The following is an 88730-nucleotide window of genomic DNA, read 5'->3' as shown; positions in this document are numbered from 1 at the left end:
GCAAGCTCAAGGAGTTCAAACGCATCGCCATGCGGGCGGAGAAAACCGACCAGAGCTTCAAAGCCATGATCTACCTCGCAGCAGCCGTCATCAATTCACGATGATCCCCCACAAGCCTTAGCGCAGGAGCCGGAACAGGCCTGCCGCCTTCAGTCCGCCCGCCACGATCACGAGATAAAGGCTCGCGGCCACGAGCCCGATCGCGGTGAGCGCCAGAAATCGCGGCTCGACCGGGACATGCGCGAGCGCAGCAAGGAACCCGGGCGCGAGCACGCGCGCGACCAGCCCGGCAATCACGCCACCTGCAAGGGTGATGACGATCAACCCCGGAAGCTGCCGATCCGGTTTCGTCCAGCCGCGCCGCAGCGCCAGAACGAACAAGGCGCCGACATTGATCCAGGCGCCGGTTGCCGTCGCCAGCGCAAGCCCTGGCGCGCCGAAATCGCGCCAGAGCACCAGCTTGAGCGCGACATTGGCGGCGATGGCAGCGAGCGAAACCAGCATTGGCGTCGTGGTGTCGCCGCGGGCCTGGAAGGCGGAGACCTGAGAACGGATCAGCACGATGGCCGGAAGTCCGAGAGCATAGGCAAACAGCACCGCGCCCGCCGCCTGGCTTGCTGCCGCATCGAAACGACCGCGTTCGAACAGGGCCGAGACGATCAGCTCCGGGATGGCGAGAAAGGCGGCGGCGAACGGGGCCGCCATCACCAGCGTCAGAGCCACAGCGCGGTTTTGCGCCTTGTTCGCGCCATGGATATCGCCCGTCGCGATCAGGCGGCTCATGGTCGGCAGCAGCACCGTACCCACCCCGATCGCGATCACGCCGATCGGGAGCTGGTAGAGCCGTTCGGCATAGTAGAGCGAGGCATAGGCGCCGCGCGGCAGCAGCGAGGCGATGATCGTGTCGGCGAAGAGCGCGATCTGCACGCCGGCGGAGCCGATCACGGCCGGGCCGAACGCCTTCAGAAAGCTCTTCACGTCGGCGTCGACGCGCGGGCGCGTCAGCGCCGCCGAAACGCCCGCCTGCCGGGCCGCGAGCACCAGCAGCAGCCATTCGAGCAAGCCCGCGACGGCAACACCCCAGGCGGCGGCATAGGCTGCGCTCGGAAACAGGAAGGCGATGAACAGCGCTGCGATCAGGCAGATATTGAGCAGGATCGGCGCTGCGGCTGCCGCGGCGAAACGGTCGACGGCGTTCAGATTCGCTGCGAGCAGCGTCACCAGCGTGATGAAGAGCAGATAGGGGAAGGTGATCCGCGTCAGCGCGACCGCAAGCTCGAAACGCTGGGGATCGTTGGCAAAGCCGGGCGCGAGCAGACGTACGACCTCGGGCATCAGGGGGAGGGCGAGTGCGAGCAGCACAACCTGCACGATCAGGTTCAGCGTGAAGACGCGGTTGGCAAAGAGCGCCGCTGCGGCTTCTCCCATCTGCTGCCTGATGCGGGCATAGGCCGGAATATACGCCTGGTTGAAGGCGCCTTCGCCGAAGATCGCGCGGAAATGATTGGGCAGCCGCAACGCGACCGAAAAGGCATCCATCATCGCGCCGGCGCCGAGCACGGCAGCGAGAGCGATGTCGCGTAGGAAACCGCTGAGGCGGGAGAGCAGCGTGAAGCCGCCAACGGACAGGATCTTCCTGAACATCAGCGCATGATGCCGAAAACTGGTTTCCGGCGTGCGGACGGCGTCATGCTCGAACTCCAGGCCTCGCTCTTGCCCCAAAGCGCTCTTGCCCCAAGGCGCTCTTGCCCCCAAGGCGCGCTCGCCTGCGCCGGAACAAGCCGAATCGTCTGCACCATTCTTAGCGGATCAATGGCGGCAATGCGTCGCCACGCGGATGATCGACCGTGCGTGCGTTGAACCCGACCCGCTCGCCGATCAGGTAGAGCGGCCGGCGCTTCACTTCCGCAAAAATGCGTCCGACATACTCGCCGATCAGGCCGAGTGAAATCAGCTGGATGCCGGAGAAGAACATGATCGACACGATCAGCGAAGGGAAGCCGGGCAGGTCGGTGCCGTATAGCAACGTCCGCAACAGGAAGAACAATGCGCTGAAGGTCGAGATCAGGGCGATGATCACCCCCGTCCATGTCGCGATCTTGAGCGGCACGGTCGAGAAGGAGGACAACCCGTCGAAGGCGAAGCTGAACAGCTTGCGGAAGCTGAACTTGGTGACGCCATGCTGGCGCTCGGCGACTTCGAAGGCCACGCCGGTCGAGGGAAAACCGACCCAGGCATAGAGGCCCTTGGAAAACCGTGCCCGCTCCGGCAAGGCGCGCAGTGCGTCGACGACACGGCGGTCGAGCAGGCGGAAATCGCCCGCGCCTTCCGGCAATTCCGTCTCGCCGAAACTGGCGAAGACCCGATAAAAGGCCTTGGCGAAGCCGCGTTTCAACCGGCTCTCGCCGGAGCGGTCGGCGCGTTGGCCGTAGATGTTGAGATATCCTTCGCGCCACTTGGCGAGGAAGGTCAGGATCGTTTCCGGCGGGTGCTGCAGATCGGCATCCATGATCACGACCGCATCGCCCGAGGCATGGTCGAGCCCGGCCGCGATGGCGATCTCCTTGCCGAAATTGCGGCTGAACGACACGGCATTGATGCGCGGATCGCTGGCGTTCAGCAGGCGCAGCACGGAGAGGGAGCCGTCGCGGCTGCCATCATCGATGCAGATCATTTCCCAGGACGAAACCACGCCTGTCAGCACGGACTTCAGGCGCTCGACGAGAAGCGGCAGATTATCGGCCTCGTTATGCACGGGGACGACGATTGAGAGCTCCGGCCGGGCAGGCGCGGAGCGCTGCACGGCGAGGTTGGGAGCGGGCGATGTTTCCGACACGACTGACCTCTTGATCCGGCCAGGACGGGCCGGCCCCGCCTTCCGGCGAAGCCGGGCTCGACACGGGTGACGCGATGGGCACAGAACCGTAAAGCTGTTGTGCTCACAAGTCCTGCGACGGGCCCCCTTACACCATCGCCGATGAACCCTGGACAACGAAATCGATGACGATCCGTTTCGTTCTTTGTGCCGATGATTTCGCCATGACCGAAGGCGTCAGCCGTTCGATCCTGGAGTTGCTTGCGCTCGGAAAGCTCTCGGCGACGGGCGCCATGACGAACAGGCCGCATTGGAAGCGCCTCGCCGCCGAGCTTGGCAGCTTTTCCGGCAGAGCTGATCTTGGGCTGCATCTCAATCTGACCTGTGCTGCCCCGCTCGGGGCGATGCAGAGGGTCGCGCCATCCGGCATGCTTCCCCGGCTCGGCGACCTCGCGCGGGCGGCGGCGACATCGGCCGCAGCCCGCGCCGAGATTGCGGGCGAGATCGGTCGCCAGCTCGGAGCCTTCGAGGACGCGCTTGGCCGCGCCCCGGATTTCGTCGACGGCCATCAGCACGTCCATGTGCTGCCCGGCGTTCGCAGGGCGGTGCTGCGGGCGATCCAGCGCCGCTACCCGGAAGGGACCGTCTATTTGCGCGATCCGGCCGACTCTGCCCGCGCGATCCGCCAGCGCGGCGTGGCGGTGGGCAAGGCGCTGGTGATCGCCGGCCTGGCGCTGGGCCTGCGCTCGCAGGCCTTGCGGCGTGGAATCCCGGTCAACCGGGGGTTCTCCGGCGTGTCGCCATTCGACCCCGAACGCGACTTCGGTGCGGATCTGCGCCATTTCCTGATCGCGCCGGGGGCGGCGCATCTCGTGATGTGCCATCCCGGACATATCGACGACGAATTGGCGACGCTCGATCCGGTGATCGCCACGCGCGCCCTTGAACATGCCGCCCTGGCCGCGTTCGTGCCTCCGCCGGGGTTCAGAATCGCGCGATTCTCGGAGCTGTTTTGATCGCAGGCCGGCGCCGGCTAAAAACTTTGCCGGGAAGCTGACCCTACGCAATCGAAAATTTACCGTGATCGCTCAGTTTGTAAGCACCGGTCCGTTCGGATCCTACCCTTGCAGCCTCCGGCGGAGATCTCGGCGCTATGGCATGGTTGAAGCGATCTGGGGCGATCGCGATGGTTGCATCGAAGCGCTCGCCTGGAACACGCAGTTCGCTCTCGCTCGGCAGCAGGATCGCGGGAGCGGCGGTTGCCATTGTCGCCGCAGCCATCCTCATCCTCGTGATCGTGGCGTCACGCTATAATCAGGCCCAGACCCGCGACGATCTCGAGCACAAGATCGCCGCGCTGACCAGCATGGTCACGAATGCCGCTCCGGCGCTGATCCTCTCCCGTGACACCACGACACTGGGCTACATCCTCGAATCCCTGCGCCAGGATCCCGATTTCAATGCGGGCTTCGTGGCCGATGACATCGTTGCTCTGGCGAGCGCCGGCGAGTCGACCGAGAGCAGGCTTTCGCTCACCCCGCGTTCATTGGCGGCGGCACTTGGGCGCGAGCCGTGGGACGCCTTGAAGGAGCGCGATACTCTCCAGCTCGAGGACAAGGTCTACCTCGTCCAGCTTCGTTCGGTGCGGATTGGGCCGAACCAGAAGCAGGTCGGTTATGTCGCAGTCCGGTTCGACAAGACGCGCCTCAATGCGCGCGCATTCTTCGAGCAGTTCGTCACGATTGGCATCGGCGTCCTGATCCTGCTCATTCTTGGGCCGCTTCTCTGGGTTTCCTTGTCCCGCACGATGCGGCCCCTGAAGAGCATGACCCAGGCCATCGTCAGCATTTCCGACGGTAAGCTCGACACACCGATTGATGCAGCCGACAGACGCGACGAGATTGGCGCGATCGCGCAGGCACTCAGCGTGCTCAAGGTCCGGTTGGGAGAGCGCGCGGCTCTCCAGGAGGCGCAGCACGTCACCGAGGCCGAACGTCGCTACCAGCAGCGCCGGGTCGATGAATCGATTGCCCTGTTCCGGGGCGAGGTTGGCGCCGCGCTGGAGGCTTTCAAGAACAACGCCGAACGGATGAGCGAAGCGTCGGATGGTCTGGCGCGTGTTGCGGCAGAGTCGTCGGGACGCGCCGCCCGCGCCGCCCAGAATTCACACGGGGCTTCGGCCAATGTCGAGAACGCCGCACAGGCGGCCGAAGAGATGGGCGCGGCCATCCGCGAGGTCGAGTTTCAGATCCGGCATGTCCGCACCGAGATCGTCGAGGCAGCCTCGGCCTCGCGCGACACTGCAGGGTCCGTGCAAGCGCTCGATGAAACGGCTCGCGCGATCGGCGAGGTGGTGAACCTGATTCGTGACATCGCGGCGCAGACCAACCTGCTGGCGCTCAACGCGACGATCGAGGCTGCGCGCGCCGGCGAGGCCGGGCGCGGCTTCGCGGTCGTTGCCTCGGAGGTGAAGAGCCTCGCGGCACAGACCGCGGATGCAACCGATCGCATCGTTACCCAGGTCGGCGCCATCCAGGGAGCAACCGGTGAGGTCGTTGGCGCCATCTTGAACATCGCCAACCGAATGGGGGCGATCGAGAATTTCACGAACGCGGTGGCAACCTCGATTGAGCAGCAGGCGATCGCGACCGGCGAGATTGCCAGCGGCGTCGCGATGGCGAGTTCATCGGCGCTGTCGGTGTCGAGCGATCTCAGTGTGCTCGCCGACAGCGTTGAGGAGACGGGACAATCCGCGGAGCAGGTTCGGGATGCCGCTGGCGAGGTCGCGGCCCAGGCATTGCGGCTGCGCGCGACGGTCGACCAGTTCCTGCACAGCGTGGCGGCTTGACCGCCACCCCAGCCAAGAATGCAAAACGGGGCCCGAAAAGGCCCCGTCGCACATCGTCTCGGCTGCGCTGCCGTCAGGCCTTGGCGCCGTCGTACAGCTCGGCAACATAGTCCCAGTTCACCAGGCTCTCGAGGAAGGCCTTGAGATAGTCGGGACGGCGGTTGCGATAGTCGATGTAGTAGGAGTGCTCCCAGACATCGACGCCGAGGATCGGCGTGCCGCCATGAACCAGCGGGCTTTCGCCGTTCGGGGTCTTGCTGATCGCGAGCTTGCCGCCCTTGATCTCGAGCCAGGCCCAGCCGGAGCCGAACTGGCCAACGCCGGCCGCAACGAAGTCCTCCTTGAACTTGTCGACGGAGCCGAACGAATCGATGACGGCTTTCTCCAGCGCGCCCGGCAGCTTGCCGCCGCCATTGGGCTTCATCCACTTCCAGAAATGGAGGTGGTTGTAGTGCTGGCCGGCATTGTTGAAGACAGCCGGGTTCTTGCCGTAGGAGCCCTTGACGATCTCTTCGAGCGATTTGCCCTCGAATTCGGTGCCTTTGATCGCGTTGTTGCCGTTGGTGACGTAGGCTTGATGGTGCTTGTCGTGGTGATATTCCAGCGTCTCCCGCGACATGAACGGCTGGAGCGCGTCATGGGCGTAGGGCAGATCGGGAAGGGTAAAGGTCATTTGGCCTCTCCTTAGGCTGTCAAATCACACTGCTGAGAATGGCTTCGTCATGAACGGCTTGGGACTTGCCAGCCCGGCGGAACAGCCGCCATTCCACGCGATAGTTAAGCCTCCTGCTTCCAGCCGGCAACCGGCTGGAAGCGCCGTGGGCCATGATATTGCGTCGGAGCAAATGGCCCGGAACATGCGGCGCGGAGCACAATGAACAGGCCATTCGCAGGCACAGTTCGGTGCGAATTGTGAAACTGTCTCTTATTCAATACGTTAGAAGATGATCGGAGAGGCGATGAAACCGCCCGCCTCCGGTGGATACTGAGGGTGCTGCGTTGATAACGATCTTCGTCCTGTTGGGCCTGGGGTTCTTTGCCGGTGGCGTTGCTGCCATCGTCGATGGCTGGCCCTACCTCCTGCTCGAGCGCGGCTTCACCCAGGTCATCGTCGGGAGCGTGGCTGTAACTGCCGGCATCATCCTGCTCGCGCTGTCGCGGGTCCTGGTGGAATTGCGTCGGGTCAAGGCGGCGATTGTCGGTGCGGCCGGGCTTTCCGCCGGTGAAGCGGCACGTGCTTCCGTGGGGATGGGCGAAGACCTGCGGACCACCCCTGGCGAAGCCCAGTCGGCCCTTCCGGGCCTCGGCACCGTGGCAGCAGGCGCCGGGCTCGTCGCCGCCGGCGGAGCCCTGGCAGCTTCCATGCGCGGAGGCGCTGAGGACGCTCCGGCTGCGGTCGAGGAGGTGCCAGAACCCGTGATCAACGATCTCTTCGATGAGATTACCATCCCCTCGGAACCGCCCGTCGAGCCGCATCCGGGCGCTGGTGAGAAGGACAGGGCAGATGTCCCTACGGCTGAGGTGCATGAGCCGCGTGAGCCGGAAGCGGTGGTGCCTGAGCTTGCGCCCGACGCTGTTACCCCGGCGGTCGCGGCGTCCTTCGCGACTCAGCATGAGGGCGAAGCCGCCAGAGAAGAAGAGGACGCCGACACGGACGCTGCAGCGAGCGACGAGGAGCAGCGGTCAACGTCGCCTCAATCGCCGACCTGGTGGCCGCAGGTCGATAGGCCGGGCGGGGACGAGTCCGAGCGCGCGCCCGTGGAGGCCGATGATTTCGGCGCCTTGCGCCAGCATCTCTCGTTCGGCCCGCAGCGTCCGGAATCCCAGCCCGAGCTTGAACCTGAACCCGACCTGCCGGTGGGAGAAACCTCGTTCGATCAGCGCGATCGCGAGATCGACGACGCCGCCGCCTGGATGGCGCCGGCCTTCGGACGGCGTGAGCCGCCTTTTGGCGAGCCCGAGCAAGTGGCAGATGAGCCCACGATCCCGCGCTGGCCGCCGCTGACCAGCGGAGCGCCACGGCTGGAGCCGGACGTCGAGAGTTCGGATTCACCGGAGGTTCAACCGGAAACGGCCGAAACGGAGGCTCGGGTCGAGCCGGTATTCGAGGAGGCCGAGGCGGCGAACGAGCCATTGGATGAAGCCGAAGAGGCAGTCTCCGGCGATGAGACGGAAGCGGTTCCGGAGCCTCCCCGCCCGGCGACCTCCGACGAAGGCGTCGTCGGAGCTTATCAGGTCGGTGACACGCATTTCACCATGTATGCCGACGGCTCGATCCAGGCTCGTACGCCCGATGGCGAATACAAATTCGCCTCGATGGACGAGCTCAAGACCTATCTCGCCAGCGAGAAGAGCAGGCTTGGCGGTTGATCAGCGCTTCGCGGCTGATTGCTCCGGCCATCCCGCGCGGATCGTGTGGATGGCGAAGGCGTAGGCCAGCGCCACCTCCTTCAGCGAGTCGAAGCGACCGGCCGAGCCGCCATGGCCGGCCTCCATATTGGTGTGGAGCAGGACCGGCCCGCCGCCGGTCATGGTCGCGCGCAGTTGCGCGACCCATTTAGCCGGTTCCCAATAGGTTACGCGCGGGTCGGTGAGCCCGCCCATGGCGAGGAGAGGCGGGTAAGCCTGCGCCCTGACATTGTCATAGGGCGAATAGCTCTTGATCATGTGAAAGGCTTCGACGTCCCGGATCGGGTTCCCCCATTCCGGCCATTCCGGCGGTGTGAGCGGCAGCGTATCGTCAAGGATCGTGTTGAGCACATCGACGAAGGGGACCTCGGCGATGATGCCGGCGAACAGCTCCGGGGCCATGTTTGCGATTGCGCCCATCAGCATGCCGCCGGCGCTGCCGCCCTGGGCCACGATGCGGCCACGCGCGGTAAAGCCCGTATCGGCGAGCATCTCGGCTGCCGCAATGAAATCCGTAAAGGTATTGGTCTTCTTCTCGCGCTTGCCGTCGAGATACCAGCGCCAGCCCTTGTCGGTGCCGCCGCGGATATGGGCGATGGCATAGACGAAGCCGCGATCGACCAGGCTGAGCGGATTGGTCCGGAACGAGGCTGACATGGCCGCGCCGTAGGAGCCATAGCCATAGAGCAGGCAGGGCGCAGAGCCATCGAGGGCAAGGTCGGCCCTGTGCAGAAGGGAGACGGGTATCCTGGCTCCATCCCCCGCCGTAGCGAAGACGCGTCGCACTCGATAGGCCGCTGGGTCATGGCCGGACGGAACCTCCTGGCGCTTCAGCAGCGTCCGCTCGCCGGTCGTCATGTTGTAGTCGTAGGTTTCGGCAGGTCGCGCCATCGAGGCATAGATGAAGCGCAGCGTGTCGGTTTCGAATTCATAGCCGGCGTCGAGGCCGAGACCATAGGCCTCTTCCTCGAAGGAGATGCTGCTCTCGGCGCCGCTGGCGAGGTCCCGGATGACGATGCGCGGCAGGCCATCCTCGCGTTCAAGCCGGATGAGCCGGCCCTTGAAGCAGACATGACTGAGGATCAGGCGACCGGATCGGTGCGGTATCAGGTCCCGCCAGTTCTCCGGCGACGGGGCTTCCAGCGGCGCCGAGACGATCCTGAAGTCCTCGGCATCCGCATTGGTCAGGATCAGGAATTCATCGCCGTGATGCTCGACGCCGTACTGACGACCCGTCTCGCGCGGCGCGATCAGGACTGGCGCTGCCTGAGGTGCGGCAAGATCGACGAAGCGGGTCTCCGAGGTTTCATGATCGCTGATCGAGATCAGCAGGAAGCGGCCGGACTGGGTCTCGTCGATATCGACGAACATGCCTGCGTCCTGCTCGTCATGCAGGAGTTCGTCCTCGTTCATCCCGGTGCCAAGTCGATGACGGAAGACCTGCGACGGGCGGTGATCGGCATCGAGACGGACATAGGCAAAGGAGCGTGAATCGGGCGCCCAGACGATGTCGCCGGTGGTATCCGTGATCCGGTCGCCCAGATCTGCGCCGGTGGCAAGGTCGCGGACCCTGATGTCATGGAGTTCCGAGCCAGCCTCGTCCGCACTCCAGGCGAGCAAGCTGTGATCGGGGCTGTGGGCGGCGTCACCGAGTTCGAAGAAATCGCTGCCCTTCGCCAGAGCGTCGGCATCGAGCAGGAGCTGTTCGCGCGCTTCGCCATTCCCGGACCTGATGCGTGGCTTGCGGCAGATCAGCGGATGTTCGCCGCCGCGCCGATAGCGCGAATAATAGAGGAAGGCTCCGTCCGGCTGCGGGACACCCGCATCGTCTTCCTTGATCCGGCCGCGCATTTCCTTGACGAGATCACGCTGCAGAGCACGCGTCGGTGCCATCAATGCTGTGCAATGGGCATTCTCAGCTTCAAGATAGGCGCGAATATCCGCCGGCAGTTTGCCGGGGTCCCGGAGAACATCCTTCCAGTTCTCGGCCCTCAGCCAGCCATAGGCGTCGCTCAGCGCAACTCCGTGAACGGTACGGGTCTCCGGCCGCTTCTCGGCACGGGGAGGCAAGGGGAGGCGTTTGGTCACGGTACGGCTCGCGCTGTCTTAAGATGGCGTTAAGGATTGAGGGCGATGTGGGTATCGTTGCGTAGTCAACGTCGTTTGTTGCGATGTTCGCGAAGGTTCGGAGTTCAAATCCCCCGAGGCATAGGACATTTGGGTACTTCGCGCGCGCAATGAACAGGTAGAGCCGGTGTGTGGCGCGACCAAGACAACCAGACCGCGCATGATCATGGCCGCGACACAATACGGCAGCTACGAACAATGTCCGCGGGCGCAGTAAGTCGGACGTTTGAATGTATTCATGCTCTCGATTATTGTCTTGCGAGAGTGTTTTCTATGCATTAAACCGCTTCCTCGTCGTCTCGCTTTTTGTGATTCTGGCTCGGACAGCTCTTGACCAGCTGCTTGGCTGGACAAACGAAGGCTTCAGTCGCGGGACGGTCAAGACGATCCGACGATTTTTTTGTCCAAGAACACATAAGGAGTATTTTCGCCATGACCGACAACGACGGCTCGGATTTCATCGAGCTGACCGCGGACATCGTGTCCGCTTATGTGTCGAACAATTCTGTTCCTACGTCCGAACTGCCCGCTTTGATCAGCGATGTGCATGCCGCCCTGAGCCGCGTTGTTGGTGGTGTTGCGCCGGTTGTGCCTGCGGAGGCACCCAAGCCGGCCATTCCGGTCAAGAAATCCATCACGGCCGACTATCTGATCTGCCTTGAGGACGGGAAGAAGTTCAAGTCGCTGAAGCGTCATCTTCGTACGCAGTACAATATGTCGCCCGAGCAGTATCGCGAAAAGTGGGGCCTGCCGCCCGACTATCCGATGGTGGCCCCCAACTACGCCGAGGCGCGCTCGCAGCTGGCGAAGAAGATGGGCCTGGGTCAGCAGCGCCGCAAGCGCCGCTGATCGCTTGCCGCAGGGGAGGGCGTTGCCAATGCGAGCAACGCTTGCGACCATACAGTTTGTCTGGCCGCCGGGTTCCCGGCGGCCTTTTTCATGGCGCTCCGGCCGGCGCGCTCGGTCGGGATCGGGCTGTGCCTCGCTCCATCGGTCTCTGGCGTCTTAAGACGGCACTGACATTCCCCGCAGCGAGGCAAGACGAGGAAGAAGCAGAGGCGGAAAAGTACGGACGGCGCGCCGACGATGCGCGACCGCTCATCGCGCCCGACCCATCCGGTCCTGAGCAGCTTTATGCGGCTGCCTTGTGGGCATCCGTCTTGATGCGCTCGATCATCGCACGCACGCCGTTGGAGCGCTGCGGTGTCAGATGGGCTGCAAGCCCGAGGGATTGGTAGATCGCGAATGCATCCGTCGCGATGATTTCCTGGGCGGTGCGGCCCGAATAGATCGCGAGCGCCAGGGCAACGAGGCCACGCACGATATGGGCATCGCTGTCCCCCAGGAAATGCAGACGCGTGCCCGCTCCCGGGCCGCCTTCCCGGTGTGCCGCGAGCCAGACCTGGCTGGCGCAGCCGCGCACTTTGTTGTCATCGTTATGCGCTTCTTCCGGCAACGGGGCGAGGTCGCGGCCGAGTTCGATCAGATATCGGTAGCGGTCGTCCCACTCTTCGAGCAGCTCGAAATTGGCAATGATCTCGTCGAGGCTTGCGCTCATGTCCTGTCCGCTTGGAGCCGCGCCATAGGCAGGGCGGCATGGCGAGCGTCTTCCGCTGACAGGCGCTCCCCGTCAAGCGCTCGCCCTTCAAGATATAGGTGGAAGTTCGCTAGCGGGTAGTGGCCTGAGGCTTCTGGTTTGCTGCGCTGAGCGTGAGCGCCAGGAACCGGGAGCGCGTTTCCGGATCGAGGCCGGCCAGGATTTCGGCGGCCTCGCGGGCAGCCATCGCACCATTCGCCACCGCCCTGACATCGACCTGGCTCGCGACCTTCGCCGCGTTGCGCAGGGTTTCGGCGGCGGCGCCATCTTCGGCTTTGCCGCCATGGACGGGTGAATTGAGGGCGATGACCCCGATCACCGCCAGACTGCGCAGAAGATAGGCCATCGCTCGTTTCCCCGGTTGCCGGCAACACCGGCGCGTCCCTGAACCCGAAGACATCCTAGATCGGGATCTCAAAAGATCGCGTCATTTGTAAGCATCGCATTTGAATCGAAGGTGATGCTCTATCTTCAGCTTCCGTTCACCCTGCTGCGAACATCGAAATGAATGGAATTCGTTGGCGAAATCTCTCTAACTATCTGTATTATTTGTTGAATTTCTCCGCAAAGAACCGGCCCGGCGAGTTCGGTCCGCGATCGCCTTAAACCCCGCTTAAACCCGGGTCGGCAAGGATCGGGATGTTACAGGCAAGTCGGCCTGCCGAGGTGAGCGTTGCGTTTTCCCATCACGATGACGGCGATCAGGACCCAGGTAGCAGCGATGGTTCACCCATCTGTGCTGCCGAATTCCGTTGAGCGCATCCGCCACGAGCGCTTCATGCTGACGCGGCTGGCGCTCGGCGCGGTGGCCCTGAGCCTGGCTCCGGCCTATCTCGCCTGGCGGGGTACGATGGGCGTGCTTGAACTGCTCGTGCTGATCGCGGTGACGCTCCCGCTGCTGGCTGTTTTCATTCTCTCGCGCAGCGGGCGGCTCGAGCTCGCGCATTGCATTTCCGCCGCCGCGCTGGCGCTTCTGGTCGTCGCGCTTTCGGGCATGACCGGCGGGATCGCATCGCCGCTCCTGCTGTGGCTCGCCGCCATTCCGGCAGAGGCAATGTTCTTCGGTTCGCGGGCTTATGTTGCGCGCGCCGGCGCCATCGCTGTCGGCGCCCTGGGTTCGGTCGCGATCGTGCACACGCTCGGCCTGTCTGCGGAGCCGGCTCCCTGGGTCTCCGCTGCCATGCCGCTATTGGCTGCTGCCGCAATCCTGCATGTCGCGGCGGTTGCCTTCGGCTTTCTGTGGCGGCGCGACGACGAGATGCGCGAGCACCGTGCCTGCGGTGCACGTGCGCAGCTCTTGCTCGACCATGTCGGAGATCTCGTGACCTGGCATGATGCGACCGGCGCCGTCGTCTTTGCCAACGCGGCTTCGGCCTCCCTGACCGGCGCAGAACCGCGCGAGTTGATCGGACGAGGACTGCTTGAGCGCGTCCATGTCGCCGACCGTCCTCTCTTCCTCAAGGCGCTCAGCGATGCCGCCCACGGAGATGGGGTGGCGAGCGCCTGCTTCCGCACGCTGTTCTTGCCGCGCCAGGACGAGGCGGGAATGCCGTCCTCTCCGGTTGCCCTCTGGCTCGAAATGCAGGCGCATCGCGTCGCGAATGCCGGACCGCGGGACGGGGCAGCGGTCGTCTGCGTCATGCGCGACGTCACCGCGCGTCGCGCGCTCGACGAGGAGCGGGCGCGCGGCCATGCGGAGGCCGTCCGGGCGAGCGACGAAAAGGGACAGTTTCTCGCCACGGTGAGCCATGAGCTGCGCACGCCTCTGAACGCGATCATCGGCTTCTCGGAAATGCTGGGAACCGACACTTACGGCCTGCTCGATGCCGGCAAGCGTCTTGAATACGCCAATATCATCCATGCTTCCGGCCATCACCTCCTCGATGTCGTCAATACCTTGCTCGATGTCTCCAAGATCGAGAGCGGAGCCATGGCGATCGAGCAGGAGCCGCTCGACCTCGCGGAGCTTGCCCAGGATGGCTGCAGGCTGATGGCGCTGCGCGCCGAGGCGGAAAAGGTTGCCCTGGAGCGCGTCGTCGGCCCCGATCTGCCGCTGCTCCGTGGCGACCGTCGTGCGCTGAAGCAGGTCCTGCTGAATCTGCTCTCGAATGCGATCAAGTTCACGCCGGCCGGCGGCCGGGTCACGCTCGCCGTGGTTCGTGACGGCGACATGCTCGATCTTTCCGTGTCCGATACCGGCATCGGCATCGCGGCCGCCGATCTGCCGCGGTTGGGCGACCCCTTCTTCCAGGCCAAGGGCTCCTATGACCGTGCCTATGAGGGCACCGGCCTCGGCTTGTCGGTGGTGCGCGGCCTCGTCGGCCTGCATGGCGGCCGCCTGACGGTGGAGAGTGCTCCAGGTGTCGGGACGCGCGTCTCGGTGAGGTTGCCGGTTGGCGGCGTCGCCCAGGCCTGCGAGCCCGCAAAGATCGTTACCTTCGCCCGAGCGCCGCGCCGCGGCTTCGAAACCAAAGAACCCTATCGCCTGACTGCCTGATCGAGAGCCGACCATGTCCGTCACACTCGCAGCCCGCGCTCACTCGAACGCGACCCTGTCCGCACCGGCGAGGCGCCCTCCGCCCGCTCGCCGCAAGGCGTCCGTCCTGACGCGGATCTGGCGTGCAACCCTGCGTCGCCCGGGCCGCAGCCTGATCCTGACCCTGTTCTCGGCCGCGGCAGCGGCCATCCTGATGAATGCGCTTCTGTTTCAGAAGACCCGTCACCCCCGGCCAATCCTGTCGCAATCCGCGACGGCCACCCCGTCATCGCGTAACGCCGAGCGGCGCACAGAGCAGGCCCCTGCCGGAGCAGCTGTCGCTCCCGCTCCGGCTGCATCCGCTCCGTCCGAGCCGGCGCAGTTGCCCCCGTCGCGCCCGGGCGGCCTGACGCAGGCGGCTCGTGAAGCGGCGCCGCGTCCGCCGGCATCCGTCAATGCAGCCCCGCGCCCGGCTCCCGCTGCACCGGCCCAGGCCGCAGCACAGCGCAATCCGGCTCCGGTGCGCGACCGTGATCCGATCGCCGATCTGATCAACGGCGTCGACATGAGACCACCGGCGGATATCCGGGGCGTGGCTTCGGCCAAGCCGGCTTCGCCGCGCCGCACCGTGGAAAACTGAGGCGGATCGCGTACCCTTCCGACGATGGCGCGTCTCACCAGCGATTTTTGGGTCTCAGCCTATTTGCGGCAGGCGGCACTCGACGGCTTCGATGCCGTCCTGCGCCGTCGCGGCGCCAGCGAGGCGGGGGCGATTTTCGTCAAACTCGACCGGCTTGACGGCACGGCCGCGCTCTACGGCCCTGCGCCGCAGGCGCTGGTGGACGAGAGTGGCGTCCGCCGCTTCCAGCTTATCCTCGATTCCGACCCGTTGAGCGTTGAGGAGCGGGTTGAGCGCGAACGTCGTTTCGACCCGGACCTCTGGCTGGTCGAGATCGAAAACCGGAAGGGCGATCCCAGACTGTCCCTCGCCGAAGGCTGATCGGGCCGTCTGTCCGAACGCTCAGCTGTACTCGCGCCCGCCGCGCAGCCCGCGCCTGACTTCGTCCAGGACGGAGCGACTGTCAGGCCTGGCGGCGCCGGAACGGGCGGGCGTTCCGCTCGGGTCGAGCAGGGGCTGGTGCTGGCCCTTGCGGCTGGGCAGACCCTTGCTCTCGCCGGATATCTGCATGACGAGCCGATAGGCCACACCCGGGGTGACCGAGCGCATCAGCGCCACCAGGGCGAAGATGCGCTCCACCGAATGGGCGGCATCATCCCCAAGCCGGATCAGCAGGCGCGTCGCATCCTCGACGCTGACGCCGCCGGCGATGAGGGCGAGCGCCGTCAGGTCTCGCGAGCGATCGCGGGCCATCGCTTCGGCGAGGCGGCGCCCCGTGCCCAGTCGGCTGGAGAGCGCACCGAAGAGGCCCTCGCGATCCTGTTCGGCGGTGGCGAGCCAGCCGGCGAAGGTTTCCGCCGCAGGTGCCGGGCGTCTCTCCGAAGGGCTGATCGCGTCCAGCGCCGAAAGCGATTCGATCGTGGCGCGACGTCGTTCGGCACCGGCATGCAGGAAGAGAGGGACAAGGTCCGCGCTGTTGATGTCTCGCCGCACGAGCAGGCCCGGCACATAGGCGCCATCGTCTCGCGCCCGGTCGAGCAAGAGGTCGAGCACGGGCCGCGGCAGGGGGGCGGACGGGTTGGCAAGCAGCGCCAGATCGAGAGCCCGCTCGCCTCGGCTCGCCAGCATCAGGCTGGCCTTGGCAGGGAGGTCGGCCCGTTCCGCAACGGCAATGGCCGCTGCTGCGTCGCCATGCGCCGCAATGTCCTCGAGTTCGGAGGGCGAGACCGGGCCGCCATGGCGCATCAGCGTCGACAGGACATCCCCGCCGCGTGCCTTGAGCGCCTGCAGGACATCGGCTTGAGCATGGCGCCACCCGGCAAGCTTGCGCGCCAGGGTGACGGCTGTGCTCTCGTCGATGACGGGGATCAAGGCAAGCGCCATCTCGCGAAACGCCTCCAGATCCTCGCTGGAGGGCTGCGTCGTCGACATCAGCAGGTCGGCTTTCACGCGCAGTGAAACCTGGCTGAGATCGAGCCCGCCGTCACGCGCGAGACGAGCGAGCTGCGCAAGGTCGGCGGAAATTCGGGACGGCATACTGACTACTCGTCGGAGACTCGGTGGTTTCCGTCAACTTATGCCCGACGCGTTAATGTGACGTTAACCATGTCGGGGCCTGATGCGGTTTGAGGGCCTTGGCTGCCGGCGCCGGCCCGCGCCGTGCCATCCGTTCCCTGACTCGACCGCAACCTTAAGCGCCAACCAAGGAGGCGCATCATGGCCGTCGTCATTCCTTTCGCGCCGCGTCGGCGCAGGGTTGCCGGCTCGCTCCCGGCCGCTCCCCGGGAAACCGGGGCGATCCTGTTCTTCACCGGTGTGCGCTACGAGCGCCCGCCGGAGCCGCGCGCGCCTGGCAGGCCGGAGCGAAAGCCCGGCACTCGGTCCCGTGCCAAGTCCGCTCCCAAGCGTGCCAAGTCCGCTCCCAAGAGTGTCAGGCAGCCGGCGTGATGCTCCCGTTGCGGCGTATGCGTTCCGGTGCGGGCAGGGGGAGCCTGCAACTGGCTCTGGCGGCGGCCTTGTCGGCAGGGGCCTGCGCGCCCGGCAGCGGCGACTTCGGCCGCCCGCGTCCCGGTATCTGGAACGATACGATTGCGCCCAGCATCGGCTTCTGGTCCGCGACCGCACGCGGCGAGGCGGTATCGTATTTCCACATGACAGACGACGAGGAACAGTTGCGGGATCGGGCCTGGCGCTTCGTCATGCCGGCACATGAGCGCAACGTCTTCGAGCGTCAGGTCTCGGATCTGGCTCATGCCCGAATCCTGCCGGTCGCCGCTCAGTCCAGCAACATCTCCGATTATCATCGATCGCTGATATCCGGCTCCTTCCGGTCACAGGCTTCGCGCTACAACCGGCTGGCCGAGGATGCGAACGCTGACCGCTTGCTGATCGGGCCGTTCCGGGGCAATGCGGCCAGGGTGGTTGCGGCTGACCGGATCCGGATGAAGACGCTGGAGGCATCGCCCCTCGTGCCGCCCGATCAGAACGATCCGGCGCTCGCGCGCGTGATCGAGAATGAAGGCCTGATCCTCTGGGTCTGCGAGCGTGTCGGCTTCCGGCTGGAAAGTTACCGCTATGCGCTGGCCAATCTCGTGGTCGAGATGCCGGCGCGCGACGCGGTCAGGGCCGAACGCAGCATCATGGCGCTCGAGGCCGAGGCCGGGCCCCTCTGCAAGCTGCCGCTGATCGGCACCTTCCGGAATGACGAGCCGTCCAGGCCGGTGGTCCACAAGGGTTGATCAATCGGCCAGGCCGCAGGCGACGCTCTTGGCCATCGCCTCGGCATCGGACCGGTCGGACGGCAGCTTCGCCAGCACACGCGCGACGATCAGGCCCTGCTCCGTGTCGGATACGACACGCAGTTCGCGCGTGGTCTCTCCCTCCTCGTCGCGTGCAAGCCGCTCGTCGAGCTGTTCGCTGGTCATCACCACGAATTCCAGAATCCCGCGGATCGCGGCGCGGTCCGTAATGGCGTAGCCGACACCGCCGCCACGCCGGTGCAGCGACAGTCCGAGCGGCAGCGAACCGACGCGCGCCACCACCCGCATTGGGCCCGCACTCAGATCATAGCTGCAAACGGCGGTCACGAGAGCAGGATCAGCATCACGCGGGGCCGGCAGTTCGGCCCTCTGCGCCGTCACCAGTTCGGCCTGCCCCCCGGTGCCCAACGCCGCATAGGCCGTTGCCGCATCGCGCTCCGACAGGAGAGGGATCAGCAGCACGGTCACGATATGGACGATTCCCGCCAGCAGCAGCCCGGCCACCGTCGCCAGGGCGAAGCGACGGATCGCAGTCGTGATGCGCTGACGCCAATTCACCGTCCGGTTTGACTTCGCAATGACAGGACCGGAAGTACCGTGGGAGGACTCGAAGGTCGTCATCGGCAATCGATCCGGCCGATGCGGGGAAGGGACTCCGGACGCAACTCGCTCGCATGTCCCGAGATCGGCGTATCGTAGAGCCTCAGCCGAAACTGGAAATGCCCACGAATGGGCAATGGCAGCCAATTCCCGGCCTCAGGCGTCGTCCCAGCGACCGCTCGCAAACCGGCGCTCTCGTCGCGCACGATCTCGGCATCGGTGAACCCGCTGCGTTCGAGCGGCAGGTGGAAGGCGTGTCCTGCGGTATCGGTGACGTTCAGTGTCCAGCCCCGCGTCGTCGGCGTCGTTCCCGTGATGAGATAACGGCAGCGCCCATCGAGCATCTGGCCGCTCTCGTCGCGCTCCGCGATCAGCTCGAGCCCTTCGCCGGAGCCAAGCGGCAGATGAACGCCACGGGCCAGATAGGCCCGCATATAAGGATCGACATCGCGCCCGCCGCTGCGCGGCCACGCTGTCCATGAGCCGACCTGCAGCCTTCCGAGCGGAGGACGCTCCGCGACGGCAAGATGTGCCGAGGCGAGCCCCAGCCCGGCGCCGAGTGCGATGATGTAGGAGAGAGTGAGGATGCGCACGGCGAAGCCTGTTCAGCGGATACGGCTTGCGCCACCCGGTGGCGTCATATCCTGGATGCCGGCCTGGGCCGTCCGTCCTGCAGCGCGCACCGGTTCAATCGTTCGGAACATCGCGCCGACGGCCGAGAGCACTTCGAAGGACTGGCGCGGCATATGGCCAGCCCCCGCACCCGGCGTTGCGGTGTCGGCTGCAGGAGCGTTGGCCTTGGCGAGCGCTGCGACCTTCGGATCGATCACGGGCGTCACGCCCGGGATCGGTTTCAGTTCCAGCCCCTGATGGGCGAACTGCATGATCTCCTTCCAGGTCATCGCCGGCAGGGAACCGCCCGTCATATTGGCGGTCTCCGACGAGTCATCGTTGCCGAACCACACCGCGCCGACCAGATTGCCGGAATAGCCGACATACCAGGCGTCCTTGTAGCCATTGGTGGTGCCGGTCTTGCCGGCCGTGACGACGCCGTCGAGCGCGGCGCGACGCCCGGTGCCCTCGGTCGGAACCTTGGACAGCATGAAGTTCAAGTCCTGCGAGACCTGGGTGCTCAGCACGCGCTTGCCGGTGCTGTCGTCGCGATCATGCCGATAGATCAGATCGCCTTGCGAATTATGGATGTCGATCGCGGCATAGGGCTTGGCACGCAGCCCGCCATTGGCGAGCACGGCATAGCCCGCTGCCATATCCATGACCGTCACCTCGGCTGCGCCGATGGGCAGCGAGACCGTGTCGGTCAGCGGCGTGGTCAAGCCCATGGCGCGCGCGGTTTCGATGATCTTCAGCCGGCCGATGCGCGCCGCGCGTGCCTCATGGGTCTCGCCCGTGGCGCGGCCGATCGCAACCGACATCTGCACCGGGATCGTGTTGATCGATTTCGCCAGCGCCACCGTCAGCGGTAGCGATCCGGCATAGGAGCGGCCGTAATTGTTCGGACACCAGTTTCCGATGCAGACCGGGCGATCGGTCACGATCGTATTCGGACGGTAGAGGCCAGACGAGAGCGCTGCTGCATAGACGAACGGCTTGAACGAAGAGCCTGGCTGCCTTGCTGCCGTCGCGCGGTTGAATTGGCTCGCGCCGTAGTCGCGCCCGCCGACGATCGCGCGCACGGCGCCGTCGGGATCCATGACCACGCTCGCCGCCTGTTTGGCATGATAGGCCGGGCCATGCTGGCGCAGGATCGTTTCGATCGCGTGGTCGGCACGATCCTGGATTGCCGGATCATGCGGCGTCTTGACGGTCAGCACCCGGTCCGGGCCGATCTTGCCGTCCTCAGCCAGCTTGCGAACCTCTTCGAAGGCCCAGTCGAGATAGTAGTCGGGGCTGGCGTCCCGTTTGCGATCGACCGGGGTGGCCGGGTTGCGCTTTGCGCTGTCGATCTGGCCTGCCGTCATGAAGCCGGCATCGACCATCGCGTTCAGCACGTCATTGGCGCGGGCACGGGCCGCCGGCAGATTGACGTGAGGCGCATATTTGGTCGGCGCCTTGAACAGGCCGGCCAGCATGGCGGCCTCGGCGACGCTGACATCCTTCACGGACTTGCCGAAATAATATTCCGACGCGGCCGCCACGCCAAAAGTACCGCCGCCCGTATAGGCGCGGTCGAGATAGAGCTTGAGGATCTCGTTCTTGGTCAGCCTGTATTCGAGCCACAGAGACAGGAACGCTTCCTTGATCTTGCGGTCGAGCGACCGCTCATTGCTCAGGAAGAGGTTCTTGGCGAGCTGCTGGGTCAGCGACGACCCGCCTTGAACCACGCCCGAGGCCCGTGCGTTCACCGTGATCGCGCGAAAGGTCCCGAAGATGTCGATGCCGAAATGGTCGTAGAAACGCCGATCCTCGGTTGCCAGAACGGCCTTGATGAGATGGTCCGGCAGTTCCTCGAGCTTCAGCGAGTCGTCATGGCGCGCGCCGCGATGGCCGAGCTCGGAGCCGTACCGGTCCAGGAAGGTCACCGCGAAGACCTGATGCTTGAGCGCCTCCTCGCGGCCCTCGCGGAAGGCGGGGATTGCGAGCATGAGCAGGACGAGAGCGCCGGCGATCCCGACATTCAGGCCCTCGCTCGCGACCTCCGCTACGACCCGCTTGCCGCCGGAGACGGTCAGCCGGTCGGCATAGCTGCGCACGCGCTCATAGGCTTCGCCCGCGCGGCGGCCCGCGCCCCAGAGCGTGTCGTCGATCCATGAATCGACGCCAAGCGCGAAGCGCTTGAGACGGGTCGTCCAGTGTGCCTTCCTGAACTCCATCGCCGCCCGGGCCACCCTGACGAAAAGCTGCCGTTATCTCCTGCCGCGACCGGATGGTGTTGGCAACCCAAAGCGCCCCTTGGGAAGGACATAGGATCGACCTATGCGCACGGGAAGGCCAGCGTCATCCTTTAAACAGCTGAACAGCAGGTTTTGCGCCAGACGATCCGTGCCATTGCGAAACAGTCTGTCCGGAGCAGCGTGCAACTGGGATGCGCGGCATCGCGGCGCTTTCCACGAACTCCACGAGGGCGCATAAGCGCTTCCATGACGGACGCACCCATCCGGCCAGAGCCATTCTGGCGTAGCAAGACGCTCGACGAGATGACCCCGCAGGAGTGGGAATCGCTCTGCGACGGCTGTGGGCGCTGCTGCCTCGTGAAGCTGGAGGATGAGGATACCGGTCGCATCCACGCCACCGATATCGGCTGCAGATTGTTCGATGCCGGCGCATGCCGCTGCAAGGATTACTCCAATCGCTCGACGATCGTTCCCGATTGCGTGACACTCACTCCGGACGAGGTTCGCACGCTCCCTTGGCTGCCGCCGACCTGCGCCTATCGTCTGGTCGGGGAGGGACGCGACCTGCCCTGGTGGCATCCGCTGGTGTCCGGCGATCCAGCGACGGTCGTCGCGGCCGGCGTCTCGGTGCGCGGTCGGGTCTTCGCCAGTGAAGATGACGTGCATGAGGACGACCTGCCCGAACGTATCGTCAACTGGCCGCTGCGTTGGCCGCGCGCGGCGCGCAGCCCTTCGCGTGGCTGAGAGCGTCGCAGATCTGCAGCAATCCTGCTGCAGCCTCGCTCATTGATTGTTCATCCGCTTTTCGGCATGACCTCGCCGGTCCCTGCTGCCCGGCTGTCTGTGCCGGTGGCGCTTCGCATGAAACTTTTGGATCGCCGGCGCGTTCATGAGCCCGGCTGGATGAAGAGGTAGTTGTGATGGCTGGTGGGAAGTGGGTCTACACCTTCGGCGACGGCAAGGCCGAGGGTGAAGCGGGCATGAAGAACCTGCTCGGCGGCAAGGGCGCGAACCTCGCCGAGATGAGCAATCTGGGCTTGCCGGTCCCGCCCGGCTTTACGATCACCACCGAGGTCTGCACCCACTATTACGAAAACGGCAAGAATTTCCCGCCCGATCTCGCCGGGCAGGTGAAGGCTGCGCTTGCAGAGATGGGACGTCTCACCGGCAAGGTCTTCGGCGACCCCGCCAATCCGTTGCTCGTTTCGGTGCGCTCCGGCGCCCGCGCCTCGATGCCCGGCATGATGGATACCGTCCTCAACCTGGGCCTCAACGACGTCACCGTCGAGGCCGTGGCGAAGGCCTCGGGCGATGCCCGATTCGCCTGGGACAGCTATCGCCGCTTCATCACGATGTATTCGAACGTCGTGCTCGACGTCGACCACGGCCATTTCGAGGAGGCGCTCGAGGACTACAAGGAGCGCAAGGGCCAGCATCTCGACACCGATCTCTCGGCCGATGACTGGAAGGTGCTGGTCGGTCGCTACAAGGACATCGTGAAGAAGGCGCTCGGTGCCGAGTTCCCGCAGGAGCCGCAAGAGCAGCTCTGGGGCGCCGTCGGCGCAGTGTTCTCGTCCTGGATGAATGGCCGGGCGATCAAATATCGCGAGCTCAATACCATTCCGGCCTCCTGGGGCACGGCCGTCAACGTCCAGTCGATGGTCTTCGGAAACATGGGCGAGACCTCGGCCACCGGAGTTGCCTTCACCCGCAATCCCTCGACCGGCGAGAACGCGCTCTATGGCGAGTTCCTGATCAATGCGCAGGGCGAGGATGTCGTTGCCGGCATCCGCACGCCGCAGGACATTACCGAGGTGGCGCGTCAGGCCGCCGGTTCCGACAAGCCTTCGATGGAGAAGGCGATGCCTGCGGCCTATGCCGAGCTCTGCCGGATCTACGGCATCCTCGAGAAGCATTATCGCGACATGCAGGACATGGAATTCACCATCCAGGAGGGCAAGCTCTGGATGCTGCAGACCCGGTCCGGCAAGCGTACCGCCAAGGCCGCGCTCAGGATCGCGGTCGATCTGGCGCAGGAGGGATTGATCGGCGAGGAGGAGGCGGTCGGCCGCGTCGAGCCCGGCGCTCTCGAACAGCTCCTGCACCCGGCGATCGATCCCAAGGCCGAGCGACGGGTGCTGACGACCGGCCTGCCGGCGTCGCCCGGCGCGGCGGCCGGCGAGATCGTCTTCAATTCAGACGACGCCGAGGCTGCCAGGAAGGCGGGCCGCAAGGTCATCCTGGTCCGGGTCGAGACGAGTCCGGAGGATATTCATGGCATGCATGCCGCCGAAGGTATTCTCACCACGCGTGGCGGCATGACCTCGCATGCGGCGGTCGTGGCGCGCGGCATGGGCAAGCCCTGCGTCTCCGGCGCCGGGCAGATCCGGGTCGACTATGCCAAGGGCACGATGACGGTGGGGCCGACCACGCTGAGGGCCGGCGATTTCATCACCATCGACGGCACCCTCGGCCAGGTCCTGCTGGGCGAGGTCAAGATGCAGCAGCCGGAGCTCTCCGGCGATTTCGGCACACTGATGGGCTGGGCCGACAAGGTTCGCCGCCTCAAGGTTCGCGCCAATGCCGAGACGCCGCGCGATGCCCGCGCTGCGCGCGACTTCGGTGCCGAGGGCATCGGGCTCTGCCGCACAGAGCACATGTTCTTTGACGAGGATCGCATCCTGCCGATGCGGGAGATGATCCTCGCCGGCGACAACAAGGGACGGCGCGACGCGCTGGCCAAGCTCCTGCCGATGCAGCGGCAGGACTTCGTCGAGCTCTTCACCATCATGCAGGGTCTGCCGGTCACGATCCGCTTGCTCGATCCGCCGCTGCACGAGTTCCTGCCGCATACCGATGCGGAGATTGCCGAGGTGGCGCGCGCCATGGCGGTGACGCCGGACGTGCTCCGACGCCGGGCGGCCGAATTGCACGAGTTCAATCCGATGCTCGGCTTCCGCGGCTGCAGGCTGGCGGTGGCCTATCCCGAAATTGCCGAGATGCAGGCCCGCGCCATCTTCGAGGCCGCCGTGATCGCGGCGCGCGAGACCGGCAAGCCGGTCATCCCGGAGGTGATGGTGCCGCTGGTGATGGGCGTCGCCGAACTCGACCTCGTCAAGGCTCGCATCGACGCCATGGCCAAGGCCGTGATCGGCGAAAGCAAGACCGAGTTCACCTACCAGGTCGGTACCATGATCGAGCTGCCGCGTGCCGCCTTGCGTGCCGAGGAGATCGCCCGCAGCGCCGAATTCTTCTCCTTCGGCACCAATGACCTGACCCAGACCACGCTCGGCATCAGCCGCGACGACGCCGCTTCCTTCCTCGGCTCCTACACCGCCAACGGTATTCTGGAATCCGACCCTTTCGTCACCATCGACCAGGAGGGTGTTGGCGAACTCGTCAAGCTTGCGGTCGAGCGCGGTCGCCGGAGCCGCCCGCGGATCAAGCTGGGCATTTGCGGTGAGCACGGCGGCGACCCGGCCTCGATCGGCTTCTGCGAGAGCATCGGTCTCGATTACGTCTCCTGCTCGCCCTTCCGGGTGCCGATCGCACGCCTGGCCGCGGCGCAGGCGGCACTGGGTGCGATCAAGGCCAAGGACGCCTGAGCATTTCTTGGACATCGGTCTCGGGCCTGCGCCATGCTGCGCCCGAGACCGACAATCCCGCATTGGCGCGATAACGCTCACCGGTCTAGTTTCGCACCATGCAGACGCGTATTGGCCAACTCTCCCGCCCTTTCGGCAAGCTCTATTACGAGGTCACGGGCTCCGGCCCGCCGATCGTGTTCGCTCATGGGCTGGGCGGCAATCATCTGTCCTGGTGGCAGCAGGTCGCTCATTTCAGCCCGCGGCACAGCTGCGTGACCTTCGCTCATCGCGGCTTCTCGCCGTCGGAGCCGGTGGCCGGCGGTCCTGATCCGGCAGACTATGCCGGCGATCTTGCCGCGCTGATCACCCATCTGTCGCTGGAGCGGCCGGTCCTGGTCGCGCAATCCATGGGCGGCTGGAGCTGTGTGGACTATGCGCTGGCGAACCCCGGGGCGGTGAGAGGGCTCGTCATGGCCTGCACCACCGGCACGCTCGATTTCGGCAAGGCCGAAAGCGATATCTCGAGCGAACTCGCGGCCTGGCAGCGGCGAGTCGATGAGACTCTGCCGCGTTGGGCCGAGAGCGGTATCCATCCCGCCTGCGGCGAAGCCTTCGCGAAACGCTTGCCGGCGCTCTACGAGCTCTACAAATCCATCGACCGCATCAATGCAGGCCTGGACAAGGCCCTTGTTCGACAACGCATCTGGGAGGCGCGCAACCGCTCGCCCGCGGACCTTGCCGCACTCGATTGTCCCGCCTTGTTCCTTTCAGGCGCCGATGACCTCGTCGTCCCACCTTGTGGCGTAGAGGCCGTCGCCGCCCATGCTCCGCGGGGCCGCTTCGTCAGCGTTCCCGAAACGGGCCATTCCGTCTATTTCGAGGATGCGACGCGTTTCAATGCCGAGGTCGACCGCTTCATGTCCGAGTTGAAGGGCTGAGACCGTGCCGTCTCGCGCGCTGACCACGATCGGCTTCGATGCCGACGACACGCTCTGGCAGAACGAGCAGTTCTTCCGGCTGACGGAGGACCGTTTCGTCACCCTGCTCGGCGAGCACGGCGAAGCGGCCGACATCTCCGGCAGGTTGCTGGATGCGGAGCGCCGCAATCTCGGCTTCTACGGATTTGGCATCAAGGGCTTCACGCTCTCTATGATCGAGACCGCGATCGAGATCACAGGCGGCAATGTGCCGGCCTCCGTCATTGCGGAGATCCTTGCCGCCGGGCGTGAGATGCTGGCGCATCCGGTCGAGACGCTTCCGGGTGTACAGGAAACATTGGAGGCTTTGGCCTCCGAATACAGGCTGGTGCTGATCACCAAGGGCGATCTCTTTGATCAGGAACGCAAGCTCGCCCAGTCAGGGCTCGGCGATTTCTTCCAGGCGGTCGAGATCGTCAGCGACAAGAGCGTCACGACCTATGAACGCATCTTCGCCCGTCATGGTGACGGCGCGAGACATGCAATGATGGTCGGCAACTCGCTGAAGTCGGACATCCTGCCGGCGCTGCAGGCGGGGGCCTGGGCCGTGCATGTGCCGCATGAACTGACCTGGGTGCTCGAACATGCCGAGGAACCGGTTGCGGAGCAGCGCTATCGCCGGCTGACGGATCTGGGTGGCCTCGTCCGGCTTCTGGGCGAGATCGACTGATCGTGAGAGCGCCGCCATGTCGGACGGCCATCGAGGCACTCCGTTGCGCATCAGGGCGCTGCGCTGGACCCGCATTGCAATTTATGCTAGTGCCGCCCATGTAAGACGAGATGCGGCCGGGTTCTGGCCAATCCTCCGCGCGGGATTTCCCGGTCGGCGGGCACGATTCAGATCCACCACACATCGTTATCAAGGCCACGGCGAGGCGTCCGCGCGTCAAGTCGTGTCTTCCACATACGAACGCGGATCTGAAACGTAAGGACTACCCCTATGAACAAGGGCACCGTGAAGTGGTTCAACACCACCAAGGGCTATGGCTTCATCACCCCTGAGGCCGGCGGCCAGGACGTTTTCGTCCACATCAGCGCTGTCGAGCGTGCCGGCCTGCGCGAGTTGCGCGATGGTCAGGTCGTCTCCTTTGAGCTGATCGCCGATCGCAAGACCGGCAAGTCCTCGGCCGGCAATCTCGTCGTCGCCTGAGGCTGAATACTGACCGGGAGGGTGTCCGCACTCTCCCGGCTCTCTCTACCGATACCTTTACAACAATACCTTTCGGCGCAGTGGCTAGCGGTTCGCCGGACGGAAATGACGTACTTCAATGCCGAATCCATTCGGTGGCGCAGCCGGTTTCCACATGCGCCCCTTGCGTTTCGGCTTCAGAAAGACCTGTTTTGACACAATTTACAGACCTCGGCCTCGCCGAGCAGCTTCTCAAGGCGCTCGCGGCTGAAGGTTATTCCAAGCCGACGCCCATCCAGGCGCAGGCCATCCCCCCTATTCTCGAAGGCAAGGATCTGTTCGGCGCGGCCCAGACGGGCACGGGCAAGACGGCCGCCTTCTCGTTGCCGATGCTGCACCGGTTGCTCAACAACCCGCGGCGCATGCAGCCGCGCTCGGTGCGTGCACTCATCCTGAGCCCGACGCGTGAACTCGCGGCGCAGATCGAGACCAGCATCCGCACCTACGCCCAGTTCACCACAGTCAAATCGGCTGTGATCTTCGGCGGCGTGCCCGTCGGCAAGCAGATCCGCGCGCTCGGGCAGACCGTCGACATCCTCGTCGCCACGCCCGGCCGCCTGCTTGATCTTGTCGACCAGCGCGCAGTCTCGCTGCGCGAGATCGAGTTCCTGGTGCTCGACGAGGCCGATCAGATGCTTGATCTCGGCTTCATCCATGCCTTGCGCCGGATTGCGACGCTGATCCCGGCCAAGCGCCAGACCCTTCTGTTCTCGGCGACCATGCCGAAGCAGATCCGCGAGATCGCCTCGGCCTATCTGACCAATCCGGTCGAGGTTGCGGTGACGCCGGTCGCCACGACCGCCGAGAAGGTCGAGCAGCGCGTCATTTTCACCGACCCCGGCCACAAGCCGGCCCTGCTGGCGAAGACGCTCGGCGTGCCGGAGATGGAGCGCGCGATCGTGTTCACGCGCACCAAGCATGGTGCGGACAAGGTCGTGCGCCAGCTTGAGCAGTCCGGCATCAAGTCGGCCGCCATCCACGGCAACAAGAGCCAGGGCCAGCGCGAGCGCGCCCTCGGCGCTTTCCGTGATGGCGAGCTGCGCATTCTGGTCGCGACCGACATCGCGGCGCGCGGCATCGATGTCGACGGCGTCAGCCATGTCGTGAATTTCGACCTGCCGAACGTGGCGGAAACCTATGTCCACCGCATCGGCCGCACCGCGCGCGCCGGTGCCACAGGCGTCGCCATTGCCTTCTGTACCCCGGAAGAGCGCGGCGACCTCGCGGCGATCGAGAAGCTCACCCGCGTTTCGCTGACCCCGGTCGGCGAGGTGCCGCACTGGGATGGCCGCACGCCAAAGAAGCCGCCGCAGAACCAGGGCCGCGGCCGCAATGGCCAGGGCTCCGGTGGTGGGCGTGATCATGGCCGGCCGCAGGGCCAGCGCCAGGGCGCGAAGCCGCAGCAGGCGGGCAAGCCCCAGCATGCCGGCGGTCAGCGCAGCGAGACTCCGCGCAATGACCGTCCGCCGCAGCGTACTGAGGCGCCTTCGGCGCGAAAAGACAGCGTTGCCGGCAAGGAAGGGCTTGGCGGCGTCGCGTTCTTGCAGCAAAGAACAGAGCAACGTCGCAATGGCGGCGCCCGGCGCCGCGCGAACTGACGCGCGGATAGCCAGGGGACGATCGGGCCGGCGGATCCCTCTGATCCGGTCGTCCGCCCAAGGCGCAGAAGAAGGACCAAGGAATGGCGAAAGAAGAACTTCTCGAGTTCGACGGCACGGTGGTCGAGGTGCTGCCCGATGGAAACTATCGGGTGAAGCTCGACAATGACCACGTGATCCTGGCCTACGCGGCCGGCAAGATGAAGAAGAACCGCATCCGTACGATCGCCGGAGACCGGGTCGTCGTCGAGATGTCGCCTTATGATCTTGATCGTGGCCGCATCAACTTCCGTCAGAAGACGGCGGGGCCGGCTCCGGGCGGGCCGCCGCGCAGTCAGAACTTCCGTCGCCGCTGAGCCACAGCATGCGCTTCAGCCGGGTTGAACTGCTCTTCCTCGCTGCAGGCGCAGGCCTCGGAGGCCTTGTCGCACTCGCGGCCCATACTGGATGGCTGGCGGGATCGGCAGCTTTCCCGCGCTACCTGTTTGTCCTGATCGGGCTCGGCCTCATCGAAGTCGCCTTTGGTTTCGTGACGGGCCGCCCTCCCGGCGCCCTTGTCGGGATGCCCGCCCGGATCCTGGCCTTCGTGCTCGGTCTTGGCGTCCTGGCGCTGGTCACCGGCGGCATCGCCTGACACATTCCCCCAACACATGAAGGACCGCGCGCTGGCGCGGGGTGCCGAGTGCTGGCCAGCATCGGGGAGACGTGCTAATATCCTTATGCTCAAAACGAGCATAGCTGGCTAGCAACAGGCCGGCGGCGACCCGGAGCGGAGCTCCGGCATCGCAGGGATGAGGAGGATGCCATGTCTTTGGGCTTGGAAAAATCGTCTTTGGGCTTGGAAAAGTCTCGGGGCTTCGATTCCGGCAACGGTGTCGCCCCGGCAACGGTCGCGCGCCGCAGGGACGATCCGCGCTTCCGGCCACTGCCGATGCCCGACCTGACCTGGACCCCAGAGGTCGAGGCTGCGACCGCGCATCTCTACGAGAAGGTCAAGGCCGTCATTCCGGCGGTCGAATGGCCGTTCTTCGCGCCGACGATCAAGGCGATCAACGAGCTGAAGCAGGTCCGCAACGCGGTCATCCTCGGCCATAACTACATGACGCCGGAGATCTTCCATTGTGTCTCCGACATCGTCGGCGACTCCTTGCAGCTTGCCAAGGTGGCCTCCAAGACCAAGGCAGAGGTCATCGTGCAGGGCGGCGTGCATTTCATGGCCGAGACCTCGAAACTGCTCAGCCCCGAGAAGATCGTGCTGATGCCGGACATGAAGGCCGGCTGCTCGCTGGCCTCTTCGATCACCGGCGCCGATATCCGCCTGTTGCGCGAGCGCTATCCCGGCCGCCCGGTCGTGGCCTATGTCAACACCTCGGCCGATGTGAAGGCTGAGGTCGACATCTGCTGCACCTCGTCGAATGCGGTGCAGGTGGTCGAGAGCCTGGGCGTGCCGGAAGTCATCTTCGTGCCCGACCAGTATCTGGCGAAGAACGTCGCGGCGCAGACCAAGGTGAAGATCATCTCCTGGGCCGGCGCCTGCGAGGTGCATGAGCGCTTCACCGCCGACGAGCTCGTGCGCTACCGCGAGGCCGATCCGAGCATCAAGATCGTCGCCCATCCGGAATGCCCGCCGGAGGTCGTCGCCGTTGCCGATTACACCGGCTCGACCAAGGGCATGATCGACTGGGTCAAGCATGAGCTGCCGGGCCGCGTCCTGCTCGTCACCGAATGCTCGATGGCGGACAATGTCGCGGCCGAAACGAAGGGCGTCGAATTCGTGCGGCCCTGCAATCTCTGCCCACACATGAAGCGCATCACCTTGCCCAAGATCCTCGAGTCGCTGGTCTACATGCAGCATGAGGTGGTGATCGATCCGGCGATGGCCGAGAAGGCCCGCCGCTCGGTCGAGCGCATGGTCAACCTGACGATGTAAACCCGCATGCCTCTCGCCTGAAGGGGGAGGGGCCTTGGCGGCGGATTGGCCCTCATGCCTGACATCCAAGCTGATATCCTCATCGTCGGCGGCGGGCTGGCGGGGCTGTTCACGGCGCTGAAATTGGCGCCGCTGCCCTGTACGGTGCTGGCGCCACGCCCGCTCGGCGAAGGCTCTTCGTCGAGTTGGGCGCAAGGGGGCATTGCCGCGGCGATGTCCGAGGGCGACACGGCCGCAAAGCACGCTGCCGATACGATCGCGGCCGGTGCCGGCATCGTCGACGAGGCCGTCGCGCGCATGGTTGCCAATGAGGCCGCCGAACGCGTCCATGATCTTCTGTCCTATGGCGTTCCCTTCGATCGCGATCTCGCCGGGCGCCTCGTGCAGTCGCGCGAGGCTGCGCACTCGGAGCATCGCGTCGTCCGCGTCGGCGGTGATGGTGCCGGCGCCGCGATCATGCAGGCCCTGATTGCGACCGTGCGGCAGACGCCCTCGATCACCGTGCGGGAAGGGTTCATTGCCGAAGACCTGCTTCTCTCCGACGGCGCCTGCACGGGTGTTCTGGCGCGCGGCGAGTACGGGACAGCGCGCGAGGCGACGCAGTTTCATGCTGTCGCGACCGTCTTGGCTACTGGCGGCATCGGCCATCTCTACGCGTTGACCACGAACCCGGCGGAGTCGCGTGGCGAAGGACTGGCCATGGCGGCGCGTGCCGGCGCGACGATTGCCGATGCCGAGTTCGTGCAGTTCCATCCAACCGCTCTGGCGCTCGGGCTCGACCCAGCCCCGCTCGCCACCGAAGCGATCCGGGGCGATGGCGGCATTCTCGTCGACGCCGCCGGCGAGCGCTTCATGCTGGCCGTGCACAAGGATGCCGAGCTCGCCCCGCGCGATATCGTGGCGCGCGCTGTCTTCGCCGAGATCGCGGCCGGGCGCGGTGCCTTCCTCGATGCAAGGGCGGCGATCGGCAGGGAGTTCGCCGAGCGATTTCCCGCCGTCACGGCCGCCTGCCGCAAGGCGGGCATCGATCCAACAACCGAACTCATGCCGGTGGCGCCGGCCGAGCACTACCACATGGGGGGCGTCGCGACCGATGCTCACGGTTGCACGACGCTTCCGGGCCTCCATGCTGCCGGCGAGGTGGCCAGCACCGGCTTGCACGGTGCCAACCGGCTCGCCTCGAATTCCCTGCTGGAGGCGGTGGTCTTCGGCGCACGTGTCGCCGAGCACCTGAAGGCCAGCCCGCTGCTGATGAAAGCCAGGGGGAAGCCCGTCCGCATGAGCGGTGCGGCAGCCTGCCTGCCCACGGAGGCGGACCAGCGGGCGATCGAGCGCTTGCGCACACTCATGTCGGAAAGGGTCGGCGTGGTGCGTGACGGGTCAGGGCTGCTTGCTGCGTCGCGTCAGCTCCAGGCCATTGCCGAGGCCGCGGAAAGTTCGACGCTCGTCAACATGGCGAGCGCCGCCCTCATCATCGTTGCAGCCGCCCTTGCCCGGCGCGAGAGCCGTGGTGGCCATTGGCGCAGCGATTTCCCGCAAGCCAGCGCGGCGCTCGCGACGCGCAGCAAGCTGACCCTATCGGCGCCGCCTGCCATGCGCCGCGCCCTGTCCTGATCCGGAGCCTGACGTGAGCCAAGCCGTCCTCAACCCTCTGCTCATCACCGAGGCGGTGCGTACCGCCCTGATCGAGGATCTCGGCCGGGCCGGTGACATCACCACCCTTGCGACGATTCCTACCGGCAAGCGGGCAAGGGCGGTGATCGCGGCGCGCAAGAGTGGCGTCATTGCCGGGCTCCCCTTCGCCCGCGAGGCTTTTCGGCAGTACGACCCGTCGGTTCGCTTCGAGGCCGCCATGTCCGATGGCGACAGGCTCGACCCTGGCGCCATTGTGGCTCGCATCGAGGGAGAGGCTCGCTCCGTTCTCTCGGCGGAGCGTGTCGCCTTGAATTTCATGGGCCGGCTCTCGGGCATCGCCACGCTGGCTGCGGCCTATGTGGGGAAGGTCGCGGGCACGAAGGCGATGATCGTCGACACCCGCAAGACCACGCCGGGCCTGCGCGCTTTCGAGAAATACGCCGTTCGCTGCGGCGGCGCCGGCAACCATCGCTATGGGCTCGATGACGCCATCCTGATCAAGGACAACCATGTCGCCGTCGCTGGCGGCATTCGCCCCGCGCTGCAGGCGGCCAAGCGCCAGGCCGGCAACTTCGTCAAGATCGAGATCGAGGTCGATACCCTGGCCCAACTCGAGGAGGTCATCGCCGAGGGCGCCGATATCGTCATGCTCGACAACATGTCCGTCGCCGATCTGATCACCGGCGTTGCGATGGTCGGTGGGCGCATGAAGGTCGAGGCGTCCGGAGGTGTCACGCTCGACACCGTCGCGGCGATCGCGGCGACCGGCGTCGACATGATTTCGGTTGGCGCCCTGACCCACTCGGCCAGCGTGCTCGACCTCGGGCTCGACATCGAGATCGCATAAAAAAACCCCGGCCGAAGCCGGGGCGTGAGGTCGTTTCCGTGGTTAAAAAGGGTCTGCGTCTAAACTCTCGGTCGGCGTGAACTCAATAGCGGCCGCGCGCCCAGTATTGCGAGCCGGGGCTCATCAACACCTGGCGCTGGCGGGTTTCGTAGAGGGCGGGGATCGTCTCGTGCACAACCTGGGTCTGGCGCACCATGACCTTGCGCTGACGCTGGCCATAGACCGCCGGCAGGGTCTCGTAATCGGTACTTGCCGGGCTGATCTCGACCGTACGCTGCTGGATGCCGTAGCGCGCCGGAACATCGACCCAGCAACCGGTGACGTTGCCATAGAGATCGCGGCTCACCTCCCAGCGACGCGAAGGCGGTGAGATCAGGACCTGTTCGGCAACCGTGCTGTACTGGGCCGGGCGATAGCGCGGGATGATCCGCTGCGGGTGCACCATCACCTGCTCGGTGACATATTCATATTCGGCCGGAATGATGCGCGACTGCGTCTGCGCCGGGCGCGCGACATAGGTCTCGTTGATGGTGCCATAGACCGGGGGCGACTGCTGCAGCGTGTAGCAGGCGGAGCCATAGCAGCCACCACCAGCCTGGGCGCCCTCGGCACCGAGCAGCAGCGTGGCCGCGGCCACCGAAGCGGCCAATGCGGAAGCGGAAGGCACCTTGCCTCGCATGTCTGACTCCGACCTCCCCGGCGGCGTCTTGGCGCCGCCGTGTTGGGGGCAGGAAGCCAGCCGGAAGTGATGAACGCAAGGTAAACGCTAAAACAAGGTAAAATTAACCACGATCAAGGGCGTCCGGCAAGGTCTCGAATACTACGCCGTAATGAAAGGGCGGCAGATCGACGATCCGAACGCAGCGGAAGCCAGCCGGCTCAACGACATCTCGAACCGCCTCGGGGGACATTCTGGTCTCCGATTGCGGCCCGCGGGGTTGGCCGAGCACGGTCGTTTGCTCCCGCGGATGACGATGCCAATTCACGATTCCGACCAGACCATGCGGTCGCAGCACCGCCCGCATGGCGCGAACGAGCCCAGGTTGGTCCGGCACGCCGTGAAAGGTGTTCGCCATCAAGACGTAGTCGACGCGTTCATGCAGAAGCGTGGCGATCTCGCGGGCGTCGGCGCAAAGCCATTGCAGGACTGACGCGGCATTACGGACGACTTCGGCCTTGGCCAATTCGATCATCGCCGGATCGAGATCGAGAGCATGGACGCGCCCGTCGACGAGCCTGGCGAGCGGCGCGGTGAAGTAACCGTCGCCGCAGCACAGATCGAGCACGGTCATCTCCGGCCTGATGCCGATCTTCCGGAGGACATCGCCGGGCGAAGGCCACAGCACCGCCCACCAGTCCCGGTCAGGCATCGACGTGGCAGGAAAGATCTCGCTCATGGCGCACCGGAGACGGCGGCGGCCTTCGCCGGCGCGCCTGTGCTCAGCTCAGGTTTCGCTCGCGGCAGGAGAGGCACAGCAGGCCGCGCTGCCGGTTTCTCCGCCCGCGGCTGCCTGAATGGGCGGGCAGGGAACCGAGCCATAGGAACAGAACACGCAGCAATCGCCCTGTTTTGGCCTGAGCAGCGCGCCGCATCCCGTGCATTCGTAGAAGAACTGGCAGGCGTCGGTCGGCATCGTCTCGGCCGCAGCGTGTCCGCAATGTGGGCAGGTAATGAGGGATCGAAGCTCCATTCACTTCACTCGCGGTGTTGAGACACGGCGGCATCATAGAGCAATTGCAGGCAACGGGCCGGATCAAGTTGACAGGACCACATTCACGAGCCCTCTGCATGCCAGATCTTACCCAGTCCGGAAAGATCAGGTCCCAGCGCAGTCGCTTCTGCTGCGCCTTCTCATGGAGCCGACAGGCGTCTCCAGGGCAGGCGGCCCTCCTTGTCGGGGCCCGAGCCCGCGGTGCACTCAACGCGGCCCTAACCCCGGAAACCAAAATACCGGGAATTCCTTGAGCTGATGAGGCCCGAGCAGGTCTGCTTCTACGAAACGGGCTCGGCATTCAATCTGTCGCAGGTCCAGGCTTGCGGTCGAGAATTCAAGATAAACTAGGTCTGGCCCGGCCTCAGTTGATAGAAGACGTGCCGTCCGATCACGTCCATTTTCTTCAGCTTCTTGGCCCAGTACGGCCGGACATAGTCGGCATGGTAATGCGTGGAGGCGCCGACATCCGCGAGATAAGTCGTGCCCTCAAAGACCTCGCGCGCGATGCGCACGGCGGCGCGCCAGGGCTCGGGCTCGGTGATGCGCAGCGACTTGCCCTCGCAGGCGAAGGTGAACTGGCAGGCGAGGTAGCGGTGGCGGTTCTGGTAGACCACGCCGCAGACCGTATCGGGATAGAGCCCGCTCTTCACCCGGTTGAGCACGACCTGCGCCACGGCAGCCCGACCCTCGTCGGACTCGGAACGTGCCTCGAAATAGACGGCTTCTGCGAGGCAGCGCTGCTCGCGCGCCATGTTCTCCGGCAGGATCAGCCCGGTATAGATCTGCTTCGGTCCTGGATCGCTCTTGCGCGCGACGCTGGTTGCAGGCGCGGTCGCCTTGCCGATGGCGGCGGGCCGTGCGGCGGCCACGGCCGGTGGTGTCGTCGGCGCGATCGTGGCGACGCTGTAGTTCACGGCCGGGGTCGAAGATGCCTGTGCCGAGGGGGGCGGAACCGCCGGGGTCGAGCCGTCGATGCTCTCGAGATGCAGCTCGGCCTCGCGCGGCGAGGTGATGATCGGCTTCAGCGAACTCGGTGAGGAATCCGACAGGGCCGGATCGGTGAGGCCCTCGTCATTGGCATAGGGCTCGAAACCCATTTGCGGACCGTCGGCGCTCTCGCCTTCGCGCATGGCGTCGAGGGCAAAGCCGCCCGAGATCAGGCCCGGCTGGTTGTCACCGAAGACGACGCGTTCGAGCTCGCGTGGCTGCGGGGTGAGGGTCAGGCTCGGGCGCAGGCCCGGCAGCAGGTCGCCCTTGGCGCTGCGGTCGACTTCGGGGAAGGCGCTTGCCGTGCGCTTCATGTCCTCACGCGGCTGGCGCGGATCGATGGCGACGCGCCGCTCGGGGGCGTCGAAGGAGAGATGAGCCTGTTGGATCGAGGACGACAGAGTGAGGCCCGGCAGTCGGAAGGCGCTGGCCGCGACCAGCATCGAGGGCCCTTCCTCAAGCACCGAATCGGGCGAGGGCGCAGCGCGGCGCACCATGGAATAGGGGATCGCGTCGCCGTCGTGATTCTGCCCGGCGGATGCGGTGAAGGAGACCAGCAGCCCGACGGACAGGGCCCAGGGCGCGACCGTGGCCAGGGCCCATTTCAGACCCAGCGCTCTGATTCGCCTCGTGCGACGCCGCAACCGCAACTGACTCAACGCTCTGCCCGCCTTGACAACACCGGGGGTCGGCCGCGCAGCCAAGGCGCGCTTTTCGACGGTCCCGTTATCCATCGGGTAGGGTTGAGAGCCGGTTAATGCCGGACTCGCGCGCGTCGGCGAGCGGTGTCCCATGCGCGGCCGTGATGTGGAATTTCACGAAAAGACGTTGTTGCAGCGCGGGACGAAACGCTAACGTGCAGCCACACGATCACGCTTGTCCCTGTCTGTCCTACTGTCGGAGCTCCTCATGAGTGCGGCCACTCGGCGCAGCTATGCGCCCGAAATCGTCGTCGCTGCCGGCTGTCTGATCGCGCTGATCACCTTCGGCCCCCGCGCCAGTGCCGGTCTGTTCCAGATCCCGATGACGCTGGAATTCGGCTGGGGGCGCGACACGTTCAGTATCGCCATCGCCCTGCAGAACCTGCTCTGGGGCCTCGGCGCTCCCTTCGCCGGCGCCGTGGCAGACCGGTTCGGCACGGTGCGCGTGCTGTGTTTCGGCGCGCTGCTCTATGCCGCCGGCCTCGTCGTCATGGCCTATGCCACGACGCCGATGACGATGCATCTCGGCGCCGGGGTGCTGATCGGCTTCGGCCTTTCGGCCTGTTCGTTCAATCTCGTGCTGGCGGCCTTCGGCAAGCTGCTGCCGGAGCAATGGCGCCCGATGGCGTTTGGTGCGGGTACCGCGGCTGGTTCCTTCGGCCAGTTCCTGTTCCCGCCGATCGGCAACATCATGATCGAGCAGATCGGCTGGCATCAGGCGCTTGTCGTGTTCGCCGGCTCGGTGCTGCTGGTGATGCCGCTCGCCATCATGCTGGGGACCCGCAAGACCGGAGAGGCCAGGCAGGTCGCTTCGGCCGTCAATCTGCCGAACCAGAGCGTCACCCAGGCCCTGACGGAAGCCTTCAAGCACCGCAGTTACGTTCTGCTCGTGCTCGGCTTCTTCACCTGCGGGTTCCAGCTCGCCTTCATCACAGCGCATATGCCGGCCTATCTCAAGGATGCCGGGCTGCCGGCCTGGGTCGGTGGCTGGACGCTTGCCGTGATCGGCCTCGCCAATGCCGCGGGCTCTCTCGGCTCCGGCTGGCTGACCTCCCGCATGCCGAAGCGCCATTTGCTGGCCTGGATCTATCTGGGGCGGGCGGTCGCCATCGCCGCCTTCATCCTGCTGCCGGCTAGCCCGGCGACGGCGCTGGCCTTCGGCGTCGTGATCGGCCTGTTCTGGCTCTCGACCGTGCCGCCGACCTCCTCGCTGGTCATGCTGATGTTCGGCACGAAATACATGGCGATGCTCTATGGCTTCGCCTTCTTCTCGCATCAGGTCGGCGGCTTCCTTGGCGTGCTACTCGGCGGCATCCTCTATGAGCGGACGGGCTCCTACGAGATCGTCTGGTGGCTATCGGTCGCCTTGGGTGTCGCCTCTGCACTGATCAACCTGCCGATCGTCGAGAAGCCGGTGACGCGCGCGGTTCCGCAGCCCGCCTGATCGGGACGACGCAAAGGCGCACATGCTTGCGCCTTGCGGATTGCCCGGGCTCGTTCCACTCCTGTCGTGACCAGTTGGCACGACAGGAGTGATGCATGTCCAGCTTCAAGGCGCTCGTCGCGACGAAGGGCGAAACCGGCCCGAACCTCGCCTTCACGGATTTCGCCGAAGCCGATCTGATGGAAGGCGATGTCACCGTCCGCGTCACGCACTCGACCGTGAACTACAAGGACGGGCTCGCGATCACCGGCAAGGCGCCGGTGATCCGGCGCTGGCCGATGATCCCCGGCATCGACTTCTCCGGCCGGGTCGAGACCTCCAGCCACCCCGATTTCAAGCCGGGCGATCTCGTCATCCTCGATGGCTGGGGCACGGGCGAGACCCATCTCGGCGCCTATGCCCAGAAGAGCCGCGTCAACGGCGACTGGCTGGTGCCTCTGCCGGCCGGCATGACCCCGGCCGATGCGATGGCGATCGGCACCGCGGGCTATACCGCGATGCTTTGCGTGCTGGCGCTGGAGAAGCACGGGCTGAAACCGGCTCACGGCCCGGTCGTGGTTACGGGTGCGGCCGGCGGCGTCGGCTCGGTCGCGATCGCGCTGCTGGCGAAGGCGGGCTGGCATGTCATCGCCTCGACCGGCCGGGCCGAAGAGGCCGACTACCTGAAGGGCCTCGGCGCATCCGAGATCATCGATCGCAATGAGCTCTCGAATCCCGGCAAGCCGCTGGCCAAGGAGCGCTGGATTGCAGGCGTCGACGCGGTCGGCTCGCATACGCTCGCCAATCTGCTGGCGATGACCCGGTATGGCGGCGCCGTCGCCGCCTGCGGCCTGGCCCAGGGCATGGACCTGCCGGCTTCGGTCGCGCCCTTCATCCTGCGCGGCGTCTCGCTGCTCGGAGTCGATTCGGTGATGTGCCCGAAACCGCGCCGGCTCGAAGCCTGGGCGCGGCTGGCTGCCGATCTCGACCGCGACAAGCTTGGGGCCATGACCTCGACGATCCCGCTGGAAAGCGTGATCGAGACCGGCCAGGCCATCGTCGAGGGCAAGGTGCGGGGGCGAGTGGTGGTCGAGGTGGGCTGAGGCGATAAGATCTAAAACTCGGCTATTCGCTTTTCGAATAACGTCTGCAGCCTCTGATCGGCTTGCGATAGATCCGTGAGCGGGCTGGATTCGTTGCCATCAACAATCCAATATCTCACGGTTCCATCGCGGGCTTCCGTGATATCGACCAAACGTCCTTTTCTCTCCTGTTTATAGAATACGACCATCTTTCCTTGATAGTCCCGGAATTTTACATTCGAGATTGAGTTAAAGAGGTTGGTGTTTCCCGAAGAAAGAAACGCAAGCCGCCGCCTAATGCTTTCAAAAGCGTCGAGTTCGGCCACCGTCGTCACAATTCCAGAAGACGAGAAGGCGGGAGCTGGCGTGGCCTCCTCCTCAAATGCCGGGTCGACTCTCGGGGTCGGTTTGGGGGTGTTCGGCGGAATGTCGAGGCGTTTCAGCACATTAGAAGTAAAAACGTCGTTGAACGCTGCCTTGCTGATTGCTCTGTATCCATCAATAGCATTGGCTCGAATGTGCTTAATGTCGTTCTCTTTGAGAAGAAATCGAGTAAATTCGACAGATGGTTCGTTGAACTGATCAGAAAGGTAGTCAAAGAAAGCTCTGTGGGTCAGGCTTCGCCTGGCGTTTTCTGCAACTGTTTCAGGGTCGAATTTTCCTTTGGTTAAAGCAAATAGGCCTTCAATTACCGTGTCTGAAATCTGGGCCTTAGCAACTTTATCGAAGTCGACGACCAAAAATGGATCATCGTCCATTAAGTTCGGCTCAGCTGAATCGACGAAGAATTCGTAAATTATACCGTCCGTAAGTATGCCAAGTTTTACAGATTTTGCGGCGTTAAAATAGCTTTTAAGTTGACCGCGATCGTCTTTTCTGCCGTTTCCCGCTGTCTTGCATTCGATAGCTATTACCGGTTTCATCTCTTTCAAGATGGCATAATCTACGCGATTTCTATATTTTTCTGAAAAATCAGCCGCGTGTTCGGCGGCAACTTCAGTAGGATCTCTGTCGTCGTAGCCAAGAACTGATATGAACGGCAGTATTAGCGCGACTTTGGTTGCTTCTTCATTCTTGATGTGCTCGCGAACGCGTTGCACTCGCTCGCTAAAAGACACTAGGTTCGCGCGAAAATCGTCAATCGTAGCCATTTTGAATTTGCTCCCCCTCCCTAAGCAGTTAGGGCAAGCTTAGCGTGTGTCCTAAGGTTTTCTCAATCTAATATGTTAGCTTCTCTCTGCGTGAAGGTCGGGGTTCGAAGTAGGCTAAGGCTCACCCCGTCCCCTCGATCAGGCCGCGGTGCTTCGCGAGTTCGCTTCCGCAAAAGTCCATGAAGGCGCGCACCCGTGGAGCGTTCCGGATATCGGGATGGGTCAGGATCCACAGGCCCGTCGAGAAATCCGGATTGGGCGCCGTCAGGCGCTGCAGGCTGGGGTGCTGATCGGCGATGAAACAGGGCAGGGGGCCGATGCCGATCCCCTGCTCGACAGCTTCGGTGAGGCCGAGCACGGCCGAGCATTTGAGCGCGATCCGCTCCGGCGCGACATGATCGTGGACATGGCGTGCCGCCTTCACATAACCGAGCTGGTCGCCGAGCGTGACCCAGTCCCGTTCGAAGAGAGCCGACGGATCGGCGGCTTCCTGCGGGGTGAGCCCGTCCTCGCGGCGGCCATAGATCGCCCAGTTCAGCGTCGCGAGCCGGCGCCCGACCAGGGTTTCGCCGGGCGAATCGCTGGCACGGATCGCGACGTCGGCGTCGCGCTTCGAGAGATTGAGCGTCTGGTAGCCGATGGCGACATCAAGCCGGATCGCCGGATGTGCCTTGCGAAATGCCGCGAAGATCGGCAGCAGCATGTTGAGGAAGAGCGTGTCGGTCGTGGTTATCCGGACCTCGCCGGAAGGGGCGACATCGCGCCCGGCCAGGCGGCGGTCGAAGGCGGTGACGTCCTCCTCCATGCGGCTCGCCAAGACGGCCATCTCTTCGCCGGCACAGGTGGCGACATAGCCGGTCTTGTGGCGTTCGAAGAGCGGCAGGCCGAGCTGATCCTCGATCTGCCCGAGCCGGCGGAACACGGTGGAATGATTGACCCCGAGCGCAGCAGCCGCACCCGTCAGCCCGCCGTGATCGGCGATCGCCTTGACCAGCCTGAAATCATCCCAGGCGAGATTGGACTTCATCGAAGCAGGCTCCCGTTGGGGCGGGCAGCATCGCGATATCTTGCGCAATTGCAAGGCGCTGTTTGCGAGGCTCAGCGCGGTGCCGCTGCGCGCCTCAGCCGGTCGTTGATGGCTTCGCCGAGGCCATGCGCGGGCACCGATGCGATCGCAATTGCGCTCGGGCCCTGCGCATCGAGCTGGCGCATGTACCCGAAGAGATTGGCCGCGGCTTCCGCGAGATCGCCGCCCGGGCTCAGGTTGAGCGAGATCTCGGGCGCGACGAAGCCCACCTGCTCCGGTCCGAAGCCGAGCCAGGCCTCACCTGCGCGCGGCGCTTCCGCCTCCAGCCGCACCGCGGCAGCGGGAGCGTAATGCGAGGCAAGCAGCCCGGGCGAAATCGGTGCGGCACCAGCCTCGCCGGCTAGCACCAGCGGGCGGCCGATCACGCTCTCGATCGCCGCGCGGGAGACACCGCCCGGCCGAAGCAGCCTGGGCGCACCATCGAGGCAGGCGACGATCGTCGACTCGACACCGACCTCGGCCGGCCCGGCATCGACCACGGCATCGATCCGGCCTTCGAGATCGGTCAGAACATGCTCTGCGCTGGTGGCGCTGACCCGGCCGGAGCGATTGGCGGAGGGCGCGGCGATCGGTCGTCCCGCCGCTTCGAGAATGGCATGGGCGAGCGGATGTGAAGGCACGCGCAACGCGACGGAGGCAAGCCCGGCGCGTGCCAGCTCGCTGATCTGGCAAGAGGGCGAGGCCGGCACCACCAGCGTCAGGGGCCCAGGCCAGAAGGCCTTGGCCAGTGCCAGCGCATTGGCATCGAACAGGCCCTCGCGCCGTGCCGCCGCGACGCTCGGCAGATGCGAGATCAGTGGATTGAAATTCGGCCGCTCCTTGGCGGCATAGATGCCGGCGACGGCTTGGCCGGATGTCGCATCGGCCGCCAAGCCATAGACGGTCTCCGTCGGCAGCGCGACGAGGCCGCCCGCGCGCAGCAGGCGCGCGGCCTCGGCAATGCCTTCGGCATCGGCATGCAGAATGCGGGTCGGTCGTATCCCGGAGCCCGTTGACCTGGAATGGTTCATATATAAACTGTGTTTCGCGGCAGCGCGCATGGCGGAAAGTCGTGAGGCTGGTGCGTGGCGAAGGGGATAGTTCGTCGCTAACATCGCCGTCAACGCATAACGACGGCAGCAGACCTTGCGCCGGCACTTTGCCAGGCAGGCAAGGCATTCAGGGAGAAGGCCATGAGCTATCGCGCCCCGGTCGAGGACATCGTCGCCACCTTGCGCCATGTGGCGGGGCTGGACCGGCTCGTTGCCGATGGCCTGGCCCCTGAGCTCGACGGCGGCATGACCGACGCGATCCTTGGGGAGGCGGCGAAATTTGCGGGCGATGTGATCGCGCCGCTCAACATGGTCGGCGACAAGGTCGGCTCGAAGCTCAAGGACGGCGCGGTGACCACGCCGCCCGGCTGGAAGGAGGCCTACAAGGCCTGGGCCGAGGCCGGCTGGAACGCGCTGCCGGCGCCGGAAGCCTATGGCGGGCAGGGCCTGCCCGCGTTGGTGCAATCAGCCTGCACCGAGATGTGGAACTCCGCCGCCTTCGCCTTCGCGCTTGGCCCGCTGCTCACTGTCGGTGCGATCGAGGCGCTGCACGCCCATGGCTCGGAGGAACTGAAGCAGACCTATCTCGCCAGGCTCGTCTCCGGCGAATGGATGGGCACCATGAACCTCACCGAACCGCAGGCCGGTTCCGACCTCAACGCGTTGCGCTCGAAGGCCGAGCGCGCCGGGGACGGCACCTACCGCATCACCGGCCAGAAGATCTTCATCACCTATGGCGAGCACGACATGACCGAGAACATCGTGCATCTCGTCCTCGCCCGGCTGCCCGATGCGCCTCCCGGCACACGCGGCATCTCGCTCTTCCTGGTGCCGAAATACCTCGTCAACGCCGACGGAACGCTCGGCGCCCATAACGACCTGCGCTGCTCCGGCATCGAGCACAAGCTCGGCATTCATGCCTCCCCGACCTGCTCGATGGCCTATGGCGACAATGGCGGCGCGATCGGCTGGCTGATCGGCGAGGAGAATCGCGGCCTCGCCTGCATGTTCACGATGATGAACAACGCCCGGCTGAACGTGGCGCTCCAGGGCGTCGCCATCGCCGAGAGGGCCTATCAGCAGGCGCTTGCCTTCGCGCATGAACGCAAGCAGGGCGCGGCGCTCGATGCGCCGAAGGGCGCTCCGATGAGCCCGATCATCGTGCATCCCGACATCCGCCGCATGCTGATGGAGATGCGGGCAAAGACGCAGGCGGCGCGTGCGATCTCCTACATGGTCGCCGAAGCGCTCGATCGTTCGCATCGCGAGACCGATATCGGCAAGCGCAAGCAGGCGGCCGAGCGAACCGCGATTCTGACGCCCGTGGCAAAGGCCTATGCGACCGATATCGGCGTCGAGGTCGCCTCGACGGGCATCCAGGTCCATGGCGGCATGGGCTATGTCGAGGAGACCGGCGCGGCCCAGCATCTGCGCGATGCCCGCATCGCCACGATCTACGAGGGGACCAACGGCATCCAGGCCGTCGACCTCGTGCAGCGCAAGCTGCCGCTGTCCGGCGGCGATGCCGTGAGGGCGTTGATTGACGAGATGCGGGGCGTGGTGGGCGAGGTTGCAGCCGCCAACACACCCGGCTTCGGCCGCACCGCCGATCGGCTGAAGAGCGCGGTCGATGCGCTGGAGCGCGCCACCGAATGGATGCTCGCGACCATGGGGCCGAAACCCGCCGAGGTGCTGGCTGGTGCGACGCCCTATCTCAAGCTCTTCGCCCTGGCGCAGGGTGGAACCGGGCTGGCGAAGAAGGCGCTCGCCATGCGCACTGAGGAGAGCGGCGCCGCAGCCGTGGCGACGGCCCGCTTCTTTGCCGAGCACGGCGCGACCGAGGCCCCGGGGCTGGAACTCGCGGTGACGGAAGGCGCTGGCGCCGTGACCGAGGCCGATGTGGTCTTTGCCGCGTGAACGGGGCGCTCTGCGCCTCAGCCGGCCTTGCGCACGCGCATGTGCAGGAACAGCGGCGCGACGCGCGTATCCGCGAGATAGGGTTCGCGCACCGCGGTTTCCGCGTCGATCGTCGGCTCGTGCATATGCTCGATGGTGAAGCCCGTCGTGATGAGGAGATTGACCCACTCGCTCAGCGTGTGGTGGAAGCGCGGCACCCTGAACGGCTCGACCTTGGCCTTCTCATGCTCGGGCGCAGCCCCGAAGCGCCAGGTCTCGATCTCGCCATTGGTGGCGCGGAAATACTCGCGCACCTCGATCCCGAGCACGGTCTTGTTCTCGTCGCGCAGAACCCGGCGGAACGGCGTGGCGAAGCAAGGGTGCAGGATCGAGAATTGCAGGAAGCCGCCGGGTCGCAGGACGCGTTCGGCTTCGGCCAGGACGCGATCCTGCCGAGGCATGTCCATCAGGGACATGAAGGCGGTCGCGAAATCGAAACTCCCATCGGCGAAGGGCAGATCCATGCCGTCGGCGAGTTGGTAGGAGATGCCGAGTGGTGCGGCCGCTTCCGCCTCCTGTGCATGCCGAATGAAGGTCGGCGCGATATCGATGCCGGTCATCCGGGCACCAGCCTGGGCAATCCGGCGCGTATTGGCGCCTTCGCCGCAGCCGATATCGAGGCCCTCGAGCCCGGCGACGAAGGGCAGGTTCGCCATGAAGGTGGGCGTGTTCAGGGCGTCCCTGTACAGGTCGTAGCCGGCGCGCGCGTGGCGCGTCCAGGTTTCGGCATTGGCCTCCCAGCAGGCGGCGACGTCTGCGCTGTCCATCCTCGCTCTCCTGATTTGGGGGACGGTTCGTCTAGAGGATTGCCGGCCCTTGCGCCAGCGGAATTGCCGCTCCGGTGGTGACCGGCGCCGACCTTGCGGCAGGCCCGCTCGCCAACCGCATCTGCCTCGTTGCGGGAGCCTCGCGCGGCCTGGGGCGAGGTATCGCGCGGGCGCTGGGTGACGCAGGGGCAATCGTCATCGTCACCGGCCGCTCGAGCGAGGCCGGCCCCCGCACGGACCAGCGGCCGGAGACTTTTGAAGACACGGCGCGCGATGTCGAGGCCGCGGGCGGCAAGGGGCACCCCTACCGCTGCGACCATACGCAGGAGCGCGAGGTCGATCAGCTCGTCTCCTGGGCTCTGCGGCGCTTCGGCCGGCTCGATTGCGTCGTCGATGCCGTCTGGGGCGGCAACGAGGGCTATGACGGCGAGAGATATCCCGACGGATCGGCCTTCGGCACGCCGTTCTGGCGCCGCCCTGCTGCACGTTTGGGCCAGGGCTTCGAGAGCGGTGTCTATGCACAGCTCCTGCTGGCGAAGGCCGTCGCGCCGGCCATGGTGCAGATGCGCAAGGGCCTGATCGTCACCGTGGGCTTCGATACCGGCGCAGGCTATCTCGGCGATGTCGTCTACGATCTCGCCAAGGCGGCGATGAACCGGCTGACCTTTGCCATGGCGCAGGAGCTCAGGCCCTACGGCGTCACCGCGCTCGGCCTCTCGCCCGGCCATGTCCTGACCGAGCGCGTGCAGGATGCCGGCATGGCGGCGCAGACGACGGAGACGCCGCTCTATGCCGGTCGGGCCGTCGCCGCGCTCGCCGCTGATCCCGATGTCGGCCGCCACGCCGGAACCGTGCTGCATGTCGCCGATCTCGCGCGAGCCTATGGCTTTACCGATCAGGACGGCACTCAGCCGGCCCGTTTCACCATTCCAGATTGAGAGGGAGAGAGACCATGTCGCTCAAGAACAAGACGCTCTTCATCACCGGCGGCTCTCGCGGCATCGGGCTCGCGATCGCGCTCAAGGCGGCGCGCGATGGCGCCAATGTCACCATCGCCGCGAAGACGGCCGAGCCGCATCCGAAGCTGCCGGGCACGATCCACACCGCTGCCGCCGAGATCGAGGCCGCCGGCGGAAAATGCCTGCCGCTGATGGTCGACGTTCGCGATGAGGCCGGTGTCGTAGACGCGATTGCGAAGACCGTCGCCACGTTCGGCGGCATCGACATCGTGGTGAACAATGCCAGCGCGATCAATCTGACCAACACGCAGATGACCGACATGAAGCGCTTCGATCTGATGCACCAGATCAACACGCGCGGCACCTTCATGGTCTCGAAATACGCGATCCCGCATCTGGAAAAGGCGGAGAACCCGCATATCCTGATGCTCTCGCCGCCGCTCGACATGAAGACGCACTGGTTCGCGCCGCACCTCGCCTATTCCATCGCGAAATACGGCATGAGCCTGTGCGTGCTGGGCCTGGCCGGTGAACTCGCCCCGAAGGGCATCGCGGTCAACGCGCTCTGGCCTCGCACAACCATCGCGACCGCGGCCGTCCAGAATCTGCTCGGCGGCGACAAGATGGTGCAGGCGAGCCGCACACCCGAGATCCTGGCCGATGCCGCGCATATGATCTTCCTGAAGTCGTCGCGGCAGTTCTCCGGCAATTTCCTGATCGACGACAGCTTCATGGCCGGCGAAGGCATCACCGACTTCTCGGATTACCGCGTCGACCCGTCAGTGCCGTTGATGCCGGACTTCTTCGTGCCCACCGACAGCAAGCCACCGGCCGGTGTGAAGGGCGGAGTGTGAGCGCGCCACAAGATCACGCTGCGTTTGGACGATTTTCGTCCAAACGCAGCGAATGTGATCGACTCTCATAGTTTAGAGCATGCTTTTTGCGAAAAACCGTTGCCACTTTTTCGCAGCATGCTCTAGGCGCGTCATCGGTTTGACATCGTTGGCGGCTTGGAGTTTCTGCAGCGCAGCATTCCGGGCTGTTCCTGCTGCTGAAAGTCGTCTGCCATGCTCCTGATCCACGGCGTCTGCACTGAAACCGGCGACAAGCTCATTCACCGGACGATTGCGGATGACGAACCGATTCCGGCGGGGTCGGTCTGGATCGACCTGATGAACCCGACCAAGGTCGATGATCGCAAGGTCGAGGACCATCTCGGTATCTCGATTCCGACTCGTGAGGAGATGCATGATCTCGAACCATCCGAGATCATCTACACCGAGAACGGCGCGCATTACATGACTGCGCGAATCATCTGCCAGTCGGACACCAATGTGCCGAAACTGGCCGATGTCACCTTCATCCTGACGGAGGCGGCGCTCGTTACCGTGCGTTACGACGAGCCGGGCGCCTTCGGCATCTTCCTCAATCGCGTCACCAAGCCGGGCGGTTGTGGCGTCGAGCCAGCCGCTGTGATCGAGGGGCTGATCGAGGCGATCGTCGATCGCGCGGCGGAGGTTCTGCGTGGGGTCGGTGACAAGGTCGACACTGCGTCCCGGAGCATCTTCGAGGGCAAGAGCGCCGATGTCGAACAAAACAGCGCCTATCAGGGTGTCCTGCGGAAGATCGGCCAATACGAGCATATCATCTCGAATGTGCGCGAGAGCATGGTCTCGGTCGAGCGCGTGCTGCTCTTCCTCTCTGCCAATTTCAAGCGGCCGAAGAAGGCGGCGAGCGGTTTTTCGCCGGAGTGGCGCACCTCGATCCGCGACGTCCAGGCCATCGAGGAGCACGCGACCTTCCTCTCGAGCAAGCTGCAGTTCATGCTGAACGCCACGCTCGGCCTCGTTGGTCTCGAGCAGAACAAGATCATCAAGCTGTTTTCGGTCGTCGCGGTGGTGCTGATGCCGCCCACCCTGATCGCGTCGATCTACGGCATGAACTTCGAGAAGATGCCGGAATTGAAATGGGACTACGGCTACCCGATGTCCCTCGGCATGATGATCGTTGCGGCGATCCTGCCGTATCTGTTCTTCCGCTGGAAGAAATGGCTCTGAACGTCACTGGCTGCTGGTCATGAGCCGGAGCAGGGCGTCGCCTCGCGGCGACAGGCGGTAGCCCGTCGCGAGGCTTTCGGCCAGGCCCAGTTTCTTGAGCTTGCGCACATGCTGCTTGAATGACAGGCGCTCGCGCCCGAGCCGTGCGGCAAGATCGCGAGCGCGCCGGCCCGGGTTTGCGGCGATCATCGACAGCGTTTCGATCGTCCAGGGCTTGGTTGAGTCAAGTCGCTTGAGCCGCCGCGAGAGTACAGCAAGGTCGAGTTTTTCCAACTCCGCTGTCGCGCCCAAGGCAATACGTGGGTCCGGACCGGAAAGACGCAGTCGGACACGGTAGAGTTGCCCTTGCCGTTCGGCGAGCTCGGCAAGCAAGCGCTCTTGCGAACCGTATCCGGCCGCCTTTGCTTCGTCTTCGCCGATCTCCGCGACTGGCTCGACGTCCTCGATCGCCAGCAGGCCGATGCTCGTCAGGAGCGTGCCGCCAGCCCTGACGCTGGGTCGGCGCCAGCGGCGGAACACAAGCGTGATGCGTCCGGCCGCGATGCCGTCCAGTGTCGGGCGGTTCAGCAGCATGGTGTCACGCCATCACGCGGCCCATCACGTCCTTCAGGCCCTCGCTGCCGCGCGTCAGCCAGCCCGGAACGGGCAGGCCCTTCGAGCGCAGGAACTCCGGATTGAACAGTTTTGACTGATAGCGCGTGCCGTAATCAGCGAGGATGGTCACAATGGTGTGGCCGGGACCCATCTCCTTCGCCAGCCTGATCGCGCCGGCGACATTGATGCCGGAAGAGCCGCCGAGGCAAAGGCCTTCATGTTCCAGTAGCTCGAAGACGAGAGGGATCGCCTCCTCGTCGGGAATCTGGAAGGAGACGTCGATCGGAGCGCCCTCGATATTCCGGGTGATCCGGCCCTGACCGATGCCCTCGGTGATCGAGGAGCCTTCCGCCTTGAGTTCGCCGGTTGTGAACCAGGAATGCAGGGCCGCACCCATCGGATCGGCAAGGCCGATGCGGATCTTCGGGTTGAAACCCTTCAGCGCGATCGCGGCGCCTGCGAGCGTGCCGCCGGTGCCGACCGCGCAAATGAAGCCATCGACCTTGCCTTCGGTCTGTCGCCAGATCTCCGGGCCAGTTGTCTCGAAATGGCCTTGCCGATTGGCGACATTGTCGAACTGGTTGGCCCAGATCGCGCCGTTTGGCTCGCTCTTCGCGAGTTCCTCGGCGAGACGGCCTGAGACCTTTACGTAATTGTTCGGGTTGGCGTAGCCGACCGCGGGCACCTCGACCAGCGTCGCGCCGGCAAGCCGCAACATGTCCTTCTTTTCCTGCGACTGCGTATCGGGGATCACGATCACCGAGCGGTATCCCAATGCATTGCCGACGAGGGCAAGCCCGATGCCGGTATTGCCGGCTGTGCCTTCGACGATCACGCCGCCCTGTTTCAGGAGGCCGCGCGCTTCGGCATCGCGTATGATCGCGAGCGCGGCGCGGTCCTTGACGGACTGTCCCGGGTTCATGAACTCGGCCTTCCCAAGGATCGTGCAACCGGTCGTCTCCGAGGCACGCTTGAGCTTGATCAGGGGCGTATTGCCGATGGCCTCGATGACACCGTTGCGGATCGTCATGATGAAATCACTCCTCGGGCCCAGACTGGTCTCCGGCCGGGCCGGAGCAACGCTGCAACGTCAGGATAGAGAATTTTCTTCTCGTTTCACGGGAAGAATTTTTCGAATTGCGCGGATCGGGCGACCGGATTTCCCTCTTTCGGTTCAACCTGATAGGCGAACCTAAACCGAAGGTCACAAACGTAAGTCCGCATGTCCATTCTCGCCATGAACGAAACCCTCACGATCGCGCATCTCGGGCAGCGCGGCGACGGCATTGCCGAGACCTCCCAAGGGGTGGTCTTTGTGCCCTATGCTCTGCCCGGGGAGACGGTGCGGGTGGTTCGCGATGGCGACCGCGCGCAGCTCGTCGAGATCCTGGCGCCTGTTGAATCGCGGGTGGCGGCGATCTGCCCGCTCTTCACCCGCTGCGGTGGCTGCGCGGCGCAGCACATGCCTCCGGCACTCTATCAGGACTGGAAGCGGCAGCAGGTCGTGACCGCGCTCGCCCGCGTCGGGATCGATGCGCCTGTGGCAGAGACGGTCGATGCGCATGGAGTGGGCCGGCGCCGTGTGACCTTCCACGCCCGGCGCGAAGGCGCGGGCATGATGGTCGGCTTCATGATGGCCCGTAGCCATGACCTCATTGCTGTCGAGGCCTGTCCGGTGCTGGCTCCCAGCCTTGCGCGCGCTCCTGCCGTCGCGCAACTGCTCGCCAACCGGTTGGGGAGTTCGAGCAAGCCGCTGGACCTGCAGGTAACAGCCTCCGAGGCGGGGCTCGATGTCGATATTCGTGGCCACGGCCCCGCCGGAGACAAGTTGCGTCTGACCCTGACGCAGGTGGCCGAACGGCTCGATCTTGCCCGGCTTGCCATGCATGGGGATGTCATCGTCGAGCGCCGCCCGCCCTTGCAGGGAATGGGACGAGCCTATGTTGCGCCCGGTCCCGGCGGCTTTCTCCAGGCGACGGCGGAAGGCGAGGAGCGTCTCGCCGCGCTCGTCGTCGATGCCCTGCCCAAGGCGAAGCGTTTCGCGGATCTTTTCGCGGGATGCGGACCGTTCACCTTCCGGCTGGCCGAGAAGGCTCAGGTTCATGCGCTGGAGAGCGACAAGGCCGCCATGCAGGCTCTGCTCAGGGCAGCGAGTGCAACGCAGGGGCTGAAGCCCATCACAGGCGAGCAGCGCGATCTCTTTCGCCGGCCTCTGCTGGAGTCCGAGCTGAACGGCTTCGATGCGGTGGTGCTTGATCCCCCTCGCGCCGGGGCGGAGGCACAGGTGAAGCGGTTGGCGGCGTCGAAGGTCGCGACCGTCGTCTATGTCTCCTGCGATGCCGGTAGCTTCGCGCGCGACGCGGCGCTTCTGGTCGCGGGCGGATATGCGCTGGAAGGTGTCACGCCGGTCGACCAGTTCCGGTATTCCGCTCACATCGAACTGGTCGCCCGGTTTCGGCGCTCAGGCAAGAATTGACCCCGGAGACCCTATGAGCGCTCAAGTTCTGGACCGGATGGCCGGCATCGTCGGCGCGCGCAACATCATTGCCGATCCGGATGCGATGCTGCCCTATCTCAAGGAATGGCGGGATCTGTTTCGCGGCAAGGCGACGGCCGTCGTCCGGCCGGGCTCGACCGAGGAGGTCGCGGCGATCGTCAGGCTCGCAGCCGAAACCGGGACGATGCTGGTGCCGCAGGGCGGCAATACCGGGCTCGTCGGGGGGCAGATCCCAATTACCGAGGGGCGTGAGATCATTCTCTCGCTGCAGCGGCTCGACAAGGTTCGTGCCGTCGACGCCGAAGGCGACACCATGATCGTCGAGGCCGGGGTCACACTCCAGCGTGCGCAGGAGGCGGCTGAAGCCGCCGGACGGCTCTTCCCGCTCTCGCTCGCCTCGGAAGGCACCTGCACCATTGGCGGCAATCTCTCCACCAATGCCGGCGGCACCGCCGTGATCGCCTATGGCAATGCCCGCGAGCTCTGCATGGGGCTCGAGGTCGTGTTGGCCGACGGCCGTATCTGGAACGGGCTCAGGCAACTGCGCAAGGACAATACCGGCTACGATCTGAAGAACCTCTTCATCGGCGCCGAAGGTACGCTCGGCGTCATCACAGCTGCGGTGCTGAAGCTCTTCCCGCTTCCGGCGGCGCGCGCCACAGCCTTCCTCGCGCTGCCTGGGCCGGCCGAAGCGCTGGCCCTGCTCAACGCAGCCAAGGCCGGCGCGGGCGGCACATTGACGACCTTCGAGCTCATGCCGCGCACAGGACTCGATTTCGTGCTGCGCCATGCTGCCGGCACCCGTGACCCGCTTGCGGAACCGTCGCCCTGGTATGTGCTGATGGAGGTTTCGGCCCAAAGCGCGACCGGTCTCGACGAAGCTGTCGAATCCTTCCTGGGCGAGGCTCTGGAGAACGGCCTGATCACCGATGCGGTGCTGGCCGGCTCGCTCGAACAGCGCAAGGATTTCTGGAAGCTGCGCGAGATGCTGTCAGAGGTGCAGCGTTTCGAGGGGGGCTCGATCAAGCACGACATTTCCGTGCCGCTGCACGCAACGCCGGATTTCCTGGCTCGCGCCATTGCGACGGTCGAGGCGATGATCCCGGGTTGCCGCCCGGTGCCCTTCGGCCATCTCGGCGATGGCAATATCCATTTCAATGTCAGTCAGCCGGTCGGGGCGGACAAGGAGGCCTTCCTGGCGCGCTGGGACGAGGTCAATCACGCCGTTCACGCCATCGTCACCGAGATGCATGGCTCGATTTCGGCCGAGCACGGCATTGGCCGGCTCAAGCGCTATTTACTGCCGAGTGTGAAGGACCCGGTCGAGCTCGCGCTGATGAAGACGCTCAAGGCGACGCTCGATCCGCAAGGCATCCTGAACCCCGGTGCCGTGCTGTAAGGCGGGAGGCCCTCAGGCCAAAGCATCGGCGCCCGAAAAGTGGAGTGCGGTTTTCGGGAAAGCCGATGCTCAAACAAAGAGATAGGTCGCACCTCCTGCGTCCGAACCGACGCACGGCGATCTAGTCCGGGAATTGCGCATCGCCTTCGGCTGCTTCCGTCGATCTTTATCACGCGCGGAACCTGCTCAGAACAGGCTCCCCTGCGCCGGTGGCTCTACCGGCCGACGCGGCTTTGCGGGCGGTGTCCGGCTTTCCGTTGCCGCGTCATAGGGTGCCTGGACGTCAGGCCCGTCATTGCTGACGCGGTTCACCGCGGTTCCGATCCGGACCGCCTCCAGCAAATCCTCCGCCGGAGGCTTCAGCAGCGTTGCGACATCGTCGTCGCGCGCGCCGGCATCGAGCCAGGCTGCGTGATCCGCTGGTGCGAGGATGACGGGGCAGCGATGGTGGAAGGCTGACATCAGACCATTGGCCGGACCGGTGACCATCGCAACCGTGTCGATCTCGGAGCCGTCCTGCGAATGCCAGGTCTCCCACAGGGCGGCGAAGGCGAAGAGCCCGTGATCTGGCTTGCGGAACAGATAGGGGCGGCTCTCCTGGTCGAGCCGATGCCATTCATAGAAGCCGTCGACCGGCATCAGGCAGCGCCTGCGGCTGAAAGCAGCGCGAAAGGATGGTTTCTCGCGTGCGCTCTCGCTGCGGATGTTGATCACCAGCGGAAAGTCCCTGGGGTCCTTGACCCAACCGGGAATGAAGCCCCAGCGCATCAGCAGGAACTGTCGTCCGCCTTCGTGATTGCGGACGACAGGCACGGGCTGCGTCGGCGCGATATTGTAGCGCGGCGGAAAATTGGGCTGCTCGGGATAGGCGAAGTGTTCGCGCATCGCCTGAGGCGGAAGGGTAATGGCGTAGCGACCACACATGTCGCGCTGGATGTGCCAAGCCTTACCGCTCCGATCAACACTTTATTCGGGTTTGGTCGAGCATAGTCCCGCCAATTCAGAGGCCTGAGGATGACCGCCCCTGCGATGAGAGCGCTGGCCGTTGATGCGGATGAACGGCTGGGTCCGACCGGGAAACCCCCGCTCTCGACTGACTATCTCAATCGCTATGGCGAAGCGCTGATGCTGATCGAAATGGTGCCGATGGATCGCGGCATCATCGAGGAGCTCCGCACCTGGCGGGCGGTCGGCTATCGCGAGCATTTCCAGACCTCGCGGCTGCGCTGCGCGCCGGAAGCACTCGCCGCCTACGACCAGCTCGACGCATGTCAGGTCGAGGCCTTCGAGCAACTCTGCCGCACCATGAGCCAGGTGATCGCCACGGCGACCGGGCTTCTCGGGGAACTGGACGAAGGCGAGGATGTTGCAGCGGTCGTCGAGGTTGCGGCCGGAGCGTTGCGCAGCCTGATCGGCCACACCACGCTCTTCATCAACGTCAACGGCCAGATCGACACCGACCACTTCGATGTCCGTTCGCTGCAGGACAATATCGACGCCCTGTTCGCGAATTGAGGAAGCGGCCTAAGCATCGGCCCGAAAAGTGGATTGCGGTTTTCGGGAAAGCCGATGATCTAACCTGGCCGGTAGCCGCCGATCAGAAACTCGCGATTGCCGTCGCCGCCCTCGATCGGTGAGGGGATCGGGCCCTTGACCGCGAAGCCCAGTTCCGCGAACTGCGTCGAAATCTCCGCGCAGACCTGGACGTGCACGGACTCGTCACGCACCACGCCCTTCTTGAGCGCCGCCCGTCCGGCTTCAAATTGCGGCTTGATCAGCGCCACAATCCGGGCCTCCGGCGTCAGCAGGCCGGCAACGGTCGGCAGGACAAGCCTCAGCGAGATGAAGCTGACATCGATCACGGCGAGCGCCGGAGTCGCAGCAAATTCTCCCGCATCCAGTGCCCGGATATCGCGCGCCTCAAGGCTGGTGACGCGTGCAAGGCCCCTCAGGCTGGGATGCAGCTGGTCCCACCCGACATCGACGGCGAAGACGTGTCGCGCACCGCGTCGCAGCAGGACATCGGTGAAGCCACCGGTGGAGGCGCCGACATCGACGCAAGTCAGTCCGGCCGGATCGAACCCGAAGGCATCGAGCGCAGCCGCCAGCTTGAGCCCGCCGCGTGAGACATAGGGATGCGGCGCCTCGGCCAGAATCTCGGCATCGCGCGCGATCATTTCGGAGGCTTTTCGCACGGTGATGCCGCCAGCGGAGACCAGGCCGGCCGCAATGGCCGCCTGCGCCCGCGCACGGCTCTCGAAGAAGCCACGCTCGACGAGAAGCTGGTCCGCCCGGCTCTTCATGACCTCAGCCGCCCGCGCTCAAGCGCGGCGAATGGCGTCCGGTGTGCCCAAGGCCTGCTCGACGCTGCGCACGATGCCTGCGGCGTCGAGCCCGGCCAGCGCATACATCACGTCCGGCTTGTCCTGGTCCTGATAGAGGTCGGGCAATGTCAGCGTTCGCACCTTCAACCCGCCGTCGAGCATCCCGGTTCTCGCCAGCAGGTGCAGGACATGGCTGCCGAAGCCGCCAACCGAGCCTTCCTCGACGGTGATCAGGATCTCGTGCTCGCGGGCGAGCCGCAGGATCAGCGCCTCGTCCAGCGGCTTGGCGAAGCGCGCGTCGGCGACCGTGGTCGAGAGCCCGCGCTGACCAAGCAACTCGGCGGCTGCAAGGCTTTCGGCCAGCCGTGTCCCCAGCGACAGAATGGCGACGCGCGAACCTTCGCGGACGATCCTGCCCTTGCCGATCTCGAGCGGAATGCCGGTTTGCGGCATCTCGACGCCGACGCCTTCGCCGCGCGGATAGCGGAAGGCGATCGGCCCGGAATCATAGGCGGCGGCGGTTGCAACCATGTGGGTCAGTTCCGCCTCGTCGGCTGCAGCCATCACTACCATGTCGGGCAGGCAGGCGAGATAGGCAACATCGAAGGCGCCGGCATGGGTCGCGCCATCGGCGCCAACCAGGCCGGCGCGGTCGAGCGCGAAGCGCACCGGCAGCTTCTGGATGGCGACATCATGCACGACCTGGTCATAGGCGCGCTGCAGGAAGGTCGAATAGATCGCGCAGAACGGCTTGTAGCCCTCGCTTGCCAGGCCGGCGGCAAAGGTGACCGCGTGCTGCTCGGCAATGCCGACATCGAAGGTCCGGCCGGGAAACTCCTTGCCGAAGGCGTCGAGGCCGGTGCCCGAGGGCATGGCGGCGGTGACGGCGACGATCTTCTCGTCCTCGCGCGCCGCCTTGATCAGCGCGTTGGCGAAGACCTTGGTGTAGCTCGGAGCATTCGCCGGAGCCTTGGCCTGTTGCCCGGTGACGGGATCGAAATTGACCACGGCGTGGTGCTTGTCGGCGCTCGCCTCGGCAGGGGCATAGCCCTTGCCCTTCTGCGTCACGACATGAACGAGGATCGGCCCGCTCTCCGCATCGCGGACATTGCGGAGCACCGGAAGCAGGTGGTCGAGATTGTGACCGTCGATCGGCCCGACATAATAGAAGCCGAGCTCCTCGAACAGCGTTCCTCCGGTCCAGAAGCCGCGCGCGAACTCCTCGGTGCGCCTGGCCTTCTCGTGGAAGAAGCGCGGCAGCTTCTCCGCCAGATATTTCGCCACCTCGCGGAGCGAGCGATAGGTGCGTCCCGAGACCAGCCTCGCGAGATAGGCCGACATCGCGCCGACCGGCGGGGCGATCGACATGTCGTTGTCATTGAGGATGACGATCAGCCTGGAGCCGAGCGCTCCGGCATTGTTCATCGCCTCATAGGCCATGCCCGCCGACATCGCTCCATCGCCGATCACCGCGATGACGTTGTTGGGCTTGCCGGCGAGATCGCGCGCGACCGCCATGCCGAGCCCGGCTGAAATCGAGGTCGAGGAATGAGCGGCGCCGAACGGATCGTATTCGCTCTCGCTGCGCCTGGTGAAGCCGGAGAGGCCTCCAGGCTGGCGCAAGGTCCGGATGCGGTCGCGCCGGCCGGTCAGGATCTTGTGCGGATAGGCCTGATGGCCGACATCCCAGATCAGGCGGTCATCCGGGGTGTCGAAGACGTGGTGCAAGGCGACGGTCAGCTCGACCACGCCGAGACCGGCGCCGAGATGGCCGCCGGTGACCGAGACCGCATCAATGGTCTCGGCGCGAAGTTCGTCGGCGAGCTGACGCAACTGGATATCGTCCAGGCGGCGCAATGCGGCGGGATCGGAAATCTGATCGAGAAGCGGAGTGGCAGGGCGGGGCACGGTTGAGCGACACGTTCCTTCGAGGTGATCGACTTCGAATAAAGCCTGCGGGCGGCGCTGGCAAACCGGCGGGTCGTCACAGTGCGGGAAGGCAGGAATCGGGTGGGGCAGGCGGCCTCTGCGTGGGACGCTGGCCGCGACCTCGCAAAGACGGAAACCCGCCATGTCGTCGCATCTTCCGCTTGGCCTGCTCCTGGCCGGCATCGTCGCGCAATTCGCCGACAAGCTGGCGCTCGACACCATCACGCTCGCAGCGACGGAGGCGGGTGCCAGCAGCCGCCTTGTCGGCCTGCTTGTCGCGGCGCAGTCGGCGGCATGGCTCATCGTCTCGCTGCCTGCAGGGGTGTGGGCGGACCGGATTGCGCCCCGCTCACTGATTCTCGGCGGAGGCGGGTTGATGCTGTCGGGCTCGCTGATTGGTGCGGCGCTGCTCATTTCAGGGCAGGCGAACTGGGCGCTGGCCCTCTCGGCCTTCATTGCCGCGACCGGCCCAGTTGTCATCGCATTGTCCATTTTCGTGCTCTTGCCGCGCATGGTGGCCGTCGGTGATCTGCCGCGTGCCAATGGACGGTTGGAACTCGGCCGTGCGGTGCTGAGCCTGGCCGCCCCGCTGATCGCCGGCTGGGCTGTCGCAAGAGGCATCGGCGCGCTCGGGCTGGCGCTATGTGCCCTATGCGGGATCGTGGTTCTGGCGCTTGCCCTGCGCCTGCCGGCCGAGCGCCCGGTCGCAACCGCACGCCAGCCGCTGCACCGGGCCATTGTGGAAGGCGGAGCCTTCGTCCTGCAACATCCCTATCTCAGGCCGATCGCGCTCTGCGCCATCGCCTGGAATCTTGCCTTCTTCGCCTTCATGGCGCTGTTTGCACCCTATGCCGCGCGCGTCCTGCTGCTCGCCCCGGAGACGATCGGTCTCTCCTCGTCGGTCTACGGAGCGGGCCTCGTCCTTGGCGCGTTCTTCGGGGCCACACTGATCGCGCGCCTGCCGACCGGGCTGCTCCTGGTTTTCGGCCCGGCGTCGTCGCTCCTCGGCGCGTTGCTGCTGGCCATCGCTCCGGCGTCGCTCGGTCTTTCGGCGCTGGCGCTCGCCTTCTTCCTTTTCGGCTTCGGTCCGATTCTTTGGGGCATCATTCAGACCAGCCTGCGCCAGGCGGTGACGCCGCCGGCTTTGCTCGGCCGCGTCAGTGCCACCCTGACGACGGCGATGTACGGCATGCGTCCCCTCGGCGCGATTGCGGGCGGCCTTGCCGGCGAGTGGCTCGGGCTCGAGCTGGCGATCTGGCTTCCCGTCATCCTCTTTGCGCTCTCGGCCATCGCGATCCTGGCTTCCCGCATGCCGGCGCTAAGGACGATTCCTTCGGGCGAACTCTCTTCGGCCGAGCTGCGATCAGGGTTGCAGGCCGGATGATGGAGAGGCTTCGAACGGCTGTGAATCCGGCGACCTGCATGTCCACCGTCTCCCGCAGATCTGGAAACACGCCGCCCGCAGGCGCGGGGCAGCGAGCGCTTAGATCATCGGACCGGAAATCGTATCCGGCCCGATGATATAACCCTTTGAGTTTGCATCGGCTTTCCCGAAAACCGCAATCCACTTTTCGGGCCGATGCTTTTAGCCTGAACTGCGCGGAGCGGCCCTCAGCCCTCGGGCAAGGGAATGAATTCGGTCTCGTCGCCGGGAACGGTGTCGAAGCGGCGGGCCTTCCATTCCTCCTTCGCCTGGTCGATGCGCTCCTTCGAGGAGGAAACGAAATTCCACCAGATATGGCGGGGGCCATCCATCGGTTCACCGCCGACCAGCATCAGCCGGCTCTGGTCGATCGCCAGGATCGAGATGCGGTCGCCCGGCTTGAAGACGAGCAACTGCCCGGCGCCGAACTCCTCGCCGGCAATGTCGATCTTGCCGGAGACGATATAGACCGCGCGCTCGTCGTAATCGGGGTCGAGCGGAAGGATGGCGCCGGGTGCCAGTACAGCCTCGGCATAGAGCGTGTCCCAGGGGAATTTCACCGGCGAGATCTGGCCATAGGCCGAGCCCATGATCAGGCTGATGCGCTTGCCGCCTTCGACGATGCGCGGCAGTTCGGGCGCCGCGTGATGGATGAACTCCGGCGCGACCTCTTCATGGCTCTTCGGCAAGGCAAGCCAGGTCTGGATGCCATAGAGCTTCGGCGCCTTGAGACGTTCCTCCGGCGCCGTGCGTTCGGAATGGACGATGCCCCGCCCCGCCGTCATCAGGTTGACCGCGCCGGGGCGAATGGGCAGCGCCGTGCCGAGCGAGTCGCGATGCATGATCTCGCCGTCGAAGAGATAGGTCACGGTCGCCAGACCGATATGCGGATGCGGACGCACATCGATGCCTTCGCCGAGCAGGAATTCGGCCGGGCCCATCTGGTCGAAGAAGATGAAGGGTCCGACCATCTTGCGGCCGATCGAGGGCAGGGCACGCCGGACCGAGAAACCGCCGAGGTCGCGGGCACGCGGCACGATCACTTGCTCGATCGCCTGGCAGGAGCGGGCATCGCCCAGGATCGGGTCATTATCGGGCAGTTGCGACATGAGGGATCTCCCGGCATCTGTCGGTTGAGTCTGGCCGCAACACGGTCAAGGGGCAAGCGGCATCGGAGTGCCAGAGGGGCTGGGCCGCTCGACATGCGGTCACAACAAAATTATCTATAAAAAATGACCAGCGAACAGAAAGACACGCTCGCCATCCGGATCAGCCGCGCCCTGGCTGACCGGATTATCTCCGGAGCGATCGAGCCCGGCACCCGCTTGCGACAGGACCATGTCGCGGCCGAATTCGGCGCCAGCCATGTTCCGGTGCGCGAGGCCTTTCAAAGGCTGGAGGCACAGGGGCTTGCCGTCAGCGAACCGCGTCGGGGCGTGCGTGTCGCCGCATTCGATCTGCGTGAGGTCCGAGAGGTCGCGGAAATGCGGGCAGCGCTGGAGGTGCTGGCGCTGCGTCATGCCGCGCCGCATCTGACCCGGGCGATTCTCGAGCAGGCCGAGGAAGCGACGCGCGCCGGCGACAAATCGCTGGATGTGAGGTCATGGGAGGATGCGAATCGGCGTTTTCACACGCTGATTCTCGCCCCCTGCGCCATGCCGCGTTTGCTGGCTGCGATTGATGATCTGCATGCCACCAGCGCCCGGTTCCTGTTCGCCGCCTGGCGCTCGGAATGGGAGGCACGCACCGATCACGATCATCGGGCTATCCTCTCAGCGCTGCGCGCAGGGCAAATCGACGCTGCGGCGGCGACGCTCGCGCGCCATGTCCAGTGGATCGGGACCAAGCCGGTCCGCACGTCGTCCGGCGGCACGCGCGAGGCCTTTTCGATCGTCGGTTGACGGGGGCATGGCGGGAGGGGCTTGGGCGGAGGGGCTTGCATTCTTCGTCACGATGTGAAGTCAATCATAGATCAGATGCATAAATTATAGATAATTTGCATCCAATCGCTGATGGAGATCGCAATGAACGATATGACCTATGTTCCGGCGCAGCCGGGAGGCAGCCCGTTGCGCCTGAGCAACCGCCCTGTCCTGGTGCAGGCGGGAGCCGTGCTGTTGGGAACCCTGCTTCTGGCTCTGGCCTCGCAGATCAGCGTGCCGATGGTTCCGGTGCCGATCACCATGCAGACGCTGGCGGTGACACTGATCGGCGCCTTCTATGGCTGGCGTCTCGGCGCCGTCACTGTTCTCGCCTGGCTGTTCGAGGCGGCGCTTGGACTCCCCGTTTTGGCGGGCGGCGCGTCCGGTCTGCCGCATTTCATGGGCCCGACGGGTGGCTATCTCTTCTCCTTCCCGATCGTGGCTGCCTTGGTCGGCTGGCTCGCCGAGCGGGGCTGGGGCGGGAGCAGGCTCATGTGGTCCTTCACAGCCATGCTGCTCGGCAACGCGCTCTGCCTGGTGATCGGCGCGGCATGGCTTGCGACCCTGATTGGCGTTGAGCGTGCGCTGCTCCTCGGCGTCGTTCCATTCATCGTCGGCGCCGTTCTGAAATCCGCTTTGGGCGCGGCCATCCTCAAGGCGTGCAGCCGCTCCTGAGGGGCAGGTTCAGCCTGAGTGCCGACAATGCCGCGCTCCGGCCTCCGGTGCGCGGCAGCTCGGCCGTACTCAAGGTCGCGCAGATAGCAGCGAGCTTGCTGTCCTCGCGAGGTTGGATGCAGCCCGCAGCATGAGGCCGGCATTTGCGGCGTGCAGGGCCTTGATCGGTCCCGCACCAATGGCCTCTCCGCCCGCTGCCAGCGTGACCTGCAAACCATAGAGCCCGAGAAGCTGCGCGACCTTGCCTCGATGATGGCGCAGCGGGGTCCGCTGGCTCAGCATGATCAGCGCGAGGATTGGCACCGCGATCGCTCCGCCCAGTGCCCGATGCGGTCCCCAGCCAAGGCCATCGAAAAGGGCAAGCCCGACCAGCAGCAATGGCAGCAGGTTGAGCAGAGGTCTCAGCCAGGCGGGGGCAAGGAAGAAGGTGGCGTCGCGCGGCCTTGCGGAGGCGCCGGACGACGTCATTGCACGAGTTCCGGGATCGAACGCGGAAGGCGGCTGATCCGGCCGGCATAATGCTCTCCGGCGAGCCGCAGCGTCTCAGCGTCGGCCTTGCGTGCCCCATAGATCAGGAAAGGCTCTTGCCAGGCGAGGCCGCAGCGATGAGCTGTCGCTTCCAGGGGGCGGAGAAGGTCGCGAAGCGAGAAACGGTTCTGGCCCGTGGGCGTATAGGCTTCCGGGACATTGCCGGCGGTCGCTGCGATCAGGACCGGCTTGCCGGCGAGCAGGCGCCCTTCATCCTCATAGGCAAGGTAGAACATCCTGGTCAGCACCGCATCCTGCCAGGTCTTGAGCAGCGGCGGCGTCGAGTACCACTGCACTGGGAATTGCAGGACGATCCGGTCTGCCGCGAGGAGGCGCGCGACCTCCGCATCGACGTCGATCACACCATCTGAATACAGTGCCTGCATGTCGACGACGGAGATTCCCGGCAGTTCGGCGACGGCCTTGCAGAGGGCGCGGTTGGCGTTGGATGCGGCGTAATCGGAGTGGAACAGCAGGATCAGGGTATTGGGCATGGCGTCCTCCTTTGCGATGCACGGAGGATGTGGGTACCCAGTAAATTACTCCAATGGATGATCAATATATCCTATTATCAACTCCATGAATTTAAGATCGATCGATCTCAACCTGCTTGTCGTCCTCGATGCGCTCCTCGACGAAGCCCATGTCTCGCGCGCCGCAGAGCGGGTCGGGCTGTCGCAGCCGGCAGCATCCAGCGCGCTCGATCGCTGCCGGCATCTCTTCAATGACAGGCTCCTGGAGCGTGGCAGGGGGCAGATGCGCCTGACCGCCAAGGCGCAGTCGCTGCAGCAGCCGATCAGGGATCTGCTGGCCCAGATGACGGCGCTGCTCGATCCGCCGCAGCCCGACCTCGGGACGTTGCGCCAGACTGTCCGGGTGGTGACGGCGGAGCTGCCGCCGACACTGCTGGCTGGAGGTTTGTACAGCCAGCTTGCGCGCACGGCGCCTGGCATCACGCTCGCGCTGATGCCCTGGCGCGGCGCGCCGGAGGCACTTGAAGGTCTGGCACGCGGCCATGCCGATCTTGCCGTCTCGGTCTTCCCCAGCGTCGAGAGGGATTTTACCCGCAAGGAGTTGCTGCGTGAGCGTTATGTCGTTGCGATGCGGAAGGGGCACCCGGCGGTGCAGGGCTTCGATCTCGATCGTTGGCTCGCCTATCCGCATGTTCTGGTCTCGGGCCGCGGCGAAACCTTCGGCGCGCTTGACGAGGCGCTCTCGCTCCTCGGCAGGAAACGCCATGTCGGCATGGTCGTGCCGAGCTTCCTGATCGTTCCGCCGCTGCTGCTCGATTCCAACCTGATCGCGCTGCTGCCGAGCCGGACGCTCCCACAGGATGCCGGCGAGCACTATTCATTGCTGGAGCCGCCGATTCCGGTTGCGGGTTTTCCGCTCCATGTCGCCTGGCACAGGCGCAGTGACCGCGACTCGGCGGTTCAGCACGTGGCCGGACTGATCGAGTCGTTGCTCTCCGATTAGATCACGCTGCGGTTGGACGAAATCGTCAAACCGCAGAAAACGTGATCGATTCTCATAGTTTAGGGCATGCCTGATGCGAAAAACCGTTGCCGCTCTTCGCGGCATGCTCTAGCGCGCGGGCGCGCGCCGGGCTTACTTGTCGACGTCCAGCGGGGCCGTGCCGGCCGGCTTTCCGTCGGCGCCGAGCGTGATCTTCTCGATACGGGCCTCGGCCTGCTTCAGCAGGGCGTCGCAGCGTGCCTTGAGCGCTTCGCCGCGGGTGTAGATGTCGATCGATTCCTCGAGCGGAACGTCACCGCGCTCGAGCCGGGCAACGATGCTCTCAAGCTGCTTCAGCGCCTCTTCGAAGGGCAGGGCTGCGATATCGGAGTTGGATTTGGCGTCGGTCAAGGTCGGCGATTCCCGTTGGGCCACTCTTATCGGCTCTGGCCCTGCTCGCCGCAACCCTGCATCAGACCGGCAATGCGGAGGTCTTCTTGATCGTGCGCAGCGTCAGCGTCGACTGCACGCGCGTGACGCCCGGAAGCTGGGTGATGATGTCGGTGTGGATACGCTCGAAATCGGCGCTGTCGCGATAGATGACCCGCATCAGATAGTCGTGAGCGCCCGCCAGCAGATGGCACTCCAGGATTTCGGGCAGATTCTGCACCGCCTGCTCGAACCCCTCAAGCGAGGCGCGCCCCTGCTGGTCCAGCGTGACGAAGACGAAGGCCGTGCCGGGGAAGCCGGCGATCTTGTCGTCGAGCATCATCGCATAGCCGCGGATCAGTCCGCTTTCCTCCAGTTGCCGGACGCGGCGCAGGCAAGCGGAGGGGGAGAGGTGAACCTTCTCGGCCAGATCCGAATTGGTGATCCGGCCATCGGTCTGCAGGATGCGCAGAATGGTCCGGTCGCGGGAATCGAGTTCGATCGTCATGGCAATGGCCCCCTCTTGAGGGCGATGCATTGTCGCAAATTTCGTAAGAAGCAAGCAATTTTCTGCTCAGATTTTCAGTTGTCGCGCTGATATGCACGACAACTCCCTCCGCATCCGCACAAAGCTACCGCTCTCCGCCAAGACCTCGCCCACCGACGCGCAGGCCCGGAGCCGGCCTCTCGGCAATCACTTCGCGGCGATAGCGGAAGAGCGCGGCGGGGCGCCCGGCCGTGCGGGTCATCGTCCCTGTCGGCTCCACCAGGGCCGCACTTTCGACCAGTCGCCGAAAGTTCTGCTTGTGCAAATGCCGGCCCGAAATCGCCTCGACTGTGTTCTGCAGCGCAGTGAGGGTGAAGGCGTCCGGCATCAGCTCGAACACGACCGGGCGGTATTTGAGCTTGGCGCGCAGCCGGCCGATCGCGGTCGCGAGGATGCGGCGATGGTCGAAGCGCATCGGCCGGCCGAGCAGGGGACTGGGAGAACGCGGCAGCGCGTCGGGCCGCCGGTCGCGCAGTGCCTCATAGGCGAGCCCGGCATCGTACAAGAGCTCGTAGCGCTCGAGCGTCTTCTCCTCGTCCCAGGGCGCGCCGCCGAGCCCGAAGCAACTTGCGATGCGCTGCTGGCGCGACAGGGCCCGCCGCTCCTGCTCCGCGCGTTCGGCCGCCTTATCCTGCGCCCAGTCGTCGAGCTGCGGCAGGATGGTCGAATCCAGTACGGCCGGGCGGCCGGCTCGCCAGTCCTCCCAGGGAAAGAAGCCATACCAGGGCTGGAATGCGACCTGTTCCGGCAGGGATGGTGCGCGGGTGAGCGCGAGATAGCCGACAGAGACGACATGGGGGCCGGTATCGCGGATTTCCGCCTGCCGCCCGCGATCGCCGAACGTATAGAGCTGTTCGACATAGCCGAGGGACAAAGCCGTCTGGTCTGCAACCCAGGAGCGCAGGCCGATCTCGAAAGTGCGATGCGCCAGCGGGTCGAATGGGCCGTAGGGGAGCCCCGGCGTAGCGTCCTCGTCACGAACCTGCGCCGTCAGGATATGCGGCTGATTGCCGGTGAAGGCGACGATCGCTGCAGCGAGGCCGATCTCGATGGCGGGGGGTGTGGCTTTCGGCATGTCACCCTACGATGCCGCAAGCTCGGCGCCGCCTCAATCGAGATCGATGCGGAATGGTGTGCCTTCGAAGGCGTCCGCACCACGGCCGATGCGCTCGATCGCCGTGGTCATGCGACCGGAGCGTCCCAGGATCTGGTCTGCGATCGAGACGAGCCGGGCGTTGGGCGTGGCCGAGGGAGATGCGCTGCGCAGCGCGAGCGCAATCTCGTCCTCATCACGCTGGGGCCGCAAAGCGCAGGTCGCGATGTAAACCGCGGCCGTCGAGCGGCTGATACCCGCCCAGCAATGAAACACCATCGGCGCGGCGCGGTCCCAGTCGCGGATGAAGCTCAGGAAGCGCTGGACATGGGCCTCGTCGGGCAGGACATGCCCGTCCAGCGGTGCTGTGATGTCCGACATGCCGATGAAGAGATGCCGCTCGGGCGGAATGCCGGCCGGGCGCTCCACGACCGTGTTGACGTTGATCAAGGTTACGACATGGCTGGCACCGACCGATGCCACCGTCTCGTGAAGCCGGGCGAGGGACGAAACATGGAGTGTCGGCATGGCGAATTCCGCTGCGTGGCGTGCGAAAGAGTGGCGCGAGTCGGTGACGATGATATGGCCAATCGTCGCGAGATCGAGAACGGGGCGCTCCGTTTGACGGCGACGCTCCACAGGAGCCTGCATGAACCTCTGGCTGCGCCTGCTTTGGCTTCTTGTCACCACGCCCTTCCGACCCAGGCTGAAGCCACCTTTCGACGCGTCGGTCTTGCCGTTCCGCGTCTGGTTCCACGATCTCGACACCAGCCTGCACATGAACAATGGCCGCTATTGGAGCCTCATGGATCTCGGGCGCACCGACCTGATGCTGCGGACCGGGCTTTGGCGCTCGGTGCTGCGTGAACGTTGGGTGCCGGTGGTCAACGCCGGGATGATTCGCTTCAGGCGTGAATTGCGCCTGTTCCGGCCCTTCGAGCTCGAGACCAGGATCCTGTGCTGGACCGAAAACTGGCTGGTGATGCAGCATCGCGTTCTCAGCCGGGGGCGGGACGGCACGGAGATCGTTGCGGCCGTGGCGCTGGTGCGGGCTGCCCTCTACGATCGCGCGGCCAGGAGCTACGTACCGGTGGCCCGTATTCTCGCGGATATTGGGATCAGCGCCGAAAGCCCGCCGCAGACCGCCGAGGTCGCGGCCTTTCTCGCCTCGGAGGAGGCGATGCGCCAAGCCGGTGCTGCCGAGCGCTGAGCGGGGCAGGCCTCCCCGCTATTCAGCAGCGAGACGCATCGCGCGCCATTGCGCAAGCAGGGCCCTGAGCGCCCCGGGCTTCAGCGGCTTGTTGAGGATATGGACATCGAAGGCGGCAGCCGCCTCCCGCACCTGGGGCGAGCGATCGGCGGTCAGCAGGATCGCGGGAACGCGGCTGGCAGAACGATCGCGCAAAGCCGCGATCGCGTTCAGTCCGTCGCCATGGTCGAGATGGTAGTCGGCGATGATCACGTCCGGCATGCCGTGGGCCTGAACCTGCGCAAGCGCTTCGTCCAGGCCGGGCGCCGTCGCGACGGTGCAGCCCCACCCTTCAAGCAGGCGTTTCATGCCATCGAGAATCGCCGGCTCGTTGTCGATCGCCAGGAGCTGGAGCCCGGCCAATTGCCCTGCAGGCGTCGGGGGCGGGGTGCTGCTGGTCGCCATGGCCGGGAGCGGTGCTGTTCGTGGCACCATGACCGAGAACCGCGTCCCGCGCCCTGGGGTGGAGGTCAGGGTCAGTTTGTGGTCGAGCGTGCGGGAGATGCGTTCGACGATTGAAAGGCCGAGCCCGAGGCCACGTGCGACCCTGGCTCCCTGATCGAGCCGCTGGAACTCGCGAAACACGGTCTTCTGCTTGCTGGCAGGAATACCGAGGCCGGTATCGAGCACCTCGATCGAAACCTGATTACCGCGGCGGCGGCAGCCCACCAGGACCTTGCCGTTCGGCGTGTACTTGATTGCGTTCGAGATCAGGTTCTGCAGCAGCCGGCGCAGCAGGCGCCGGTCCGAGCGCAGGGCGACGGAGCTGGGCGAAAACACCAGCTGCAGCCCTCGCTCCTGGGCGCTCGGCTCGAATTCGCGCTGGAGTTGGCGCATCAGTTCGTCGAGCCTGAAACTGGTCAGTTCCGGCTTGAGTGCGCCGCCGTCGAGGCGCGAGATCTCCAGCAGGGCCGTCAGGATTTCCTCGACCGCGTCCAGCGAAGCATCGATATTCTCGGCGAGCTCGGGACTTGCAGCGATCCGGTCGCGCTCGACCAGCGCCGTCGCATAGAGTCTCGCGGCATTGAGGGGTTGCAGCAGGTCGTGGCTGGCGGCAGCCAGGAAACGGGTCTTTGAGGCATTCGCCTCCTCGGCTCCGGCCTTGGCGCGCTGAAGCTCGGCGTTGACGTGGAGAATTTCTTCGGTGCGCTCGGCAACGCGGCGCTCGAGGCTTTCATTGGTCCGCTCGAGCTCTTCATGTGCGGCGACGGTCTCGGTGATGTCGGTATAGGTCGTCACCAGGCCGCCATCGGGGAGCGGGTTCGAGCGGATCTCGATGACCTTGGTCGAGGGATAGAGCTTGAGCCGGACCGGCTCGCGGTCATTGACAAAGCTCTCGAGCCGCGCGGCCATCAACTCATCCTGCTCGCCATCGCCATAGGCGCCGCGGGCTGCGTTGAAGCGGACGATCTCGTCGAGCCCCGTGCCGAACCGCACCAGCGATTGCGGCAGGTCATAGAGCTCGATGAAGGCCTGGTTCCAGGCGAGCAGCCGCAGGTCCCGGTCGAGCACGGTGATGCCCTGGCCGGCATGGTCGAGCCCGTGCTGCAGGATATCGCGATTATATTGCAGCGCTGCCGAAGCATCGTCGAGCAGCTTGAAGGCGGCTTCCGTCGACAGGTTCCGGCGGCGCAGCAGCAGGGAGAGCACAAGCCGCGAGGATGCCGCGCCAATGGCGGAGGAAAGCAGATGCTCGCCGAAGCGCAGCATGTGGATGTCGGCTTCGCGATTGCTGCTGCTGGCAACCTCGCCGCGCCCAGCGGCAAAGCCCTCGAACGCGCGCTGCGTCCGCTCCTGGCCAAGATAGCGACCGATGGTCGATTGCAGCTCGGCCTCGGTGACGCTGGAACGCCAGAGCGAGAAGGACTGGGCCATCGTTGCCCGATCGGACGTAACGAAGGAGTTGGCCTGCAGCCGTTCCATGGCGTTGGCCGGTCGCAGCAGGGAGAAGCCGACATAACAGAGGAGATTGAGGCCGAGGCTCCACAGCACGCCGTGCGGCAGTGCCGGCAGATCCAGGCCGAGCAAGGCTTCCGGCCGCAATGCGGTGATGCCCAGCGGCCCCTTGGCCACCACATCGCCCCAGACGTTGCTGGGGTGAGAGAGGCTAGGGACCAAGAGCGTGTAGGCCCAGGTCAGTGTGCCTGTGGTCAACCCCGCGACGGCACCGAGCGCAGTGCCCCGTCGCCAGAGCAATCCGCCGAAGAAAGCGGGCGCGATCTGCGCGGTTGCCGCAAAGGACAGCAGCCCGATCGAGACGAGTGCCGCTTCTCCCGCCGCCCTGTAATAGGCGTAGCCCATCAGGATCACGGCGAGGATGGCGAAGCGCCTGATGATCACGACCTGTGAGCCGAGATCGCCGCCGGTGGGGCCGGAACGCGACGATCTTGTGATGGCCCGGTCCGGGTCGCTGAGCAGGCCACGGCCGCGCACCAGCAGCGGCATGACGAGATGATTCGAGATCATGATCGCCAGGGCGACCGAGGCGACGATCACCATCGCGGTCGCCGCGGAAAGCCCGCCGATGAAGACGAACAGCGCGAGCCAGCCCGCACCTCGCTCGAGCGGTAGCAGCAGCACGGTCATGTCCCGATCGATGCCGCTTCCCGGCATCAGCAATTCCCCCGCCGCCGCCAGCGGCAGCACGAAGAGATTGATCAGGACGAGATAGAGCGGAAACATCCAGGCGGCGCGGCGGACATCGCCCGGGTCCCGGTTCTCGACGATCGTCATATGGAACTGCCGCGCCAGCAGCAGTGAGGCGAAGGACGAGAGCAGGGTCAGCGTCAGGAAGGTCGGCCAACTCGAGGTGCGCTCCCAGATCGGCGGGGCCCCGTCCGGCATCTTCGCCGCCTGGGCGAGGAGGTCGCCGAAACCATCGAACAGCCCATAGGCGACGAAGATCCCGAGCGCGAGAAACGCCACCAGCTTGACCAGCGACTCGGCCGCTATGGCCAGGACCAGTCCGTCCTGGTGCTCGGTTGCATCGATATGCCTTGTGCCGAAGGCACAGGCGAAGCCGGCAAGCACCATGGCGACGAGGAAGGCGAGGTCGCTCAGGACCGGGACATCCGGCGTCAGCGCCCGCCCACCCGTTGCGGTCAGGAACACCGAGAGCGAATTCGCGACAGCCTTGAGCTGCAAGGCGATGTAGGGCAGCGCGCCGATCACGGCGACGAGACAGACGAGGGCGGCCACCCGCTCGCTCTTGCCGTAGCGCGCGCCGACGAAATCCGCGATCGAGGTGATGTTCTGCGACTTGGCGATCTCGACGATGCGCGTGACGAAACGATAGCCGAAGCCGATGACCAGGATCGGCCCGACATAGATGCCGAGGAAATCGAAGCCGGCGCGATTGGCGAAGCCGACGGAGCCGTAGAAGGTCCAGGAGGTGCAGTAGACGCCGAGTGCCAGCGCATAGATCGTCGTGCGCGCCGGCCCGCTCATCAGCCTGCGGCCGGAGGTATCGGCCGCGTGCGCGATTGCGAACAGCACGCAGAGATAGCCGAGCGCGACCAGAACGACGGACCAGGCCGGGATCATCTTGCCTCCATGCCAGAGCGGCAGCAGCGCAGCCTAGTGCATGTGCACGCTAAGCGCGATGCGGCTTTCGGCCGAGGCGTTGCCTAACCTCTTGATGTCGTGAGGTCTTGGACCGGAGGCTTCCTGGCGGCGGCGGCCGCTATTGCCGGGCCGTCGCGTTGCGACGTCGCGCCGTCGGCAGTTCAACCGTGGCCAAGACTGTGCACTGACGAAGGGTCGGCGCCCTCGCGGGCTTCTAACCGCTGCAACTCTCAATTAGCCTGCGACATCCGTGCACGCCGTCCGGTAGGCGTGAAGCCGATCATCCCGAGGTGAAGGGGCAGGGCAATGCTGAAGGAATTCAAAGAATTTGCGATGAAGGGCAACGTCATCGACCTCGCCATCGGCGTGGTTATTGGCGCGGCCTTCGGCAGGATCGTCGACTCTCTCGTCAGCGACATCATCATGCCGATCTTCGGCGCACTGGGCGGTCTCGATTTCTCCAATTACTTCTTCGGCCTGAACAGTGCGGTCACTAGCCCGATCCTGTCCGAGGCCAGGAAGCAGGGCGCTGTGTTCGCCTATGGCAGCTTCGTCACCGCAGCCATCAATTTCCTGATCATTGCCGTTGCCTTGTTCCTGGTCGTGAAGGGCATCAACCGGATGAAGCGGGACCAGAAGGCAGCCGCGGCCGAGCCGCCGGCCCCGCCGCAGGACGTCGTGCTTCTCGGCGAAATCCGCGATCTGCTGAAGCAGAAGAACGCCTGATTTCGCTCCCTGCTCGCGGGCCATTCATCACCGCGACCGATCAACCCGATCTCGCGATTTCATGCCTCCCGTTCGCCGCTTCGGCTAAAGGTGAGGCATTGAACTTGCGAGGTCGAAGCCGATGACGACGAGCACGCTGCCGGGCGCCAGCCTGATTGCCGAATTGAGGCCCGAGGCCCGTAACGCACCCGAAAGCGGCATCGTCGAGGTGGTCAATCACGGCCGGCTCAAGCCCGGCCTGATTCCGCTCTGGGTCGGAGAGGGCGATCTCTCGACGCCCGATTTCATCGTCCGTGCCGCCAACAAGTCGCTGGCCGACGGCGAGACCTTCTACACCTGGCAGCGCGGAATCCCCGAACTGCGCGAGGCGCTTGCGCGCTACCACACGGCGCTTTACGGCCAGCCGCTTTCCCCCGATCGGTTCTTCGTGACCGGCTCGGGCATGCAGTCCGTCCAGATCGCAGTCAGGATGATTGCCGGACCCGGCGACGAACTCGTGATCCCGACGCCGGCCTGGCCCAATTTTGCCGCGGCCATCGGCGTGGCGGGAGCCAAGGCGGTCTGCGTGCCGATGGATCTGGAGCACGGCCGTTTCACGCTCGATCTCGACAAGCTCGCCGCGGCGATCACGCCGAAGACGCGGGCGCTCGTCATCAATTCCCCGGCGAACCCCACCGGCTGGACCGCGACCAGGGACGAGATGGCCGCGCTGCTCGCGCTGGCCCGCAAGCACGGCATCTGGATCATCGCGGACGAGATCTATGGCCGCTTCGTCTTCGGCGGAGCGCCCCGGGCGGCCTCCTTCCACGATGTGATGGAGGCAGAGGATCGCGTCCTCTTCGTCCAGACCTTCTCGAAGAACTGGGCCATGACGGGTTGGCGCATCGGCTGGATCGAGGTGCCGGTTGCTTTCGGCCAGGTGGTCGAGAACCTGATCCAGTATTCGACCTCGGGATCGCCGGTCTTCGTCCAGCGCGCCGCGCTCGCAGCCCTCGACGAGGGCGAGCCTTTCGTCGCCGAGCAGATCGCGCGCGCAACCGAGGGTCGGAAGATCATCTTCGAAGGCCTGAAGGCGACGAACCGGGTTTCACTAACCGCGCCGGACGGCGCGTTCTACCAGTTCTTCAGCGTCGACGGCCGCGAAGATTCGCGCGCGCTGGCGATCGAACTGGTCGACCAGGCCAATGTCGGCCTGGCGCCGGGCACCGCTTTCGGCCCGGGAGGCGAGACGGGCCTGCGGCTTTGCTTCGCGCGCAAGTCGTCCGACCTGGTCGAGGCGGTGGCGCGGTTGCAGAGGGCGCTGACGTCATAGGCACCGCTGCGCGCAGCCCAGCCCTGCGCGGCGGTCGCATCTCCCCGTTTGACCGGATTGCGCGCCGCGTTCATTGATCGGCCCTGCGTCGTGTCTCCTCGGCGCTCGCTCCGAGTGACATGACCGGCCCGGCTTACATCCCCTACAGGCTCAAGACCTTGTCGCGTGAAGCGGCCGTGATTGCCTGCGCTGCGCTCGGCGGCGCCATTTTCGCTGTGTTCGACGTGCCGGCCGCCTGGCTCTCGGGCTCGATGCTGATCGTCTCGATCGTCGGCGTCGCCAAGCGCCTGCCCGATCTGCGCAAGCCCTGGTTCGATGCGACCATGCTGATGTCGGGTGTGCTGATCGGCTCCTCCGCGACGCCCGAGGCGCTTGCGGCGACGGCGCGCTATCCCGGTTCGCTCGCGGTCCTGTTCGTCGCGCTCGCCGCCATCATGCTCACCACTGGCGCCTATCTGCGTTACGTCGCGCGCTGGTCCTGGATCGATTCCCTGCTGGCCGCCGCGCCCGGTGCATTGTCGGCCGTCATCGCCGTTGCCCATGCCAAGGGTGCCAATCTTGGCCGCATCGCCGTGATCCAGCTTTTCCGTATCCTCGTCCTGGTTGCGGTCCTGCCCAGTCTGATGCGGGCCTTGAGCGATGGCAGCGTCGGGCAGATGCCTGCCGTGATCATCGCCAGCGCACCGGATATGGCGTTGATTCTCGGCGCGGCCCTCGTCACCGGGCTCGTCTTCGAGCGCATCGGCGTCACGGCGCCCTTCATCCTGGGCGCTACCATGGCAAGTGCCGTGCTGCACGGAACGGGTGCCGTCCATGGCACGCTCCCGCCCGAGATCGCGACCGTGGTGATGGTCATGCTCGGTGCGGCCATGGGCGGACGCGTCTCGAACCTCAAGCGCGGCGAGATCGCCGGGCTGTTCCCGCTCGCCATTGGCGGCTTCTTCGTCTCGATGGCAGTCGCCTTCGCCTTCGCCTGGCCGGCCGCCCGGCTTGCGGGCGTGCCCTATGCCAGCGCGATGGCTGCCTTCGCACCGGGAGGGCTGGAGGCGATGGCGATGCTTGCCTTCGCCATGGGGCTCGACCCGCTCTATGTCGGCGCGCACCATCTTGCGCGCTTCATGCTGCTTGGCCTCGCCATGCCGCTGCTCGTGGCGCGGATGAAGCCGGAGCCGCCGCAGGGCTGAGCGCGCTTCAGCGCTTCGGCCAGGTCGCGCCGTTGGTGTGGGTCATCACGGAGTAGAGTGATGTCGTGCCGCAAATGAAGAGGCGGTTCAGCTTCGCGCCGCCCCAGCAGACATTGGCGACGATCTCGGGGATCAGCACCTTGCCGATCAAGGTGCCATCGCTGTGATAGACGTGCACGCCGTCCGCCGCGCTGGTCCAGACGCGGCCGGTGGCATCGAGCCGGAAGCCGTCGAATAGGCCGGCCGAGCAGGTTGCGAAAATCTCCGAGCGCCCCAGCGACGTGCCGTCCCCAGTCACTTCGCATTTGCGGATGTGGCGTGGCCCATCCGGGTCATGGCTCGCACCCGTATCGGCGATGTAGAGCTCGCTCTCATCGATCGAGAAGGCGAGGCCGTTCGGCTTGACGAAGTCGTCGGCGACGATCGAGAGCGCGCCGCTGACCGGATCGATGCGGTAGACGTTGCAGTGGCCGATTTCGCCATCCGCCTTGTCGCCCTCATAGTCGCTGCCGATGCCGTAATCCGGGTCGGTGAACCAGATCGAGCCGTCGGACTTGACCACGACGTCATTGGGGGAGTTCAGCCGCTTGCCCTGCCAGCTGTCGGCAAGCACGGTTGTCGAGCCGTCATGCTCCGTCCGTGTCACCTGCCGCCCGCCATGCTCGCAGGTGACGAGCCGGCCCTGCGGATCCACCGTATTGCCATTCGAGTTCCGTGCCGGCTGGCGGAAGATGCCGACCTGGCCGCTCGCTTCGTCATAGCGCAGCATGCGGTTGTTCGGGATGTCGGACCAGACCAGGCTGCGATGGGCCGGAAACCAGGCCGGTCCCTCGGACCAGCGAGCCCCCGTCCACAGCCGTTCGACCCGCGCCGAGCCCGGTACGACCCGGTGGAAGCGCTGGTCCAGAACCTCGACGCCTGTGCCTTCGATCAAGCCGAACATGAACGGGTTTCTCCAGTGATGAGGCGAAGATCGAGCACGCCACGTGTCCGGGCAATCCGGCGCCGCGCAGATGCCCCATGACGGGCGGACGGGAGCTGCATCATAGATCAAGGCCCGCATCCCAATACGGCGTCGCGCCGTACAACTCCGCGAGATAGTCGACGAAGACGCGCACCTTCTGCTCCATGTGCCGGCGGCTGGGATAGACCGCGTAGACGGCGACGCGCTTGCCGACCGAGTAATCCGGCAGGACCCTGACGAGCTGCCCGGTCTTCAGTTCAGGCCCGACATCCCAGGTCGAGCGCAATGCGATGCCGACGCCGGCGAGCAGCGCCTCGCGCACGACTTCGCTGGAATTGGTCCGAAGCGGTCCGTTGACCCGCACGCCGACAGGCCCGATCGGTCCATCCAGCCGCCACTGGTCGGTATTATGGGCAATCAGCGTGTGGTGGGAGAGCTCCTCGATGCTGGCCGGTATTCCGTGAGCGCCGACATAGTCCGGCGCGGCGCAGAGCACGCGGTGATTGGGAGCGAGCCGCTTCGCGACGAGGCTGGAATCCTGGAGGTCGGCGATCCGCACCGCGAGGTCGAACCCCTCCGCGATGATGTCGACGAAGGAATCGCTCAGGATCAGGTCGACGGTCACCATCGGGTTGGCATCGAGAAAGGGTTTCAGATGCGGCGCGATATGCAGCCGGCCGAAGGAGGTGGGAGCGGAGACGCGCAAGGTGCCGCGCGCCTGCCCGGCGCCGCTTGCGACCCAGGCCTCCGCATCCTCGATCGAGGACAGGATCGAGACCACGCGCTCATAGAAGCCCTGTCCCGCCTCCGTCAGTGACAATTGCCGGGTGGTGCGCTGCAGTAGCCGCACGCCAAGGCGCTCCTCCAGCCGGCGGATGCGCTTCGAGATCACCGCCGGGGAGAGCTTCAATTCGCGCCCGGCGGCAGACATGCTCTTGGCCGTCACCACATGCGCGAAGACATCCAGATCGCCGAACCGGTCCATGCACGCTCACCTTTTCCATTTTTGAAATAATCATGGCTTTTGGTCACGCTGCAAGCGGGTTCGAATTGCTCTAACCTGTTTGTATGAAACCGGGTGCGGGTGATATCGCGAGAGCTGACATCCGGAGGAGGAGACCATGAGCGCCATTGCCTTTCCCGCGCCGCGCGCGGACATCCTGGCGCGCCGCGATGCGATCATCGCCGGGCTTGCCGGGCTGGTGGCACCCGAGGCTCTGATCACCTCCGATGACGAGCGCCGGCCCTATGAGACGGACGCGCTTACCGCCTATCGCCGCATGCCGCTGGCGGTCGTGCTGCCCTCGACGACGCAGGAGGTCGCGGCGGTGCTGCGCTATTGCGGCGAGCAGGGCGTTCCCGTCGTGCCGCGGGGCGCAGGCACTTCGCTCGCCGGTGGTGCGATCCCGCAGGAGGATGCCGTCGTCATCGGTGTCTCGAAGATGAATCGCATCCTCGAGATCGACTATGCCAACCGCGCCGCCCGGGTGCAGGCCGGCGTCACCAATCTGGCCGTCACCGACGCCGTGATGTCCGAGGGCTTTTTCTATGCGCCCGACCCGTCCTCACAGCTCGCCTGCTCGATAGGCGGCAATATCGGCATGAATTCCGGCGGTGCGCATTGCCTGAAATACGGCGTCACCACCAACAATGTGCTCGGTGTGACCCTGGTGATGCTCGATGGCTCGATCGTCGAGGTCGGTGGCGCCCATCTCGATGCGCCAGGCCTCGACCTGCTTGGCCTGATCGTCGGTTCGGAAGGCCAGCTCGGCATTGTCACCGAAGCGACCGTGCGCATCCTGCGCTCGGCTGAGGGCGCACGTCCCGTGCTGTTCGGCTTCCCGAGCAGCGAGCAGGCAGGCGCTGCCGTTGCCGCCATCATCGGCGCCGGTATCATCCCCGTCGCGATGGAGTTCATGGACAAGCCGGCGATCGAGATCTGCGAGGCCTTTGCCAAGGCCGGCTACCCAATGGATGTCGAGGCGCTGCTGATCATCGAGGTCGAGGGCTCGGACGAGGAAATGGACGCCCAGCTCGCCCGCATCGTCGCAATCGCGCGCGAGCACGGCGTCAAGACGGTCAAGGAAAGCAAGTCGGCGATGGAGACCGCCGCGATCTGGAAGGGGCGCAAATCGGCCTTCGGCGCGACAGGCCGGATCGCCGATTACATCTGCATGGATGGCACGATCCCGACCGGGCAACTGCCCTTTGTGCTGCAGCGCATGGCCGAGATCGTCAAGGGCTATGGACTGCGCGTCGCCAATGTCTTCCATGCCGGCGACGGCAATCTCCACCCGCTGATCCTCTACAATTGCAACGACCCGGTCGAGGCGCGGAAGGCCGAGGATGCCGGCAACGACATCCTCAAGCTCTGCGTCGAGGTGGGCGGCTGTCTCACAGGCGAACACGGCGTCGGCATCGAGAAGCGCGATCTGATGCGCGTGCAATTCACCGAAGCCGACCTCAATCAGCAGATGCGGGTGCGGTCGGTCTTCGACGGCGAGTGGCTGCTGAACCCGGCCAAGGTCTTTCCGCTCGATGGCAGGGTGGCCGCGTGATGCCCCTCAACGTCATTCCGGGGCACTGCGCAGCAGTGAGCCCGGAACCCAGAATCACAGGTGGATCAGGACTGAGTGCGGACGGACGGGAGGCACCTACGGTACAAACTGAGCTTCTGGGTTCCGGGCTCTTCGCCTCGCGAAGCCCCGGAATGACGGTGGAGGCTCGCTTTGCCCTATCACGTCTACCTTCTCGCGAGCCGCTATCACGGCACGCTCTATCTCGGCGTGACGAACGATCTCGCTCGCCGAGTATACGAGTACGAGAGCAAGGCATTGCCTGGTTTTTCGCGGAAGTACGGCGTCGATCGGCTGGTTTGGTACGAGGAGTGCCCGACTGCGGTCGAAGCAATCGAGCGCGAGAAAGATATCAAGAAGTGGCGGCGCGATTGGAAGATAAGGCTCATCGAGGAGGCCAATCCACTCTGGGGAGACCTCTACCCGTTGCTTGCACGATAAGGCGCCGCCGTCATTCCGGGGCGTTGCGCAGCAACGAGCCCGAAACCCAGAGCCTTGGGCCGAGCCGAATTGATCGCCGCGGCCATCATGCCATGCCTTGCTCCGGCGGTGTTTCTGGGTTCCGGGCTCTTCGCTTCGCGAAGCCCCGGAATGACGCTGGGGTACTTCAATGACCATTCACACCCCCACCACGGAAGCCCAGGCCTGCGCCGTCGTTGCCTCCGTCGCTGCCAGCGGCACGCCCGTCACCATTCGCGGCGGTGGTACGCGTAGTGGCTTGGGGCGCCCGACGCAGGTCGTGAGCACCATCTCCAGCGCGGGGCTGACCGGTATCACGCTTTACGAGCCGTCCGAGATGGTGATTGGAGCCAGGGCCGGCACGCCGCTTGCGGAGATCCAGCGGACGCTGGTCGACCGCGGCCAGATGCTGCCCTTCGAGCCGATGGATCACCGTGCGCTGCTGGGGACAGAGGGCGAGCCGACGATCGGTGCGGTCGCCGCCGGAAACATCTCCGGTCCGCGCCGGATCAACGCTGGCGCGGCTCGCGACTCGCTGATCGGCATCCGGCTGATCAATGGCCGGGGCGAGGCGATCAAGTCCGGCGGCCGGGTCATGAAGAACGTCACCGGGCTCGATCTGGTCAAGCTGGTGAGCGGCGCCCACGGCACGCTTGGCTTCCTGACCGAAGTCACCTTCCGCGTACTGCCTGCGCCGGAATGCGTGGTCACGCTGGCCTGGCACGGCCTTGCCGACGAGGCGGCGGTCGCTCTGCTTTCGACTGCGCTCGGCTCGCCCTTCGAGCCGATGGCGGCGGCGCATTTGCCGGCTGGCATCGGGGGCGACCAGGCCCGTACGCTGCTCAGACTCGAGAATTTCGCGAGCTCGGTCGACTATCGCGCCGGCGCGCTGGGCGAATTGCTGAGCCAGTACGGCAGGCCGGACCTGATCGAGGGGGCTGCCTCGCAGGAGTTATGGCATTCCGTGCGGGACGCGACGTTCTTCGCCGGCAGCCATGAAGCCGTCTGGCGGCTCTCGCTTGCTCCGTCCAGGGGGCCGCGTGCCACGGCTGCGATCGCCGAGGCCCTGCCGCAGGCACGCTGGTTCTATGACTGGGGTGGCGGTCTGGTCTGGCTCGCGGTGTCCGCCGAAGACGACGCTGGAGCCGCCGCGATCCGCGCTGCGATCAGGCCGCTCGGCGGTCACGCGACCCTGGTGCGCGCGCCCATCGCGGTTCGCGCTGTCGTGCCGGTCTTCGAACCACTGGCCGAGCCGCTGATGCGGGTCACCGCCGGAATCAAGAGCAGCTTCGACCCGGCCGGGATCTTCGAGCCCGGCCGGATGTATGCGGGGATTTGATGGTGTTCGACCAGATAGCCGCCACGCGTGATATTCGCGCTGAAGGTGAGAGCCGGGAAGCCTGGGCGCAGGGGCGGTTCAAGCCGGGCACGATCGTCCTCGTCGCAGCTCTGATGATTGCCGCGGCTGCCCTGATCCTGTTTGCCACGGGCCGAGAGCCGATCTGCAAATGCGGCTACGTCAAGCCCTGGCACGGCGTCGTCATGTCGCCGGAGAACTCCCAGCATATTGCCGACTGGTACACCTTCTCCCACATCATCCATGGCTTCCTCTTCTACGGCCTGTTCTGGTCGATCCGCCGGCTGACCGGTCTGCCCATCTCGTTCGGGCAGGCGCTTCTCCTCGCGATCCTGATCGAGAACGCCTGGGAAATCGCCGAGAACAGCCCGGCCATCATCGATCGCTACCGGGAAATGACGATCTCGCTTGGCTATACCGGCGACAGCATCATCAATTCAGTCTCCGATATCGCGGCGATGATCGTGGGCTTTCTTCTCGCCCGCGTCCTGCCCGTCTGGCTCACCATTTCGCTTGCGCTCGGCATGGAGCTGGTGGTCGGCTACCTGATCCGTGACAATCTGGCCCTCAACATCATCATGCTGATCTACCCCGCCGACTGGATTAAAATCTGGCAGGGAGGGGCCTGAGCGATGCAGACCAACTTCACGCCCGAACACCTGGCCTCCGATCCGCGCCTGCCGGCGTCGGAGAAGATCCTGCGCACCTGCGTGCATTGCGGCTTCTGCACGGCGACCTGCCCGACTTACCTGCTGCTGGGCGACGAGCTCGATTCCCCGCGCGGCAGGATCTATCTGATCAAGGACATGCTGGAGAACGGCAAGCCGGCCACCGAACAGGTGGTGAAGCATGTCGACCGCTGCCTTTCCTGCCTCTCCTGCATGACGACTTGCCCGTCCGGCGTGCATTACATGCACCTCGTCGATCATGCCCGGGCCCATATCGAGGAGACCTATCAGCGCTCCTGGCATGACCAGGCGTTGCGCCGGGTGCTGGCTGCGATCCTGCCTTATCCCGGGCGCTTCCGCACCGCGATGCTGGCGGCGATGCTGGGCAAGCCGTTCGGAGGTCTCCTCGGCTTGCTGCCGCAGGTCGGCGGGCGGCTGAAGGCGATGCTGGCGCTGGCGCCTGCGCGCCTGCCGGCCCGCTCGACCATGGAGGGGCCGCAGGTCTTCCCGGTCACTGCCGTCCGCCGCAAGCGCGTGGCATTGCTCTCGGGCTGCGCCCAGCCGGTGCTCGATCCCGCCATCAACGAAGCGACGATCCGTCTGTTGACGCGCCATGGCGTCGAGGTCGTGCTGCCGAAGGGCGAGGGCTGCTGCGGCGCGCTCGTCCACCACATGGGGCGCGACCATGACGGCCACGTCTTTGCCCGGCGCAACATCGACGCCTGGATGGCCGAGGTCGATGGCGAGGGGCTCGATGCCATCCTGATCACCGCTTCAGGCTGCGGCACGACGATCAAGGACTACGGCTTCATGTTCCGCAACGAGCCGGCCTATGCGGAGAAGGCGGCGACGATCTCGAGCCTCGCGAAGGATGTCACCGAGTTCCTCGAGACGCTCGAGCTGCGCCATGTCCGTGAGGTCGCCCTGCCGGTGACCTATCACTCGGCCTGTTCGATGCAGCACGGGCAGCAGCTCAAGGATGGTCCGAAACGACTATTGAGCGGAGCGGGCTTCAAGGTGAAGGAGGTGCCGGAGGGCCATATCTGCTGTGGTTCCGCCGGCGTCTACAATATCCTCCAGCCCGAGATCGCGGGGCAGCTGCGCGAGCGCAAGATCGGCCATATCGAGAAGACGAAGCCGCAGATCGTCGCTACCGGCAATATCGGCTGCATGACCCAGCTGGCGAAGGGCTTTGCCGACCGTGGCGCGACGACGCCGGTCGTCCATACTGCCGAGCTGCTCGACTGGGCGACGGGCGGCCCGCTGCCGGAGAAGCTGGCGAGAGCGGGGATCAAGGACGTTCCGGTCAGTGACCTGCATCAGCAGAAAGACGTGCTGTTCGCGGCCGAATAGGCGCTTCCCGCTCAGGGAGGGGTAAGCGTGCTTGCCCCCGTTGCCCGGTCAAGTTACCGAACGCGGGACCTCATCCTGCGGGCTGTTCCGCATCTCGTTCAAGAAGTGAAGCCTGAACCATGTCGAAACCCGACAAGCTGAAAGCCCGCCAGCCGCGTGGTTTCATCGACCGCGGTCCTGCCGATGTGGCGGCGACCGAGCGCATGCTGTCCGTCATTCGCGAGAGCTTTTCGCTCTATGGCTTCGACCCGGTCGAGACGCCCTTCGTCGAATACACCGACGCGCTCGGAAAATTCCTGCCGGACCAGGATCGGCCGAACGAGGGCGTCTTCTCCTTCCAGGATGATGACGAGCAGTGGCTCTCGCTGCGCTACGACCTGACGGCGCCGCTCGCGCGCTATGTCGCCGAGAACTTCGATGCGCTGCCCAAACCCTATCGCAGCTATCGCGCCGGCTACGTCTTCCGCAACGAAAAGCCGGGGCCGGGGCGCTTCCGTCAGTTCATGCAGTTCGATGCCGATATCGTCGGTTCGGGCTCGGTCGCGGCCGATGCCGAGATCTGCATGCTCGCTGCCGACACGATGGAGCGTCTCGGCATCAAGCGCGGCGACTATGTCGTCAAGGTCAACAACCGAAAGGTGCTCGATGGCGTGATGGAGGCGATCGGGCTTGGCGGCGAGGAGAATGCCGGGCGCCGGCTGACCGTGCTGCGCGCAATCGACAAGCTCGACAAATTCGGACCCGACGGCGTGCGGCTGCTGCTTGGTGACGGTCGCAAGGACGAAAGCGGCGATTTCACGAAGGGCGCGGGGCTGGGCGCCGAACAGGCCACGCGCGTCCTGTCCATCCTTGACGCCAGGGCTGCGGACAATGCCGCGACCGTGCAGCGTCTCGCAGATGGCTTCGCTTCGACGCCCGTTGGCTATGAGGGGGCCGAGGAACTGGGCATGATGGCGGACCTGATCGCAGCGGCCGGCTACGCCGACCGCGTCGTCATCGATCCTTCCGTGGTGCGCGGCCTCGAGTACTACACCGGCCCGGTCTACGAGGTGGAACTGACCTTCCCGGTCACCAATGATGACGGGCAGGTCGTGCGCTTTGGCTCGGTTGCCGGCGGCGGCCGCTATGACGGGCTGGTCGGCCGTTTCCGGCCGGAACCGGTACCGGCGGCGGGCTTTTCGATCGGCGTCTCGCGGCTCTATTCGGCATTGAAGGCGGTGAAGTCGCCATTGGTCGACGCGAAGAACGAACTGCCGCTCGTCGTCGTCACCGCCATGGACAACAAGACACCCGAGCATATGCCGGCCTATCAGGCATTCGTGTCCCAGCTCCGGCAGGCCCGCGACGGGGATGGCAAGCCGTTGCTGCGTGCCGATCTGTATCTCGGCGGTTCCGGCTTCAACGCCCAGATGAAATATGCCGACAAGCGCGGCGCGGTCTGTGCGGTGATCCAGGGCTCCTCCGAGCGCGAGGCCGGCACGATCGTGATCAAGGACCTGATCCTCGGCGCGGAACTTGCCGCCGCCAGCCGTGACGTCAAGGATTCAGTGGAGCACAAGGCAAGGCAGGCCGAGGCTCAGTTCGCCGTGCCGGTGACCGAGCTGGTCGATGGGGTGAAGCGGGTGCTGAAGCGACACGGTTGATTGAAACGCGTCATGCTCGCCCTTGTGGCGAGCATCCACGCCTTGAGCGCTCATTGTGGGCAAAGACGTGGATGGTCGTGACAAGCCCGACCATGACGGAAAGCGTCGGCCACGAGTCGGTCGTCAAATCTGCTAACCCATTTCCCTAAAAACCATCGAAAATCCATGACGCGGCTGCTAGGACAGCCGCGCAACAGGAACCTGCCCTTGTCCGCCACACGCGCCAGCATCGACACCGTGATCGCGCTCCTCGCTGCCGAGGGCTATCAGCGCGCCGAGCCGGCGATTCTGCAGCCGGCCGACGTCTTTCTCGATCTCTCCGGCGAGGATATCCGCCGGCGCATCTTCATGACGCAGGACGCCGATGGCCGTGACTGGTGTCTTCGCCCCGAATACACGATTCCGGTGGCGCTGGACCACATCGCGGCGGGTGTGAGCGCGCCGATGGCCTATGCCTATGCCGGCCCGGTCTTCCGCATGCGCTCGCGCGAGCCGGGGGAATTCGCACAGGCCGGGCTTGAATCTTTCGGCCGCGAGGATTTTGCCGCTGCCGACGCCGAGATCATGGGGCTGACGATCGAGGCGGCGGCGGCTCTTGGCTTGGCACAGCCGCGTGTCCTGATGGGGGATGTCGCACTGCTCGGCGCTTTGCTCGATGGTCTGGCCGTGCCGCAGGGCGCGCGCCGTCGGCTGATGCGCGCGGTCGTGCAGGGCAAGGCGGCCGAGGCAGTCGAGGCGCTCGATCCGCCTGCAGCCACGGGTGAAACGGCCCATGCCGGTCTGCTCAAGGCGCTCGAAGGCCAGGATCCCAAGGCGGCCAAGGCCTTTGTCGAGGATGTGCTGTCGATCGCCGGCATCTCGACGGTCGGTGGCCGCTCCGCCGGTGATATCGCCGAGCGCTTCCTGGCCCATGCCGCCGAGCGCGAGAACCCGGTCAATGAGGACGTGAAGGCCGTGCTCGGCCAGGCACTTGCCGTCACGGGTGATCCCGATGCCGCGTCGGCGGCGTTGCGGGCACTTGCCGATCAGGCTTCGCTCGACCTCGGCCGGCAGCTCGACGCTTTCGACGAGCGCACCGGGTTTCTTGCGGCGCGCGGTGTCGATGTCGGCCAGATCTCGTTCTCGACCGGCTTCGCCCGCAATCTCGACTACTACACCGGCTTCATCTTCGAGCTGCATGACCTGAGCCGCAGCGACGGCAGGCCCGTTGCCGGCGGTGGCCGCTACGACAATGTGCTCGGCCGCCTCGGTGCGCCCCAGCCGACCCCGGCAGTCGGCGCCTCGCTCTGGCTCGACCGGCTGACGGGACAATCATGATGAGCGACGCTCCGCTGGTTCTCGCGGTCCCCTCCAAGGGACGGCTCCAGGAAAACGCGACCGCCTTCTTCAGCCGTGCCGGGCTGAAATTCGTGCAGTCGCGTGGCTCGCGCGACTATCGCGGCACGATCGCGGGATTGGATGGTACGGAAGTCGCGTTCCTCTCTGCCTCGGAGATCGTCTCGCAACTGGCCTCAGGCGCGGCCCATCTCGGGATCACGGGCGAGGACCTGGTGCGCGAGCAGGTAGCCGATGCCGATGCCGCCGTCGAGATGCTGACGCCGCTCGGCTTCGGCCACGCCAATGTCGTGGTCGCCGTGCCGCAGGCCTGGATCGATGTCCGCAGCATGGCCGATCTCGACGATGTCGCGAGCCATATGCGCGCACGCCATGGCCGCAAGCTGCGCGTTGCCACCAAATACGTGAACCTGACACGCCGTTTCTTCGCCGAGCACGGACTTGGCGATTACCGCATCGTCGAAAGTCTGGGTGCGACGGAGGGGGCGCCGGCAGCCGGCTCGGCGGAGATCATCGTCGACATCACCACCACCGGCGCGACGCTGGCCGCCAACGCCCTGAAGATTCTGGACGATGGCGTCATGCTGGCCTCGGAGGCCAACCTCGTCGCCTCGGTGCGGGCGCCGTGGAGCCCGCGCGCACGCGCCGCCGCCAACGCCATTCTCTCACGCATCGCGGCGGAGGAAGAGGGACGTTCCGTCCGGGAGATCCGCGCGCGGCTCAGCGATGCGAAGCCTGCAGACATCGAGGAGATGGCGGCGCGACATGGCGCGCGGCTGCCATTCGGCGCGAATGCCGATAGCGGCATCCTCGCCATCCATTGCCCGGAAAAGGCGGTGTTCGCACTGGTCGATGACCTGGCCGGCGCTGGTGCGGACGAGATCACGGTCAACGCCCCGGCTTATGTCTTCCGCAAGGCCAACCCCCTGCTGGAGCGCCTGCTGGCGCGTATCTGAGCGTCACCGGGCCGCGCCTGAGGCCGAAGCCGGCCCCATTTCCGACGTGATGCCGCGTGACGCTGCTGGCGCTGCCGCTTGCCAAAGCAACGTTGTCGCAATGATCGCAGTTGATCCCGACGCGATACGGTTCTAGGCGTTTTCATGAGAGCGGGGCGTGGGCTATCGTCCCGGCCCCGCATAGGTAAAGAAATGATGAATCGACGCCTTGGCTACGCCGCTGTCTTCGCCCTGAGCCTCGCTCCACTGCTGATCGCGTCGCCGGTTTCAGCCCAGCGAAAGGCAATGACGCCGCGTGATATGCAGAACCAGCCGGCGCAGGCGCCTGCATCTCCGCAGCAGGAAAAGACCTTCCCCCTGGGCGCCTCCTGGACGGCGATTTCGATGAATGGCAAGTCGATCGCCGAGCGCAAGGCGACGTTGCAGATCGACTCGAACCTGCGTGGCACGGGTTACAGCGGCTGCAACACGTTTTCCGCCGCGGCATACCCGTTGCGCCAGCAGGGGATCGCGGTCGGCCCCATGGCCATCACCAAGCGCTCCTGCGACAAGGGCGCTGCCGAATTCGAGCGAGCCTATCTGGTTGCCCTGCGCGGAGCCCGCAACTGGGACCTCGTCGAGGGCAGGCTGGTGATCAAGACCGCCGCGGGCGAACTGCGCTTCGACCGCGGCATCTGACGACAGTCAGGCACCTGCTTCTGTCCTCTTGAATAACTGCCTTCCCGACGCGAAGCGTGAAACAGGAAAGGCAGTCGAGCGCCCGGCGTGGGCGCTCGTTGCTCATGACTGAGCGATCGGCTCCCGGGCCATTGCGCGCGGGCTGTGCGTTCCATCCGCGTTCGGCTGCATGACGACGATCTCGTCGTGCATCTCCCGCAATGTCGAGCGATGGCCGATCGAGACAATCTTCGTCTGCGGCAGCGTCCTGTCGATGAGATCGTAGATCTCTCCTTCCAGCTTCTCGTCGAGCGAGGCTGTGGCCTCGTCAAGGAAGAGCCAGTCGGGCTTTGCCAACAAGGCGCGCCCGACGGCGAGGCGTTGCTGCTCGCCGCCTGACAAACGCTGCGCCCAGAGGTCGACATCGTCGAGCCGGTCGATCAGGTGGGCAAGCTTGACCTGGGTCATCGCCGTCGCAATCTCGGTATCGGAATAGGTGTCGTCGACCGCCGGATAGGACATCGCCGCGCGCAGCGTTCCCTGCGGCAGATACGGGCGCTGCGGCAGCAGCATGATCCGCGCGTCGGCGGGCACGCCGACCTTGCCTTCACCGAAGGGCCAGATGCCGGCTATGGCGCGGAACAGCGTCGATTTCCCGGATCCTGACGGTCCGATCACCAGCGTCGAGCGCGCGGCGCCGAGACCGAGCCCATCGACCCGCACGATTGGCGTGCCGTTCGGCAGCGCCAGGGTCGTACCGTCGATATGGACCTCGTTCCCCGGGAGTGCGGCCTGGTGAATGCCCTTCTCGCCGGCCGTGGCTGCCTGCGCCTGGCCGATCGCGGCCTCGAAGGTGGTCAGGCGGTTGATCGAGGCCAGATAGGAGGCGATCGCCTGGTAGCTGTTGATGAAGAAGGACATCGCCGTCTGGACACGATCGAAGGCCGATGCAACCTGCGTCATGATGCCAAGCGTGATGATACCCGTGAAGTAATGCGGCGCAAGCAGCACATAGGGCACAACCACATTCGCCTGATTATAGGACAGCGTGAAGCTGGTCAGCTTCACCCGGCTCCAGACCAGTCGATAGAAGTTCGAGACGATGTCGCCGAAGCGCTGGTTCAGGTGCCGCTGTTCGGAGGCTTCGCCGCGCATCAGCGCGATCTGCTCGGAATATTCACGCAGTCGCGCCAGCGAGAAGCGGAAATTCGCCTCCCGGCGTTCCTGCTCGAATTCGAGCCCGATGAGGGGCTTGCCGATGAGATGCGTAATCCAGGTCGCCGCGATCGCATAGATCAGCGCCAGCCACAGCAGGAAGCCCGGGATGATGATCTCGGTGCCCGGGATGGTGATCGGAACCGGGATCGACCAGAGGATGATCGAGAACGAGACGAGTGTCGAAACCTGCGAGAGCAGCGGCAGGGCGAAGTTATAGGTCTGGTTGACGAAGGCGCGGGTATCTTCCGCGATACGCTGGTCGGGGTTGTCGGCAGTGCCCGCGAGCGAGATCCGGTAATGGGTGGCATTGCTGAGCCAGCTCTTGCTGTATTTCTCCGCCATCCAGCGCCGCCAGCGGATCAGGAGCGTGTAGCTCGCGAACATCTCGATCAGGTTCGAGACCACTGATATGCCGGCCCAGACGCTGAAGACGAAGATCAACTGATACCAGAATGACGGCGCGTCCTTCTCCTGGATCGCGTTGTAAAAATCGCGGTTGAAGAAGCTCAGGCGCAGGGAAATGCCGACCTGCGTCTGATTGAGGAGAACCAGGAAGATCAGCAGGATGACGCCGAGGCGCCCGAGCTGGATCTGATAGGTGCCGAAGGGCCAGAGCTGCGCGGTCGTGGTCTCGGTCGATGTAAAACAGGGCGAAGCCAGCCGCCCGATACGCTGGATCACCGGGACGAAGGAGATCGCATAGATCAGGATGCCGAAGACGGCGACCGTCGTGGCGAGGCTCGCCGGTGGAGCGATGCCCGCCCAATCTGCAGGCCAGTAGCCAAGTTGCGCCAGGACCGAGCCGGCTCCGAAGACCACATATTCGACGCCGAAAATTCCGGAGAAGATCTTCAGGAAGAAGCTGATCTCGGTCGAGCGATAGGTGGCGAGGGCCAGCAATACACCCACGGCGCCCATGCCGATCACACCGCCGCTGCCGCTCTGCTGCCCTGCCACGAGCGCGATGGCGGCAAGCGCCGCGACAAAGAAACTCAAAAGACGCATCAGGTCTTCCTTACCGGGGAATTGGCGCCGGCGCCGGCGCATGCGGACTATATCTACTAATCGACCGCATCAGACAAAAAAGCCCGGCTCAAGGCCGGGCGTGTCGATTTCAGCGATTTGTGATGCAGCGTCAGCCGCGATCGACCGACAGCCGGCCGGGCCCCGCGGCGAACAGCACCAGGAAGCCGCCGACGACGGAGAGGTTCTTCATGAAGATCATCTGCTGCATCGGCTGTGCCCAGTTCATGTGGAACAGCAGCGTCGCCGCCAGAGTGAAGCCGGCGAGGGCGAGCGCAGCAAGGCGAGTCTGCCAGCCGACGACGACCATGAGGCCACCCAGAAGTTCGACTGCGATCACCAGAGGCAGCAGGATGGCCGGCACGCCAACCGAGGTCATGTACTGCTGTGTACCGGCATAGCCGCTGATCTTGGAATAGCCGGCAAGCACGAACATCAGGGCAAGCAGGATGCGGCCGACGAGCTTGGCGCCGTCGGCAAGGGCGGGCGAGTTCAGCATGGGGCAGGCCTTCGCGAGTGAGTGCCACAGAGCGCGGCGGAATGCCGCAGCTCGCCGAAATAGGGCTTACAACCAAAGTCGATGCAAGGGCCGGCGCTGCCTGCGGAACCAAACGCCGGCATCCATGCGCGACTTCGCTGTTGAAAACACCAGTTGCGCCACATGGGGGACGCAGATCGCCACTCAGCCGGCGGGCTTCTGCTTGCGCCGGGCTTCAAGCTCCTCCGTCACGGCGATGACGTCGAGATAGTCCTCGTGCTTCGCCGGAGCGTAAGCGGAAACCTGGCCGTCGGTGTAGACCTTCCAGACCTCGGGAGCCTCGTTTTTCATCGCCTTCATCGCAGCGACGAAGGCATCCTTCAGTCCCTGGGGCAGGTTGGCCCGTGTCGAGAACGGGCTGGAGGGGATGAGAGGCGAGGTCCAGATCACGCGTGTCGCGCCGGCCGGAATCATGTTGCGCGCGGCGAGGCGCTGCACGACGCCGGAGGCCTCGTTGACCTGATAGGTCGCCACTCCGTCGAACTGGCCGCGCACCAGCGCCAGGACGGAGTTGTCGTGTCCGCCGGAGAAGACGGTGCCGCCGAAATGGTTTTGCGGATCAAAGCCCTGTTTGCGCAGGAAGTAGGAGGGGAAGGCGAAGCCCGATGTCGAGTTCGGGTCGGCGAAGGCGAAGTTCTTGCCCTTCAGATCCGCAACCGACCGGTACGGGCTGTCGGCGCGGACCACGATCACCGAGTAATAGCCCTGCTGGCCGTTGTTATCGATGTCGCGGAACAGAGGCTGCAGCTTGTCGCCGAGGACACGCCGGCCGAGCGAGTAGACTGCGGGCCCGAAGCGGGCGAACTCGAGCTGGTCGGCCCGCAGCGCCTCGACGAGCCCGGCATAGTCGCTGACCCGATAGAGCTTCACGGGAACGCCGAGCTTGCCGGTGAGGTAGTCGATCACCGGCTGGTTGCGGGCGATCGCGCCGGCCTCATGTTCCGCCGACGAGACGCCGAAGCGGATTTCCTTGATGCTCTGGCGCCAGTCGCTCTGGGCCAGGGCGGGAAGACAGGTGAGGGCGCCAAGGCCGGCAATCATGGTGCGACGTGTGAGCATGTCTGGCTCCCGAAACAGTGAGCGTCATTTGCTCAGCGGGACGCGACGGCGGGATTACGCGGCGATGGCAGTTGCGTGACGCATCGGGCGGCTGTCGCGCGCCGAGGCAGTGCCGGGGGCGGGCACACATGAAAAAGATCGGGTTGTGGGGCTCCGGCCTCCTCCCGGTCGAAGAGTGACGGGAGGGAGGCTTTCCGGGCAGGCTCCATCGGTTGAATCGGTCGGGAGGAGGCCTGCCATGGAGCTGTTCGTCGGTCTTGATGTGTCTGTTCGCACCACCAGCGTCTGCGTGA

Annotated in this window: 82 protein-coding genes; 46 read left to right on the top strand and 36 right to left on the bottom strand. The window is 65.3% G+C overall.

The annotated features are described in order from the left end of the window. Positions 1-117: 117 nt before the first annotated feature. Both murJ and FG93_RS08820 read right to left on the bottom strand, forming a co-directional pair. Positions 118-1644, bottom strand: a complete 1527-nt coding sequence (gene murJ, locus FG93_RS08825) for a murein biosynthesis integral membrane protein MurJ (protein ID WP_043233785.1) — start codon at positions 1642-1644, stop codon at positions 118-120. 157 nt (positions 1645-1801) lie between these two features. Further along, on the bottom strand, positions 1802-2836 hold the full coding sequence (locus FG93_RS08820; protein WP_244448537.1) for a glycosyltransferase family 2 protein: 1035 nt from the start codon (positions 2834-2836) through the stop codon (positions 1802-1804). Positions 2837-3000: 164 nt separating this feature from the next. Between FG93_RS08820 and FG93_RS08815 the strand changes: the two genes are divergently transcribed. Together FG93_RS08815 and FG93_RS08810 are read left to right on the top strand one after the other, a co-directional pair. Continuing rightward, positions 3001-3831 carry a ChbG/HpnK family deacetylase gene (locus FG93_RS08815; protein ID WP_043233748.1) on the top strand — a complete coding sequence of 277 codons (831 nt, stop codon included), beginning with the start codon at positions 3001-3003 and terminating at the stop codon, positions 3829-3831. 170 nt (positions 3832-4001) lie between these two features. Beyond that, a complete protein-coding gene (locus FG93_RS08810; RefSeq protein ID WP_052513527.1) occupies positions 4002-5663 on the top strand; it encodes a methyl-accepting chemotaxis protein in 1662 nt (553 codons plus the stop codon). Between the two features lie 73 nt (positions 5664-5736). Here FG93_RS08810 and FG93_RS08805 read toward each other — a convergent pair whose 3' ends face one another. Then, positions 5737-6336 (bottom strand): superoxide dismutase, encoded by a 600-nt coding sequence (locus FG93_RS08805; protein WP_043233746.1) that lies wholly within the window; start codon positions 6334-6336, stop codon positions 5737-5739. 326 nt (positions 6337-6662) lie between these two features. Between FG93_RS08805 and FG93_RS08800 the strand changes: the two genes are divergently transcribed. Beyond that, a complete protein-coding gene (locus FG93_RS08800) occupies positions 6663-8033 on the top strand; it encodes a hypothetical protein (RefSeq protein WP_152579364.1) in 1371 nt (456 codons plus the stop codon). Here the strand turns inward: FG93_RS08800 and FG93_RS08795 are convergent, their stop codons facing one another. Continuing rightward, complete coding sequence (locus FG93_RS08795; RefSeq protein ID WP_043233743.1) at positions 8034-10160, bottom strand: S9 family peptidase; 2127 nt, start codon at positions 10158-10160, stop codon at positions 8034-8036. A 471-nt stretch (positions 10161-10631) separates the two neighbouring features. On the opposite strand from FG93_RS08795, the gene FG93_RS08790 reads away from it, so the two are divergent. Beyond that, on the top strand, positions 10632-11048 hold the full coding sequence (locus FG93_RS08790; protein WP_043233741.1) for a MucR family transcriptional regulator: 417 nt from the start codon (positions 10632-10634) through the stop codon (positions 11046-11048). 283 nt (positions 11049-11331) lie between these two features. Here FG93_RS08790 and FG93_RS08785 read toward each other — a convergent pair whose 3' ends face one another. Together FG93_RS08785 and FG93_RS08780 are read right to left on the bottom strand one after the other, a co-directional pair. After that, positions 11332-11757: a SufE family protein gene (locus tag FG93_RS08785; RefSeq protein WP_043233740.1), complete on the bottom strand. Its 426-nt coding sequence runs from the start codon at positions 11755-11757 to the stop codon at positions 11332-11334. A 109-nt stretch (positions 11758-11866) separates the two neighbouring features. Next, positions 11867-12142 (bottom strand): hypothetical protein, encoded by a 276-nt coding sequence (locus FG93_RS08780; protein ID WP_043233739.1) that lies wholly within the window; start codon positions 12140-12142, stop codon positions 11867-11869. Positions 12143-12517: 375 nt separating this feature from the next. Here FG93_RS08780 and FG93_RS08775 point away from each other — a divergent pair, with 375 nt between their 5' ends. From FG93_RS08775 to FG93_RS08765, 3 genes are read left to right on the top strand one after another with little or no spacing between them, the layout of a single operon-like run. Then, complete coding sequence (locus FG93_RS08775; RefSeq protein WP_161783796.1) at positions 12518-14293, top strand: ATP-binding protein; 1776 nt, start codon at positions 12518-12520, stop codon at positions 14291-14293. A 13-nt stretch (positions 14294-14306) separates the two neighbouring features. After that, a complete protein-coding gene (locus tag FG93_RS08770) occupies positions 14307-14912 on the top strand; it encodes a hypothetical protein (protein ID WP_043233737.1) in 606 nt (201 codons plus the stop codon). Positions 14913-14936: 24 nt separating this feature from the next. Continuing rightward, on the top strand, positions 14937-15272 hold the full coding sequence (locus FG93_RS08765) for a DUF1491 family protein (RefSeq protein WP_043233736.1): 336 nt from the start codon (positions 14937-14939) through the stop codon (positions 15270-15272). Positions 15273-15293: 21 nt separating this feature from the next. Here the strand turns inward: FG93_RS08765 and FG93_RS08760 are convergent, their stop codons facing one another. Next, a complete protein-coding gene (locus tag FG93_RS08760) occupies positions 15294-16427 on the bottom strand; it encodes a DUF2336 domain-containing protein (RefSeq protein WP_043233734.1) in 1134 nt (377 codons plus the stop codon). Between the two features lie 180 nt (positions 16428-16607). On the opposite strand from FG93_RS08760, the gene FG93_RS33150 reads away from it, so the two are divergent. Both FG93_RS33150 and FG93_RS08755 read left to right on the top strand, forming a co-directional pair. Beyond that, positions 16608-16838, top strand: a complete 231-nt coding sequence (locus FG93_RS33150) for a hypothetical protein (protein ID WP_152579362.1) — start codon at positions 16608-16610, stop codon at positions 16836-16838. Further along, entirely contained in the window at positions 16835-17629 is a 795-nt protein-coding gene (locus FG93_RS08755; RefSeq protein WP_152579361.1) for a hypothetical protein, read from the top strand. The genes FG93_RS33150 and FG93_RS08755 overlap by 4 nt, the downstream gene beginning before the upstream one ends. On the opposite strand, the gene FG93_RS08750 is transcribed toward FG93_RS08755, so the two are convergent. Genes FG93_RS08750 through FG93_RS08740 form a run of 3 tightly spaced genes read right to left on the bottom strand, consistent with a single transcriptional unit; the run spans position 17630 to position 21081 of the window. Continuing rightward, positions 17630-18271: a hypothetical protein gene (locus FG93_RS08750; protein WP_052513524.1), complete on the bottom strand. Its 642-nt coding sequence runs from the start codon at positions 18269-18271 to the stop codon at positions 17630-17632. Then, a complete protein-coding gene (locus tag FG93_RS08745) occupies positions 18268-18843 on the bottom strand; it encodes a DUF1214 domain-containing protein (protein WP_052513523.1) in 576 nt (191 codons plus the stop codon). Before FG93_RS08745 ends, FG93_RS08750 begins: the two co-directional genes overlap by 4 nt. A gap of 12 nt (positions 18844-18855) precedes the next feature. Next, entirely contained in the window at positions 18856-21081 is a 2226-nt protein-coding gene (locus FG93_RS08740) for a transglycosylase domain-containing protein (protein WP_043233733.1), read from the bottom strand. A 267-nt stretch (positions 21082-21348) separates the two neighbouring features. Here FG93_RS08740 and FG93_RS08735 point away from each other — a divergent pair, with 267 nt between their 5' ends. From FG93_RS08735 to nadC, 11 genes are all read left to right on the top strand, one after another. Beyond that, the gene (locus FG93_RS08735; protein WP_043233731.1) at positions 21349-21846 is read left to right on the top strand and encodes a YcgN family cysteine cluster protein; all 498 of its coding nucleotides are present in this window, start codon (positions 21349-21351) and stop codon (positions 21844-21846) included. Between the two features lie 176 nt (positions 21847-22022). After that, positions 22023-24707, top strand: coding sequence for a pyruvate, phosphate dikinase (gene ppdK / locus FG93_RS08730; RefSeq protein WP_043233730.1), 2685 nt, complete (start codon positions 22023-22025; stop codon positions 24705-24707). A 98-nt stretch (positions 24708-24805) separates the two neighbouring features. Beyond that, positions 24806-25627 carry an alpha/beta fold hydrolase gene (locus FG93_RS08725; protein WP_043233728.1) on the top strand — a complete coding sequence of 274 codons (822 nt, stop codon included), beginning with the start codon at positions 24806-24808 and terminating at the stop codon, positions 25625-25627. 4 nt (positions 25628-25631) lie between these two features. Next, on the top strand, positions 25632-26336 hold the full coding sequence (locus tag FG93_RS08720; protein WP_043233727.1) for an HAD-IA family hydrolase: 705 nt from the start codon (positions 25632-25634) through the stop codon (positions 26334-26336). 270 nt (positions 26337-26606) lie between these two features. Next, positions 26607-26816 carry a cold-shock protein gene (locus tag FG93_RS08715; protein ID WP_043233725.1) on the top strand — a complete coding sequence of 70 codons (210 nt, stop codon included), beginning with the start codon at positions 26607-26609 and terminating at the stop codon, positions 26814-26816. A gap of 191 nt (positions 26817-27007) precedes the next feature. Then, positions 27008-28453 carry a DEAD/DEAH box helicase gene (locus FG93_RS08710; RefSeq protein WP_052513522.1) on the top strand — a complete coding sequence of 482 codons (1446 nt, stop codon included), beginning with the start codon at positions 27008-27010 and terminating at the stop codon, positions 28451-28453. A gap of 83 nt (positions 28454-28536) precedes the next feature. Then, the gene (gene infA, locus FG93_RS08705; RefSeq protein WP_043233724.1) at positions 28537-28809 is read left to right on the top strand and encodes a translation initiation factor IF-1; all 273 of its coding nucleotides are present in this window, start codon (positions 28537-28539) and stop codon (positions 28807-28809) included. A gap of 8 nt (positions 28810-28817) precedes the next feature. Then, positions 28818-29087, top strand: a complete 270-nt coding sequence (locus tag FG93_RS08700; RefSeq protein WP_043233722.1) for a hypothetical protein — start codon at positions 28818-28820, stop codon at positions 29085-29087. Between the two features lie 204 nt (positions 29088-29291). Then, a complete protein-coding gene (gene nadA, locus FG93_RS08695) occupies positions 29292-30383 on the top strand; it encodes a quinolinate synthase NadA (RefSeq protein ID WP_043233775.1) in 1092 nt (363 codons plus the stop codon). Between the two features lie 54 nt (positions 30384-30437). Beyond that, a complete protein-coding gene (locus tag FG93_RS08690) occupies positions 30438-31997 on the top strand; it encodes an L-aspartate oxidase (RefSeq protein ID WP_043233774.1) in 1560 nt (519 codons plus the stop codon). A gap of 13 nt (positions 31998-32010) precedes the next feature. Further along, the gene (gene nadC, locus FG93_RS08685; RefSeq protein WP_043233721.1) at positions 32011-32865 is read left to right on the top strand and encodes a carboxylating nicotinate-nucleotide diphosphorylase; all 855 of its coding nucleotides are present in this window, start codon (positions 32011-32013) and stop codon (positions 32863-32865) included. An 82-nt stretch (positions 32866-32947) separates the two neighbouring features. On the opposite strand, the gene FG93_RS08680 is transcribed toward nadC, so the two are convergent. The 4 genes from FG93_RS08680 to FG93_RS08670 all read right to left on the bottom strand — a co-directional run bounded on the left by FG93_RS08680 (position 32948) and on the right by FG93_RS08670 (position 36211). Continuing rightward, positions 32948-33544, bottom strand: coding sequence for a hypothetical protein (locus FG93_RS08680; RefSeq protein ID WP_152579360.1), 597 nt, complete (start codon positions 33542-33544; stop codon positions 32948-32950). 103 nt (positions 33545-33647) lie between these two features. After that, positions 33648-34262, bottom strand: a complete 615-nt coding sequence (locus tag FG93_RS08675) for a class I SAM-dependent methyltransferase (protein WP_043233718.1) — start codon at positions 34260-34262, stop codon at positions 33648-33650. A 48-nt stretch (positions 34263-34310) separates the two neighbouring features. Beyond that, positions 34311-34556: a GDCCVxC domain-containing (seleno)protein gene (locus tag FG93_RS33525; protein ID WP_081881396.1), complete on the bottom strand. Its 246-nt coding sequence runs from the start codon at positions 34554-34556 to the stop codon at positions 34311-34313. 368 nt (positions 34557-34924) lie between these two features. Continuing rightward, positions 34925-36211, bottom strand: coding sequence for a cell wall hydrolase (locus tag FG93_RS08670; RefSeq protein WP_244448536.1), 1287 nt, complete (start codon positions 36209-36211; stop codon positions 34925-34927). Between the two features lie 265 nt (positions 36212-36476). Here FG93_RS08670 and FG93_RS08665 point away from each other — a divergent pair, with 265 nt between their 5' ends. Both FG93_RS08665 and FG93_RS08660 read left to right on the top strand, forming a co-directional pair. After that, a complete protein-coding gene (locus FG93_RS08665) occupies positions 36477-37712 on the top strand; it encodes an MFS transporter (protein ID WP_043233717.1) in 1236 nt (411 codons plus the stop codon). Positions 37713-37807: 95 nt separating this feature from the next. After that, a complete protein-coding gene (locus FG93_RS08660) occupies positions 37808-38794 on the top strand; it encodes an MDR family oxidoreductase (RefSeq protein WP_043233715.1) in 987 nt (328 codons plus the stop codon). A gap of 11 nt (positions 38795-38805) precedes the next feature. Here FG93_RS08660 and FG93_RS31120 read toward each other — a convergent pair whose 3' ends face one another. The 3 genes from FG93_RS31120 to FG93_RS08645 form a co-directional block, all read right to left on the bottom strand. Continuing rightward, the gene (locus FG93_RS31120) at positions 38806-39924 is read right to left on the bottom strand and encodes a type I restriction enzyme HsdR N-terminal domain-containing protein (RefSeq protein ID WP_052513519.1); all 1119 of its coding nucleotides are present in this window, start codon (positions 39922-39924) and stop codon (positions 38806-38808) included. 121 nt (positions 39925-40045) lie between these two features. Further along, positions 40046-40951: a LysR family transcriptional regulator gene (locus FG93_RS08650; RefSeq protein WP_043233714.1), complete on the bottom strand. Its 906-nt coding sequence runs from the start codon at positions 40949-40951 to the stop codon at positions 40046-40048. A 71-nt stretch (positions 40952-41022) separates the two neighbouring features. Continuing rightward, complete coding sequence (locus FG93_RS08645) at positions 41023-42021, bottom strand: L-threonylcarbamoyladenylate synthase (protein WP_043233713.1); 999 nt, start codon at positions 42019-42021, stop codon at positions 41023-41025. 162 nt (positions 42022-42183) lie between these two features. On the opposite strand from FG93_RS08645, the gene FG93_RS08640 reads away from it, so the two are divergent. Beyond that, entirely contained in the window at positions 42184-43959 is a 1776-nt protein-coding gene (locus FG93_RS08640) for an acyl-CoA dehydrogenase (protein WP_043233712.1), read from the top strand. A 17-nt stretch (positions 43960-43976) separates the two neighbouring features. Here FG93_RS08640 and FG93_RS08635 read toward each other — a convergent pair whose 3' ends face one another. Next, positions 43977-44765 carry a class I SAM-dependent methyltransferase gene (locus tag FG93_RS08635; protein ID WP_043233710.1) on the bottom strand — a complete coding sequence of 263 codons (789 nt, stop codon included), beginning with the start codon at positions 44763-44765 and terminating at the stop codon, positions 43977-43979. A gap of 77 nt (positions 44766-44842) precedes the next feature. Between FG93_RS08635 and FG93_RS08630 the strand changes: the two genes are divergently transcribed. The 3 genes from FG93_RS08630 to FG93_RS08620 all read left to right on the top strand — a co-directional run bounded on the left by FG93_RS08630 (position 44843) and on the right by FG93_RS08620 (position 47781). Then, positions 44843-45703 carry an SDR family NAD(P)-dependent oxidoreductase gene (locus tag FG93_RS08630; RefSeq protein WP_052513529.1) on the top strand — a complete coding sequence of 287 codons (861 nt, stop codon included), beginning with the start codon at positions 44843-44845 and terminating at the stop codon, positions 45701-45703. Between the two features lie 14 nt (positions 45704-45717). Next, positions 45718-46578 (top strand): NAD(P)-dependent oxidoreductase, encoded by an 861-nt coding sequence (locus FG93_RS08625; RefSeq protein WP_043233709.1) that lies wholly within the window; start codon positions 45718-45720, stop codon positions 46576-46578. A 213-nt stretch (positions 46579-46791) separates the two neighbouring features. Beyond that, positions 46792-47781, top strand: coding sequence for a magnesium transporter CorA family protein (locus tag FG93_RS08620; RefSeq protein WP_043233707.1), 990 nt, complete (start codon positions 46792-46794; stop codon positions 47779-47781). Positions 47782-47784: 3 nt separating this feature from the next. On the opposite strand, the gene FG93_RS08615 is transcribed toward FG93_RS08620, so the two are convergent. Both FG93_RS08615 and FG93_RS08610 read right to left on the bottom strand, forming a co-directional pair. Next, positions 47785-48354 (bottom strand): hypothetical protein, encoded by a 570-nt coding sequence (locus tag FG93_RS08615; protein WP_043233704.1) that lies wholly within the window; start codon positions 48352-48354, stop codon positions 47785-47787. A gap of 4 nt (positions 48355-48358) precedes the next feature. Then, entirely contained in the window at positions 48359-49405 is a 1047-nt protein-coding gene (locus tag FG93_RS08610; protein WP_043233702.1) for a cysteine synthase A, read from the bottom strand. A gap of 192 nt (positions 49406-49597) precedes the next feature. Between FG93_RS08610 and FG93_RS08605 the strand changes: the two genes are divergently transcribed. Both FG93_RS08605 and FG93_RS08600 read left to right on the top strand, forming a co-directional pair. Continuing rightward, positions 49598-50851, top strand: coding sequence for a class I SAM-dependent RNA methyltransferase (locus FG93_RS08605; protein ID WP_081881395.1), 1254 nt, complete (start codon positions 49598-49600; stop codon positions 50849-50851). Positions 50852-50864: 13 nt separating this feature from the next. After that, entirely contained in the window at positions 50865-52271 is a 1407-nt protein-coding gene (locus tag FG93_RS08600; protein ID WP_043233699.1) for an FAD-binding oxidoreductase, read from the top strand. A gap of 186 nt (positions 52272-52457) precedes the next feature. On the opposite strand, the gene FG93_RS08595 is transcribed toward FG93_RS08600, so the two are convergent. Further along, the gene (locus FG93_RS08595) at positions 52458-53195 is read right to left on the bottom strand and encodes an SOS response-associated peptidase (RefSeq protein WP_043233697.1); all 738 of its coding nucleotides are present in this window, start codon (positions 53193-53195) and stop codon (positions 52458-52460) included. 90 nt (positions 53196-53285) lie between these two features. On the opposite strand from FG93_RS08595, the gene FG93_RS08590 reads away from it, so the two are divergent. Beyond that, entirely contained in the window at positions 53286-53786 is a 501-nt protein-coding gene (locus FG93_RS08590) for a hypothetical protein (RefSeq protein ID WP_152579359.1), read from the top strand. Positions 53787-53845: 59 nt separating this feature from the next. Here FG93_RS08590 and FG93_RS08585 read toward each other — a convergent pair whose 3' ends face one another. Beyond that, positions 53846-54574 (bottom strand): TlyA family RNA methyltransferase, encoded by a 729-nt coding sequence (locus FG93_RS08585; protein WP_043233695.1) that lies wholly within the window; start codon positions 54572-54574, stop codon positions 53846-53848. A gap of 18 nt (positions 54575-54592) precedes the next feature. After that, positions 54593-56503 (bottom strand): 1-deoxy-D-xylulose-5-phosphate synthase, encoded by a 1911-nt coding sequence (gene dxs, locus FG93_RS08580; protein ID WP_043233694.1) that lies wholly within the window; start codon positions 56501-56503, stop codon positions 54593-54595. A 163-nt stretch (positions 56504-56666) separates the two neighbouring features. On the opposite strand from dxs, the gene FG93_RS08575 reads away from it, so the two are divergent. After that, positions 56667-57908 (top strand): MFS transporter, encoded by a 1242-nt coding sequence (locus FG93_RS08575; protein WP_043233692.1) that lies wholly within the window; start codon positions 56667-56669, stop codon positions 57906-57908. A gap of 227 nt (positions 57909-58135) precedes the next feature. Here the strand turns inward: FG93_RS08575 and FG93_RS08570 are convergent, their stop codons facing one another. Continuing rightward, entirely contained in the window at positions 58136-59056 is a 921-nt protein-coding gene (locus FG93_RS08570; protein WP_043233691.1) for a pirin family protein, read from the bottom strand. Positions 59057-59179: 123 nt separating this feature from the next. Between FG93_RS08570 and FG93_RS08565 the strand changes: the two genes are divergently transcribed. Both FG93_RS08565 and FG93_RS08560 read left to right on the top strand, forming a co-directional pair. Then, complete coding sequence (locus FG93_RS08565; RefSeq protein ID WP_043233690.1) at positions 59180-59848, top strand: GntR family transcriptional regulator; 669 nt, start codon at positions 59180-59182, stop codon at positions 59846-59848. 123 nt (positions 59849-59971) lie between these two features. Beyond that, the gene (locus tag FG93_RS08560) at positions 59972-60544 is read left to right on the top strand and encodes a biotin transporter BioY (RefSeq protein ID WP_081881399.1); all 573 of its coding nucleotides are present in this window, start codon (positions 59972-59974) and stop codon (positions 60542-60544) included. A 69-nt stretch (positions 60545-60613) separates the two neighbouring features. Here the strand turns inward: FG93_RS08560 and FG93_RS08555 are convergent, their stop codons facing one another. Both FG93_RS08555 and FG93_RS08550 read right to left on the bottom strand, forming a co-directional pair. After that, positions 60614-61012 (bottom strand): DUF6220 domain-containing protein, encoded by a 399-nt coding sequence (locus FG93_RS08555; protein ID WP_052513518.1) that lies wholly within the window; start codon positions 61010-61012, stop codon positions 60614-60616. Further along, complete coding sequence (locus FG93_RS08550) at positions 61009-61566, bottom strand: NAD(P)H-dependent oxidoreductase (protein ID WP_043233689.1); 558 nt, start codon at positions 61564-61566, stop codon at positions 61009-61011. Before FG93_RS08550 ends, FG93_RS08555 begins: the two co-directional genes overlap by 4 nt. Positions 61567-61651: 85 nt before the next feature. Here FG93_RS08550 and FG93_RS08545 point away from each other — a divergent pair, with 85 nt between their 5' ends. Continuing rightward, positions 61652-62548, top strand: a complete 897-nt coding sequence (locus tag FG93_RS08545; protein ID WP_043233688.1) for a LysR family transcriptional regulator — start codon at positions 61652-61654, stop codon at positions 62546-62548. Between the two features lie 132 nt (positions 62549-62680). On the opposite strand, the gene FG93_RS08540 is transcribed toward FG93_RS08545, so the two are convergent. From FG93_RS08540 to FG93_RS08525, 4 genes are all read right to left on the bottom strand, one after another. After that, entirely contained in the window at positions 62681-62938 is a 258-nt protein-coding gene (locus tag FG93_RS08540; protein ID WP_043233765.1) for an exodeoxyribonuclease VII small subunit, read from the bottom strand. Positions 62939-62999: 61 nt separating this feature from the next. Further along, positions 63000-63464 carry an Lrp/AsnC family transcriptional regulator gene (locus FG93_RS08535; protein WP_176733256.1) on the bottom strand — a complete coding sequence of 155 codons (465 nt, stop codon included), beginning with the start codon at positions 63462-63464 and terminating at the stop codon, positions 63000-63002. Between the two features lie 124 nt (positions 63465-63588). Beyond that, the gene (locus FG93_RS08530) at positions 63589-64578 is read right to left on the bottom strand and encodes an NAD regulator (RefSeq protein WP_043233686.1); all 990 of its coding nucleotides are present in this window, start codon (positions 64576-64578) and stop codon (positions 63589-63591) included. A 33-nt stretch (positions 64579-64611) separates the two neighbouring features. Further along, positions 64612-65124 carry a tyrosine phosphatase family protein gene (locus tag FG93_RS08525; RefSeq protein WP_043233762.1) on the bottom strand — a complete coding sequence of 171 codons (513 nt, stop codon included), beginning with the start codon at positions 65122-65124 and terminating at the stop codon, positions 64612-64614. 121 nt (positions 65125-65245) lie between these two features. Here FG93_RS08525 and FG93_RS08520 point away from each other — a divergent pair, with 121 nt between their 5' ends. After that, a complete protein-coding gene (locus tag FG93_RS08520; RefSeq protein WP_043233685.1) occupies positions 65246-65806 on the top strand; it encodes a thioesterase family protein in 561 nt (186 codons plus the stop codon). 18 nt (positions 65807-65824) lie between these two features. Here FG93_RS08520 and FG93_RS08515 read toward each other — a convergent pair whose 3' ends face one another. Beyond that, the gene (locus FG93_RS08515; RefSeq protein WP_043233683.1) at positions 65825-69388 is read right to left on the bottom strand and encodes a PAS domain-containing hybrid sensor histidine kinase/response regulator; all 3564 of its coding nucleotides are present in this window, start codon (positions 69386-69388) and stop codon (positions 65825-65827) included. A 327-nt stretch (positions 69389-69715) separates the two neighbouring features. On the opposite strand from FG93_RS08515, the gene mscL reads away from it, so the two are divergent. The 3 genes from mscL to FG93_RS08500 all read left to right on the top strand — a co-directional run bounded on the left by mscL (position 69716) and on the right by FG93_RS08500 (position 72631). Then, on the top strand, positions 69716-70135 hold the full coding sequence (mscL, locus tag FG93_RS08510) for a large conductance mechanosensitive channel protein MscL (RefSeq protein WP_043233682.1): 420 nt from the start codon (positions 69716-69718) through the stop codon (positions 70133-70135). Positions 70136-70256: 121 nt separating this feature from the next. Beyond that, entirely contained in the window at positions 70257-71447 is a 1191-nt protein-coding gene (locus FG93_RS08505; protein ID WP_043233681.1) for a pyridoxal phosphate-dependent aminotransferase, read from the top strand. 119 nt (positions 71448-71566) lie between these two features. Next, positions 71567-72631 carry an AbrB family transcriptional regulator gene (locus tag FG93_RS08500; protein ID WP_052513517.1) on the top strand — a complete coding sequence of 355 codons (1065 nt, stop codon included), beginning with the start codon at positions 71567-71569 and terminating at the stop codon, positions 72629-72631. 7 nt (positions 72632-72638) lie between these two features. Here the strand turns inward: FG93_RS08500 and FG93_RS08495 are convergent, their stop codons facing one another. Together FG93_RS08495 and FG93_RS08490 are read right to left on the bottom strand one after the other, a co-directional pair. Beyond that, entirely contained in the window at positions 72639-73574 is a 936-nt protein-coding gene (locus FG93_RS08495) for an SMP-30/gluconolactonase/LRE family protein (RefSeq protein ID WP_043233680.1), read from the bottom strand. A 100-nt stretch (positions 73575-73674) separates the two neighbouring features. Next, positions 73675-74580 carry a LysR family transcriptional regulator gene (locus tag FG93_RS08490; protein ID WP_043233679.1) on the bottom strand — a complete coding sequence of 302 codons (906 nt, stop codon included), beginning with the start codon at positions 74578-74580 and terminating at the stop codon, positions 73675-73677. Positions 74581-74716: 136 nt separating this feature from the next. On the opposite strand from FG93_RS08490, the gene FG93_RS08485 reads away from it, so the two are divergent. The 9 genes from FG93_RS08485 (at position 74717) to FG93_RS08445 (ending at position 84620) form a co-directional block, all read left to right on the top strand. After that, positions 74717-76153: an FAD-binding oxidoreductase gene (locus FG93_RS08485; RefSeq protein WP_043233678.1), complete on the top strand. Its 1437-nt coding sequence runs from the start codon at positions 74717-74719 to the stop codon at positions 76151-76153. A 171-nt stretch (positions 76154-76324) separates the two neighbouring features. Further along, positions 76325-76612 carry a GIY-YIG nuclease family protein gene (locus FG93_RS08480; RefSeq protein ID WP_043233677.1) on the top strand — a complete coding sequence of 96 codons (288 nt, stop codon included), beginning with the start codon at positions 76325-76327 and terminating at the stop codon, positions 76610-76612. A 169-nt stretch (positions 76613-76781) separates the two neighbouring features. After that, the gene (locus tag FG93_RS08475; protein ID WP_043233676.1) at positions 76782-77969 is read left to right on the top strand and encodes an FAD-binding protein; all 1188 of its coding nucleotides are present in this window, start codon (positions 76782-76784) and stop codon (positions 77967-77969) included. A gap of 92 nt (positions 77970-78061) precedes the next feature. Next, positions 78062-78616: a DUF2585 domain-containing protein gene (locus tag FG93_RS08470; RefSeq protein WP_052513528.1), complete on the top strand. Its 555-nt coding sequence runs from the start codon at positions 78062-78064 to the stop codon at positions 78614-78616. Between the two features lie 3 nt (positions 78617-78619). Then, positions 78620-80008: a glycolate oxidase subunit GlcF gene (gene glcF, locus FG93_RS08465; protein WP_052513516.1), complete on the top strand. Its 1389-nt coding sequence runs from the start codon at positions 78620-78622 to the stop codon at positions 80006-80008. A 119-nt stretch (positions 80009-80127) separates the two neighbouring features. Continuing rightward, positions 80128-81651: a histidine--tRNA ligase gene (gene hisS / locus FG93_RS08460; RefSeq protein ID WP_043233675.1), complete on the top strand. Its 1524-nt coding sequence runs from the start codon at positions 80128-80130 to the stop codon at positions 81649-81651. 207 nt (positions 81652-81858) lie between these two features. Beyond that, entirely contained in the window at positions 81859-82968 is a 1110-nt protein-coding gene (locus tag FG93_RS08455) for an ATP phosphoribosyltransferase regulatory subunit (RefSeq protein ID WP_043233757.1), read from the top strand. Continuing rightward, on the top strand, positions 82968-83942 hold the full coding sequence (hisG, locus tag FG93_RS08450; protein WP_043233674.1) for an ATP phosphoribosyltransferase: 975 nt from the start codon (positions 82968-82970) through the stop codon (positions 83940-83942). The genes FG93_RS08455 and hisG overlap by 1 nt, the downstream gene beginning before the upstream one ends. Positions 83943-84137: 195 nt before the next feature. Beyond that, complete coding sequence (locus FG93_RS08445) at positions 84138-84620, top strand: META domain-containing protein (protein ID WP_043233755.1); 483 nt, start codon at positions 84138-84140, stop codon at positions 84618-84620. 102 nt (positions 84621-84722) lie between these two features. On the opposite strand, the gene FG93_RS08440 is transcribed toward FG93_RS08445, so the two are convergent. The 3 genes from FG93_RS08440 to phnD form a co-directional block, all read right to left on the bottom strand. Beyond that, on the bottom strand, positions 84723-86822 hold the full coding sequence (locus tag FG93_RS08440; protein WP_043233753.1) for an ABC transporter ATP-binding protein/permease: 2100 nt from the start codon (positions 86820-86822) through the stop codon (positions 84723-84725). 130 nt (positions 86823-86952) lie between these two features. Further along, complete coding sequence (locus tag FG93_RS08435) at positions 86953-87339, bottom strand: DoxX family protein (RefSeq protein WP_052513513.1); 387 nt, start codon at positions 87337-87339, stop codon at positions 86953-86955. Positions 87340-87522: 183 nt separating this feature from the next. After that, positions 87523-88437: a phosphate/phosphite/phosphonate ABC transporter substrate-binding protein gene (phnD, locus tag FG93_RS08430; protein WP_043233673.1), complete on the bottom strand. Its 915-nt coding sequence runs from the start codon at positions 88435-88437 to the stop codon at positions 87523-87525. Positions 88438-88730: the final 293 nt, after the last annotated feature.

Origin of the sequence: Allobosea sp. LC85 (assembly GCF_000735605.1) — a bacterium.
In the GTDB taxonomy this organism is placed as follows: domain Bacteria; phylum Pseudomonadota; class Alphaproteobacteria; order Rhizobiales; family Beijerinckiaceae; genus Allobosea.
The sequence above is the reverse complement of the archived record's forward strand: the minus strand, read 5'-3'. Positions and strand labels throughout refer to the sequence as shown.

Bases quoted from the DNA above. Each gene is read 5' to 3' on its own strand.
- FG93_RS08585 (WP_043233695.1), bottom strand. From the start codon at position 54,574: ATGAAGAGCCGGGCGGACCAGCTTCTCGTCGAGCGTGGCTTCTTCGAG.
- FG93_RS08680 (WP_152579360.1), bottom strand. From the start codon at position 33,544: ATGCGAGGCAAGGTGCCTTCCGCTTCCGCATTGGCCGCTTCGGTGGCC.
- FG93_RS08690 (WP_043233774.1), top strand. From the start codon at position 30,438: ATGCCTGACATCCAAGCTGATATCCTCATCGTCGGCGGCGGGCTGGCG.
- FG93_RS08760 (WP_043233734.1), bottom strand. From the start codon at position 16,427: ATGCCGTCCCGAATTTCCGCCGACCTTGCGCAGCTCGCTCGTCTCGCG.
- FG93_RS08765 (WP_043233736.1), top strand. From the start codon at position 14,937: ATGGCGCGTCTCACCAGCGATTTTTGGGTCTCAGCCTATTTGCGGCAG.
- murJ (WP_043233785.1), bottom strand. From the start codon at position 1,644: ATGTTCAGGAAGATCCTGTCCGTTGGCGGCTTCACGCTGCTCTCCCGC.
- hisS (WP_043233675.1), top strand. From the start codon at position 80,128: ATGTCGAAACCCGACAAGCTGAAAGCCCGCCAGCCGCGTGGTTTCATC.
- FG93_RS08665 (WP_043233717.1), top strand. From the start codon at position 36,477: ATGAGTGCGGCCACTCGGCGCAGCTATGCGCCCGAAATCGTCGTCGCT.
- FG93_RS08605 (WP_081881395.1), top strand. From the start codon at position 49,598: ATGTCCATTCTCGCCATGAACGAAACCCTCACGATCGCGCATCTCGGG.
- FG93_RS08560 (WP_081881399.1), top strand. From the start codon at position 59,972: ATGAACGATATGACCTATGTTCCGGCGCAGCCGGGAGGCAGCCCGTTG.
- FG93_RS08610 (WP_043233702.1), bottom strand. From the start codon at position 49,405: ATGACGATCCGCAACGGTGTCATCGAGGCCATCGGCAATACGCCCCTG.
- FG93_RS08595 (WP_043233697.1), bottom strand. From the start codon at position 53,195: ATGTGTGGTCGCTACGCCATTACCCTTCCGCCTCAGGCGATGCGCGAA.
- FG93_RS08775 (WP_161783796.1), top strand. From the start codon at position 12,518: ATGGTTCACCCATCTGTGCTGCCGAATTCCGTTGAGCGCATCCGCCAC.
- FG93_RS08545 (WP_043233688.1), top strand. From the start codon at position 61,652: ATGAATTTAAGATCGATCGATCTCAACCTGCTTGTCGTCCTCGATGCG.
- FG93_RS08715 (WP_043233725.1), top strand. From the start codon at position 26,607: ATGAACAAGGGCACCGTGAAGTGGTTCAACACCACCAAGGGCTATGGC.
- FG93_RS08475 (WP_043233676.1), top strand. From the start codon at position 76,782: ATGACCATTCACACCCCCACCACGGAAGCCCAGGCCTGCGCCGTCGTT.
- FG93_RS08530 (WP_043233686.1), bottom strand. From the start codon at position 64,578: ATGCCGAAAGCCACACCCCCCGCCATCGAGATCGGCCTCGCTGCAGCG.
- FG93_RS08805 (WP_043233746.1), bottom strand. From the start codon at position 6,336: ATGACCTTTACCCTTCCCGATCTGCCCTACGCCCATGACGCGCTCCAG.
- FG93_RS08565 (WP_043233690.1), top strand. From the start codon at position 59,180: ATGACCAGCGAACAGAAAGACACGCTCGCCATCCGGATCAGCCGCGCC.
- FG93_RS08625 (WP_043233709.1), top strand. From the start codon at position 45,718: ATGTCGCTCAAGAACAAGACGCTCTTCATCACCGGCGGCTCTCGCGGC.
- FG93_RS08770 (WP_043233737.1), top strand. From the start codon at position 14,307: ATGTCCGTCACACTCGCAGCCCGCGCTCACTCGAACGCGACCCTGTCC.
- FG93_RS08700 (WP_043233722.1), top strand. From the start codon at position 28,818: ATGCGCTTCAGCCGGGTTGAACTGCTCTTCCTCGCTGCAGGCGCAGGC.
- FG93_RS08815 (WP_043233748.1), top strand. From the start codon at position 3,001: ATGACGATCCGTTTCGTTCTTTGTGCCGATGATTTCGCCATGACCGAA.
- FG93_RS08645 (WP_043233713.1), bottom strand. From the start codon at position 42,021: ATGAACCATTCCAGGTCAACGGGCTCCGGGATACGACCGACCCGCATT.
- FG93_RS33150 (WP_152579362.1), top strand. From the start codon at position 16,608: ATGGCCGTCGTCATTCCTTTCGCGCCGCGTCGGCGCAGGGTTGCCGGC.
- hisG (WP_043233674.1), top strand. From the start codon at position 82,968: ATGAGCGACGCTCCGCTGGTTCTCGCGGTCCCCTCCAAGGGACGGCTC.
- FG93_RS08590 (WP_152579359.1), top strand. From the start codon at position 53,286: ATGACCGCCCCTGCGATGAGAGCGCTGGCCGTTGATGCGGATGAACGG.
- FG93_RS08550 (WP_043233689.1), bottom strand. From the start codon at position 61,566: ATGCCCAATACCCTGATCCTGCTGTTCCACTCCGATTACGCCGCATCC.
- FG93_RS08525 (WP_043233762.1), bottom strand. From the start codon at position 65,124: ATGCCGACACTCCATGTTTCGTCCCTCGCCCGGCTTCACGAGACGGTG.
- FG93_RS08515 (WP_043233683.1), bottom strand. From the start codon at position 69,388: ATGATCCCGGCCTGGTCCGTCGTTCTGGTCGCGCTCGGCTATCTCTGC.
- FG93_RS08735 (WP_043233731.1), top strand. From the start codon at position 21,349: ATGACGGACGCACCCATCCGGCCAGAGCCATTCTGGCGTAGCAAGACG.
- FG93_RS08640 (WP_043233712.1), top strand. From the start codon at position 42,184: ATGAGCTATCGCGCCCCGGTCGAGGACATCGTCGCCACCTTGCGCCAT.
- FG93_RS08485 (WP_043233678.1), top strand. From the start codon at position 74,717: ATGAGCGCCATTGCCTTTCCCGCGCCGCGCGCGGACATCCTGGCGCGC.
- ppdK (WP_043233730.1), top strand. From the start codon at position 22,023: ATGGCTGGTGGGAAGTGGGTCTACACCTTCGGCGACGGCAAGGCCGAG.
- FG93_RS08660 (WP_043233715.1), top strand. From the start codon at position 37,808: ATGTCCAGCTTCAAGGCGCTCGTCGCGACGAAGGGCGAAACCGGCCCG.
- FG93_RS08575 (WP_043233692.1), top strand. From the start codon at position 56,667: ATGTCGTCGCATCTTCCGCTTGGCCTGCTCCTGGCCGGCATCGTCGCG.
- FG93_RS08780 (WP_043233739.1), bottom strand. From the start codon at position 12,142: ATGGCCTATCTTCTGCGCAGTCTGGCGGTGATCGGGGTCATCGCCCTC.
- FG93_RS08620 (WP_043233707.1), top strand. From the start codon at position 46,792: ATGCTCCTGATCCACGGCGTCTGCACTGAAACCGGCGACAAGCTCATT.
- mscL (WP_043233682.1), top strand. From the start codon at position 69,716: ATGCTGAAGGAATTCAAAGAATTTGCGATGAAGGGCAACGTCATCGAC.
- FG93_RS08600 (WP_043233699.1), top strand. From the start codon at position 50,865: ATGAGCGCTCAAGTTCTGGACCGGATGGCCGGCATCGTCGGCGCGCGC.
- FG93_RS08440 (WP_043233753.1), bottom strand. From the start codon at position 86,822: ATGCGTCTTTTGAGTTTCTTTGTCGCGGCGCTTGCCGCCATCGCGCTC.
- infA (WP_043233724.1), top strand. From the start codon at position 28,537: ATGGCGAAAGAAGAACTTCTCGAGTTCGACGGCACGGTGGTCGAGGTG.
- FG93_RS08725 (WP_043233728.1), top strand. From the start codon at position 24,806: ATGCAGACGCGTATTGGCCAACTCTCCCGCCCTTTCGGCAAGCTCTAT.
- glcF (WP_052513516.1), top strand. From the start codon at position 78,620: ATGCAGACCAACTTCACGCCCGAACACCTGGCCTCCGATCCGCGCCTG.
- FG93_RS08520 (WP_043233685.1), top strand. From the start codon at position 65,246: ATGAACCTCTGGCTGCGCCTGCTTTGGCTTCTTGTCACCACGCCCTTC.
- FG93_RS08490 (WP_043233679.1), bottom strand. From the start codon at position 74,580: ATGGACCGGTTCGGCGATCTGGATGTCTTCGCGCATGTGGTGACGGCC.
- FG93_RS08790 (WP_043233741.1), top strand. From the start codon at position 10,632: ATGACCGACAACGACGGCTCGGATTTCATCGAGCTGACCGCGGACATC.
- FG93_RS08675 (WP_043233718.1), bottom strand. From the start codon at position 34,262: ATGAGCGAGATCTTTCCTGCCACGTCGATGCCTGACCGGGACTGGTGG.
- FG93_RS08740 (WP_043233733.1), bottom strand. From the start codon at position 21,081: ATGGAGTTCAGGAAGGCACACTGGACGACCCGTCTCAAGCGCTTCGCG.
- FG93_RS08750 (WP_052513524.1), bottom strand. From the start codon at position 18,271: ATGACGACCTTCGAGTCCTCCCACGGTACTTCCGGTCCTGTCATTGCG.
- FG93_RS31120 (WP_052513519.1), bottom strand. From the start codon at position 39,924: ATGGCTACGATTGACGATTTTCGCGCGAACCTAGTGTCTTTTAGCGAG.
- FG93_RS08650 (WP_043233714.1), bottom strand. From the start codon at position 40,951: ATGAAGTCCAATCTCGCCTGGGATGATTTCAGGCTGGTCAAGGCGATC.
- FG93_RS08495 (WP_043233680.1), bottom strand. From the start codon at position 73,574: ATGTTCGGCTTGATCGAAGGCACAGGCGTCGAGGTTCTGGACCAGCGC.
- FG93_RS08445 (WP_043233755.1), top strand. From the start codon at position 84,138: ATGAATCGACGCCTTGGCTACGCCGCTGTCTTCGCCCTGAGCCTCGCT.
- FG93_RS33525 (WP_081881396.1), bottom strand. From the start codon at position 34,556: ATGGAGCTTCGATCCCTCATTACCTGCCCACATTGCGGACACGCTGCG.
- FG93_RS08555 (WP_052513518.1), bottom strand. From the start codon at position 61,012: ATGACGTCGTCCGGCGCCTCCGCAAGGCCGCGCGACGCCACCTTCTTC.
- FG93_RS08505 (WP_043233681.1), top strand. From the start codon at position 70,257: ATGACGACGAGCACGCTGCCGGGCGCCAGCCTGATTGCCGAATTGAGG.
- FG93_RS08535 (WP_176733256.1), bottom strand. From the start codon at position 63,464: ATGACGATCGAACTCGATTCCCGCGACCGGACCATTCTGCGCATCCTG.
- FG93_RS08435 (WP_052513513.1), bottom strand. From the start codon at position 87,339: ATGCTGAACTCGCCCGCCCTTGCCGACGGCGCCAAGCTCGTCGGCCGC.
- FG93_RS08500 (WP_052513517.1), top strand. From the start codon at position 71,567: ATGACCGGCCCGGCTTACATCCCCTACAGGCTCAAGACCTTGTCGCGT.
- phnD (WP_043233673.1), bottom strand. From the start codon at position 88,437: ATGCTCACACGTCGCACCATGATTGCCGGCCTTGGCGCCCTCACCTGT.
- FG93_RS08810 (WP_052513527.1), top strand. From the start codon at position 4,002: ATGGTTGCATCGAAGCGCTCGCCTGGAACACGCAGTTCGCTCTCGCTC.
- FG93_RS08615 (WP_043233704.1), bottom strand. From the start codon at position 48,354: ATGCTGCTGAACCGCCCGACACTGGACGGCATCGCGGCCGGACGCATC.
- FG93_RS08635 (WP_043233710.1), bottom strand. From the start codon at position 44,765: ATGGACAGCGCAGACGTCGCCGCCTGCTGGGAGGCCAATGCCGAAACC.
- FG93_RS08570 (WP_043233691.1), bottom strand. From the start codon at position 59,056: ATGTCGCAACTGCCCGATAATGACCCGATCCTGGGCGATGCCCGCTCC.
- FG93_RS08785 (WP_043233740.1), bottom strand. From the start codon at position 11,757: ATGAGCGCAAGCCTCGACGAGATCATTGCCAATTTCGAGCTGCTCGAA.